This window comes from Micromonospora sp. PRAS1 (assembly GCF_059553435.1).
In genome coordinates, this window is sequence record NZ_JCANNB010000026.1 from 1 (window position 1) to 93,802 (window position 93,802).

At 70.3% G+C, this 93,802-nt stretch carries 78 protein-coding genes and 1 pseudogene; 42 read left to right on the plus strand and 37 right to left on the minus strand.

Going from position 1 to position 93,802, the window contains the following annotated elements; all coding sequences use genetic code 11:
* Positions 1–149: 149 nt before the first annotated feature.
* The 3 genes from AC507J_RS22270 to AC507J_RS22280 form a co-directional block, all read right to left on the minus strand.
* The gene (locus AC507J_RS22270; RefSeq protein ID WP_496291112.1) at positions 150–1,184 is read right to left on the minus strand and encodes a hemolysin family protein; all 1,035 of its coding nucleotides are present in this window, start codon (positions 1,182–1,184) and stop codon (positions 150–152) included.
* Positions 1,181–2,533 carry a hemolysin family protein gene (locus AC507J_RS22275; protein ID WP_496291113.1) on the minus strand — a complete coding sequence of 451 codons (1,353 nt, stop codon included), beginning with the start codon at positions 2,531–2,533 and terminating at the stop codon, positions 1,181–1,183. The genes AC507J_RS22270 and AC507J_RS22275 overlap by 4 nt, the downstream gene beginning before the upstream one ends.
* Before the next feature lie 223 nt (positions 2,534–2,756).
* A complete protein-coding gene (locus AC507J_RS22280; protein WP_496291114.1) occupies positions 2,757–3,212 on the minus strand; it encodes a hypothetical protein in 456 nt (151 codons plus the stop codon).
* Positions 3,213–3,373: 161 nt separating this feature from the next.
* Between AC507J_RS22280 and AC507J_RS22285 the strand changes: the two genes are divergently transcribed.
* Positions 3,374–3,748 carry a DUF6401 family natural product biosynthesis protein gene (locus tag AC507J_RS22285; protein WP_496291115.1) on the plus strand — a complete coding sequence of 125 codons (375 nt, stop codon included), beginning with the start codon at positions 3,374–3,376 and terminating at the stop codon, positions 3,746–3,748.
* Positions 3,749–3,814: 66 nt separating this feature from the next.
* Here the strand turns inward: AC507J_RS22285 and AC507J_RS22290 are convergent, their stop codons facing one another.
* Positions 3,815–4,657 carry a mechanosensitive ion channel family protein gene (locus tag AC507J_RS22290; RefSeq protein WP_496291116.1) on the minus strand — a complete coding sequence of 281 codons (843 nt, stop codon included), beginning with the start codon at positions 4,655–4,657 and terminating at the stop codon, positions 3,815–3,817.
* Between the two features lie 190 nt (positions 4,658–4,847).
* On the opposite strand from AC507J_RS22290, the gene AC507J_RS22295 reads away from it, so the two are divergent.
* Positions 4,848–6,974 carry an ATP-binding SpoIIE family protein phosphatase gene (locus AC507J_RS22295; RefSeq protein WP_496291117.1) on the plus strand — a complete coding sequence of 709 codons (2,127 nt, stop codon included), beginning with the start codon at positions 4,848–4,850 and terminating at the stop codon, positions 6,972–6,974.
* 41 nt (positions 6,975–7,015) lie between these two features.
* Here the strand turns inward: AC507J_RS22295 and AC507J_RS22300 are convergent, their stop codons facing one another.
* Positions 7,016–7,954, minus strand: coding sequence for an NAD(P)/FAD-dependent oxidoreductase (locus AC507J_RS22300; protein ID WP_496291185.1), 939 nt, complete (start codon positions 7,952–7,954; stop codon positions 7,016–7,018).
* Between the two features lie 180 nt (positions 7,955–8,134).
* Between AC507J_RS22300 and AC507J_RS22305 the strand changes: the two genes are divergently transcribed.
* From AC507J_RS22305 to AC507J_RS22320, 4 genes are all read left to right on the plus strand, one after another.
* Positions 8,135–9,517: a glycoside hydrolase family 6 protein gene (locus AC507J_RS22305; RefSeq protein WP_496291118.1), complete on the plus strand. Its 1,383-nt coding sequence runs from the start codon at positions 8,135–8,137 to the stop codon at positions 9,515–9,517.
* A 106-nt stretch (positions 9,518–9,623) separates the two neighbouring features.
* Entirely contained in the window at positions 9,624–10,211 is a 588-nt protein-coding gene (locus AC507J_RS22310; protein ID WP_496291119.1) for a YflT domain-containing protein, read from the plus strand.
* A gap of 172 nt (positions 10,212–10,383) precedes the next feature.
* Positions 10,384–10,884 (plus strand): MarR family winged helix-turn-helix transcriptional regulator, encoded by a 501-nt coding sequence (locus AC507J_RS22315; protein ID WP_496291120.1) that lies wholly within the window; start codon positions 10,384–10,386, stop codon positions 10,882–10,884.
* 11 nt (positions 10,885–10,895) lie between these two features.
* Positions 10,896–11,885, plus strand: coding sequence for a pirin family protein (locus tag AC507J_RS22320; protein WP_496291121.1), 990 nt, complete (start codon positions 10,896–10,898; stop codon positions 11,883–11,885).
* Positions 11,886–11,967: 82 nt separating this feature from the next.
* On the opposite strand, the gene AC507J_RS22325 is transcribed toward AC507J_RS22320, so the two are convergent.
* Positions 11,968–12,096, minus strand: coding sequence for a hypothetical protein (locus AC507J_RS22325; protein WP_341720239.1), 129 nt, complete (start codon positions 12,094–12,096; stop codon positions 11,968–11,970).
* A 127-nt stretch (positions 12,097–12,223) separates the two neighbouring features.
* On the opposite strand from AC507J_RS22325, the gene AC507J_RS22330 reads away from it, so the two are divergent.
* Entirely contained in the window at positions 12,224–13,810 is a 1,587-nt protein-coding gene (locus AC507J_RS22330; protein ID WP_496291122.1) for a phospholipase D family protein, read from the plus strand.
* Here the strand turns inward: AC507J_RS22330 and AC507J_RS22335 are convergent.
* Positions 13,739–14,491 (minus strand): hypothetical protein, encoded by a 753-nt coding sequence (locus AC507J_RS22335; protein ID WP_496291123.1) that lies wholly within the window; start codon positions 14,489–14,491, stop codon positions 13,739–13,741. The genes AC507J_RS22330 and AC507J_RS22335 overlap by 72 nt on opposite strands.
* Positions 14,492–14,785: 294 nt before the next feature.
* Here AC507J_RS22335 and AC507J_RS22340 point away from each other — a divergent pair, with 294 nt between their 5' ends.
* Entirely contained in the window at positions 14,786–15,610 is an 825-nt protein-coding gene (locus AC507J_RS22340) for a SigB/SigF/SigG family RNA polymerase sigma factor (RefSeq protein WP_496291124.1), read from the plus strand.
* A gap of 61 nt (positions 15,611–15,671) precedes the next feature.
* Here AC507J_RS22340 and AC507J_RS22345 read toward each other — a convergent pair whose 3' ends face one another.
* From AC507J_RS22345 to AC507J_RS22355, 3 genes are read right to left on the minus strand one after another with little or no spacing between them, the layout of a single operon-like run.
* On the minus strand, positions 15,672–16,265 hold the full coding sequence (locus tag AC507J_RS22345) for a GNAT family N-acetyltransferase (RefSeq protein ID WP_496291125.1): 594 nt from the start codon (positions 16,263–16,265) through the stop codon (positions 15,672–15,674).
* Positions 16,262–17,791: an APC family permease gene (locus AC507J_RS22350; RefSeq protein WP_496291126.1), complete on the minus strand. Its 1,530-nt coding sequence runs from the start codon at positions 17,789–17,791 to the stop codon at positions 16,262–16,264. Before AC507J_RS22350 ends, AC507J_RS22345 begins: the two co-directional genes overlap by 4 nt.
* 54 nt (positions 17,792–17,845) lie before the next feature.
* Entirely contained in the window at positions 17,846–18,496 is a 651-nt protein-coding gene (locus tag AC507J_RS22355; RefSeq protein WP_496291127.1) for a GOLPH3/VPS74 family protein, read from the minus strand.
* A 115-nt stretch (positions 18,497–18,611) separates the two neighbouring features.
* Here AC507J_RS22355 and AC507J_RS22360 point away from each other — a divergent pair, with 115 nt between their 5' ends.
* The 3 genes from AC507J_RS22360 to hrpB are packed head-to-tail and all read left to right on the plus strand — an operon-like array spanning position 18,612 to position 22,318.
* On the plus strand, positions 18,612–19,454 hold the full coding sequence (locus AC507J_RS22360; protein WP_496291128.1) for a helix-turn-helix domain-containing protein: 843 nt from the start codon (positions 18,612–18,614) through the stop codon (positions 19,452–19,454).
* Positions 19,455–19,498: 44 nt separating this feature from the next.
* Entirely contained in the window at positions 19,499–19,690 is a 192-nt protein-coding gene (locus AC507J_RS22365; protein WP_496291129.1) for a DUF397 domain-containing protein, read from the plus strand.
* Positions 19,691–19,738: 48 nt separating this feature from the next.
* Positions 19,739–22,318 (plus strand): ATP-dependent helicase HrpB, encoded by a 2,580-nt coding sequence (hrpB, locus tag AC507J_RS22370; protein WP_496291130.1) that lies wholly within the window; start codon positions 19,739–19,741, stop codon positions 22,316–22,318.
* A gap of 6 nt (positions 22,319–22,324) precedes the next feature.
* Here the strand turns inward: hrpB and AC507J_RS22375 are convergent, their stop codons facing one another.
* Entirely contained in the window at positions 22,325–23,053 is a 729-nt protein-coding gene (locus AC507J_RS22375) for a PP2C family protein-serine/threonine phosphatase (RefSeq protein ID WP_496291131.1), read from the minus strand.
* A 218-nt stretch (positions 23,054–23,271) separates the two neighbouring features.
* Between AC507J_RS22375 and AC507J_RS22380 the strand changes: the two genes are divergently transcribed.
* Positions 23,272–25,884, plus strand: a complete 2,613-nt coding sequence (locus AC507J_RS22380) for a glycoside hydrolase family 9 protein (RefSeq protein WP_496291132.1) — start codon at positions 23,272–23,274, stop codon at positions 25,882–25,884.
* A 147-nt stretch (positions 25,885–26,031) separates the two neighbouring features.
* The gene (locus tag AC507J_RS22385) at positions 26,032–26,556 is read left to right on the plus strand and encodes a GNAT family N-acetyltransferase (RefSeq protein ID WP_496291133.1); all 525 of its coding nucleotides are present in this window, start codon (positions 26,032–26,034) and stop codon (positions 26,554–26,556) included.
* 10 nt (positions 26,557–26,566) lie between these two features.
* Here AC507J_RS22385 and AC507J_RS22390 read toward each other — a convergent pair whose 3' ends face one another.
* The 4 genes from AC507J_RS22390 to AC507J_RS22405 form a co-directional block, all read right to left on the minus strand.
* Positions 26,567–27,535 carry a TIGR03885 family FMN-dependent LLM class oxidoreductase gene (locus AC507J_RS22390; protein WP_496291134.1) on the minus strand — a complete coding sequence of 323 codons (969 nt, stop codon included), beginning with the start codon at positions 27,533–27,535 and terminating at the stop codon, positions 26,567–26,569.
* Between the two features lie 96 nt (positions 27,536–27,631).
* Positions 27,632–29,044 (minus strand): NADP-dependent succinic semialdehyde dehydrogenase, encoded by a 1,413-nt coding sequence (locus tag AC507J_RS22395; protein ID WP_496291135.1) that lies wholly within the window; start codon positions 29,042–29,044, stop codon positions 27,632–27,634.
* Between the two features lie 14 nt (positions 29,045–29,058).
* Positions 29,059–29,322, minus strand: a complete 264-nt coding sequence (locus AC507J_RS22400; RefSeq protein WP_496291136.1) for a DUF6343 family protein — start codon at positions 29,320–29,322, stop codon at positions 29,059–29,061.
* Between the two features lie 72 nt (positions 29,323–29,394).
* Complete coding sequence (locus tag AC507J_RS22405) at positions 29,395–30,216, minus strand: NAD(P)H-binding protein (RefSeq protein ID WP_496291137.1); 822 nt, start codon at positions 30,214–30,216, stop codon at positions 29,395–29,397.
* Positions 30,217–30,499: 283 nt separating this feature from the next.
* Here AC507J_RS22405 and AC507J_RS22410 point away from each other — a divergent pair, with 283 nt between their 5' ends.
* The gene (locus tag AC507J_RS22410; RefSeq protein ID WP_496291138.1) at positions 30,500–31,348 is read left to right on the plus strand and encodes a GDSL-type esterase/lipase family protein; all 849 of its coding nucleotides are present in this window, start codon (positions 30,500–30,502) and stop codon (positions 31,346–31,348) included.
* 5 nt (positions 31,349–31,353) lie between these two features.
* Here AC507J_RS22410 and AC507J_RS22415 read toward each other — a convergent pair whose 3' ends face one another.
* Positions 31,354–32,145 carry an EcsC family protein gene (locus AC507J_RS22415; RefSeq protein WP_496291139.1) on the minus strand — a complete coding sequence of 264 codons (792 nt, stop codon included), beginning with the start codon at positions 32,143–32,145 and terminating at the stop codon, positions 31,354–31,356.
* Between the two features lie 192 nt (positions 32,146–32,337).
* Here AC507J_RS22415 and AC507J_RS22420 point away from each other — a divergent pair, with 192 nt between their 5' ends.
* Together AC507J_RS22420 and AC507J_RS22425 are read left to right on the plus strand one after the other, a co-directional pair.
* Positions 32,338–33,252, plus strand: coding sequence for a proteasome assembly chaperone family protein (locus AC507J_RS22420; protein WP_496291140.1), 915 nt, complete (start codon positions 32,338–32,340; stop codon positions 33,250–33,252).
* A gap of 141 nt (positions 33,253–33,393) precedes the next feature.
* Positions 33,394–34,191, plus strand: a complete 798-nt coding sequence (locus AC507J_RS22425; protein WP_496291141.1) for an exodeoxyribonuclease III — start codon at positions 33,394–33,396, stop codon at positions 34,189–34,191.
* A 76-nt stretch (positions 34,192–34,267) separates the two neighbouring features.
* Here the strand turns inward: AC507J_RS22425 and AC507J_RS22430 are convergent, their stop codons facing one another.
* Positions 34,268–34,594, minus strand: coding sequence for a GntR family transcriptional regulator (locus AC507J_RS22430; RefSeq protein WP_496291142.1), 327 nt, complete (start codon positions 34,592–34,594; stop codon positions 34,268–34,270).
* 303 nt (positions 34,595–34,897) lie between these two features.
* Between AC507J_RS22430 and AC507J_RS22435 the strand changes: the two genes are divergently transcribed.
* Positions 34,898–35,209 carry an antibiotic biosynthesis monooxygenase family protein gene (locus tag AC507J_RS22435; protein WP_496291143.1) on the plus strand — a complete coding sequence of 104 codons (312 nt, stop codon included), beginning with the start codon at positions 34,898–34,900 and terminating at the stop codon, positions 35,207–35,209.
* Between the two features lie 51 nt (positions 35,210–35,260).
* On the opposite strand, the gene AC507J_RS22440 is transcribed toward AC507J_RS22435, so the two are convergent.
* Together AC507J_RS22440 and AC507J_RS22445 are read right to left on the minus strand one after the other, a co-directional pair.
* Positions 35,261–36,064: a class F sortase gene (locus tag AC507J_RS22440; protein WP_496291144.1), complete on the minus strand. Its 804-nt coding sequence runs from the start codon at positions 36,062–36,064 to the stop codon at positions 35,261–35,263.
* Between the two features lie 7 nt (positions 36,065–36,071).
* Positions 36,072–36,689, minus strand: coding sequence for a hypothetical protein (locus tag AC507J_RS22445; RefSeq protein ID WP_496291186.1), 618 nt, complete (start codon positions 36,687–36,689; stop codon positions 36,072–36,074).
* Between the two features lie 298 nt (positions 36,690–36,987).
* On the opposite strand from AC507J_RS22445, the gene trmB reads away from it, so the two are divergent.
* The 4 genes from trmB (at position 36,988) to AC507J_RS22465 (ending at position 41,969) form a co-directional block, all read left to right on the plus strand.
* A complete protein-coding gene (gene trmB, locus AC507J_RS22450; RefSeq protein WP_496291187.1) occupies positions 36,988–37,611 on the plus strand; it encodes a tRNA (guanosine(46)-N7)-methyltransferase TrmB in 624 nt (207 codons plus the stop codon).
* A 109-nt stretch (positions 37,612–37,720) separates the two neighbouring features.
* The gene (locus AC507J_RS22455; RefSeq protein WP_496291145.1) at positions 37,721–40,225 is read left to right on the plus strand and encodes a DEAD/DEAH box helicase; all 2,505 of its coding nucleotides are present in this window, start codon (positions 37,721–37,723) and stop codon (positions 40,223–40,225) included.
* Between the two features lie 140 nt (positions 40,226–40,365).
* On the plus strand, positions 40,366–41,229 hold the full coding sequence (locus AC507J_RS22460) for an FkbM family methyltransferase (protein ID WP_496291146.1): 864 nt from the start codon (positions 40,366–40,368) through the stop codon (positions 41,227–41,229).
* Positions 41,230–41,324: 95 nt separating this feature from the next.
* A complete protein-coding gene (locus AC507J_RS22465) occupies positions 41,325–41,969 on the plus strand; it encodes a hypothetical protein (RefSeq protein WP_496291147.1) in 645 nt (214 codons plus the stop codon).
* Between the two features lie 246 nt (positions 41,970–42,215).
* On the opposite strand, the gene AC507J_RS22470 is transcribed toward AC507J_RS22465, so the two are convergent.
* Positions 42,216–42,593 (minus strand): cytidine/deoxycytidylate deaminase family protein, encoded by a 378-nt coding sequence (locus AC507J_RS22470; RefSeq protein ID WP_496291148.1) that lies wholly within the window; start codon positions 42,591–42,593, stop codon positions 42,216–42,218.
* A 110-nt stretch (positions 42,594–42,703) separates the two neighbouring features.
* On the opposite strand from AC507J_RS22470, the gene hrpA reads away from it, so the two are divergent.
* On the plus strand, positions 42,704–46,669 hold the full coding sequence (gene hrpA / locus AC507J_RS22475; RefSeq protein ID WP_496291149.1) for an ATP-dependent RNA helicase HrpA: 3,966 nt from the start codon (positions 42,704–42,706) through the stop codon (positions 46,667–46,669).
* 3 nt (positions 46,670–46,672) lie between these two features.
* Here the strand turns inward: hrpA and rfbB are convergent, their stop codons facing one another.
* Both rfbB and AC507J_RS22485 read right to left on the minus strand, forming a co-directional pair.
* Complete coding sequence (rfbB, locus tag AC507J_RS22480) at positions 46,673–47,719, minus strand: dTDP-glucose 4,6-dehydratase (RefSeq protein ID WP_496291150.1); 1,047 nt, start codon at positions 47,717–47,719, stop codon at positions 46,673–46,675.
* 216 nt (positions 47,720–47,935) lie between these two features.
* Positions 47,936–48,856, minus strand: a complete 921-nt coding sequence (locus tag AC507J_RS22485) for a LysR family transcriptional regulator (protein WP_496291151.1) — start codon at positions 48,854–48,856, stop codon at positions 47,936–47,938.
* A 77-nt stretch (positions 48,857–48,933) separates the two neighbouring features.
* On the opposite strand from AC507J_RS22485, the gene AC507J_RS22490 reads away from it, so the two are divergent.
* From AC507J_RS22490 to AC507J_RS22525, 8 genes are all read left to right on the plus strand, one after another.
* Positions 48,934–49,626, plus strand: coding sequence for a succinate dehydrogenase cytochrome b subunit (locus tag AC507J_RS22490; protein WP_496291152.1), 693 nt, complete (start codon positions 48,934–48,936; stop codon positions 49,624–49,626).
* 2 nt (positions 49,627–49,628) lie between these two features.
* On the plus strand, positions 49,629–51,566 hold the full coding sequence (locus AC507J_RS22495) for a fumarate reductase/succinate dehydrogenase flavoprotein subunit (protein ID WP_496291153.1): 1,938 nt from the start codon (positions 49,629–49,631) through the stop codon (positions 51,564–51,566).
* Positions 51,563–52,327: a succinate dehydrogenase/fumarate reductase iron-sulfur subunit gene (locus AC507J_RS22500; RefSeq protein ID WP_496291154.1), complete on the plus strand. Its 765-nt coding sequence runs from the start codon at positions 51,563–51,565 to the stop codon at positions 52,325–52,327. The genes AC507J_RS22495 and AC507J_RS22500 overlap by 4 nt, the downstream gene beginning before the upstream one ends.
* A gap of 193 nt (positions 52,328–52,520) precedes the next feature.
* Positions 52,521–53,705, plus strand: coding sequence for a zinc-dependent alcohol dehydrogenase (locus tag AC507J_RS22505; protein WP_496291155.1), 1,185 nt, complete (start codon positions 52,521–52,523; stop codon positions 53,703–53,705).
* Between the two features lie 93 nt (positions 53,706–53,798).
* Positions 53,799–54,836, plus strand: a complete 1,038-nt coding sequence (locus tag AC507J_RS22510) for a serine hydrolase (protein WP_496291156.1) — start codon at positions 53,799–53,801, stop codon at positions 54,834–54,836.
* A 52-nt stretch (positions 54,837–54,888) separates the two neighbouring features.
* Complete coding sequence (locus AC507J_RS22515; RefSeq protein WP_496291157.1) at positions 54,889–56,040, plus strand: MBL fold metallo-hydrolase; 1,152 nt, start codon at positions 54,889–54,891, stop codon at positions 56,038–56,040.
* Positions 56,041–56,159: 119 nt separating this feature from the next.
* Positions 56,160–57,125, plus strand: coding sequence for a GNAT family N-acetyltransferase (locus tag AC507J_RS22520; protein WP_496291158.1), 966 nt, complete (start codon positions 56,160–56,162; stop codon positions 57,123–57,125).
* 125 nt (positions 57,126–57,250) lie between these two features.
* Complete coding sequence (locus tag AC507J_RS22525) at positions 57,251–57,895, plus strand: NeuD/PglB/VioB family sugar acetyltransferase (RefSeq protein ID WP_496291159.1); 645 nt, start codon at positions 57,251–57,253, stop codon at positions 57,893–57,895.
* Between the two features lie 9 nt (positions 57,896–57,904).
* On the opposite strand, the gene AC507J_RS22530 is transcribed toward AC507J_RS22525, so the two are convergent.
* Positions 57,905–59,416 carry a deoxyguanosinetriphosphate triphosphohydrolase family protein gene (locus tag AC507J_RS22530; protein ID WP_496291160.1) on the minus strand — a complete coding sequence of 504 codons (1,512 nt, stop codon included), beginning with the start codon at positions 59,414–59,416 and terminating at the stop codon, positions 57,905–57,907.
* Between AC507J_RS22530 and AC507J_RS22535 the strand changes: the two are divergent.
* A pseudogene (locus tag AC507J_RS22535) lies at positions 59,415–61,875 on the plus strand (Tex family protein). The gene AC507J_RS22530 and the pseudogene AC507J_RS22535 overlap by 2 nt on opposite strands.
* Before the next feature lie 279 nt (positions 61,876–62,154).
* A complete protein-coding gene (locus AC507J_RS22540; protein WP_496291161.1) occupies positions 62,155–62,901 on the plus strand; it encodes a TylF/MycF/NovP-related O-methyltransferase in 747 nt (248 codons plus the stop codon).
* Here the strand turns inward: AC507J_RS22540 and AC507J_RS22545 are convergent.
* From AC507J_RS22545 to AC507J_RS22585, 9 genes are all read right to left on the minus strand, one after another.
* Positions 62,888–64,147, minus strand: a complete 1,260-nt coding sequence (locus AC507J_RS22545; RefSeq protein ID WP_496291162.1) for an O-antigen ligase family protein — start codon at positions 64,145–64,147, stop codon at positions 62,888–62,890. The two genes, AC507J_RS22540 and AC507J_RS22545, sit on opposite strands and share 14 nt — an antisense overlap.
* A gap of 6 nt (positions 64,148–64,153) precedes the next feature.
* The gene (locus AC507J_RS22550) at positions 64,154–65,560 is read right to left on the minus strand and encodes an oligosaccharide flippase family protein (RefSeq protein WP_496291163.1); all 1,407 of its coding nucleotides are present in this window, start codon (positions 65,558–65,560) and stop codon (positions 64,154–64,156) included.
* The gene (locus tag AC507J_RS22555; protein WP_496291164.1) at positions 65,561–66,565 is read right to left on the minus strand and encodes a polysaccharide pyruvyl transferase family protein; all 1,005 of its coding nucleotides are present in this window, start codon (positions 66,563–66,565) and stop codon (positions 65,561–65,563) included.
* On the minus strand, positions 66,562–67,701 hold the full coding sequence (locus tag AC507J_RS22560; protein WP_496291165.1) for a glycosyltransferase family 4 protein: 1,140 nt from the start codon (positions 67,699–67,701) through the stop codon (positions 66,562–66,564). The genes AC507J_RS22555 and AC507J_RS22560 overlap by 4 nt, the downstream gene beginning before the upstream one ends.
* A 26-nt stretch (positions 67,702–67,727) precedes the next feature.
* Positions 67,728–68,876, minus strand: a complete 1,149-nt coding sequence (locus AC507J_RS22565) for a glycosyltransferase (protein WP_496291166.1) — start codon at positions 68,874–68,876, stop codon at positions 67,728–67,730.
* Complete coding sequence (locus AC507J_RS22570; protein WP_496291167.1) at positions 68,873–69,229, minus strand: acyltransferase; 357 nt, start codon at positions 69,227–69,229, stop codon at positions 68,873–68,875. Before AC507J_RS22570 ends, AC507J_RS22565 begins: the two co-directional genes overlap by 4 nt.
* A 525-nt stretch (positions 69,230–69,754) precedes the next feature.
* Entirely contained in the window at positions 69,755–70,867 is a 1,113-nt protein-coding gene (gene wecB, locus AC507J_RS22575) for a non-hydrolyzing UDP-N-acetylglucosamine 2-epimerase (protein WP_496291168.1), read from the minus strand.
* Positions 70,868–70,907: 40 nt separating this feature from the next.
* Positions 70,908–72,038, minus strand: a complete 1,131-nt coding sequence (locus AC507J_RS22580) for a polysaccharide biosynthesis C-terminal domain-containing protein (protein ID WP_496291169.1) — start codon at positions 72,036–72,038, stop codon at positions 70,908–70,910.
* Complete coding sequence (locus AC507J_RS22585) at positions 72,035–73,048, minus strand: polysaccharide biosynthesis protein (protein WP_496291188.1); 1,014 nt, start codon at positions 73,046–73,048, stop codon at positions 72,035–72,037. Before AC507J_RS22585 ends, AC507J_RS22580 begins: the two co-directional genes overlap by 4 nt.
* Positions 73,049–73,322: 274 nt before the next feature.
* Between AC507J_RS22585 and AC507J_RS22590 the strand changes: the two genes are divergently transcribed.
* The 5 genes from AC507J_RS22590 to AC507J_RS22610 all read left to right on the plus strand — a co-directional run bounded on the left by AC507J_RS22590 (position 73,323) and on the right by AC507J_RS22610 (position 80,353).
* Complete coding sequence (locus AC507J_RS22590) at positions 73,323–74,681, plus strand: glycosyltransferase (RefSeq protein WP_496291170.1); 1,359 nt, start codon at positions 73,323–73,325, stop codon at positions 74,679–74,681.
* Positions 74,682–74,764: 83 nt separating this feature from the next.
* Positions 74,765–75,877: a glycosyltransferase gene (locus tag AC507J_RS22595; RefSeq protein WP_496291171.1), complete on the plus strand. Its 1,113-nt coding sequence runs from the start codon at positions 74,765–74,767 to the stop codon at positions 75,875–75,877.
* 251 nt (positions 75,878–76,128) lie between these two features.
* Complete coding sequence (locus tag AC507J_RS22600; protein WP_496291172.1) at positions 76,129–77,256, plus strand: O-antigen ligase family protein; 1,128 nt, start codon at positions 76,129–76,131, stop codon at positions 77,254–77,256.
* Complete coding sequence (locus AC507J_RS22605; RefSeq protein WP_496291173.1) at positions 77,256–78,581, plus strand: glycosyltransferase family protein; 1,326 nt, start codon at positions 77,256–77,258, stop codon at positions 78,579–78,581. Before AC507J_RS22600 ends, AC507J_RS22605 begins: the two co-directional genes overlap by 1 nt.
* Positions 78,575–80,353, plus strand: coding sequence for an ABC transporter ATP-binding protein (locus tag AC507J_RS22610; RefSeq protein ID WP_496291174.1), 1,779 nt, complete (start codon positions 78,575–78,577; stop codon positions 80,351–80,353). Before AC507J_RS22605 ends, AC507J_RS22610 begins: the two co-directional genes overlap by 7 nt.
* On the opposite strand, the gene AC507J_RS22615 is transcribed toward AC507J_RS22610, so the two are convergent.
* The gene (locus AC507J_RS22615; RefSeq protein ID WP_496291175.1) at positions 80,319–81,695 is read right to left on the minus strand and encodes a hypothetical protein; all 1,377 of its coding nucleotides are present in this window, start codon (positions 81,693–81,695) and stop codon (positions 80,319–80,321) included. The genes AC507J_RS22610 and AC507J_RS22615 overlap by 35 nt on opposite strands.
* 294 nt (positions 81,696–81,989) lie before the next feature.
* On the opposite strand from AC507J_RS22615, the gene AC507J_RS22620 reads away from it, so the two are divergent.
* From AC507J_RS22620 to AC507J_RS22635, 4 genes are all read left to right on the plus strand, one after another.
* Positions 81,990–83,399: an O-antigen ligase family protein gene (locus AC507J_RS22620; RefSeq protein ID WP_496291176.1), complete on the plus strand. Its 1,410-nt coding sequence runs from the start codon at positions 81,990–81,992 to the stop codon at positions 83,397–83,399.
* Between the two features lie 46 nt (positions 83,400–83,445).
* Complete coding sequence (locus AC507J_RS22625) at positions 83,446–83,880, plus strand: hypothetical protein (RefSeq protein ID WP_496291177.1); 435 nt, start codon at positions 83,446–83,448, stop codon at positions 83,878–83,880.
* A 227-nt stretch (positions 83,881–84,107) separates the two neighbouring features.
* Positions 84,108–84,740: a sugar transferase gene (locus AC507J_RS22630; RefSeq protein WP_496291178.1), complete on the plus strand. Its 633-nt coding sequence runs from the start codon at positions 84,108–84,110 to the stop codon at positions 84,738–84,740.
* Positions 84,737–85,876: a DegT/DnrJ/EryC1/StrS family aminotransferase gene (locus AC507J_RS22635; protein ID WP_496291179.1), complete on the plus strand. Its 1,140-nt coding sequence runs from the start codon at positions 84,737–84,739 to the stop codon at positions 85,874–85,876. The genes AC507J_RS22630 and AC507J_RS22635 overlap by 4 nt, the downstream gene beginning before the upstream one ends.
* Here AC507J_RS22635 and AC507J_RS22640 read toward each other — a convergent pair.
* The 4 genes from AC507J_RS22640 to AC507J_RS22655 are packed head-to-tail and all read right to left on the minus strand — an operon-like array spanning position 85,821 to position 90,434.
* A complete protein-coding gene (locus AC507J_RS22640) occupies positions 85,821–87,044 on the minus strand; it encodes a glycosyltransferase family 4 protein (RefSeq protein ID WP_496291180.1) in 1,224 nt (407 codons plus the stop codon). The two genes, AC507J_RS22635 and AC507J_RS22640, sit on opposite strands and share 56 nt — an antisense overlap.
* A 17-nt stretch (positions 87,045–87,061) precedes the next feature.
* Entirely contained in the window at positions 87,062–88,063 is a 1,002-nt protein-coding gene (locus AC507J_RS22645) for a glycosyltransferase (RefSeq protein ID WP_496291181.1), read from the minus strand.
* Positions 88,064–88,080: 17 nt separating this feature from the next.
* Complete coding sequence (locus AC507J_RS22650; RefSeq protein WP_496291182.1) at positions 88,081–89,439, minus strand: lipopolysaccharide biosynthesis protein; 1,359 nt, start codon at positions 89,437–89,439, stop codon at positions 88,081–88,083.
* Between the two features lie 44 nt (positions 89,440–89,483).
* A complete protein-coding gene (locus AC507J_RS22655) occupies positions 89,484–90,434 on the minus strand; it encodes an NAD-dependent epimerase/dehydratase family protein (RefSeq protein ID WP_496291183.1) in 951 nt (316 codons plus the stop codon).
* Between the two features lie 201 nt (positions 90,435–90,635).
* Between AC507J_RS22655 and AC507J_RS22660 the strand changes: the two genes are divergently transcribed.
* The gene (locus tag AC507J_RS22660; RefSeq protein ID WP_496291184.1) at positions 90,636–93,734 is read left to right on the plus strand and encodes a M14 family metallopeptidase; all 3,099 of its coding nucleotides are present in this window, start codon (positions 90,636–90,638) and stop codon (positions 93,732–93,734) included.
* The last annotated feature ends 68 nt before the right edge of the window (positions 93,735–93,802 follow it).

Consider the following 93,802-nt stretch of genomic DNA (forward strand, 5'->3'; position numbering starts at 1 on the left):
CGCCGCCTCCACCGGCCAGCGCCGCCTCCACCGGCCAGCGCCGCCTCCACCGGCCAGCGCCGCCTCCACCGACTAGCGCCGCCTCCTCCGACGAGCGCCGACCGTCCTGTGCCGGCACCCTGAGGCCCCGGCACAGGACAGCGGATGGATCAGCGGGTGGTGGCGTCCTGGACCTCGCCGACCAGTTCCTCGACGATGTCTTCAAGGAAGATGACGCCTGTGGTACCGGCCCGCTCGTCGAAGACCCGGGCGAGGTGGGCACCGCTCCTGCGGATCAGGGCGAGGGCGTCCTCCAACTCGCTGTCGCGGCGGACAGCCGCGAGGCGGCGAACCCGTTTGGCCGGTACGGCCTTGTCATAGGCATCACCGGCCAGGTCCATGACGTCCTTGATGTGCAGATATCCGCTTGGTTCCCCGTTCTCGGTCACCAAATAGCGGGAGTAGCCGTGTTCGGCAACGGCCCGCTGGATGTCGGCAGGCGTCACCGTCGCCGGCAGCGTGACCAGTTCACCCAGCGGAACCTCCACGTCACCGACGGTCTTCGCGGTGAACTCGACGGCTGCGGTAAGCGTGCCGGAGCCGTCGACGAGTACCCCCTCCCTGGTCGACTGCGCCACGATCGTGGCCACCTCGTCCAGCGTGTACGTGCTCGTGGCCTCGTCCTTGGGCGTCACCCGGAACAGCCGCAGAATCCCGTTGGCGATCCCGTTCAGGCTCCAGATGACCGGTTTGAAGACGCGGGCGACAAGTACCAACGGCGGGGCGAGGACCAGCGCGGCCCGGGTCGGCACCGAGAAGGAGATGTTCTTCGGCACCATCTCACCGAACACCACGTGCAGGAACGTGACGAGCACAAGCGCGACGACGAACGCCAGCACGGTGACCATGTCGGGCGAGAGTGGCGTGTTCGCCAGCGGGATTTCCAACAGGTGATGGATCGCCGGTTCCGAGACGTTCAGGATGAGCAGCGAGCACACCGTGATGCCGAGCTGACTGGTGGCCAGCATCAGGGTGGCGTGCTCCATCGCCCAGAGGGTGGTCTGGGCGGCTCGACTGCCGGACTGGGCCTTCGGCTCGATCTGGGAGCGACGGGCGGAGATCACCGCGAACTCCGCGCCGACGAAGAACGCATTGACGACCAACAGGACGAAGAGCCAGATGATCCCTGGCAGGTACTCGCTCATTGGATCTTCTCCGCCACCCGACCACCGGCCGGGCGGCCGGCCCCGGAACTGTCGGCCTCCTCGTTGGGGAGGAACCGGACCCGATCGGCCTGGGGGCCGTTCAGATGTTCGACGCGCAACGAGCCGCCGTCGATCGCGACCTCGTCACCCACCTTCGGGAACCGTTTGAGGCGGGCGGTGATGAAGCCGGCCACGGTGTCGTACTCGTCGTCCTCCGGAACGACGATCCTGGCCCGCTCGAACAGCTCGTCGGGCCGCAGGGCCGCATCGAAGTAGACCGACCGGCCCCGGCGCAGCACGACCGTACGGGCCCGGTCGTGCTCGTCCTCCAGATCGCCGATGATCTCCTCGACCAGGTCCTCCAGGGTCACGATCCCGGCCGTACCCCCGTGCTCGTCATAGACGACCGCGATCTGCAGACCCTTGCCGCGCAACATCGGCAGCAGCACGTCCAGGTGCATCGCCTCCGGCACCCGGGCCGGTTCGACGACGAGATCACTCGCCCGCACCCCTGGGCGTGCCTCGGGCGGGATCGCGAAGGCGTGTTTGACGTGCAGCACCCCGATGATGTCGTCCACGTCCCGGCCGGTCACCGGGAACCGGGACAGCCCGGTGGCGATGGCCCGCGCGACGATCTCGGCGGCCGTGGCCGAGGACTCGACCGCCGTCATCCGCACCCGGGGAGTCATCACGTCGGCGGCGTCGCGTCGGGAGAAGCTCAGGGTACGGTCCAGCAGCGTGGCGTGGCCCTGGTCGAGGACACCGGCGCGCGCCGAGTGCCGCAGCAGGGAGCTGAGTTCCTCGGCACTGCGGGCCCCGGACAACTCCTCCTTCGGCTCGATGCCGAATGCCCGGATCACCGCGTTGGCGGTGTTGTTGAACAGCAGGATCACCGGCTTCAGGACGGTGGTGAACAGGGCTTGGAACGGCACCACGAACTTCGCCGTCTGGCGCGGTACCGCGAGTGCGAAGTTCTTCGGCACCAGCTCCCCGATCACCATGGAGAAGAGTGTCGCCAGCAGGATGCCGACGATCGTGCCCACTGCGGGCACCGCGCTCTGCGGCACCCCGAGATCGCCAAGCGGGCCGGCCAGCAGCGAGCTCACCGCCGGCTCGAAGGTGTAACCGGTGAGCAGGGTGGTCAGCGAGATGCCGAGCTGCGCGCTGGACAGATGGGTAGAGGTGATCTTCAGCGCGGCGATCGTGGGACCGAGTCGCTTCTCGCCCCTGGCCTGACGCGCTTCGAGGTCACCGCGATCGAGATTGACCAGCGCGAACTCGGAGGCGACAAACATGCCGGTGCCCACGGTGAGGAGCAGACCGATCCCCAACAGGGCCCACTCAGACATCGATCAGCCCCTGCCGTACGGCGGTCAGCGTGCGAGCGACCGGAACGACGAGGGGCCACGGACTATGATGAGGAAGATCATCCATAATCCTGCGGAGGATAGTTCACCACGCTGGGAGAACGCTGAAGCCCGGAGGGCGCAGCGCGCTCAGGCCACCGGGAGCACGCCGAGCTGGAGGGACAGTCCTCGTCGAGCGGCTCCCGAGGCACTGCCCTTCGGCGTGTCAACCAGCGGGCGTCGCCGGACGGGCCTCGTGACCGGGCCGACCCCGGGTCCGGCGGCGTTCCTTCATCTCCGCCTCGTAGAGGTGCCGCCGACCGCCCACCAGCTGCTCGCGGGCCGCCCGGTCCACATCGCGGAAGAGCGTGTGGTAACCGTCGTCAAAGTCCTCGACGATCTGGAACGTCCACCGGCCGGCGATGACGTTACGCCCGATCAGCTCGTCGGTGATCCGGTCGGCGATCGCCGGGTGTCCGGCTTCGCGGAACATCCGTACCGCGTCGTCGAGCATGAGGTCGGCGTGCCCGATGAGCTGGTGCAGCGAGTAGAGATGGCCGCGCGCCCGCTCGACACACTCCAGGGCCTCGCTGAGCTTGCCCAGCGCCGCCACCGTGTCGTCGGACACCCCGGCGGGTCGCCGGTGCCGCTCGTCCGGTCCGTCGGTGGTGGACGGGTCCATGCGTACCTCCCGATGCCGGCCATGTCCCGGTCTGACCTGTTCCGCTGTCCGGTCCGTACCGGCTCGATCCCGCCGGTCAGCCGCGGCGCGACCGGCGGACGACCCTTACCAGCCGAGCGGCCGAGGTCACGACCGGTACGGGTTGGCTAGATTCGTTCCCCATGCGCGTGCCGTCGAACCGGGTTTCCGCCCCCACCGCCGTCGACTCGACGCGCTCCACCCTGGTGGCGCTCGCCAACTCGGTGGGCCTCGACGGGCTCGCCGCCACCACCCGCCTGCCGGGCCTGCGCGCCGCGGTCGACCAGCATGCCGCCGCGGTACGGGAGAGCCTGCACGGCGACCGACGGCCGCTGACCGCTGCGGCCCTCGCCGGTTACGCCGAGGGGATCCGGTCCGTCGCCCACGAACACGGCTGGCAGCCGCCCACCGACCCGGTGGACTGGCCGGAGGCGGACTGGGTGCTGGTACGCCTGGTCGCGGTCTGCGCGCTGACCGTCAGCCTGGACACGCCGACGCCGCAGCCACCCCCACTGTGACGACGGACGGGCGCCCGCCAGCCGGCGGACACCCGTCCCCTGTCGCGCGGACCTGGGCCAGGCCCGTCACTGACGGTACTGCTGGGGCTGGTCGCCCATGTTCCCGGACTGGTAGGTGCCCCGCCCGCCGGCCATCTCCCGGCCGGGTTCGGCACCCGCCCGGTCGGCCATCTGCCGTTGCATGTCGCTGCGACCGGCTGCGGCGCCCTGCTGCTGTTCCCGGACCGCACGCGACTCCTCGGCGATCCGGTGCAGCCAGCCCTCCCAGCGGTTCTGCATCGGCCGGACCAGACCACCACCGACCCCGACGATCAGGATGCCGGCCACCGTGGCGAGCACCGCGACCAGCACGGGTGTGGTCACGGTGGTGGCGATACCCACCTGGTTCAGCGCGGCGATCACGCCCAGCGCGATGATGAAGAACGCCGTCAGGTCGGCCAGCACCTTGCCGTACGACAGGCCGCCCAGCGCCCCGCTGACGATGTCGCGCACCGCGTTGGCGATCGCGAAGGCGATCACCACGATCACGATCGCGACGAAGGCGCGCGGCAGCCAGGCCACCACGCCCGCGATCAGGTTGCTGATGGCGTTCGGGCCCCAGACGCCGAAGGCGAACTGCAGCGTGAACAGCAGCACGGCGTAGTACGCAAGCTTCGCCAGGATGTCACTGGCGTCGTACTTGGTCCGTTCCAGTGCCCGCTTGATGCCACCCCGTTCGACCGCCCGGTCGAACCCCACCCGTTCCAGGACGGTGTCCACGATTTTGAGCACGGCTCTGGCGATGAGCCACCCGATCACCAGGATCGCGATGAACGCGATGGCCCTCGGCACGAACAGCAGCACCGAGCGCCACATGTCGGCCACGGCGGTACCGATGTCGACCTGCCTGGCCGCAAGGGTCTCCGGCATGATGTCCCTCCTGTCGCATGGTTTGCCCCGCGCGCTTACCCCAACGCCGGGACAGCACGCCGCGCCGGTCCCCTACTTTTTCTCGGACAGGCCGCAACAGAACGGCCCTGACCTGGCCTTTTGTCTCGACCTCGGCGGATCGGACCATGATCGGAAACGCCAGGTGAACGGGTCGGGTTAGGCTGCGGTCATGCCAGGAACGGTCGGGCGAGTCCCCACGCCAGCAGGCCCCCTGCCGGGCGAGTCGGCCTCGGGCGCGACGCTGCTCGTCGGCCGGCACCCGTGGGTCGGCACGGCGCTCGGCCCGCCCGAGTCCTGGGACACCGCCGTCCGCGCCGCGGTCGAGATCGTGCTCGCCTCGCCCGCCCCGATGGCCCTGCACCTCGGCGACGATCTGCGGCTGCTCTACAACGACGCGTACGCCGAGCTGATCGGTGACAAGCATCCGCAGGCCGTCGGGTGTCCCGCCGCCGAGGTCTTCGCGGAGGTGTGGCGCAGCCCGGGCGTCGGTGACGTCGTCGAGCACACCTATCACACCGGCAAGCCCTTCCTGGATCGCGCGGTTCCCCTCCCGCTGCGTCGCGACGTCGGCGACCTCGATCAGGCCGTCTACATCCGGGCCTGCTCCCCCGTCCGGGACAGCCGGGGCCGGATCGCCGGTGTGCTCTCCGTCGTCGCCGAGACCAACCCGGCCACCCGGCAGTTGCAGGGGCTCAGCGACTTCGCCGCGGCGCTCTCCGGCACCCTCACCCTGGACGACGTGGCGCGGGTCGCGCTGCGTTACGCGCTCACCTCGTTCGACGCCGACCGGGTCTCGCTCGCCGTCGACGAGGGCGGCGGCGGTGGCTGGCGGATGGTCCGGCGGGTCCGGGGTGAGCTGGTGGACGAGGCCGATGAGCGGCTTCCCCCGCTGTGGCGGCGCGGTGCGACGGACTGGCAGGCCCCGGCGGTGGTCAGCGCCCGCACCGGACGGGCCACTTTCGTGGAGGACGGCCAGCCGCTGCGCGACATCGCCGTCGACCGGCACGACCAGAAGGTCCGGGCCCTCGCCGCGGTGCCGCTGCGGGCGTCCGTGGTCCGCGGCGGCCTGACCGTCGGCTACCGCACCGCGCACACCTGGTCCGCCCCGGAGCGGGCGCTGCTGGCGGCATCGGCCGAACTGATCGGGCAGGCCACCGAGCGGGCCCGCCGCTTCGAGACCCAGCACGGTACGGCCCAGCTGTTACAGCGCAGCATGCTGCCGGAGAACCTGCCGGTGCTGCCCCGACTGCGGGTCGCGGCGCGGTACGACCCGGGCGTCGACGGCAACGCCGCGGGCGGCGACTTCTACGACGCCTTCGTGCTGCCCACCGGCAACCTCGGGGTGGTACTCGGCGACGTCGCCGGACACGACGTGCAGGCCGCCGCCCGGATGGGCCAGGTGCGCGCCGCGTTGCGGGCGCTGGCGCTCAACGACCCCCGCCCCGACCAGGTCCTCGCCGGGCTCGACCGCCTGGTCACCAGCCTGGGCACCGAGGCCGGCACGTACGAGCTCTTCGTCACCGTGGTGTTCGGCGTCATCGACGTCGACCGGGAGGAGCTGACCCTGGCCAGCGCCGGTCACCCGGCGGCGCTGCTGCGGCGCTGCCCGCCGTCGGGCCCGCCGAGCGCCGAGTACCTCGACGTGGTGCCCGGCGCACCGCTCGGGGTCGGCTACCGCCCCGGGACCCGTACCGTCGCGTTCACCCCCGGCGACACGTTGCTGCTGTTCAGTGACGGTGTGGTGGAGCGGCGGCGGCAGGGTCTCTCGCACGGCCTGGCCCGCCTCGCGGAGTCGGTGGCCACCGCGCACAGCGGCGATCCCCGGGCGTTGTGCGCGACGGCCAGCGCCGCGGTGCCGGGGGCGACCGAGGACGACGTGGCCGTGCTGGCCGTCGAGTACGCGCTGCGGCCGAGCCGGTCGGCCCGGATGGAGGTACCGGCCGAGCCGACCGCGCCGAGCCGGGTCCGGCACTGGATGACCGCCCAGCTCAACGAGTGGGGGGTGGCCGAGTCGGTGATCGGTGCGGCGGTGCTGTGCACCAGCGAGCTGACCACAAATGCCCTGTTGCACGCCGGTACGGCGGCCCGGGTGGAGATCGACCTGAGCCCTGAGCGCCTGCTCGTCTCGGTCGCCGACTCCGGTTCGCGGGGCACGGTCACCCGGGCCCGCACCGACACGTTGAGCAGTCGCGGTCGGGGGCTGGGCCTGATCGAGGAGCTGAGCGACGCCTGGGGCACCGATCCCACCGTGCGCGGCTCGACGGTCTGGTTCGAGATCCTGCTTCCGGTGGAGTGACCGCCGGTCCCGGCCGCCGGCTGGCGGAGCGGGCTCCGGCGTCAGGTGAGGCGGCGGGCGAGGGCACGGCCGAGGTCCCGCCCGGAGCGCCAGGCGGTCTGCACCCGGGGTTCGCCGAACGCGTCCCCGGCCAACCCGATCCCGTCGTCGTCGAGGTGGAAGCCCGCGCCCGAGCCGCCGCCGACGGGCTTGGCGTAGGTCCAGCGGTGCACGTGCACATGTACCGCCGGGTCGGGCAGGGCGAACAGGTCTCGGACGGCCGCCTCCACGGCTGGAGCGGCGGCGGTGGGTTGGGCGAGATGGCCGGCGGCGAACTCCGGCGTGGTGTGCGCGACCAGGACGGGAGCGCCGTCGCCACGCCGGTCCCCGTCGTCGCAGACGGTGCTGAGCAGCGGGTGGTCGTTCACGAAGGCACCCCGGAAGTCCGGCCATCGGCGGGCCGGAAAACGCAGCACGGCCGCCAACGTCGGTGACCACCGCTGCCGCGCGATCGCCTCGGTGGCGGCGGCGAGCGCCGGGTCGAGCAGCAGGGCGGCCTGCGGCCCGGGCATCGCCAGCACGACCGCCTCGTACGGTCGGCCCTGCACCGCCGGCCCCGGCTCGACTCCGAGGACCAGCCGGTCCACCACCACCGGCAGGTCGCGGGCCATCTGCTCGACCAGGGAACGCAGGCCACGCGGGGCCGCCCAGCGCATCGGCCCGGTGACCTCGCGCCGTCCCCCCGCGCTGTACGCGACGAAGGTGTCGGTCCACTCGCGGGCCAGTCCGGCGTCCTGCCAGTCGCGCACGATCTCGGCGAAATCCGGGTCACTCACGGTCAGGTAGGCGGCGCCAAGGTCGGCGGGGCGGCCGTCGAAGCGCTTCGTGGCCATCCGACCGCCGGCGACCCGGGCCCGCTCGCGGATCTCCACCGGCACCCCGGCACGCCGTAGCTCCCCCGCACACGCCACACCGGCGATGCCAGCGCCGATCACCACCACACCCGCCCGGTCCGGACCCATCGGACGATCGTAGGTGCCCGTCCGCGTCGACTGCCGGCGCCAGGCCATCGACGGCGGGAACTTCCGGAAGGTCTTCACAACCTGGCAACCGGCCCGTACCTTGGCGGAAACGTGGGAGCGCTTCCACGCAAATTCTTCGATGTTCCCGAGGAGTAGATCATGAGAACCCGAAGCACGTTCGCCGTGGTCGGCGCGGTGGCGACGGCCATCACCGTCGCCGCCACGGTCGGCGTGGGCGCGCTGCGGCCGACTCCCGCCGCGGCCGCCGACTCCGCCTTCTACGTCGACCCGAACACAAGCGCCGCCCGTTGGGTGGCGGCCAACCCGAACGATTCGAAGACCGCCGTGATCCGGGACCGGATCGCCAGCGTCCCGCAGGCTCGCTGGTACACCACCACCAACACCTCGACGGTACGCGGCGAGGTGGACTCCTTCGTCGGTGCGGCCGCCGCCGCCGGCAAGATCCCGATCCTGGTGGTCTACAACATCCCCAACCGGGACTGCAGCAACCACAGCGCAGGCGGCGCGCCGAACCACACCGCCTACCGGCAGTGGGTGGACCAGGTCGCCGCGGGTCTCGCGGGGCGCCCGGCCAGCATCATCCTGGAGCCGGACGTGCTCCCCATCATGACCAGCTGCATGAACGCCAGCCAGCAGGCCGAGGTGCGGGCCTCGATGGCGTACGCCGGCAAGGCGCTCAAGCGCGGCTCGTCAGCCGCGAAGGTCTACTTCGACATCGGCCACGGCGGGTGGCTGGCCGCCGGTGAGGCCGCCGCCCGGCTCAACGCCGCCGACATCGCCAACAGCGCCGACGGCATCTCGGTGAACGTGTCGAACTACCGGCGCACCGCCGACGAGGTCTCGTACGCCAAGCAGATCATCGCCGCGACCGGCATCTCCCGGCTGAAGGCGGTCATCGACACCAGCCGCAACGGCAACGGTCCGGCCGGTGCCGAGTGGTGCGACCCGCCGGGGCGGGCGATCGGCACGCCGAGCACCACCGCCACCGGCGACTCTGCCATCGACGCCTTCCTCTGGATCAAGCTGCCGGGCGAGGCGGACGGCTGCATCGCCGCGGCCGGCCAGTTCGTGCCGCAGCGGGCGTACGACCTGGCTGTCGCGGCCGGCCCGGTGCCGACCACCGCTCCGCCGACGACGACCCCGCCGACCAGCACCCCGCCGACGACCACTCCGCCCACCAGCACGCCGCCGACGTCCAACCCGCCCACCGGCGGCTGCTCGGTGACCTGGACCCCGAACGTGTGGACCGGTGGCTTCACCGCCGAGATCCGGGCGACCAACCGCGCTTCGGCGCTCACCAGCTGGACGCTCGCCTTCACGGTCGGCTCCGGGGTACGCCTCAGCAACGGCTGGAACGGTGACTGGAGTCAGTCGGGCGACCGGATCCAGGTGCGCAACGTCGCCTGGAACGGCAACGTCCCCAGCGGCGGAACCATCTCCGTCGGATTCCAGGGCACCTTCACCGGCAGCAACCTCGCCACTCCCACCTCCTTCACCCTGAACAGCACCGCCTGCTCCTAGGCCGTTCCCCCGTCCCCGGGATCCTGGGCCGCGGACGCCCCGTCGAGGGCCGTTTCGCACCAGGGTCTCGGGGAACGCGGGGGAGAACGAGCAGGAGGGGGAGAAGATGAGTGGGCAGTCGAATCCTCCGGCGTGGCAGCCCGGGGTGACCGGTGGGGGCACACTCCCTTCGGGGCCGGGCGGTCGAGTCGCCGCACCGGGTGCCGACGGTCACGGACCGCCGTCCGGGCCACCGACCGTGACGATCGGCGCGTACCCGGACTACCCGTCCGCCCAGCGCGTGGTGGACTACCTGGCCGACAACCGGTTCCCGGTGGAGCGGACCGCCATCGTCGGCACCGACCTGACCCTGGTGGAGACCGTGCTGGGCCGGTTGAGCACCGGCCGCGCGACGCTGATCGGCGCCGGCACGGGTGCCTGGTTCGGTCTCTTCATCGGGCTGCTGTTCGGCATCTTCACCGTCGGAAACTGGCTGGCGGTGGTCCTCGCCGGCCTGGTCATCGGCGCGATCTGGGGAGCCGTCTTCGGTGCCGTGGCGCACGCGATGACCGGCGGGAAGCGCGACTTCACCTCCGCCAGTTCGCTGCGCGCCAGCCAGTACGCGGTCACAGTCGAGGCGGACTTCGCCGAACAGGCCCGTCAGCTGCTGGGCCGGTTGCAGGTGGGCGGCCGTACGCCCCAGGCGGCGGGCTGAGCACGCCAGGCTCGCCGCGCCGCCGCAGCTGACCGGCAGGTCCCTCGGTGGCGCGGCGGCGGGCCGGTCCTTTCAATGCTTCACAACTGCCTTCTCGGCTAGTCGCTGTGGCGCATCCGGCAGCAGCATGCGGCTGTTGTTCAAATTTTGAATACCGTGCTACTCTCGGCCCATGACCGAGAGCCTGAGCAGCGCCCGCCTGACCGCCTGGCGGGCCTACATCGAGGCCAGCCAACGGTTGTTCACCCGGCTGGAGGACGACCTGCGCGTCACCAGCGAGCTGAGCTTCGCCGACTACCACGTGCTCGTCCTGCTCTCCGAGGCGCCGGGGCAACGGCTACGGATGGGCGAGCTGGCCGGCCGCCTGGTCTTCTCCCCCAGCCGGCTGACCTACCAGATCTCGACCATGCAGCGGCGCGGCCTGGTCGCCAAGGAGCCCTGTCCGCAGGACGGTCGGGGCAGCGAGGCGGTGCTCACCGCCGCCGGGCTGTTGGCCCTTCGCGAGGCCGCCCCACATCACCTGCACTCGGTACGCAGCCACCTCATGGACGATCTCGACGATGCCGAGGTCGCCTGCCTGGACAGGATCTTCACCCGGCTCGGCCGGCGGCTACAGGGCGCCGACCGCAACACCGAAGCCGCCCTCGCGTCGCCCCCAGCGACAGCTAGTTAAGGAGCACCCCGATGCCCGCCATCACCGTCGACAACGTCCTCGTCCTGCCCCGGCTGCCCCGGCTCGACGAGTCCACCACCGCCATCCGGCCGGTCCGGCGGCTCACCACCGCACCCAGCGGCTTCGAGGGTGAGGGCTTCCCGGTGCGCCGGGCCTTCGCCGGGGTGCCGACGAGCGAACTCGACCCGTTCATCCACCTCGACCAGATGGGCGAGGTGGACTACGCGCCGGGCGAGCCGAAGGGCACCAGCTGGCACCCGCACCGGGGCTTCGAGACCGTCACGTACATCATCGACGGGGTCTTCGAGCACCAGGACACCCACGGTGGCGGCGGCACCATCACCAACGGCGACACGCAGTGGATGACGGCCGGCAGTGGCCTGCTCCACATCGAGGCGCCGCCGGAGCACCTGGTGGTAAGTGGCGGCCTGTTCCACGGCACCCAGCTCTGGGTCAACCTGCCGAAGGCGGCCAAGATGAGTCCGCCGAAATACCAGGACATCCGCGGCAATCAGGCGGCGCTGCTCACCACGCCGGACGGCGGCGCGCTGATCCGGGTGATCGCCGGTGAGATCGCCGGGCACCGGGGGCCGGGCTCCACGCACACCCCGATCACCGTCGCGCACGTGACGGTCGAGCCCGGTGCGCAGGTCGATCTGCCCTGGCGACCGGACTTCAACGCCCTGGTCTACGTGCTGGGTGGTCGCGGCACGGTCGGCTCGAACGGGCGCGGCGTACGCACCGGCCAGCTCGCGGTGCACGGTCCGGGCGACGCACTGCGGTTGCGGGCCAACGCCCGGCAGGACAGCCGGACCCCGGCCCTGGACCTCTACATCATGGGCGGCCAGCCGATCCGGGAGCCGGTGGCGCACTACGGCCCGTTCGTGATGAACACCCGGGACGAGCTGATCCAGGCCTTCGAGGACTTCCAGGCCGGCCGGCTCGGGGTGATTCCGGCGGAGCGGCTGCCGCACACCGACGGCCAGGGCGACCGTCCCTGACCCGATCCGTCAAGCGAGCCCTCCGGCCCCGGCCGGGGGGCTCGCGCCGGTTGTCCCGCCGCGTCCATCAGGAGACGGCGAATCAGGAGACGGCGAAGATGCCGGCCACGCCGAGCAGGACCATCACCAGTACGGCCAACAGCGCCCCCCGCTCGCTCTCCACCGCCTGCTCGCGGTGCTCGGTGACGGAGTTCGTCGTTTCGCCGGGCATGGTGTGGCCTCCTCGCTACTCGGGTATGGGTCGGGCGGCGCGTTCGTCGGCGCGAGCCGCCGATGTCCGGATCCGGCCCAAGGGGTCGTGTCGTGCGTACCTGGTCGATCTGGGGAGGGCAGCAACGTTGGCGCTGCGAGAGTGGTTCCTCACGGCACCGGAACGTGCCAACCCGGCCTCTGAGTTACCCGTCTGGTCCAGCGGAAACCTCGTCGAGCCACTGATTCACGGAGCCACGTACTTCGACCGGCTTGTCGATGAGGTCAGCGCGCTCGACGCCGGTGACCAGATCTTCTTCACCGACTGGCGGGGAGACCCGGACGAGCGGCTACGCCCGGACGGCCCGACCGTTGCCCAGCTGCTGGCCCGCGCCGCGCAGCGCGGTGTGGTGGTCAAGGGGCTGATCTGGCGGTCCCACCTCGACGTGCTCTCCTACAGCCACCAGGAGAACCGCAGCCTCAGCGAGGCCGTCTCCGCCGCCGGTGGAGAGGTACTGCTCGACCAGCGCGTCCGCCGGGGCGGGTCGCATCATCAGAAGCTGGTGGTGCTGCGCCGACCGGCCGAACCCGAGCGGGATGTCGCCTTCGTCGGCGGCATCGACCTCTGCCACAGCCGGCGGGACGACGCCGACCACCAGGGCGACCCCCAGGCGGTACGCATGTCGGCCCGGTACGGCGACCGCCCGCCCTGGCACGACGTGCAGCTCGCCGTGCGTGGCCCGGCGGTCGGCGCGCTGGACACCTCGTTCCGGGAACGGTGGACGGACCCGATGCCGTTGGACTCGGAGAACCCGCTGGCCTACCTGCGGGACCGGCTACGCGGCGCGGACCTCAGTCCCGGGCCGCTGCCGGAGCGGCCGGCCGACCCGCCGCCCTGCGGTCCGCATCACGTGCAGGTCCTGCGCACCTATCCGGCGGTACGGCCGAGGTACTCCTTCGCCCCGGACGGCGAGCGGACCGTGGCCCGGGGCTACACCAAGGCGGTACGCCGGGCCCGCCGGCTGATCTACCTGGAGGACCAGTACCTCTGGTCGGCCGAGGTGGCCGACCTTTTCGCGGCGGCGTTGCGCGACAATCCCGAGCTGCACCTGGTGGCGGTGGTGCCCCGCCATCCCGACGTGGACGGGCGGCTGGCGCTGCCGCCGAACATGGTCGGTCGGGAACAGGCCCTGGCGCTGTGTGAGCAGGCCGCGCCCCGGCGGGTGCACGTGTTCGACGTGGAGAACCACACCGGCACCCCGGTCTACGTACACGCCAAGGTGTGCGTGGTCGACGACGTCTGGGCCAGCGTGGGCAGCGACAACTTCAACCGGCGCTCCTGGACGCACGACAGCGAGCTGTCCTGCGCGGTGCTCGACGAGACCCGGGACGAGCGCGCCCCGGTCGACCCGGCCGGGCGCGGCGACGGCGCCCGGGTCTTCGCCCGGGACCTGCGGCTGCGCCTGCTGCGGGAACACCTGGAACGCGATCCGGCCGGCGGCGACGCCGACCTGATCGACCCGGACCAGGCGGTCGGCGCGGTCTGCGCGTCGGCCGAGGCGTTGCAGCGCTGGCACGAGGGTGGCCGGGTCGGTCCGCGCCCGCCCGGCCGACTGCGCCCGCACCGCGCCGAGCGGCTGTCCCGGTTGACCCGGGCGTGGGCCCTACCGGCCTATCGGCTGGTCTACGATCCCGACGGCCGGCCGCTGCGGGCCCGGCGCGCCCGCAGCTGGTGACGGCTTCAGCTCACCCAGGACGGTCAGCCCACCGGGGTACGCGAAGGACGAGCGGGGCGCGTAGTAACCCCAGGCGATGGTGAGCGGGTTCTCCGGCCGCAGGGCGTAGATCGGGTGTTCCGGATCGAGGAACTCCACGGACTCGATCTCGAACGGGTTGACCGGTTCGGCGACGACCGGATAGATGCTGCTGACCAGCTGACCGTGCAGCGCGGTGAGGTAGCGGTGGTGGCCGTTGTGCACGGCGTGCCCGGTGTCACCGATCCGCACCTGCGTCCGGATCACCGGCACACCGTCGATGCCGGTCTCGGTGGCCACCCGGTCGCGCTGGACGTCGATTGTGGTGCGGCCGGACAGGGCGGGGGCGCCACGGGCGAGGGCGTAGTCGCGGACGCGCTCACTGGAGGTCACGTAGTGCGTCCACCAGCCGCCCGGGGTCACCCCGTCGGGAGCGTCCGCGCCGACCAGGGTCACCCCGAGGTAGGCCAGCGAGTACGAGCCGAAGCCGCTGGTCTGGCTCTCGTCGTCGACGACGTACTGGTTCATGAAGACCTGCCGGTCCGCCTGGGGCCGCAGCCCGGCCGGGACCAGCGCCGCCACCGCCTCCGGGTCCGCCGGTAACCAGCTGAAGTAGAGGGTGCGGCAGTTGACCACGAGCTGGGGAACGGCAGGGTCGAGCACAGCGCCTCCGGGTAGGGGTCCACCGTGACGCTACGGGCAGTCCCGCTCACGGGACAACGACGGAAAGACGACAGTCCGCGGGCCGGCAGTTGCCCGAAACCGCCACCTGCGGACAGCTCGGCCGCCGCCGTGGATCCGCTTTTGTCGCTTTTGTGATTTAAAATAACTTAAGTACATCGTCCGTTCGGCTAGATTTCTGGGAGACGATCAGGCTATGGTGACTTCCGAACGGCTAACACCACTAAACCAAAGCGTCACGTCTTTATCCGCGGACGAGGTGCAGGGAGGACCACCATGACCGCGCAAACGATCAGCGAGGCGGCGACCGCCTCGACGACCGCGGCACCGAAGCTCGACCCGCGGGCGCTCTCCGACAGCGCCACCGAGTTGCTGAACGCGATGGCCGCACTGCCGGCCGGGCACCCGTCCCGCGCCGCCCTGCGCGACCGGGCGATCGAGGCCTGGCTGCCGCTGGCCAACCACCTCGCACACCGCTACAGCGGGCGCGGCGAGCCCACCGACGACCTGGCCCAGACCGCGGCCGTCGGCCTGATCAAGGCCATCGACAAGTTCGACCCCACCCGTGGGGTCGACTTCGCCGGCTACGCGATCCCCACCATCATCGGCGAGCTGAAGCGCCACTTCCGGGACCGCACCTGGGACATCCGGGTTCCCCGGCGGTTGCAGGAGCTGCGGCTGGCCATCTCCGACGCCAACAGCTCGCTGCTCCAGACCCTGGGCCGCTCGCCGACGGTGGCCGACATCGCCGCCCACCTCAAGCTGACCGAGGAAGAGGTGCTGGAGGGCCTGGAAGGTGCCCGCGCCTACAACGCGGTGTCGCTGTCCACGCCGACCGGCGACGGGGACCGGGCGACCGAACTCGGCGACATGCTCGGCGGCGAGGACAGCGAGTTCGAGCTGGCCGAGCTGCGGGTGGCCCTGGGCCCCGCGCTGGCCACGCTTGACGAGCGCGAGCAGAAGATTCTGACGCTGCGGTTCTACGGCAACCTGACCCAGTCGCAGATCGCCGAGCAGATCGGTGTCTCGCAGATGCACGTGTCCCGGCTACTGGCCCGGGCACTGACCAAGCTGCGCGGCCAGCTCGACGGCACTTACTAGAGGGGGTGGCGACGGTGGCCGGGTCCGGCAGGACCCGGCCACCGTCGTGTCTCCGGTCGGCTCAGCCGGCGAGCGGCTCCCGCCACATCGGCCAGAACGGCGTACCGTCCGGCAGCCGGAACGGCTCGGACACCCGGTAGCCGTGCCGCGCGTACAGGTCGCGGCTGGTCTCGCTGCTCGCCTCCAGATAACCCGGTACGCCGTTGGCGTCCAACCAGGCGTGATGGTGGCGGAGCAACGCGCTGCCGACGCCCTGGCCCTGGCGGTCCGGCCGGACGGCCAACAACGCCAGGTGGTGGTGGTCGGCGTGCGGGTGATGGGCGGCGAACAACTCGTCCAGATGCACGAAGCGCGGCGTCCACTCCCCACAGACGGCGGCGAGCCGTGCGTCGTAGTCCTCCGGCGGCGGCAGCGGGTCGCCGATCGACGGGAGCCAGACCGCCACCCCGTCGCGCTTCTCGGTGCCGAACACCAGGCCGTGCCGCATCGCGTGCTCGACCAGGATCTCGAACTGCCCGGCCAGCACCGACTCCCGCTTGGCCTCGTCCGGCACCAGCCAGCGGGGCTGGTCCAGCACCATGAACGCCTCGGCGATCCGCTCGGCCACCCAGCGGGCGTCGGGCAGGTCGAGCCGTCCGATGCCCGGCTGCGTCATCGTCGTACCTCCGTGCTGACCGGCGTCGGCTCGGTGACCGGCGCCGAAGGTACGACGACCGCCGCCGCGCTCTCCGCGCCCAGCCCGATGCGAGCGTACGTGTCGGGGCGGTTGCGGCGCAGCACCAGCGCCCAGAGCACGCCGAGCAGCGCCGCCACCGGATAGACCGCCGGGAAGATCCAGCGCAGCGGCGAGTCCGGCTCGACCCCGAGCAGGTTGGCGAAGTTCTGCACCGCCAGCACGATGATCGCGATCAGTGCGATCGCCGCGATGCCCGGGGCGATCAGCCGGCGCCACAGCGTCTCCCGCTCACCGCTGCGGGCGAAGTACATGATGATCGCCACGGCGGTGGTCGCGATCAGCAGCAGTACGCCGAAGCCGCCGCTGGTGCCGAGCCAGAAGAACAGCTGAAGGACCGGGTCCCAGCCGTTCACCGCGTACAGGATGATCACCAGCAGGCCGAGCGTGCTCTGCGCCAGCGAGGCGGCCCGGGGCGCGCCGGTCGTCGGCGAGGTCCGCCCGAACACCGCAGGCAGCACCCGCTCCCGGCCCAGCGCGAAGGCATACCGCGCGGTGGTGTTGTGGAACGAGATCATGGCGGCCAGCACCGAGGTCAGGAAGAGCGCCTGGCCGATGGTGAGCACGGTATCGCCCAGGTGTGCCCCGGCCAGGTTGAAGATCAGGTCGACGCTCTGGGTGCCGGCCTCCTCGACGATCCGGTCCGGGCCGATGGCGACCGTCATGCTCCACGAGGAGAGCGCGTAGACCGCCGCGATGATCGCCACCGACAGGTAGGTGGCCATCGGCACGGTGCGCTTGGGGTCCTTGCTCTCCTCGCTGAACACCACGGATGCCTCGAAGCCGACGAAACCGAGGATCGCCAGCACCAGCACCGCGCCGACCCCGGGCACGAAGAAGTTCTCCGGCGAGAAGGCGGCGAAGCTGACGTCGCCACCGGCCGGGTTGCCCAGTTGACCGAGGTCGAAGACCACGATGATGGCGATCTCGGCGCAGAGCAGCGCCGCCAGCACCATCCCGTTGATGTCCACCCGGAGCAGACCGAGCATCCCCACCAGCGCCCAGGCCACCAGCGCCACCATCCACCACACCGGCTCGATCCCGAAGAGCCGGTCCAGCACCGGCGTGGCCGCCGCGCCGATGGTTCCGTAGAGGCCGACCTGGAGCGCGTTGTACGCGATCAGGGCGACCCACGCCGTGCCCACCCCGGCCGGACGACCAAGGCCACGGGTGACGTACGCGTAGAAGGCGCCGGCGTTTGCCATCCGGCGGGCCATCGCCACGTAGCCGGCGGAGAACAGGGCCAGCACCGCGGCCACCACCAGGAAGGCCAACGGGATGCCGAGCACCCCGACGACCCCGTAGCCGGTGGTGACCACACCGGCGACCACGGTCAGCGGCGCCGCCGCGGAAAGAACGAAGAAGACCACCGACGGCACGCCGAGCCGCCCACGGGCCAGTGCCTCGGAGACGTTGCTCGGTCTGTTGGTTGTCGCTGTCGAGGACATGAACTGCTCCGGTTCATCAGAGGAGGGGGTACCGGTTCAGGGCGTGCCGGGTCGTCAGGGGGCGCCGCGCAGCACGGCCGCACCCACAGCGGCCTCGGTGTGCGCCACCAGTTCCTTCAGCGGAGCCGGCAACGCCGGAACGATCAGGTTGAGCCGGTGGTGGGCGCGGGGACCCGCGCTCCACAGCACCTCGCGGGTCAGCCCGGCAGCGGCGACCAGACCGAGCAGCAGCGCGTCGGGCACGCTGGGCGGCTCCGCCCGTTCCAGCACCGCACGCAGGCGGGTGGCCGGCCAGGCGGCCACGTTGAGGTCGATCGGCAGGTACGTGACTGTGGTCCGCAGCAGCCGCCGGGTCTCCTGCCGGCGCAGCACGCCGGCCCGGGCCAACCGCTCCCCCACCGAGGTGACCGAGGTCTGGGCAAGGAAGCTGAGCCAGGTCCGCACCGCCTGGTGCTGCGCCTCGCCGATCAGTTGGTCCAGCACGGTGTGCGCCAGCGCGTCGCCCGGCGGACGACGGTCGATCACGCTGACCTGCGCCGACTCGACGGTGATGTGTCCATAGAGGACAAGCTCGCCGAGGAGTCCGGCGGCCAGGCCGAGACCGGTCGCCGCCGGATGCAGCTTCGCCTTGCCCCGGGTGTCGTTATGCGCGATCAGGAAGAACTCGTCGGCGATGAGCAAACGTCCTCCCCGGCCGCCGTCCATTGATCGCTAACCCGGGAAAGGATGCACCGAGCGCTACTGCAACGCAACTCCCGTTTTTGGCGGTTGCACTCCGTGCTGATGCGACCTGCACTTATTCCCATGACAGACTCGGAGGGTGACCGCGAGCCCCACCGTCCGCCGCCGCCGCATCGCCCGGGAACTGCGCCAGTTGCGCGAACGCGCCGGAATGACCCTGGATGTCGCCGCCCGGCAACTGGACATGTCCAAGAGCAACCTGTCCCGCATCGAGAACGCCCAGATCGGCATCAAGCCGCGCGACGTACGCGCCGCGCTGGCGCTGTACCAGGTCACCGGCAACGACGCCGAGGCGCTCATCGAAATCGCCCGCGGCGCGCAACAACGGGGCTGGTGGCAGCACTACAGCGACGTGCTGCCGGAGTGGTTCGAGTTCTACGTCGGACTGGAGGCCGAGGCCGCCACCCTGCGCACCTACGAGGCCGAGGCGGTGCCGGGCCTGTTGCAGACCGAGGCGTACGCCCGGGAGGTCTACCGGTTGACCGCGGGCGAGGACGACCTGGACCGCAAGGTGGCCGCCCGGCTGCGCCGGCAGGACGTCCTGCGCGGGGAGAGCCCGGCCGAACTGTCGGTGGTGCTGAACGAGGCGGTGTTGTTACGTCCCGTGAGCGATCGGAGCGTCATGGCGGACCAACTGTCCCATTTGGAGTCCGTCGCTCAGCTACCGAACGTCACAATCCAAGTACTTCCGTTCAGCGCTGGCGGACATCCCGCGATGAGTTCACCGTATGTCCTCCTCACCTTCGCCGACGCGGCCGACGCCGCCGTGGTCTACCTGGAAAATCTCACGACAGGCCTGGCACTGGAGGAGGCCGCGCAGGTGCGCTCGTATAGCCTTGTGCACGAGAGGCTGCGTCGCCTGGCGCTCGATCCGGCGGCGTCCCTGGTCCGCCTGAAAGAAGCTTCTCGCTACTTTACGTGACCGCTGCTGCGCGGTCACTTTCGGTTACGACGAAGGGGATCGCGATGACCGCGCTCGACCTCGCCCGGGCGAAGTGGCGTACCAGTACGCGCAGTGTGGGCAACGGCAACTGCGTCGAGGTCGCCACCGTCGACGGTGGGGTCGCGGTCCGGGACAGCAAGGATCGCCAGGGTCCGGTCCTGGCCTTCCCACCGTCGGCCTGGCACACCTTCGTCGCCAGCATCCCCACTCGCTGACCGAACCCGTCCCGCCCGGCCCGGCGGGACGCGGTGGGAGACTGGGCCGTGCTCTCGGACGTGCCCCTCGACCTGCCGGTCCGGCCGGTGCTACCGGCGGTGGTGTCGGCCCTGCGCTCGGCCGGTGCCGCCGTCCTGGTGGCACCGCCGGGGACCGGGAAGACCACCCTCGCGCCGCTCGCGGTGGCCGACGCGGTCGAAGGGCGGGTGATCGTCGCCCAACCCCGCCGGGTGGCCGCCCGCGCCGCGGCCCGGCGGATGGCGGCCCTGCTCGGCGGGCGGGTCGGTGAACAGGTGGGGTACGCGGTACGCGGTGAGCGCCGCACCGGCAGCCGCACCCGCATCGAGGTGGTCACCACCGGCCTGCTGGTCCGTCGGCTGCACCACGATCCGGAACTGGCCGGCGTCGGCGCGGTGCTGCTCGACGAGGTCCATGAGCGGCAACTCGACGCCGACCTCGCGCTCGCCTTCACGGTGGAGGCCCGGTCCGCGCTGCGGCCGGAGCTCTGGCTGCTGGCGATGTCCGCGACCCCGGAGGCCGACCGCTTCGCCGCCCTGCTCGGCGGCGCGACACCCGCGCCGATCATCCACGCCACGGCGGCGCTGCATCCGGTGACCCGGATCTGGGCGCCGCCGGCCCGGCCGGTGCCGCCGCCCGGTGCGGGCCCGGTGGACCGGGGCCTGCTCGACCACGTTGCGGCCACGGTCCGGCGGGCGCTGCGCGAACGCACCGGTGACCTGCTTGTCTTCCTGCCCGGGGTCGGCGAGATCGCCGCCGTCGCCGGACGGCTGGCCGACCTGCGCGACGACGTCGACATGCTGCGATTGCACGGCCGGCAGGACGGCGCCGAACAGGATGCCGCCCTGCGGCCGGGACCGCGGCGACGGGTGGTGCTGGCCACGGCGGTGGCGGAGAGCAGCCTGACCGTGCCGGGCGTGCGGACGGTGGTGGACGCCGGGCTGTCCCGGATCGCCCGGCTCGACCTGGCCCGAGGGCTGGGCGCGCTGGTCACCGTGCCGGTGTCCCGGGCGGCGGCCACCCAGCGCGCCGGCCGGGCCGGCCGGGAGGCGCCCGGTCACGTCTACCGCTGCTGGGCCGAGGCCACGCACGAGCGACTGCCGGCCCAGCCGGAGCCGGAGATCGCCGCCGCCGACCTCACCGGTTTCGCCCTGGAACTGGCCGCCTGGGGCGCACCGGACGGCACCGGGCTCGCGCTGCCCGACCCGCCGCCGGCAGCGGCCATGACGGTGGCCCGGCAGACGTTGCGTACCCTGGGCGCCCTCGACGCGGATGGCCGGATCACCGCGCGGGGTCGGGCGATCGCCGCCGCCGGAGCACCTCCCCGGCTGGCCCGGGCGCTGCTCGACGGTGCCGGGCGGGTGGGGGCCGACCGCGCCGCCGAGGTGGTGGCACTGCTCGCCGAGGAGTCGGTGGCCCGGCCCGGCGACGACGTCGCCGCCGTCTGGCGACGGCTACGCGCCGGCACCGATCCCGCCGCGACCGCCCGCTGGCGGGCCGAGGCACGCCGGCTGCGGGCCGTCCTGGCCGCCACCGGCGACGGCTCGGCCGGGACCGGGCGTCCGGACCGGCCCGCCGGACAACCGGCGGCGACCGCCACCGGCGAGCCCGACCCGGGGCCGCTGCCGTTCCCCGACGACCTCGCCGCCGGGCTGCTGGTCGGGTTGGCGTACCCGGAACGGCTGGCCCGGGCCCGGCGGCCGGGCGGCACGGCGTACCTGATGAGCGGCGGAACCGCTGCGGAGCTGGCGTCGGGGTCGGCGCTGGCCGGTGCCGACTGGCTGGCCGTGGCGGTGGCGGACCGCTCTCCCGGCGCACCGACCGCCCGGATCCGATTCGCCGCCGTGCTCGACGAGGCGACCGCCCGCGAGGCCGGTGCGCCGTCGCTGCGTACCGACCGGGAGGTGGGCTGGTCCGGTACCGACGTGCTGGCCCGGGAGGTGACCCGGCTGGGCGCGATCGAGCTGGTCGAGCGCCCGCTGTCCCGGCCCGCCCCGGCCGAGGTCGCCGCCGCCCTGCTGACCGGCCTGCGCAGCGTCGGTCTCGACCTGCTGACCTGGACCCCGGCGGCGCGGGCACTGCGCGAACGGCTGGCGTTCTGCCGGCAGGCGCTCGGCACACAGTGGCCGGACGTCGCCGACGAGGCGCTGCTGGCCGGCGCGGCCGACTGGCTCGGCCCGGAGCTGGCCGGCGCGCGCCGCCGCGCGGACCTGGCCCGGATCGACGTGGCCGCCGCGCTGCGGCGCATGGTGCCCTGGTCGCTGGCGGGGCGGCTGGACGAGCTGGCCCCGGAACGGATCGCGGTGCCCAGCGGTTCCCGGATCCGGGTGGACTACGCCGATCCGGCCGCACCGGTGCTCGCCGTCAAACTCCAGGAGACCTTCGGCTGGGCGGCGGCGCCACGGATCGCCGGTGGCCGGGTGCCGGTGCTGCTGCACCTGCTCTCCCCGGCGGGGCGACCGGTGGCGGTCACCGCCGACCTGGGGTCGTTCTGGCGCACGGGTTACCGGCAGGTCCGGGCCGAGCTGCGGGGTCGCTATCCGCGCCACCCCTGGCCGGAGGATCCGACCACGGCGCCGCCGACCCGGTCCGCCGGTCGGCGGCGCTGACCCGGCTCACTCCTCGTCGACCACGTCCGCGACGACGACTGTGACGTTGTCCGGGCCACCGGCGCGCAACGCCAGGTCGATCAGCTTCCGCGTGCACGCCTCCCGGTCCGGGTAGCCGGCCAGCACCTCGGCCAGGGTGTCCGCGCGGACGACATTGGAGAGCCCGTCGCTGCAGAGCAGCCAGCGGTCGCCGGGGCGGGGAACCATCGTCGCGTACGTCGGGGAAATCTCGTCGCCCTGCAACGCCTGGGTGACCACGGCCCGGCGAGGATGGCTACCGGCCTGGTCGGGGGTGATCAGGCCCTGGTCGACGAGCATCTGCACGAAGGTGTCGTCCCGGGTGATCTGCTTGAGCACGCCGTCGCGGAACAGGTACGCCCGGGAGTCGCCCACGTGGACCAGGGCCAGGCAGCTGCCGGTACGCGCGAACAACAGCGCGGTAAGCGTGGTGCCCATCCCCTGCCGCTGCGGGTCCTGGGTGACCGCCTGGCGGATCCGGGCGGTGGCCAACTCGATGCCGCTCTGCAGGGCCGCCACCAACGCGTGCTCGGGGGTCTCCACGTCCAGCGGAGCGATCGCCTCGATGGCGATGGAGCTGGCCAGGTCGCCGGCGGCCATGCCACCCATGCCGTCGGCGACGGCGACCAACCAGGCACCGGCGTGCACCGCGTCCTGATTACCGCTACGGATCAGCCCACGGTCGCTCGTCCCGGCGGAACGCAGCTTCAGGGTCATGGCACGCAGCCTGCCAGGCGGAGGGCGCGGTTGTCTCTAGGAGATCAGGAGGACCGGGCGTGGCGCGGCGAATCTCACTGCCGACAGACCCCGAAGCGCATCGGGCGGGATCAATTGACAGCTTGCCTTTGTCCTGGAAACATGCCCGATACCTGGGAGCGCTCCCAGGTTTTCCCGCCACCCGTACGCCTCCGTCCCGCTCGTCGGAAGGAATATCCGTGACGCCATCCCGACGTCGTCTCGCGGTGCTCGCCGCGGCGACCACCGTGGCGCTGATCGGCCCGAGCGCCGGCACAGCCCACGCCGATCCCCCGGCCGACGCTCCCGAACAGATCACCAACGGCGATTTCAGCGCGGGCGTGTCGCCCTGGTTCTCCTTCGGCACCGGGCCGCTCGGCGTCACCGACGGCCAGCTCTGCACCACCGTCGCCGGCGGGCTGGCCAACCCCTGGGACGCCGGCATCGGCCAGGACGCCGTCCCGCTCGTCGCCGGTGCCGAATACACCCTCGGCTTCGACGTCACCGCGACCCCCGGCGCCTCGGTCACCGCCGTGCTGCAACTCGGCAACGCCCCCTACACCGGCTACTACAGCGTGGTGGCCGCCGCCACGCCGACGCAGCAGCGGATCGAGCGCACCTTCGTGGCCCCCGAGGACGACTCGCGTGCCCAGCTCATCTTCCAGGTCGGCGGCAGCGCCGAGGAGCAGACCATCTGCCTGGACAACGTCTCGCTGCGCGGCGGAAACCCGCCCGAGCCGTACGAGCCGGACACCGGCCCACGGGTACGCGTCAACCAGGTCGGCTACCTGCCTAACGGTCCGAAGAACGCCACAGTGGTCACCGAGGCGACCGGGGCGCTGCCCTGGCAGCTCCGGTCCGCCGCCGGCGCCGTGCTGGCCAGCGGCACCACCACCCCGCGCGGGGTGGACCAGGCGTCGGCGCAGAACGTGCACTCGGTCGACTTCTCGTCGTACCGCACGCCGGGGCAGGGCCTGACGCTGGCCGTGGACGGGGAGGTCAGCCACCCGTTCGACATCTCCGGCACGCTCTACGACCAGCTCCGCTCGGACGCGCTCCAGTTCTTCTACATCCAGCGCAGCGGCATCGCCATCGACGGTGACCTGGTCGGCGAGGAGTACGCCCGCCCGGCCGGGCACCTGGGCGTCGCCCCGAACCAGGGCGACACCGACGTGCCCTGCCAGCCCGGCGTCTGCGACTACCGGCTGGACGTACGCGGCGGCTGGTACGACGCGGGCGACCACGGCAAGTACGTGGTCAACGGCGGCATCGCCACCTACCAGCTGCTGAGCACCTTCGAGCGGACCAAGAACGCCGCCACGGCGAAGTTCGGTGCCGCCCTCGGCGACGGCACGCTGCGGGTGCCCGAGCGCGACAACGGGGTGCCGGACATCCTCGACGAGGCCCGCTGGGAGCTGGACTTCCTGCTGCGCATGCAGGTGCCGGCCGGCAAGCCGCTGGCCGGGATGGCCCACCACAAGATCCACGACCGGAACTGGACCGGGTTGCCGTTGCAGCCCGAGGACGACCCGGAGCCGCGCGAGCTGCACCCGCCGTCCACCGCCGCCACGCTGAACCTGGCCGCCGTCGCCGCCCAGTGCGCCCGACTCTTCGCCCCGTACGACAAGGAGTTCGCGCAGCGCTGCGGCAGTGCGGCGAAGACCGCGTACGCGGCGGCCAAGGCCAACCCGACCCGGTACGCCAGCCCGACCGACGGCAACGGCGGCGGCGCGTACGACGACAGCAACGTCACCGACGAGTTCTACTGGGCCGCCGCCGAGCTGTACCTGACCACCGGCGAGCGCACCTACCTGACCGACCTGACCGCGTCGCCGCACCACACCGGTGACGTCTTCGACCCGCGTGGCTTCGGCTGGCAGAGCGTCGCCGCGCTGGGCCGGCTCGACCTGGCGACGGTGCCCAACGGGCTGCCCGCCGCCGACCTGGCCCGGGTCCGGGCGTCGGTCACCGCCGCCGCCGACAACTACCTCGCCGAGATCCGCCAGCAGGCGTACGGGTTGCCCATGCCCGGCGACCGGGACAGCTACTTCTGGGGCGGCAACGGCGCGATCATCAACAACGCCGTCGTGCTGGCCACCGCCTTCGACCTGACCGGGCAGGCGAAGTACCGCGACGGCGCGGTGCAGACGATGGACTACATCCTCGGCCGCAACGCGCTGAACATCTCGTACGTGACCGGATACGGCGAGCACGCGGCGGAGAACCAGCACAGCCGGATCTTCGGCCACCAGCTCGACCCGAGCACGCCGAAGCCCCCCGCCGGCTCGATCGCCGGTGGCGCGAACGCGGCCCTCCAGGACCCGTTCGTGGAGCAGTTGCTCGCCGGCTGCGCGCCGATGTTCTGCTACGTCGACGACATCGCCTCGTACTCCACGAACGAGGTGGCGATCAACTGGAACTCGGCGCTTACCTGGATCGCCTCGTTCCTGGCCGACCAGGGCGACGCCGCAGCCGTGCCCGCGCCCAGCTGCGCGGTGACCTACACCAACTACGGCGCCTGGCAGGGCGGCACCGGCTTCACCGGCCAGCTGACCATCCGCAACACCGGCACGGCCACGGTGAACGGCTGGACCGTCCGGTTCGCGTTCACCGGTGACGCGAAGGTACGCGAGGCGTGGATGGCGAACGTGACCCAGTCCGGTGCCACGGTCACCGCGAAGAACGAGTCGTACAACGCCCGGATCGCTCCCGGTGGGACGCAGATGTTCGGCTTCAACGCCACCACCGGCAAGCTCGCCAATCCGTCCCCGTACCTGATCACGGTCAACGGCGCTCCCTGCGCCGTCTCCTGATCCCCGGGTGGGGCGCCGTCGGCGACCGGTGCCCCACCCGGCCCCCACCACCACCGAGTGATCAGGAAGTTCTGGTCCGGGCTCCGCGGAGTCCGGACCAGAACTTCCTGATCACCGTGCTCACGGGTGGGATGGCAGCATGGCGGAATGAACGATCTCCTGCTGCGGCCCGGCGGGCCAACAGACGCCACCGCGGTGCTGCGGCTGCTCGACGACGCCACGGCCTGGCTGGCGGCGCGGGGGCGCACCGGGCAGTGGGGCACCGGGCCCGCCTCGACCGATCCGCGCCGCATCGCGCAGGCCGCCGCCTGGACCACCGGCGGTGGGCTGTGGCTGGTGCAGACGGGTGATCGGCCGGTCGGCGCACTGGTGGTGGGCACGGCCACCGAGTACGTGCCACCGGCCACCGAGCCGGAGCTCTACGTGAACCTGCTGGTCACCGACCGGGCGTACGCCGGCGCGGGGCTCGGCGGACGGCTACTGACGCACGCCGCGCAGCTGGCCCGGGAACGCGGCGTCGGCCTGCTGCGGGTGGACTGCTACGCGGGCGACGACCGGGCGCTGGTGCGCTGGTACGAGCGGCAGGGCTTCACCGCCACCGACCCGTTCACCGTGCAGCGCCCGGGACATCCGCCCTGGCCCGGCCAGGTGCTGGTCCGTCGACTCGACTGAGTCGCGCCCCTCAACCGGTCCGGCCGCGCAGCTTCGGCAGCACCCGGTCGCCGAACGCGTCCAGGAACGGCCGCTGCTCCTGCCCGACGTGGTGCAGCGCGATCTGGTCGAAGCCGAGGTCGACGTACTCCTCCAGCCAGCCCACGTGCCGCCCCAGGTCGGCGGAGATGTTGACCACCTCGGCGAGGCGGGCCATCGGCACCTCGGCGGAGACCACGTCGAAGTGCTCGGGCGTGGTCAGATCCCAACAGACCGGCGGGGCGAAGACGTTGCTGCGCCACTGGTCGTACGCGATCGCCTCGGCCTCGGCCTGGGCGGGCGCCCAGCTCAGGTGCACCTGGAGGTGCAGCGGCCCGCGACCGCCCGCGCCCCGGTAGGCGTCGATCATCCGGCGCAGGTGCTCGGTCGGTGCGTTGACGGTGATCAGCCCGTCCGCCCATTCGGCGCACCAGCGGGCGGTCTCCACGCTCACCGCGGCACCCACCAGGGCCGGCGGCTGCTCGGGCCGGCTCCACAACCGGGCCCGGTCGACCCGGACCAGGCCGTCATGGCTGACCTCCTCGCCGTCCAGCAGGGCGCGGATGACGTCGACGCACTCGCGCAGCCGCGCGTTGCGGACGTCCTTGCGGGGCCAGACGTCGCCGGTGATGTGCTCGTTGGCCGCCTCACCGGAGCCGAGGGCCGCCCAGAACCGGCCCGGGTACATCGCGCCGAGGGTGCCGATCGCCTGGGCGATGATCGCCGGGTGGTAGCGCTGTCCGGGCGCGTTGACCACACCGAACGACAGCCCGGTGGCCTGGAGCGCCGAACCGAGCCAGGACCAGGCGAAACCGGAATGGCCCTGGCGCTCGCTCCACGGGGCGAAGTGGTCGGAGCACATGGCCGCGTCGAAGCCGACGCTCTCCGCGTGGGTGACCGCCTCCAGCAGGGCGCGCGGGTGGATCTGCTCGTGGGAAGCGTGGAAACCGATCGCCGTCATGCCGCCGTTGGTTACCCACCCCGGCACGGATGTAAGCAGGGGCCCCTTGTTAACGCCTGCGGTATAGGAAGGGCCCCTTGTTAACGCGCCCCCCGGCTACTCGGCGTGGGCGCCGGCACCTGCACCGGCCGTGCCCTCGCCGATCCAGACGGTCTTCACGTTGCAGAACTCGTGCATCCCCTGGGCCGACAACTCGCGACCGTAGCCGGAGTTCTTCACCCCGCCGAACGGCAGCTCGGAATAGGAGGTGGTCATGCCGTTGATGAAGACGGAACCGGCCACCAGGTCGGCGGCGAAGCGCTCCTGCTCCTGCGGGTCCCGGGTCCAGGCGTTCGAGCCGAGGCCGAAGGCGGTGCCGTTGGCCAACTCGATCGCCTCGTCGTACGACGACACCCGGTACAGCCCGGCGACCGGCCCGAACACCTCCTCGCTCCACATCCGCATCTCCGGACGCAGGTCGGCCAACACCGTCGGCGGGTAGAACCAGCCCTCACCGCCCGGCTTCTCCCCGCCGCAGAGCACCGTGGCTCCCTTGTCGACCGCGTCGCGGACCTGGGCGTCGACCTCGTCGCGGCCCCGCTCGCTGGCCAACGGACCGACGTCGGTGGCGTCGTCCATCGGGTCGCCCACCCGCAGCGCCGACATCCGGTGCGCGAACGCTTCGGCGAAGGCGTCGTAAACCTCGGCGTGCACGATGAAGCGCTTGGCCGCGATGCAGGACTGGCCGTTGTTCTGGCAGCGGGCGGTGGTCGCCACCTCGGCGGCCAGTTCCACATCGGCCGAGGGCATCACCACGAAGGGGTCGCTGCCGCCCAACTCCAGCACGGTCTTCTTCAGCTCCCGACCGGCGATCTGGGCGATCGACCGGCCGGCGGGCTCGCTGCCGGTCAGCGTGGCGGCCCGTACCCGGGGATCGCGGAGGATCTTCTCCACCACCTCGGAGCCGACCAGCAGGGTGGTGAAGGCGCCCTCGGGGAAGCCGGCGCGGCGGAACACGTCCTCCAGCAGCAGCGCGGTCTGCGGCACGTTGGAGGCGTGCTTGAGCAGCCCGGTGTTGCCGGCCATCAACGCCGGTGCGGCGAAGCGCATGACCTGCCAGAGCGGAAAGTTCCACGGCATCACCGCGAGCACCGGCCCGATCGGCTGGTACCGGACGAAGGCCCGGGTGGCGGAGACCGCCGCCGCATCGGCCGGCACGTCGGCGAGGAACTCGGCGGCGTGGCGGGCGTAGAACCGGCAGGCGGTCGCACACTTGGTGACCTCGGCCTTGGCGGCGGCGAGCGTCTTGCCCATCTCGGTGGTCATCAGCCGGGCGATGTCGTCCCGTTCCGCTTCGAGCAGTTCCGCCACCGCGGTCAGCCATCGACCCCGCTGCTCGATTGTGGTGCCGAGCAGTTGCCGGTAGGCCAGGTCGGTCCGTTCGATCGCGTCGTCGACCTGCTCGTCGGACATCGCACCGTACGTCTTGAGCACCTGACCGGTGACGGGGTTGGTGGTGGCGATCGTCATCAGGGCAACTCCAGTCACTCGAAGAGCGAGTGCCGCACCCCGGGCTCCTCCCGGCGGCGAGCGGCGCGGCGACGTTGGATCACGGCCAGGTCGACGACGGCGACCACCGCGAAGACGACGCAGGCGACGCCGAGCCAGGCCAGGTCGGCGCGGAAGGCCAGCACCGCGAACACGATCATGCTGACGAGCCCGAAGCTGGCCAGCGCGAGCCGCAGATTCAGGGCGCTGTACGCGTGGCCGACCGTGCCGCGGGCACGCCGGGGCTGTGATCTCGTCATCACCCCCACCTACCCGGCGCCGACGGGGCTAACCGTCACCCCGCCCGCTTTCGGACGTCACCCCCTCGCCGGTCAGGAACGCCAGGCGCCGCGGGCGGCCGCCTCGGTGGCGTACGCCTGGAAGCTCTTCGGCTCGTGGCCGGTGACCTGACGCACCGCCGCGGTCGGCGCGGAGTCACCGAGGTCGCGCAGCGCCCCGAACGCCGCGATCTCGCCCGCCACCTGCCCGGCCGGCAGCCCCAGCGAGAGCATCACGGACCGGTAGTCGTCGGCGGCGCCGAGATGGCGCACCGGATGGCCGACCGCCTCGGTGAGGATCTGCGCGACCTCGCCGAAGGAGAGCGCCTGCGGCCCGGTGATCTCGTACGTCCGGCCGGCGTGACCGGTGCCGGTGAGGGCGGCCACCGCGACGTCGGCGATGTCGTCGGCGTCGACGAAGCACTGCCGGGCCTCCCCCACCGGCAGGGCGATCTCCCCGGCGAGTACGGCGTCCCGGAAGACCCCCTCGTCGAAGTTCTGGTCGAACCAGTCGGGCCGCAGAATCGTCCACTCCGCGCCGCAGTCGCGTACCGCCTCCTCGGCGGCCATCAGCCGTTCGTCACCCATCGCCTCGATCGCCCGGCTGGAGAGCAGTACGACGCGGCGTACCCCGTGTGCCACCGCCAGCCGGACTAAATCGGACTCCACCGGCATCTCGTGCGGAGCCATCAAATACATCGCGGTGGCACCGGTCAGGGCGGATCGCCAGGAACCCGGATCGGTCCAGTCGAAACGCACCTCCCCGGAGCGGGAGGCCGGGCGGACCGGCTGACCGGCGTCCCGCAACCGACGGACCACGCGCCGCCCGGTCGTACCGGTGGCGCCGAGCACGAGGATCATGTCCTGGTTCGTCATCCGTCCAGTCGAGCAGCCGCCTGTGACAAAGCACTGGTGGCTCACCTCCGCACAGCCCCGGATCACCCGGGCCCTGCAATGGTGGTTGCACGGGCACCAGCCGCCCTGGCGCCCGGCCCGCTGACCGCAGCGCCGGGCAAGCCTGAACACCCGAATGCGCCTACCACGATGGCCGGCGCGGCGACAGGGATCTGCCGCATCCCCGACAGCGCCCCGTCACCACCGACCGGGGCGCGCGTAGAGTCACCATGCCATCGCTCTGCGCTGTGAGGCTGGGGAAGTCATGCCTGGACGTTTGACCACCGCTGCCGTCTGTCTACTCGCGCTTGTCGCGCTGGCCTGCGAGGGAGGCGGGGAGGCCGCGCCCAGACCGACCGGAAAACCACCGGCCGGCTCGCCCAAGGTGGTCGCGGCGCTGGGCGACTCCATCACCACCGGATTCGGCTCCTGCCTGGTGCTGACCTCGTGCGAGCGCAACTCCTGGTCCACCGGGGACGGGCTGCGGGTCGACAGCCACTACCGCCGGCTGCTCGACCGCAATCCGGGATTGCGCGGCAAGGCGTACAACCACGCCAAGCCGGGCGCCCGGGCCACCGCGCTGGCCGGCCAGGCGGAGGCGGCGGTACGCGACCGCGCCGACTACGTGACCGTGCTGATCGGCGCCAACGACGCCTGCCGGGACAGCATCGACGCGATGACCCCGGTGGCCGATTTCCGGGCCGAGGTCGACCGGGGGCTACGGGTGCTGCGCGAGGGCCGGCCGAAGGCCCGGGTCCTGGTGGTCAGCATCCCCGACCTGTACCGGCTCTGGGAGGTCGGCCACGACGACAAGCGCGCGGTACGCGTCTGGCGACGGGGAATCTGCCCGTCGCTGCTGGCCGAGCCGACCTCGACCGCCGCCGCCGACCGGAAACGCCGGGCGGCGTTCCGGGACCGCGTCGACGCGTACAACGACCAACTCTCGGCGGCCTGCCGGGCGTACGGCTCCCGCTGCCGCTACGACCGCGGTGCCGTGCACCGGGTCCGGTTCAACCTGGACCTGGTCAACCCGCTTGACTACTTCCACCCCAACACGTCGGGCCAGTCCCGCCTCGCGGAGGTGACCTGGCGCTCCTCCGGGTACGCCGACTGAGGCTCTCACCCCCGCCGCGGTCGCGGCACCTGGGGGCCGGACTGCCGGTACAGGGCCCGGGACCGGTCGGCGAGGTGCTTGGTGGCCGAAGAGTTCGCCCAGGTGCCGAGGACGATCGCCGCGCCGGGGATGACCTTGGCGAAGGCACGTTTCGCCGCGCGTACGCCGGCCATCTGCGCGAGCCGGACGCCGAGCCGCAGCATCACCCGGCCCAGCGGTGCCCGTTCGCCGCCGCCGAACAACGCCCCGGCCCGCTCCCGCCCGGCCGCCACGCCCAGCGCCACCCGGGCACCCGCGGCGACCTTGTGCACCTTCTGAAGGACCAGCAGATCGGCGGCCCGGTCCGGGTGGCTCGGATCCACCCCGTACGCGGCGGCGATGTGCAGCACCATGCGGGCCTGGGTCCAGGCGAGCACGCCCACGTCGATCACCGCGCCGGGCAGCCCGGCAGCGCCGGAGACCGCACCGGAGAGCCGGGCCCGGTTGACGAAGCGGCGTACCGCCTGCTCCGCCAGCGCCTCGGCGGTGGCGCCCGGCTGCTCGGCGCGGGCCTGCCGAGCCCACGCCGCGGCCTCCGGCCCGAGCCGGCGGACCGCCTCCAGGGCGAGGTGCTCGGGGGCGTACTGCGGATCCTGGCGCATCCGGTCCCAGAGGGTGACCGGCGGCGCCTCGGGCGCATCGGCGGCGTCGGCCGCAGCCGCCGCGCAGACTGGCGGCGGCGAGACAGGCGAAGGCGAGGCGGGCGGGGACGAGGCCGGCGGCACCGGCCGACCATCGGCGGGGGCGGGATCACTCATGGCCTCTCCCTTTGATCGCGGGCATCCATATGTACCCGGACCCGGCAACGGTGTACCGGGGCCGGTGCGAACCGATGCCGGGCCGGGCGGGCCGGCGAAACAGGAATGCGCCAGGATTACGGGTACGTTCTGGCGAACGGGGACGCCGCCGACCTGGCGCTCCCGTTACCCGCATCGAGGGAGGCCGCACCGGTGCTCGACCCACACGAGCTCTACGAACTCACCGACGATCTGCCCGACCTCGGTCAACCGGTCATGATCCAGGCCCTCACCGGATTCGTCGACGCCGGCAACGCCGGTCGGCTGGCCCGCGAACAGCTGTTCAACTCGTTGGAATCCAGCCCCGTCGCCCGCTTCGACCTGGACCAGCTCTTCGACTACCGCTCCCGCCGTCCGGTGATGACCTTCGTGGAGGACCACTGGGAGAGCTACGACGCGCCGGAGCTGGAGCTGCACCTGCTCCACGACGACGACGAGACCCCCTTCCTGCTGCTCACCGGGCCCGAACCGGACCTTCAGTGGGAGCGGTTCACGGCCGCCGTCGCCGGGCTCACCGCCCGGCTGGACGTCCGCCTCACCGTCGGGCTCAACGCCATCCCGATGGCAGTGCCGCACACCCGCCCGACCGGCGTGACCGCGCACGCCACCCGACCCGAGCTGATCGCCGGCTACGAGCCGTGGCTGCAACGGGTGCAGGTTCCCGGCAGCGTCGGTCACCTGCTGGAGTTCCGCCTCGGCGAGGCCGGTCGGGACGCGCTCGGCTTCGCCGCGCACGTGCCGCACTACGTGGCGCAGGCCGAGTACCCGGCCGCCGCCGAGGTGCTGCTGGCCTCGGTGTCGCGCAGCACCGGGCTGCTGCTGCCCCGCGACGGACTGAGTTCGGCCGCCGAGGTGGTCCGGGTCGAGATCGATCGCCAGGTGGCCCAGAGCGACGAGGCGTCGGCGCTGGTTCAGGCCCTTGAGGAGCAGTACGACGCGTACGCCCGTGGTCGCGGCGGCAAGAACCTGCTCGCCGCGGAGAACGGCCCGCTGCCCACCGCCGAGGAACTCGGTGCCGAGTTGGAGCGCTTCCTCGCCGAGCAGACCCGCCCCAACAACGACAGCTAGCTGTAAGGAAGGGCCCCCTATTAACGCCTCGTGTATAGGAAGGGCCCCTTGTTAACACGCCGGCCCCGTCGACCCTGCTGAACACGCCGCCCGGCCGACCCCTGCCGGGCGGGTCGGCCGCGGATGCGGCAGGCTGGCCTCATGCGCCTGGCCACCTGGAACGTGAACTCGGTCAAGGCCCGCCTGCCCCGGCTGCTCGACTGGCTGGCCGGGACCGGGCCGGACGTGGTCTGCCTGCAGGAGACCAAGTGCCCGGACGGTGCCTTCCCGGTGGCCGAGGTGGGCGAGTTGGGCTACACCGTGGCCAGCCACAGCGACGGCCGGTGGAACGGGGTGGCCATCCTGTCCCGGGTCGGCCTGGCCGACGTCACCGTCGGCTTCCCCGACGAACCCGGTTTCCCCGAGCCCGAGGCCCGCGCCATCGCGGCCACCTGCGACGGGCTGCGGGTCTGGTCGGTGTACGTACCGAACGGCCGCACCCCCGACGACCCGCACTACGCGTACAAGTTGGCCTGGCTGGCGGCCCTGCGGGACGCGCTGGACACCGAGCTGACCGGCGCGTCGGCGCTGGCCGTCTGCGGCGATTTCAACGTGGCCCCGACCGACGACGACGTGTGGGATCCGGCGCTCTTCGCCACCTCCACCCACGTCACCCCCGCCGAGCGGGCGGCCCTCGCCGCGCTCCGCGACCTGGGCCTCACCGACGTGGTGCCCACCCCGATGAAGGGCCCGCACCCCTTCACCTACTGGGACTACCGGGCCGGAATGTTCCACCAGAACAAGGGCATGCGAATCGACCTGGTGTACGCCTCGGCGCCGGTGGCCCGCGCGGTCCGCTCGGCGTACGTGGATCGCGAGGCCCGCAAGGGCAAGGGCCCCTCCGACCACGCCCCCATCGTGGTCGACGTCGACCTGCTCCCACCCGTCGAGTCCTTCTGACCCGGACCAGGTCGGACCGGCACCGAGTGTGACCGGCGCGCCAGGACCATGCTTCCCGAAACTGCGCGGAAGCCGCCTACTCCGGAGGCAGCTTGCCGGTCACATACGTGCCCTTGCCTTGGCGGCCCTGAAGCTCACCGGTGATCTGTAGATACTCGATAGCCCTACGCACAGTGCCGATGGCGCAGTCGTACTTGTCGGCAAGCTCCGGCAAAGGGGGCAACCGGTGAGCCAGGATCATGACCCGTGGGCAGAGGAGTTCGCCGACCTTCCCTCCCTGGAGGTTGACCAACATCCTGAGGTCGTCGTCCTGGCCAAGGATGGCGAGCCCGTCGCGTGGGCCTTCGTGCTTCCCGATGGAGACTTCTGGGTAGTCCGCGAGCAGGCACGCACCATCACGCACGGATCATCGCTGTCGGTCCTAAGGAACTTCTGGGCAAAAGTGTACGAGTGCGAAGTGGCTAAACCAGTCCAGCGCACGTAGTCCAGGGAACAGGCGCCGCAAACGCTGGCTGTCGCTCGGGCGTAATGGTCGGGGGACGCTGATTTCAGAGTGAAATCAATATTTCAGGGTGAAATCAATATTTCAGGGTGAAATCACGCCAGTTCGGGATGGGATGCTGGCCGGGCAACCCGACGTGCGGCCGTTCGGCCCTCCGCAGTGCTACCCGATCAACGCTGGTAGAGACGGCACTAGGGTGAGGGCATGGCAGTTGTGAAGATCAACGCGATCGACGTCCCGCCCGGTGCCGGTGCGGAGCTGGAGCAGCGGTTCGCGGCCCGGGCCCGCGCCGTGGAGAACTCGCCGGGGTTCCTCGGCTTCGAGTTGCTGCGTCCGATCGCCGGCGAGAACCGCTACTTCGTCTACACCCGCTGGGAGTCGGAGGAGGCTTACCAGGCCTGGGCGGCGGGGCCGGCCCGGGCCGCGCACGCCGGCACCGAAGGCGGGCAGCAGCGGCGGCCGGTCGCCTCCGGGGCCACGCTGCTGGAGTTCGAGGTGGTTCAGCAGGTGCCCTGAGCGTCGCCTCGCACCGGGGGCCGGGTGTAACCCACGGTGGCCAGCGGCGGATCAGGGGTTGCGGACGGTGTCGAGGGCGGCGAAGACGATCACGTTGTCCTCGTAGCCGGTCCGGCCGCCGACGAACGTGCCGCCACAGGTGATCAGCCGCAGCCCGGCCGGGCCGTCCTGGCCGTAGATGCGGTCCGCCGGGAACCGGTCCTTGGGGAAGCGCTCCACCGACTCCACGGTGAAGGTTACCGTCGAGCCGTCGTCCCGGCTCACCTCGATCTTGTCGCCGGGCCGCAGTTTGCTCAGGTTGTAGAAGACCGACGGGCCGCTCTTGGTGTCCACATGCCCGACGATCACCGCGGGGCCGGGCTCGCCCGGGACCGGTCCCCGGTCGTACCAGCCGGTCTCCTGATGCCGACTCAGCGGCGGTGCGGCGATCGACCCGTCCGGTGCCTCGCCGACCGGCTTGACCGGGGCGGAGACGTCGATCGACGGCACGGCGAGGCTGACCGGCCGGACGGTGGTACGCGCGGCGGTGCTGGCGGCCGACGACTGCTCGCCGACGGCTGCGGCCCAGTCCAGCGGTCCACCGACCGTCCGGCCGAGCCCGGCGCCGGTGGCGAACACTCCAGCGATCACCAAGATCACGGCGAGCGGGAAAGACCAGGGGCTGCGCTCCGGCCGCCCCTTCCGGCGCACCGGTGCGGTGGCGCTGCCGACCCGGGCGCGGCGCGCGACGCGCGGACCGGGGGCGGGCTGGTCGAGGTACGGCTGGAAGAGGTCCGAGCGGGGCGGGCTGCCGGCGGCACGGGCTCCCGGGCGCGGCGGGCTGCCGGCGGGACGGGGCGTACCGGTGGCGGGCATGGCGGCCTCACCGGCGGGTGCCGCGACGACGGACGGCGACGATCCAGAGGACCATGCCGCTGACGGTCAGCGCCAGCCCACCGGGGAGCAGCAGCCCGGCGGTGACGCCACCGGCGGTGCCACCGAAGCCGGTCGCCGGACCGGGGGTGGGCTTGACCTTGCGTACCACCTGGATCATTGTCGACGCGGACTCGCCGCCGCGGCATTCCAGCTTGACCCGGTAGTTGCCGGGCTGCACCCGGTCCCGCACCATGGCCGTGCCGTACAGGAGTCCGCGCTGCGGATGCACCGCGACCTCGCCGAAGGCATCGGAGACCACGGTGTCACCAACCGAGTTGTCGTGGCAGCTCGCGCGGATGCCGACCATGTTTCCCGGTTGCACCATGGTCGGGGTCACCTCGACGAAGACCGTCGGACCGGGCATCCCGGGTTGCCCGCCCGGCTGGCCGTCGGGCTGCCCGGCGGGGTCGGGCTGGCTGCCGGTGAACGGCTGCCCGGCGCGGAGGCCGACGGTGCCCGCGCCGGCCTGATTCGCGGCCCGGGCCGGCGTCGCCGGCATGAGCAGAGCCACCAGCAGCGAGACCGCCAGGGCGACGAGCAGCGAGGCCGCCAGGGTCACGAGCAGCGAGGCCGCGGCGGGAAGAGCGAGCAGGGCAGCCGGGAGTGAGCCAACCGACCGGGCTGGAACGCTGCGAGTCGCTGCCACGATGCCCCCTCTCGGCGCGCTGGAGCAGTCGCCGGGCACCGCCGGACCACCCGGTCTGCCGTACGGGATGATGGTCTCACCCCCGGTCGTACCTCACATCCGATCCGCCGCGATGCTCGCGTAGGCTCGGTTCGCTGTGACCACCACCGAACCGTTCCCCGCCGCCGCGCCACACCCTGCGCGGACGATCCGTACCTTCCACCCGCGTCGGGGCCGGATGAGCGGCCGGCAGGCGGCGGCATTGGCACAGCTGTGGCCGACGTACGGCCTGCGGGTCGACGATGCCGCCCCGTTCGATCCCGTCGGCCTCTTCGGCCGCCAGGCTCCCCTGGTGCTCGAGATCGGATCCGGCATGGGCGACACGACCGTCGAAATGGCCGCCGCCGACCCGGATCGAGACTATCTGGCGGTCGAGGTGCACACCCCCGGAATCGCGAACCTGCTGGACCTCGCGCACCGGCGGGGCCTGGGCAACGTCCGCATCGCCGAGGGCGACGCGTTGGACCTGGTCGGGTTGCTGGCGCCCGACTCGCTGGACGCGGTGCACGTCTTCTTCCCCGATCCGTGGCCGAAGTCCCGGCATCACAAGCGCCGGCTGATCCAGCCGGCGCACGTCGCCCTGCTGCGCTCCCGGCTCGCGGTCGGCGGCACGCTGCACTGCGCCACCGACTGGGCGGAGTACGCCGAGTCGATGCGGGCGACCCTCGACGGCGACCCGGGCCTGGTCAACCTGCACGACGGCTACGCGCCCCGGCCCGCGCACCGCCCGGTGACCCGGTTCGAGCGGCGCGCCCTGGCCGCCGGCCGTCCGATCGCCGACCTGCTCTACACGAAGGTGTAAGGAAGGGCCCCCGGTTAACGCCTCGTGCATAGGAAGGGCCCCCTCCTAACAATCAGGCGGGCCGGCCGGTTGGCGTCCGAGGGTGTGCTCCAGGCACCATGGACCGGCCATGACACTCACCGCCGCGCTGCCGAAGACCGCCGACCCCGACACCCTCTACGACGCGTTCGCCAGTTGGGCGTCCGAGCGCGGGCTGGACCTCTATCCCCACCAGGAGGAGGCGGTCATCGAGATCGTCTCCGGCGCGAACCTGATCATGAACACGCCGACCGGCTCCGGCAAGAGCCTGGTCGCCATCGCCGCGCACTTCGCCGCCCTGGCCGACGACCGGACCACCTTCTACACCGCGCCGATCAAGGCCCTGGTGTCGGAGAAGTTCTTCGCGCTCATCGAGGTTTTCGGCGCCGAGAACGTCGGCATGCTGACCGGCGACGCGAGCGTCAACGCCGACGCCCCGATCATCTGCTGCACCGCGGAGATCCTGGCGAACCTGGCGCTGCGCGAGGGCAGCCGGGCCGACGTCGGCCAGGTGGTCATGGACGAGTTCCACTTCTACGCCGAACCGGACCGGGGCTGGGCCTGGCAGGTGCCGCTGATCGAGCTGCCCCAGGCCCAGTTCATCCTGATGTCCGCCACACTGGGCGACACCACCCGCTTCGTTGACGACCTGACCCGGCGTACCGGCCGGGCGACCGCCGTCGTCCGCTCGGCCGAGCGGCCGGTACCGCTGCTCTTCTCGTACGCGATGACGCCGTTGCACGAGACGCTTGAGGAACTGCTGGAGACCAAGCAGGCCCCGGTCTACGTCGTGCACTTCACCCAGGCCGCCGCCCTGGAGCGGGCCCAGGCGCTGATGAGCGTAAACGTCTGCACCCGGGCCGAGAAGGACATGATCGCCGCCGCGATCGGCAACTTCCGGTTCACCTCGGGCTTCGGCAAGACGCTGTCCCGGCTGGTCCGGCACGGCATCGGGGTGCACCACGCCGGCATGCTGCCCAAGTACCGCCGGTTGGTGGAGACCCTGGCCCAGGCCGGGCTGCTCAAGGTCATCTGCGGTACGGACACCCTCGGCGTCGGCATCAACGTGCCGATCCGTACGGTGCTCTTCACCGGCCTGTCCAAGTACGACGGGGTGCGTACCCGGCTGCTCAAGGCCCGCGAGTTCCACCAGATCGCCGGCCGGGCCGGCCGGGCCGGCTTCGACACCCTGGGCCGGGTCGTGGTGCAGGCCCCCGAGCACGTGATCGAGAACGAGAAGGCGCTCGCCAAGGCCGGCGACGACCCGAAGAAGCGCCGCAAGGTGGTACGCAAGAAGCCGCCGGAGGGCTCGATCGGCTGGGGCGAGCCGACCTTCCAGCGGTTGGTGGAGGCCGAACCGGAGCCGCTCACCTCCAGCTTCCAGGTCAGCCACTCGATGCTGCTGAACGTCATCGGCCGGCCCGGCGACGCGTTCGCCGCCATGCGGCACCTGCTCACCGACAACCACGAGGACCGGGCGGCCCAGCGTCGGCACATCCGGCGGGCCATCGCCATCTACCGGGCGCTGCGGGCCGGTGGTGTGGTGGAGGAGTTGCCCGAGCCGGACGAGACCGGCCGGCGGGTGCGGCTCACCGTCGACCTCCAGCTCGACTTCGCGCTCAACCAGCCGCTCTCGCCCCTGGCGCTGGCCACCATCGAACTGCTGGACGCCGAGTCACCGTCGTACGCCCTGGACGTGCTGAGCGTGATCGAGTCGATCCTCGACGACCCGCGCCAGGTGCTCTCCGCGCAGCAGTTCAAGGCGCGCGGCGAGGCGGTCGCCGCGATGAAGGCCGAGGGCATCGAGTACGAGGCCCGCCTCGAACTGCTCGACGAGGTGACCTGGCCCAAGCCCCTGGCCGAGCTGCTGGGCAACGCGTACGAGATGTACCGGCGGGGTCACCCGTGGGTGGCCGACCACCAGCTCTCCCCCAAGTCGGTGGTCCGCGACATGTACGAGCGGGCGATGACCTTCACCGAGTTCGTGCAGTTCTACGGGCTGACCCGCTCGGAAGGGCTGGTGCTGCGCTACCTCGCGGACGCGTACAAGACGCTGCGGCAGACGGTGCCCGAGGAGGCCAAGACCGAAGAACTGGTCGACCTGATCGAGTGGCTCGGCGAGTTGGTGCGTCAGGTCGACTCCAGCCTGATCGACGAGTGGGAGCGGCTACGCAACCCGACCGACCTGCCGGAGGTCGCCGCCGCACTGGACGACCGTCCGGCCGCGGTGACCCGCAACGCGCGGGCGTTCCGGGTCCTCGTCCGCAACGCCCTGTTCCGCCGGGTGGAGTTGGCCGCGCTGCGGCACTGGGACGCCCTCGGCGAGTTGGACGCCGACGCCGGCTGGACCGCCGACGCATGGGCCGACGCGCTGGAGCCGTACTTCGAGGCGTACGACGAGATCGGGACCGGACCGAACGCCCGGGGCCCGGCGCTGCTGATGATCGAGCAGGGCCGGGAGCGCTGGACGGTGCGGCAGATTCTCGACGATCCGGAGGGTGACCACGACTGGGGCATCAGCGCGGAGGTCGACCTGGCCGCCTCGGACGAGGCGGGCGCCGCGGTCGTCCGGATCACCGAGGTCGGCCAGCTCTAGGAAGCCGCGGCCGTACCCGCTCCGATCGTCGGCCGTCCCGTAACGGTGCGTACGCCCCTCTCGTTTCTCTCTGAGTCGGCGCTGCCCGGAAGAACCGCAGGTCCGGCGAACCCGATGCGACGAGTCCCGGAGTGGAGCCGATGCGCGCGAGACGGCGAGTGGCGAACCTGCTGACCCAGGGGGCCGGCCCGCGGCTCACCGCCCGGGTCGGCTCGGCCTACCTTTCCGCGTTGCATCGGACCCGCTGCCAGGTGCGCTACGTCGACGGCGAATGGGTCCACCGCTACCCGGACGGCACGGTGGTGAACCACGCCCTGACGCCGATCACGCCCGGGTTGCAGGACCGGGAGGCCGAGGACTACTTCCTGTACGGCTACCGGATCCGGCCGGGCGACACCGTGCTCGACGTCGGGGCGGGGATCGGCGGCGAGGTGCGGCTCTTCTCCCGGCTGGCCGGTCCGGGCGGTCGGGTGGTCTCGGTAGAGGCCCATCCGCGTACGTTCGGCTGCCTGCGTCGTACGGTGCGGCTGAACGGTCTGACCAACGTGACCCCGGTGCAGTGCGCGCTTGTCGAGCAGCCGGGCACCGTCCACCTGGAGGACGACCAGGAGCGGCACCTCGGCAACGGGCTGACCACCGACCGGTCCGCGGCGGTCGCGGTGCCGGGTCGCACGCTCGACGAACTGTTGCCCGATCTCGGCATCGACCGCGTCGACCTGCTCAAGATGAACATCGAGGGCGCCGAACTGCCCGCCCTGCGCGGCGCGTCGACCGTGCTGAAGGTGGTACGCCACCTCGTGGTCTCCTGCCACGACTTCAAGGCGGACGGTCCGGGCCGGGAGTGGCAGCGCACCTTCAAGGGGGTGGTCGAGCTGTTGCAGGAGGCCGGCTACGCGATCCGGACCCGCCCCGACGATCCCCGTCCCTGGGTGCCGTATTACGTCTACGCCAGCCGGCCTCCGGTCGCCGGATCGCTGCCCCGGCAGGCCGGATGGATGCCGTAAATCGCTGCCGTAAGGGGCCATCCTAACCCTGGGCGATGTCAGACCCGTCGATTAGAATGTATGTACTAATCGGGTTACTGACCTGGGAGGATGCCGTGACCGCGCCCACCTCCGCTCCCCTGACGCCGTACGCGACGCTGCTCGGCTTCACCCGCTACGTCGACCGCACCGGACCCACCAAGGCGAACTTCGTCGGCGGCCTGCGCCGACAACGCGCCAGCCGGTCCGGTTTCAACCCGCACGGCCAGTTCGTCAAGGCACTCAAGGCCGACATCGCCTTCCACACCGGCGGCACCCACCTGTCCCAGGTGGTCGATCTGGTCAAGCCGCGCTGGCGCCCGCTCTACCAGGCCCTGGTGCCGGGCGCGACGGCCTGGCTGCACTCCCTCGGCGAGCCGACCGGCGTCGAGTTGGCCCAGACCCGCGACGCCCTGGCCATGCTCGGCGACCTCCCCGTCAAGATCAACCCGCACTTCGGCGTCCGCTACGCCGACGGCCGCCCCGAGGCGGTCCGCCTGCACTTCGACGAGGCGCCGCCGAGTGCGGAGGCGATCATCGCGACCCTGCACCTGATGGGTCGGCACATGGACGCCGTCCTGCCGCACGCCGAGCCGGTGCTGGTCGACGTCCGGCGCGGGGAGACCCACCGGATGCCCACGGACGTCAAGCCTGAGCAGGTCGAGCAGTGGCTGGCGGGCGAGGCCGCCGCGTTCCGGGCGATCTGGTCCACCGCCGCCTGACCAGCAATCAAGAGTTGTCCATGCTGCGTGGCCCCACTCGCCCAGAGTGGGGCCACGGGACTGCGGCCGGTTTCGCCCTCGGCCACCGTGGCCGGCGCACGGGGCGATGGTCGTCAGGGCGGTGATTTCACAGTGAAATCAATATTTCAGTGTGAAATCACGCCTGCGCAGAGATGTGCTGCCGACCGGGAGATCCGGCCGGCGACCGGGAGATCCGGCCGGCGACCGGGAGATCCGGCCGGCGACTCAGGCCGGGTCGGCGGAGAGGTCGGTGATCGGCAGCACCTGCGGATCATCGGCCGGCCCGACGATCACCCGCAGCGCCGGAAACCGCTCGGCCAGCAGCCGGTGACATGATCCGCAGGGGCTGACGATGCTGCGCCCGCGATCGCCGACCGTCACGATGGTCTCCAGGCGATCCAGACCCTGGGTCGCGGCGGTGCCGACGACGACCACCTCGGCGCAGGCGCCACCGCCGCCGTGCACCACGTTCACTCCGGAGACGACCCGCCCCTCGGCGGTCCGCGCCGCGCTGGCGACGGTGTGGGTGGCGCTGCGGCAGCGCAGCTTGGCCACCGCGCTGGCGGCCTGCACCAGCGCCCGGTCGGTGTCCTGCATGGTCATCGGCATCCCCGTGCTCGCTCCTGGTCGGTGAGCAACGATAGACCGCCGGGCGACTGGCCCGGGTAACCCGGAGGCGGCTCGACGGCGGGCTGCCTATCCTTGGCGACGACATGCAGAATCCACCAGCCTCCGCCGCGCCCGACCTCGCCCGCGACCTGCACCGCCGCCTGCCGAGCCTGATGTTCCGCGATCAGCGCCAGCTACGCCGGCGGCTCGACGGGGTGCGCCGGCTACGCGACCCGCAGCGGCGCGATGCGGCGCTTACCGAGATCGCCGCAGAGGTGGCCGCGGCAGAGGCCCGGCTGGCGCGACGCCGAAGCGCGGTGCCGAACATCACCTACCCGGCCGTGCTGCCGGTGAGCGAACGCAAGGACGACATCGCCGCCGCGATCCGCGACCACCAGGTGGTGATCGTGGCGGGCGAGACCGGTTCGGGCAAGACCACCCAGTTGCCGAAGATCTGCCTGGAGCTGGGGCGTGGGATCACCGGCCTGATCGGGCACACCCAGCCCCGCCGGCTGGCCGCCCGTACGGTCGCCGACCGGATCGCCGAGGAGCTGGGCACCGAGCTGGGCGACGTGGTCGGTTACAAGGTGCGCTTCACCGACCAGGTCGGCGAGCAGAGCCTGGTCAAGCTGATGACCGACGGCATCCTGCTCGCCGAGTTGCAGACCGACCGGATGCTGCGCCAATACGACACGTTGATCATCGACGAGGCGCACGAGCGCAGCCTGAACATCGATTTCATCCTCGGCTACCTCAAGCAGCTGCTCCCCCGCCGACCCGACCTCAAGGTGATCATCACGTCGGCGACCATCGAGACCGACCGGTTCGCCAAACACTTCGCCGACGCCGGCGGCGAACCCGCGCCGGTGGTCGAGGTGTCCGGGCGTACCTACCCGGTCGAGGTCCGCTACCGACCGCTTGTCGAGGTCGTCGAGGACGACGAGGAAGAGGCGGACGAGGAGAACGTCCGCGACCAGATCCAGGCCATCGGCGACGCGGTCGAGGAGCTGGCCGCCGAGGGTCCCGGCGACATCCTGGTCTTCCTCAGCGGCGAGCGGGAGATCCGGGACACCGCGGACGCGCTCGGCAAGCTGGTGCAGAACAAGCGGTCGCTGCTGGGCACCGAGATCCTGCCGCTGTACGCCCGGCTCAGCGTCGCCGAACAGCACCGGGTCTTCGCCCCGCACTCCGGACGCCGGGTGGTGCTCGCCACAAACGTCGCGGAGACCTCGCTGACCGTGCCGGGCATCAAGTACGTGGTGGATCCCGGCACCGCCCGGATCTCCCGCTACTCGCAGCGGCTCAAGGTGCAGCGGCTGCCCATCGAGCCGGTCTCGCAGGCCAGCGCCAACCAGCGCAAGGGCCGCTGCGGGCGGACCTCGGACGGCATCTGCGTCCGGCTCTACGACGAGCAGGACTTCGCCGCCCGCCCCGAGTTCACCGACCCGGAGATCCTGCGTACCAATCTGGCCTCGGTCATCCTCCAGATGACCGCGATCGGCCTCGGCGACATCGCCGCCTTCCCGTTCATCGACCCGCCGGACCGCCGCAACATCACCGACGGGGTGAACCTGCTGCACGAGCTGGGCGCGCTCGACCCGGCCCAGACCGACCCGGCGCGCCGGCTCACCCCGCTGGGTCGGCGGTTGGCCCAGCTGCCGGTCGATCCGCGACTGGCCCGGATGGTCCTCGAAGGCGAGCGCAACGGCTGCGCGACCGAGGTGATGGTGATCGCCGCCGCGCTGTCGATCCAGGACCCACGGGAGCGGCCGGCGGAGAAGCAGGCCCAGGCCGACCAGGCGCACGCCCGCTTCGCCGACTCCGAGTCGGACTTCGTCGCGTACCTCAATCTCTGGCGCTATCTGCGCGAGCAGCAGCGGGCCCTTTCCTCCAGCGCGTTCCGCCGGATGTGCAAGGCCGAGTACCTCAACTACCTGCGGGTACGCGAGTGGCAGGACATCGTCAGCCAGCTGCGCCAGGTGCTGCGTACGCCGAACGCCGACCTGCCGGAGGAGATCGACACGCCCCTGGTGCACCAGTCGCTGCTGCCCGGCCTGCTCTCCCATGTCGGTCTCAAGGACGCCCAGAAACACGAGTACCTGGGCGCGCGGGGAGCGAAGTTCGCGGTCTTTCCCGGCTCGGCGTTGTTCAAGAAGCCGCCGCGCTGGGTGATGGCCGCCGAGCTGGTGGAGACCTCCCGGCTCTGGGGCCGGGTGAACGGGCGGATCGAGCCGGAGTGGGTCGAGCCGCTGGCCCAGCATCTGGTCAAGCGCAGCTACAGCGAGCCGCACTGGGAGAAGAAGCAGGCGGCGGTGATGGCGTACGAGAAGGTCACCCTCTTCGGCGTACCGCTTGTCACCTCGCGCAAGGTGAACTTCGGCCGGATCGACCCGGCGCTGAGCCGGGAGCTGTTCATCCGGCACGCGCTTGTCGAGGGCGACTGGTCCACCCATCACCAGTTCTGGCAGGACAACCAGCGGCTGCGCGACGAAGTGGCGGACCTGGAGAACCGGGCCCGGCGGCGGGACATCCTGGTCGACGACGAGACGATCTACCAGTTCTACGACGAGCGGATTCCCGCCGAGGTGGTCTCCGGACGGCACTTCGACAGCTGGTGGAAGAAGGCCCGGCGGGAGCGGCCCGAGCTGCTCAGTTTCACCCGGGAGCTGCTGGTGAACGCCGGTCGCGGCGGGTTGGACGAGACCGACTACCCGGACCAGTGGCGGGCCGAAGGGGTCGCCCTGCCGCTGACGTACACCTTCGAGCCGGGCACCCCGACCGACGGGGTGACCGTGGACATCCCGTTGCCCCTGCTCAACCAGGTGCCGGCGGAGAGCTTCGACTGGCAGGTACCGGGCCTGCGCGAGGAACTGGTCATCGCGTTGATCCGCTCGCTGCCGAAGCCGGTGCGGCGCAACTTCGTGCCGGTGCCCGACTTCGCCCGTGCCGCGCTGGCCGCGATCACGCCCGGCGAGGAGCCGCTGCTGGACGCGCTGACCCGGCAGCTGCGCCGGATGACCGGGGTGACCGTGCCCCGGGAGGCCTGGGATCCGGGCAAGCTGCCGCCGCACCTGCGGGTCACCTTCCGGGTGCTCGGTGACGACGACAAGCCGGTCGCCGAGGGCAAGGACCTGCCGGCCCTGCAACGCCAGCTGAAGGCCGAGGTACGCCAGGTGGTGGCCGCCGCCGCGCCGGACGTGGCGCGTACCGGCCTGACCACGTGGGAGTTCGGCACCCTGCCACGCACCATCGAGCAGGTACGCGCCGGATACGCGGTGACCGCCTATCCGGCGCTTGTGGACGAGGGCGCCACGGTCGGGGTGAAGGTGTTCGACTCGGCCGCCGAGCAGGAGGCGGCGCACTGGGCGGGCACCCGACGACTGCTGCGGCTGACCGTGCCGTCACCGGCGAAGTTCCTCCAGGGGCGGCTGAGCAACGAGGCGAAACTGGCGCTGTCGCGCAACCCGCACGGCGGGGTGCAGGCGTTGATCGAGGACGCGGCCGGTGCGGCGATCGACCAGTTGATCGCCGACGCGGGCGGCCCGGCCTGGGACGCCGACGGCTTCGCCGCGCTGCGGGACAAGGTCCGCGCCGGGTTGGTGGACACCGTGCTTGAGGTGATGGACCGGGTCCGGGCGGTGCTCGCCGCCGCGTACGCCGTGCAGCAGCGACTCGGCGCGACGCGGAACCTGGCCGTGGTTGCCGCCCTGGCCGACATCCGCAAGCAGCTCACCGGCCTGGTGCACGCCGGGTTCATCACCGAGGCCGGGTACGCCCGCCTGCCCGACCTGCTGCGCTACCTGACCGCGATCGAGCGGCGGCTGGACCGGCTGCCCGGCAACCCGGCCCGGGACAAGTCCCAGCAGGACCGTGTCGCGGTGGTCCAGCGGGAGTACGACGAACTGCTCGCCGCGCTCCCTCCGGCCCGCCGGAACTCCGCCGCCGTACGGCAGATCCGCTGGATGATCGAGGAGTTGCGGGTGAACGTCTTCGCTCAGGCGCTGGGTACCCCGTACCCGGTGTCGGAGCAGCGCATCTACCGCGCCATGGATGACGCCGAAGGGCGCTGAGCCTCAGCCGACCTGTACCGGCAGTTCCCAGTCGGCAGGCAGTTCCGGCAGCGAGTGGTTCAGACCCGTGCCCGCCGATCGGGGCTCCGGGCAGGTCGGGGCCCACCACTCCCGGTTCTCCTGGTACCACTGGAAGACCTCGGCCAGCCCGTCGGCGAACCTGATCTGCGGCTGGTAGTCCAACTCCTCGGAGATCTTGCGGTAGTCGAGCGAGTACCGCTGGTCCTGCACCTTCCGGTCGGCGACGTGTCGTACCCGGTCCCAGTCGGCGCCGGCCAGCAGCAGGATCCGCTCGGCCAGGGTCCGGTTGGTCAGCTCGACATCGCCACCGATGTTGTAGACCTCGCCGGCCCGCCCCTTGGCCAGCACCAGGGCGATGGCCCGGCAGTGGTCGTCGACGTGCAACCATTCCCGCACCGCGCTGCCATCGCCGTGCAGGGTGATGTTCCGACCGGTGAGCAGACTGGTCACGAAGCGTGGAATGACCTTCTCCACGTGCTGGTACGGCCCGTAGTTGTTGGCGCATCTGGTGATCGAGACGTCCAGGTCGTAGGTCCGCCAGTAGGAGCGGACCACACAGTCGCTCGCGGCCTTCGATGCGGCGTACGGGGAGTTGGGCTCCAGCGGGCAGCGCTCGTCCCAGGAGCCGTCGTTGATGGAGCCGTATACCTCGTCGGTGGAGACGTGCACCACCCGGTTCACCCCGCTGCGTACACATTCGGCCATCAGCCGGTGCGTTCCCATCACGTTGCTCTCGAAGAACGGTGCGGGATCTTCGATGGATCTGTCGACGTGCGACTCGGCCGCGAAATGCACGACGACGTCGTGGCCGGGCACCACCTCGCGGAGCAGCGACACGTCGGCGACATCACCACGGACGAAGGTCAATTGCGGATGGGTAGCAGGTAGATTTCGCCGGTCACTGGCGTACGTGAGCTTGTCCAGCACCGTCACGGCGCTGCCTTCGAAGCCGAGATAGCGCCCGTCCAACAGGCACCGGGCGAAGTGCGACCCGATGAAGCCAGCACCACCGGTCACCAGGATCCTCATGTATGTGGCCTCCCTGCCACGCGAATCCGCGCATCGTCTCTCCCGCCACCTCTGCCGGCCGCAGAACTCACCACAGCGCCCGGAGGTGGTAGGCCTCGAAAAATGCAAATGAGGGTGCTAGCCCCTCGTGCAGAACCTCACGATAGGGGACAAGGATGCCGACGGTGGCGATATCGGTAGCTTAAGGATTAATTAAGCAGCCGGGCGTTAACCGGACTAGCGGATCCCCTCCCAGCCGCCGGTCTCGATCGCCGTCTGGACGTACTCGAGGAGGATGCGGCGCAGCTCGCGGCCGGCGTGGGTGGGCACAACGTCGCGGCGCCGGGCCACCGCGATGGTCCGGCGTACGCCGGGCGGGGCGAGGCGGGTGACCCGGATGCCGGGCCGACGGGCCACAACGATGCCGGGGACCAGGGCGACGCCGAGCCCGGCTTCGACGAAGCTGAGCACGGCGTCCATCTCGCCGCCGTCGACCGCGAGGGTGGGCTCGAAGCCCGCCTCCCGGCACGCCTGGAGCGTGGCGTCGCGCAGGTCGTAACCCTCGCGGAACATCACCAGGGGCTGTTCGCGCAGGTCGGTGATGCGTAGTTCGCCGCCCGGCGAGGCGGTCGGCAGCGGGTCGACCGAGGCGACGACCAGGCTCTCGGTCAGGATCGGGTCGGCGCGCAGCCCGGGGTCGGCGCCCTGGGCGGGCATGATGATCAGTGCCAGGTCCAGGTCGCCACGGAGCAGGTCACGGACCAGATCCTGGGAGCCGCCCTCCTCCACCCGCAGGTCGACGGTGGGGTGGGCGTCGCGGAACCGGCGCAGCACCGGCGGCGCGAGGGTGGTGGCCAGGCTGGGGGTGGCGCCGAGGCGGACCCGACCGCGCCGCAGGCCGACCAGCTCCTGCACCTCGCGGGTCGCGGTCTCCACGTCGGCGAGGATCCGCTTGGCCAGCGGCAGCAGCACCTCCCCGGCGGTGGTGAGGGTGATGTTGCCCCTTACCCGCTCGAAGAGCGGAGCACCCAGGGTGTCCTCCAGGGCGTGAATTTGCTTACTCAACGACGGCTGGGTTATGCCGACAATGTCGGCCGCCTGGGTGAAATGTCGTACTTCAGCCACTGCGACGAAGTACCTCAGCTGATGGAGCTGCATCTACATAGCTTATGGCTATCAAGACTGCGGCGTCGATGCATTGGACGACTGGTCGAAGTACTCCTAGCGTCGGTCGCGTGGTAGTCACGACGAGAACTCGGTCGCCCATCCGATCCAATGTCGGCCTCAAGGCCGTCATGGCGGTGACGGGCATCCTGCTGGTGCTCTTCCTCATCGCACACATGCTCGGCAACCTGAAGGTCTTCGCGGGCGACACCTCGTTCAACGGCTACGCGCACTGGTTGCGCGAGATCGGCACCCCGGTGCTGCCGGACGTCTGGTTCCTGTGGATCATGCGGGTCGGGCTCCTGGTCGCGGTGCTCGGGCACATCTGGGCCGCCACCGTGCTCGCGCTGCGCGCCCGCGCCGCCCGTCCGGTGCGCTACGCCCACCGCAAGAAGGTCCAGGGCAGCTACGCGGCCCGCACCATGCGGTGGGGCGGCGTGATCATCCTGCTCTTCGTGATCTACCACATCCTGGACCTGACCACCGGCACGCTGAACCCGGTCGGCGACCCGACCCGGCCGTACGCCAACGTGGTCGCCGACTTCGCCATCGAACGCTGGTACGTCACCCTCTTCTACACCCTGGCCGTCGTCGCGCTCGGCTTCCACCTGCGGCACGGTCTGTTCAGCGCGCTACGCAGCCTCGGCCAGCAGACCCCGCGCGGCGAACAGCGCGCCCGGGCGGTGGCCCTGGTCTTCGCCGTCGTGCTCTGCGTCGGCTACCTCGTGGTCCCGTTCGCCGTACTCACCGGATTGGTGTCCTGACCATGGATCTCTTCACCGAGGGCGACCCGATCGCCGACACCAGGGCTCCCGAGGGTCCGATCGAGACCCGGTGGGAACGCCGCCGCTTCGAGGCCAAACTGGTCAACCCGGCCAACCGCCGCAAGATGACCGTGATCGTCGTCGGCACGGGTCTGGCCGGCGGCTCTGCCGCCGCCACGCTCGCCGAGCAGGGCTACCGGGTCAAGTCCTACTGCTACCAGGACAGCCCGCGCCGGGCCCACTCGATCGCGGCGCAGGGCGGCATCAACGCCGCCAAGAACTACCGCAACGACGGCGACTCGGTGCACCGGCTCTTCTACGACACCGTCAAGGGCGGCGACTTCCGCTCGCGGGAGTCGAACGTGCACCGGCTGGCCGAGGTCTCGGTCAACATCATCGACCAGTGCGTCGCCCAGGGTGTGCCGTTCGCCCGCGAGTACGGCGGCCTGCTCGACACCCGCTCCTTCGGCGGCGCCCAGGTGCAGCGCACCTTCTACGCCCGGGGCCAGACGGGCCAGCAGTTGCTGCTCGGCGCGTACCAGGCGCTGGAGCGTCAGATCGGCCTGGGCAACGTGGAGATGAACGCCCGGCACGAGATGCTGGAGCTGATCGTCGTGGACGGCACGGCCCGGGGCATCGTGGTCCGGGACATGGTCACCGGCGAGATCACCTGCGAGTTCGCCGACGCCGTGGTGCTCGCCTCCGGCGGCTACGGCAACGTCTTCTACCTCTCCACAAACGCCAAGGGCTGCAACGTCACGGCCACCTGGCGGGCGCACCGCAAGGGCGCCTACTTCGCAAACCCCTGCTACACCCAGATCCACCCGACCTGCATCCCGGTCTCCGGCGACCACCAGTCGAAGCTGACCCTGATGAGCGAGTCGCTGCGCAACGACGGCCGGGTCTGGGTGCCGAAGGCCAAGGAGGACGACCGCGACCCGCGGGACATCGGAGAGGACGAGCGGGACTACTACCTGGAGCGGATCTACCCTTCGTTCGGCAACCTGGTGCCCCGCGACATCGCCTCCCGGGCCGCCAAGAACGTCTGCGACGAGGGGCGCGGGGTCGGCCCGACCAAGCTCGGCGTCTACCTCGACTTCTCCGACGCCATCGACCGGCTCGGCCGCAAGGCCATCGAGGCCAAGTACGGCAACCTCTTCGAGATGTACGAACGGATCACCGGCGAGGACCCGTACGAGGTCCCGATGCGGATCTACCCGGCCGTGCACTACACCATGGGCGGCCTCTGGGTCGACTACGACCTCCAGTCGAGCATCCCCGGCCTGTTCGTGATCGGCGAGGCGAACTTCTCCGACCACGGCGCGAACCGGCTCGGCGCCTCGGCGCTGATGCAGGGTCTGGCCGACGGGTACTTCGTGCTGCCGAACACGATCGCCAACTACCTGGCCGCCGGCCCGTTCGAAAAGATCGACGCCAGCCACCCGGCGGCGGTCGAGGCGCGCCGCGACGTGGAGGACCGCATCCAGCGGCTGCTCGCGATCAACGGCGACCGGACGGTGGACTCGTTCCACCGCGAGCTGGGCCAGATCATGTGGGAGCACTGCGGCATGGAGCGCTCCGAGGCCGGGCTGCGCAAGGCGATCGACGAGATCCGCGCGCTGCGCGAACAGTTCTGGCAGCGGGTACGGGTGCCCGGTGACGGTGAGGGGCTCAACCAGTCGCTGGAGAAGGCCGGCCGGGTGGCCGACTTCTTCGAGCTGGCCGAGCTGATGTGCATCGACGCCCTGCACCGCGAGGAGTCCTGCGGTGGCCACTTCCGGGCCGAGCATCAGACCCCGGAGGGCGAGGCCGAGCGCGACGACGACAACTTCGCGTACGTCGCCGCGTGGGAGTTCACCGCCACCGGGCAGCCCTCGGTGCTGCACAAGGAAGATCTCAACTTCGAATACGTCCACCCCACGCAGCGGAGCTACAAGTGAACCTGACCCTGCGCATCTGGCGCCAGTCCGGCCCTTCGGACAAGGGTCGGATGGTGACCTACCAGGTCGACGACGTCTCCCCCGACATGTCGTTCCTGGAGATGCTCGACGTACTTAACGAGCGGCTCATCCTCGACGGCGAGGAGCCGATCGCCTTCGACCACGACTGCCGCGAGGGCATCTGCGGCATGTGCGGCCTGATGATCAACGGCAACGCGCACGGGCCGCAGCGCGGCACCACCGCCTGCCAGCTGCACATGCGGCAGTTCTCCGACGGCGACACGATCGACATCGAGCCGTGGCGGGCCCGGGCCTTCCCGGTCATCAAGGACCTGGTGGTGAACCGGGGCGCCTTCGACAAGATCATCGCTGCCGGCGGGTACGTCACCGCGCCCACCGGCAGCGCGCCGGAGGCGCACTCCGTACCGGTGGCCAAGGCCAACGCGGACGCCGCCTTCGAGTCGGCCGCCTGCATCGGCTGCGGCGCCTGCGTGGCGGCCTGCCCGAACGGTTCCGGCATGCTCTTCACCGCAGCCAAGGTCACTCAGCTCTCCCTGCTGCCGCAGGGCCAGCCGGAGCGCTACACCCGGGTGATCGGCATGGTGGACGCGCACGACGAGGCGGGTTTCGGCGGCTGCACCAATGCCGGCGAGTGCACCGTGGTCTGCCCCAAGGGCATCCCACTGAGCACCATCGGCCGCCTCAACCGCGACTACCTGGCCGCCACCACCAAGCGCCCCGACAACACCCCCGGCACCTGACCGACCCCGACACTCGGCGGTCCCGGCCCGCGCGGGCCGGGACCGCTGTTGCTGAGCTTGTCGGCGCGTGAATCGGAGCGTTAATAGGGGGCCCTTCCTATGCACCAGGCGTTAACAGGGGGCCCTTCCTTCGGTTGAAGCCGGTGGGTGGGGGTAGCACCCCGGTTACGCGGACAACGGAGGAGGTGCCGGGATGCGGGCAGTGACGTGGCAGGGCAAGCGGGACGTACGGGTCGAGGAGGTGCCCGACCCCCGGATCGAGGAACCCACCGACGCGATCGTCCGGATCACCTCCACCGCGATCTGCGGCTCCGACCTGCACCTCTACGAGGTGCTCGGGCCGTACCTCAAGCCGGGTGACGTGCTGGGCCACGAGCCGATGGGCATCGTCGAGGAGGTCGGCTCGGGGGTGACCCGGCTCAAGCCCGGCGACCGGGTGGTGGTGCCCTTCAACATCTCCTGCGGCAGCTGCTGGATGTGCGAGCGCCAGCTCTACGCGCAGTGCGAGACCAGCCAGGTCACCGCCGAGGGTAAGGGCGCCAGCCTGTTCGGCTACACCTCGCTGTACGGCTCGGTGCCGGGCGGGCAGGCGGAGTACCTGCGGGTGCCGTACGCCGAGTTCGGCCCGATCGCGGTGCCGGAGACCGGCCCGGACGAGCGCTGGCTCTACCTCTCCGACATTCTGCCGACCGCCTGGCAGGCGGTGAAGTACGCCGACACCCCGCGCGGTGGGACGCTTGCCGTCTTCGGGCTCGGCCCGGTGGGCCAGTTCTGCGCCCGCGTCGGCCGGCACCTCGGCGCCGAGCGGGTGATCGGGCTGGACCTGGTGCCGGAGCGGCTGGAGATGGCCCGCCGGCACGGCGTGGAGGTGCTCGACGTCTCCCAGCTCGACGACGTGGCCGACACGCTTATCGACCTGGTGGACGGACGCGGGCCGGACGCGGTGATCGACGCGGTCGGCATGGAGGCGCACGGCGCGCCGCTGGGCAAGGCCGTCCAGGCCGCCGCCGGGCTGCTGCCCGACAAGCTCGCCGAGCCGATGATCGACAAGGTCGGGGTGGACCGGCTGGTTGTGCTCAAGGCCGCCGTGAAGGCCGTCCGGCGCGGCGGCACCGTCTCCATCTCCGGGGTGTACGGCGGTGAGGTGGACCCGTTGCCGCTGATGGAGATGTTCGACCGCGGCATCCAGCTGCGGATGGGCCAGTGCCACGTCCGGCGCTGGACCGACGAGATCATCCCGCTGCTGGCCGCCGACGACGACCCGCTCGGCGTGGCGGACCTGCGTACCCACCGGCTGCCGCTGGCGCAGGCCCCGCAGGCGTACGAGATGTTCCAGAAGAAGGAGGACGGTTGCGTGAAGGTCGTCCTCGCCCCGTGATTGCATCGACGGGACCACGTACCTCGATCCGTCGGCCTAGGGTGTCCGGAGGAGACATCACGGAACCGACGGGAGAAACCAGTGACTACCCGGATGAATCGCAGGGCCGCGCTCGGCCTGGGCACCGTGGCCACGGCCGGTGCCGTCCTCGGGGCAGCGGTGCCCGCCGCCGCTGACCCGGGCCGCGCCGCGTCGGCCGCACCCGCATCGCCCGACGACGGTGGGGCCAGCAATGGCCGGGGCCGGGTCGCGGCCCGCATCGCGGCCACCTACCGGCGGGAACGCACCCGGGCCGGCGGGAACTGGCAGGCGTACGTCAGCCTCGCCGGTCCGGCCGGCGGTGCGCCGCCGCTGGTGGCGGTGAGCGAGTCGGCGGACCGGCGGATCGAGGCGTACAGCGTCAACAAGATCGCCGTGGCGGTCGCGGTGCTCGACAAGGTCGACCGGGGCCTGCTCACGCTCGACCAGCGGGTGGAGGTGACGGCGGCGATCATCGTTCCGGGTGGTGACGGCATCTTCACCCTGGACGGCGCGTACCCCAGCTCGGTAACGCTCGGGCACGTGCTGGCCAACCTACTCACCGTCTCCGACGACACCGCCGTACGGCTGTGCGGGCTGGTCTGCCCGGCCGCCGAGATCAACCGGATCCTGGTGGCCAAGGGCTTCCCCAACACCCAGGTCGAGCCGGTGGCCAACCCGAACCGGTTCTACCTCGGCACCAGCACCCCCCGGGAGACCCACGACCTGCTCCGGGCGCTCGTCGGCGGCGCGCTGCTCTCCCCCGCCTCGACCGAGGTCGTGCTGCGGCTGCTGCGCTCGCCGGTGGCCTTCACCGACGGCATCCGGCGCGAGATGTCCTCGGCCGAGCGGGCCCGGATCGCCACCAAGGCCGGCTGGTTCGTCGATGCCCGGCACGAGGCCGGGGTGATCTTCGACACGGCCGGTGCGCCCCTGCTGACGTACGCCCTATTCGCCGACGGCCAGGCGGGCGCGGACGACTTCGGTGCCACCCACCCCGCCGTGCAGGCCCGGGCCCGGATGGGCCGACGCTTCCTGGACCTGACCGGCCGTCTCGGCGGCACCGGCACCGCGCACCGCACCCACCGCTACCGGCCGAGCAACGGCGGCTGAACCCGCCGGCGGCGACTAACGTGGTCCTCGGGGGAGCAGCCAAGGGGGGACCATGCGGGTACCGAGCGAGCCGAAGCGGTCGACCACCGGCCGGCGGATCAGCGGGTCGGTCACCGGCCTGGCCGCGTTGGTCGGGCTGGCCGGCCTGGCCTGGGCCGCCCGGGAGATACCGGCCGCCCTCGGCGGACGGCTCGCCGGTGCCCGGGCCGAGCGGGCCGCCCGGTCACCACAGTTCCGGGACGGCACGTTCCACAACCGGGCCGCCACCCGGACGATGGCTCCGGCTCCCGACCGCAACCTGCTCCGGGAGATGATCTTCGGTAAGCAGCAGCGCCGGCCGAGCGTCGCCGTGCCGCTGGTCCGGCCCGCCGAGGCACCCGAGGTCGACCCGGCGCGCGAGCTGAACGTCGTCTGGTACGGGCACGCCTCCACGCTTATCGAGATCGAGGGTCGGCGGGTGCTGCTCGACCCGGTGTGGAGCGACAGGTGCTCCCCGTCGGCGACGGTCGGCCCACGCCGGCTGCACGAGCCGCCGGTACGCCTCGACGAGCTGCCCCGCCTGGACGCGATCCTGATCTCCCACGACCACTACGACCACCTGGACATGGCCACGGTGCGGGAGTTGACCGCCCGGCAGTCGGCGCCGTTCCTGGTGCCGCTCGGCGTCGGCAGCCACCTCGACCGGTGGGGCGTGCCGGCCGACCGGATCATCGAGCTGGACTGGGCGCAGACCCACCGGCTGGGCGACCTGGAGATCACCTGCACCGCCGCCCAGCACTTCTCCGGACGCGGGCTGCGCCGCAACGGCACCCTGTGGAGTTCCTGGGTGGTCGCCGGCCGCCAGCGCCGGGTCTACTACACCGGCGACTCCGGCTACTTCGACGGGTACGCCGAGATCGGCGCGGAGCACGGGCCGTTCGACGTGACGCTTGTGCAGATCGGCGCGTACGACCGGGCCTGGCCGAGCATCCACATGTTCCCGGAGGAGGCGGTCAACGCCCACCTGGACCTGCGCGGCGGCCTCTTCGTTCCGGTGCACTGGGCGACGTTCAACCTCGCCATGCACGACTGGTCCGAGCCGGTCGACCGGCTCTGGGCCGAGGCGAAGGCGCGTGACGTCCGGCTGGCCGTGCCGCGTCCCGGCGAACGGGTGGTGGTCGACGACCCGCCGCCGGTCGACGGCTGGTGGCAGGCGGTCGCCTGACCGTCCGCCGGACGCCTGGCCGGCGGTCACCTCGCTCGTCCGCCGCGCCCGGCCGGCGCGCGGGCCAGCCGGAAAAACCCGGATGCCGGCCGATGCGCTCGGCGGATACCGTGCGGGCCATGTCCCGCCTGGAGATCCGGCCGTTCACGGCCGCCGACGTGCCGGCCTGCGGCGCGTTGCTGGCCGACCGGCACCGCCGCCACCGGCTCGCCCAGCCGTTGCTCTCGCCGCGCTTCGAGACCGTCGACGTCGCCGTCGCGGAGCTGACCGCCGCGTTCGAGGCGAAGGACGCCTCCGGGGCGGTCGCGCTCCGGTCCGGCGTGCCAGTGGGGTTCGTGCTCGGTGCACCGAAGGCGTCTCCGCTGTGGGGGCCGAACATCTGGGTCGAGGCGGCCGGGCAGGCGGTCACCGAGGCCGAGGTGATGCGCGACCTGTACGCGTCCGCCGCGACCCGCTGGGTCGACGAGGGCCGCACCGCGCACTACGTGATCGTGCCGGCCCAGGACGAGGAACTGGTCCGGGCCTGGTTCCGGCTGGGCTTCGGCCAGCAGCACGCGCATGCCATCCGACCGTCGACGAGGCTGTCGGCCGGGGCCGGCGGGGTGTCGGTGCGGCGCGCCGTCCGGGCCGACATCCCGGCGCTCGCCCGCCTCGACCTCGAACTGCCCACGCATCAGGGCCTCTCCCCGACGTTCTCGGCGGGTCGGGTCGGGACGCTTGAGGAGAGCCTCGCCGACTGGGCGGACGACATCGACGACCCGGGGTACGCCACCTTCGTCGCCGAACGCGACGGCACGGTGATCGGCTCGGCCATCGGGTGCGCGCTGGAGAAGTCGAGCAGCCATCTCGGGCCGGCCCGTCCGGACAACGCCGCCTTCCTCGGGTACGCAGCGGTCTTTCCGCACGCCCGCCGGGCCGGCGCCGGCCGGGCACTCGGCACGGCGGTCGTCGACTGGGCCGTCGACGGCGGCTTCGACAGCGTGGTCACCGACTGGCGGGTGACCAACCTGCTCTCCTCGCGTACCTGGCCGAGGCTCGGCTTCACCGAGACGTTCCTCCGGCTGCACCGCATGATCGGCCACTGAGCGGCCGGCCCGAGCCGTCCGGCGATCGGGCGGCATAAATCGGGATAGCGGTACTTCTCCACCCAAACTTCATTACCCTGCTCGCTGACCAGTAAGTGGCAGGAGCAGCTGATGAAGATCGGATCATGATGACCATCGACCTCGTCGTCGTGGGCTGCGGTGGCCACGGTCGGGAGATCGCCCAACTGGTGGCGGCGGTCAACGAGGCGACCGGCCGACTGGCCTGGCGGCTGCTCGGCTTCGTCGACGACGATCCCCCGGAACACAACCGGAAGCGGGCCGAGGCGGTCGCACCGTACCTCGGCACGCTGGCGGCGCTCGGCCAGTTGCCGCCGCAGACCCATGTCACGCTCGGCGTGGGTGATCCGCGGATCCGGCGGGCCGTGGCCACCCGGGTCGACGCGCTCAACCTGCCCGCCGCCAGTCTGGTGCATCCGGACGCCACGGTCGGTGCCGATCTCGTCTCGGCCGAGGGTCTGGTGGTCTTCGCCGGTGCCCGGATCACCACGAACGTCACCGCGGGGCGGCACCTGCACGTCAACCAGAACGCCACCCTCGCCCACGACTGTGTGGTCGGTGACTACGTCTCGCTGCACCCGCTCGCCGCCGTCTCCGGCGACTGCCGGCTCGGCGACGCCGCGCTGATCGGCGCGGGCGCCGTCGTGCTGCCCGGGCTCCGGATCGGTGCCGGTGCGACGGTCGGCGCCGGCGCGTGCGTCGTACGGGACGTGTCCGTGGACCTCGTGGTCAAGGGCGTACCGGCGCGTTGAGTCGCGCCCTCAGAGCACGAAAGCGTCGGTCCAGAGCGCGCCGGAACGGCCGGAGAGCGCGTCAAGCATCGCCACCGCCTGGCCATCGGTGAGCTGGGCGACAAAGTCCACGATGGCCCGGCCGCGGGCCCTGCCGATCCGGTCCGGGGTACGCGGATGCAGCTCCGCCTCGGCCAGTTCCACCAGGTCGTGCAGCCGCCGGGGCAGCCGGGACTCCTCCTCCGGGTCGAGCAGCCACTCCAGCAGCGCCTCGACAAGCGTGCCGAGCAGGCGCGCCTGCCCCCGCTGGTGCAGCGCCAGGTCGGGCCGGGCCAGCACGAACCGGTGGTGGACGAATTTGAGCACCTGCACCTCGTGCCACTGCGCCGGGGCCAGCAGCACGTGCCCGGAGCGCATCGACGGCTGCTCGACGACGGTGATCGCGTCGACGAACCGGGTGGTCCAGCGGGCGGAGAAGCGGGCCACGTACTGCTCGGCCTCGATCGAGCCGTCGAACGGCAGGGCGAGCAGCCCCTCGACCACCTCCTCGCGGACGTGCTCGACGGCGGCGGCGAACGCCTCGTCGTCGGCGATCCAGCCGTCCTTGCGGTGCAACTGGCGGCGCAGCCGCTCGATCGCCGCGCCGGGCCGGCGGGCCGAGGTGGTCAAGGCGGCGTCGGTGATGCCGCGCAGGCTCGCCCCCTCGCGCTGCCAGGCCATCAGCTCGGCGGCCACCGCGCCCTGCTGGAGCACACCGACGCGGTAGAAGTCCTCCACGTCGTGGATGGCGTACGCGATGTCGTCGGCGGTGTCCATCACCGACGCTTCCACGGTCTGCTGCCAGTCGACGATGCGGCCGGCGAACGGGGCCCGGGCCTGCCGCAGGTCGTCCAGCTCGGTGCGGTACGCACCGAACTTCGCCGAACCGCTATCCGGGTCGTCCGGCGGCGGGCTCGCCCCGCGCGGCGGCGGGTCCAGCAGGCGCGGATGCGGATCGGGATGGTCGAGGCGGGTCCACGGGTACTTCAGCATCGCCGCCCGTACCGCCGCCGTCAGGTCGAGCCCGGTGGTCGCCGCGCCCCGGATCTCGGTCGAGGTGACGATCCGGTACGACTGGGCGTTGCCCTCGAACCCGTCGGGCAGGCCGAGCCGGTGCCGGGCGAGCCGGTCCAGCACCCGCTCCCCCAGGTGCCCGAAGGGCGGGTGACCCAGATCGTGGGCGAGCGCGGCGGCCTCCACCACGTCCGGGTCGCAGCCGCCCAACTTCTCCACCAGGTCGCGCTGCCACCCGTCGGCGGTGAGCCGTTCGGCGATCGCCCGGGCGACCTGGGCCACCTTCAGGCTGTGGGTGAGCCGGTTGTGCACCAGCAGGCCGGAGCCGCCCGGACTGATCACCTGCGTGACGCCACCCAGCCGGGTGAAGAACGGCGAGCCGACGATGCGGTCCCGGTCGGCCCGGAACGGGCTGGTCGCGAGGTCGCCGAGGGCCCGGGCGCTGCCTCCGAAGAGGCGTCGGGCGCGCGGCTCCACAGGTGGTTCCATGATCGCCACGGTAGCCCGGCAGAATGCACCACGGAACCCACACCCGAAGGCGGAGCGACATCGTGACCCTCTCTGTTCATCAGCGCATCGCCGAAGAACTCGGCGTCGCCGAGCGCCAGGTACGCGCGGCCGTCGAGCTGCTCGACGGCGGCGCCACCGTGCCCTTCATCGCGCGGTACCGCAAGGAGGCCACCGGGCTGCTCGACGACACCCAGCTGCGCACCCTTGAGGAGCGGCTGCGCTACCTGCGCGAGCTGGACGAGCGCCGGACGGCGGTGCTGGAGTCGATCCGCGCCCAGGGCAAGCTCGACGAGGCCCTGGAAGCGCAGATCATGGCGGCCGACTCGAAGTCCCGCCTGGAGGACATCTACCTGCCGTACAAGCCCAAGCGCCGGACCCGGGCCCAGATCGCCCGCGAGGCCGGGCTGGAGCCGCTCGCCGACACGCTGCTCGGCGACCCCACGCAGGACCCCCGGGAGACAGCTGCCGGTTACGTCGACGCGGACAAGGGAGTGGCCGACGCCGCCGCCGCGCTGGACGGGGCGCGGGCCATCCTGATCGAGCGGTTCGCCGAGGACGCCGACCTGATCGGCACGCTGCGCGAGCAGATGTGGTCGCGGGGCCGGCTGGTGGCCAAGGTACGCGAGGGGCAGGAGAGCACCGGAGCGAAGTTCGCCGACTACTTCGACTTCGCCGAGCCGTACCCGAAGCTGCCCTCGCACCGGATCCTGGCCATGTTCCGGGGCGAGAAGGAGGGCGTGCTCGACCTGACCATGGACCCGGAGGCCGAGGGCGACGCCGACGCGCCGGTCACCGGCCCGACCCGGTACGAAGCCGCGATCGCCGGCCGGTTCGGGGTCAGCGACGCCGGTCGGCCCGCCGACAAGTGGCTCGCCGACACGGTGCGCTGGGCCTGGCGTACCCGGATCCTCATCCACCTCGGCGCCGACCTGCGGATGCGACTGTGGCAGGCGGCCGAGGAGGAGGCCGTCCGGGTCTTCGCCACAAACCTGCGTGACCTGCTGCTCGCCGCGCCGGCCGGGGCCCGGCCGACGATGGGGCTGGACCCGGGGCTGCGTACCGGGGTGAAGGTGGCAGTGGTGGACGCCACCGGCAAGGTGGTCGCCACCGACACGATCTATCCGCACGAGCCGCGCCGGCAGTGGGACGCCTCCCTGCACACCCTCGCCACGCTTGCCGCGAAGCACGGCGTCGAGCTGGTGGCGATCGGCAACGGCACCGCCAGCCGGGAGACCGACAAGCTCGCCGGTGACCTGATCAAGCGGCACCCCGAGCTGAAGCTGACCAAGATCGTGGTTTCCGAGGCAGGGGCGTCGGTCTACTCGGCCTCCGCGTACGCGGCGCAGGAGCTGCCCGGGCTGGACGTGTCGCTGCGCGGCGCGGTCTCCATCGCCCGCCGCCTCCAGGACCCGCTCGCCGAGCTGGTCAAGATCGACCCGCGCTCGATCGGCGTCGGGCAGTACCAGCACGACCTCTCCGAGGTGAAGCTCTCCCGGTCGCTGGACGCCGTGGTCGAGGACTGCGTCAACGGCGTCGGGGTGGACGTCAACACCGCCTCCGCGCCCCTGCTCACCCGGGTCTCCGGCATCGGTGCCGGCCTGGCCGAGAACATCGTGCTGCACCGGGACGCCAACGGCCCGTTCCGCACCCGGGCCGAACTGAAGAAGGTGGCTCGGCTGGGGCCGAAGGCGTTCGAGCAGTGCGCGGGCTTCCTGCGCATCCCCGGCGGCGACGACCCGCTGGACTCCTCAAGCGTGCACCCGGAGGCGTACCCGGTGGTGCGCCGGATCCTCGCCGCCACCAACCAGGACCTCCGGTCGATCATCGGCAGGAGCAACATCCTGCGCGGGCTGCGCGCCACCGACTTCGTCGACGACACCTTCGGCCTGCCCACCGTCACCGACATCCTCGCCGAGTTGGAGAAGCCGGGCCGCGACCCGCGGCCGGAGTTCAAGACGGCGACCTTCGTCGAGGGCGTCGAGAAGATCAGCGACCTCACCCCCGGCATGGTCCTGGAGGGCGTGGTCACGAACGTCGCCGCGTTCGGCGCGTTCGTGGACGTCGGGGTGCACCAGGACGGCCTGGTGCACGTCTCGGCGATGTCGCGCACCTTCGTCAAGGACCCGCACGAGGTGGTGAAGTCCGGCGACGTGGTCAAGGTCAAGGTGCTCGACGTGGACGTACCGCGTAAGCGGATCTCGCTCACCCTGCGGCTCGACGACGAAACGCAGCCAGGCGGCGGTGGCGGTGGCCGTGGCGGGGTAGACCAGCGGGGTCGAGGCGGCCCGACCGGGCAGGGCCGGGGTACGCCGGGCCGCGGTGGTCAAGGGCGTGGTGGCCAAGAGCGAGGCGGACAGGCACGCCAGGGCCGAGGCGGAGCGGGCGCGCCCGCCGACGGGGCGATGGCCGACGCGCTACGCCGTGCCGGTCTGCTGTGAACTCGGTGAAGGCATAGGGGCGCTTGACAGGAGCGACGTCGAGGGCCATCGCTGTAGTCGGCATTTCCCGGGTCGGCGGAAACAGCCGAGGGCGGCGCAGCGCGTGGAACCAGTGCGGCGACTTCGGATGTCTGCTGAGGTCGACGATCGTTGTCATATTCGATGACCCTGCCGGCGGGCCGCGGCGTGGCCGCGGCCGGCAGGGTCCGCCGCACCAACCACGTGATGTCCTGCGCCGTCTCTCGCCGGCGTCCATCCTTTCGGAGGTAGCGCATGAACATGGCAACCCAACTTCGACGTCTGTCCCGGCATCCGGTAGCGGCGTTGCGGAGTCCGATTAGGGCCGGCTTCTTCACTCGCCGCCACCCAGAGTTGGGCCATCTCATCGGCCAGGTCCGCGAGCGCCGGTTGACGTTTCTTCCTCACGAGGGCCTCATCGACCTCGCTGAGGCGGTGCTCGCGATGGAGCGCCGCGGCCTGCCCGGCGCCGTAGTCGAGGCGGGCGCAGCTCTCGGCGGTTCCGCCATCGTCATCGCGAAGGCAAAGGCCCCGTCGCGGCCGATGAAGGTCTACGACACGTTCGGGATGATTCCTCCTCCGGCTGAAAGGGACGGGAACGACGTCCACGAACGTTACGCGAAGATCGCGAGCGGCAAGGCAACCGGTATCGGCGGGGACACCTATTACGGTTACCGCGACAATTTGCTCGGCGAGGTCAGCGACAATTTCCGCACACTAGGCGTGCCCGCGGAAGCCCACTCCGTGGAGTTCGTGCAAGGCCTGTATGAGGACTCTCTGCGCGTCACCTATCCGGTGGCCTTCGCTCACGTGGACTGCGACTGGTACGAGTCGGTGATGACGTGTCTGCGTCAAATCGAACCCCAACTCGTCCCAGGCGGACGGCTCGTTATTGACGACTACGACCAATGGTCCGGATGCCGGACCGCGGTCGACGAGTACTTCGCGGGCCGGACCGGATACACCTTCGTCCGGCGGAGCCGGCTGCACGTCGTCAAGGCGGGCTGACCTGACGGTACCTCACTCGCCCGTCAGCGGATGCCGTGCGCACAGCCCGTCGCTCGTTCCGTTCCTTGAAGTAATACATCAGGCCCAGCACCAGCATGACCCACGTCGTCCGGTTACCGTTGATGTCGCTGGACGTCTGAGCGACCGCGATCCAGTAGGCACCAAGGCCGAGCATCGCCGCTGATTCCCTCGTTCGCGAGTTCATGACATAGCCACTGATCGAGAAACCCGCGAGCACCAGCACGAGCGCTCCAGCGAGCCAACCACCCTCCACGAAGATCTCGAGTAGGAAGTTGTGCGGATAGATCGGACTGTCCCGACCCCCGTAGACAAACTGGATGGCCGGGATTGCGACGAAACCGTCCCACCCCAGGCCTAGCGGGTTCCGGCCGATCACGCTGAGTGCCTCGCGCAGCAGGCCCTCCCGGGCCACGTCAGTGACGTCACCCCCCATGAACTGCGATATCCGCTCCGGATGGCGCACAGACGACTCGACCACGGCCCAGGCCGACGCAGTGACAACGACGGTCCCCAAGGCAAACGCGGAGACGCGCCGGCCGTGCATGGCCTTGCCGAAGAACAGCGCCGCCAGAACGGCCAGCGCCAAGGAGATGAGCGGACCACGACTGCCCACCATGACGACAAGGCCGGTACAGAACACGGCGATCGCACACCACCACAGCCGACGGCGACCGGAGGTCAGGACCATCATGATCGTCGCGACGACCGAAGCCGCGCCAATGACCCGCGCGGTTGCGATCGTTGTTGTCCCTTCGACGTTGAGCCGGTGATACACCGTCCACGCAGCATCGTCTCGAAGGAGGATGGCCGCGATTGCCGTCGCCAGGCCGGTCCCCACCGAGAGGTACAGCCAGAGCCGCTGTGGCCGGGCGCTCGCGAGGAGGAGGCATGGTCCGAGGGCGCACAGCAGCGTCAGTGTGTACAGCAGGGCGGCCTTGTACGCACCCCGATCTGTACCGATGTTCATCGCTGCGCCGATACCGAAGACCGCCCACAACCCGAACACGCACGCGACCGCCCGCCAGTCGTATGCGCGCCCGCACAGGAAATATATGCCGACGGCGAGCCCGGCGGCTATGCCAAAGAACAATGTGAGATCAATCGGTGAACTGGCGAAGATCGGCGACCCCTTTACGAGACCGGCGTAACACAATCCGAACAGGGCGATGCACCCCAGTGCATACTTCTGGCGGGGCTTGTGTTCGGTCAGCGGAGGCAAAGCCATCGGACATCAACTCCAAGATGATTCGGCCGCGACCGCTCCGGCCGGTACCGCTACGGGACGGCGGACCCGCCAGAGCGTGAACAGGCGACCACCAGAAACGGCTAGCGCGCCGAGCGTCAGGAGCCACAGATATGGGTGGCCGGCAAGCACGGCCAGGGTGAGCCCAACGGCGACGAGCACCGTGGGTGCGGCGACTGCGATCCGCCGCCAGGCTGGCAGACTCAGTGGGCTCCGCCATACTCGAACGCACATGAATGCCACCTTCCATCCGACGATGGCCACGGCGAGCACCGTGATGTCGCCAGCAATGGCGGTGAGTGCGACGGCGGCGGTGCCGACAGCGTCGAGCGCGTTCAGCCCGGCGCTGCGCCACCAGGCACCAGCGGCCATCTGGGCGGCATCGCTGATGACCGACAGGAATCTCGCCGGCACCGACGCGAGCAGCAGGCCGATCGTTGCCGCAGTGCCCTCCCACTGACCGGGCAACGCCCCACCCACTACGGTGATCACGCCAACACCCACAGCCGCGGCTCCGCCGGCAAGGGCGGCGACGGTCGACATCAGACGCTCAGCGAGTGCCGGACGGGCCTGCTCGTCCTGCGCCGCGAGCGTCGACAGGACCGACTTCACCAGCGGCCCCGCCACCATCGCGGTGAGCCCGACCGTCACCTGATAGGCGAAGAAGTACACGCCCAGCAGCGACGGCTCGGCGACAACCGACACGACGAGGAAATCCACCTGGGTGGGCAACAGTTGGGACAGCGCCTGCGCCGACCACGCGCCGCGCACCCGCCAGCCGACCGCCGCCAGCCGATCACCGTCTCGCTCCGGCCACTGTCGGGTGCGAGGAGACAGCAGGACGATCATCGCGACGGAATAGAGCAACATCGCGGCCGCGAACGCAATTGCCGACTCGGTCAGCCACGCAACGGCGAGTCCCAGGGCGGTTCGCGCGGCGGCAGACATCGCCTGGGCGCGCACGAGCCTACCGTTCTCGGCTTGCCGCACATAGGCCGCGTACAACAGGTTGCACTCGCCCAGAAGCGGCAGGTTGAGCGCAATGAGCGCGACCAGGACCGCCACGTCATGGCGACCGGAATACCAGTAGCCGCCGACGACGGCGAGGGCGCCAGCGGTGAGAACCGCGTTCAGCCGCCAGATGGCGCGCCGCACCTCGCCGAGGCTCCGTACGCCACCCGCGAGGTAACCATTGACCTCACCGAAGTTGACCAGGCCGGTCAGGACCGCCATCGACGCCGTCGCCGTCGCCCACATCCCGAACTGTGCCGGGGAGAGCCACACCACGAACAGCACCTGGCTGACCGCAACCATGGACTGTACGACCACTGTGCCCGCGGAGAGTTGCGCCACACTGCGCAGAACAATCCCGATGCCGGCTGCCGTCGTCGTCACCTACGTCCGCCGGATGAACGTGATGGCCTCCATATCTCGGAGTGAGTGCTCGTACACTCCGCCCGCCTTGTGGTAGCCAGACTCCACAAGAAACGTGCGCTTCCCCAAGATTGCGGCGGGGACGGCGACGTGGAGCCGGTTGGTGACGGCTGCGGCGGCCCCGGAGATAGCCCGTGCGAACTCGTCGAAGCTCGCCCGTGATGGATCGCTGATGTCGAAACACCACGGACTCATCGGCATGCGTGAGGTTGCAAGCTCGGAACTCACCGTGGTCAGCATCCGACTGTTCGCCGCGATCTGCCGATCACGCGTGGTCCGCTGTCGGATGGAAACCAGCGTCCGGTGCGGCAGACGGCGCAGTCCGCGCACGGCCATACGTCGGTACCAGGTGCCGCGGTCGATTGGCCCATCCATGCGTCCGGCCTCGACACCCAGTCGCGCGACAAGGAGCAGGCCGTCATCGCCATTCGCACGCCGAGTGACGTCCCCGAGCGCTTGCGCAACGTACGAATTCCCACTGATCACCATGTCGTGGTCGAGCTCAAGCGTGACTCCGGCGCGGGCCAGACTCTCGCCCCACGCGTCGCACAGGTGGCGGTGTGATCGTTGCTCGCGTGAAATCCACAGTGTGGGCGCTCGACGACCGGCGAACATGGTTGCCGGATCGTCCCGCTCGAACCAGCTCGAGTGCGGAAAGATGATCAATGGCAGATCCGGCAGCTGGGCCAGCCGACCGGCCAACAATGCCGGCGCCTGGTAGCGGTCCAGCAGCGCGCCGCCCGGACGGACCAGGAGCAGGCTGGCTTCGCTTGGGCGGCGCACCAGCGTGATGCCCAGATCGCGCAGGACCCGGCGGAACACCCGACCGAGCAACTCGTCGCCGTTGTTCCCCAACGGGATCGCCCGTGGTCCGACGAACTCGACCAGGTAGCCGGCGTGGCCGCGCCAGTCGGCCAGAAGCGACCGCAGCCCACTCAGATCGGGCAGCTGTCCTACCGGTGTCATCGCGTGCCTTCCTTGCTCAATGCCCTGAGGTAGGTGTGCACGACCGCTTCGATGGCGCAGTGCGACCGGGCATACCGCTGGGCAGCGGTCGAGTACTCGATCCAGCGATCTCGGTCATTCCACAACTCCGCTACCGCCGCAGCGATCGCCTCGGGGTCCGCCGCCACGACCCAACCGCAGCCCGCGTCCCGGACGGTCCGTCCCATGCCGCCCACGTCCGTAACGATCGCCGGAAGCCCGCACGCCATCGCTTCGACGAGGGCACCAGGGAGCCCTTCCTTCTCCGATGGAAGGACCAGCAGGCTGACGTCCGCTGCGAGGACCGTCGACACATCAGCGCAATAGCCCCTGAGTTCGACCGCATCCGTCACCGCCAACCGGCTCATCCGGTCGCGGAAGAACTGCTCATACTCAGGGTCAGCGAAGGGGCCGACGAAGATCGCCCGTGCCTCGGAAAAACCTCGCTGGCGTAACAGCGCCAGGCTTTCCAGGACCAGGTCGGGCCGCTTGCGTGCGGAGAGCTTCCCGACGAACCCGAGCGTCTGCGACAACGCGCGCCGGTCCTCGCCGGGCGGCACCAGCGGAGCGAACCGAGCGGTGTCGACAGGATTGTGCATGGGAACAATGCGCTGGGACGGAAGTCCGAGGGCGGCGTATTCCGATGCGATGTCGTCGGAAAGCGCCAAGCCCACCGTTGCCCGGGACACCAGCAGCCGACGCAGCGCAGGGACAAGCGGAATGCGGCCGGATCGCGCGGAGAGCGACAGGTCGCCACGTGCGGCCAGCACCACGAGCAGGTAGCGACGCCGACGCACGATCGCGGCGAGCGCAGGCAGTAGATTGAACACTGCAGCACCATGAAAATGGACCATGTCGTACTGGCCAAGATGGCGCAGCAGCCACCCCGTCACCCGGAACGACCAGCGCACCTGCTCCAGCACCGTGTATCGCCGAAATGTCATGATCGGCACCGACACCGTCGCCCACGGCAGGCCCGCGTCCTGGAGGTCCCGGACGCCGTAGAGCACTGCGGTGTGGTGTTCTCGGGATACTGGTTCCAACAGCCGGTTCAGGAATACTGCCGGTCCGCTGTACGTGGTTCCGGTGCCGTATGGATTGACGACCGCGATCCTCATCGGACTCTTGTCAGATGTGAACGAGCTCATGAGACACGCTCCGGTCGGGTCAGGGTGGCGGTGACGGCGCTGTTGATCGCGGCCGCATGCGCGCTCGGTGTCCAGCGCGTCTCGACCTCGTACCGGCATGCGTCAGCTACCGTCTCCGGCTCGGCGCGCACGCGGTCCAACCACTCGGCGATCACCTCGGCAAGGCTTTCTGCCGATCCGTTGACATAAAAGCCACCGGTCTGCCCGGGGCGGATGCATTCGGATTCGGGCGCGCGGTGATACTCGTCGTCCGACGTGATCATTGGTCGCCCGTAGCTCAAGCTCTGGACAGCCGTCAGACCGGCGTACACCGGCACCACGGACACACTCGTGCGCTCGTAGATCAACCGCAGCTTCTCCGCTCTGTAGATCGGCCCGGTGAGCCGCAGGTCGACGCCGAGGTCGTCGGCCATGCGTCGCAGGTTCTCCCGCTCCGGACCGGTCCCGACCAGGACCACGACGACCTTGCGGCCGGTCCTGGCGAGATGGGCGGCCGCAGCGACGATCAGGTCGAGCCGCTTCGCCGTGGTGAGACGCACGACGGCGGTCACGACGTCAACGTCGGCCCCGGGCAGGAGGGTGTCGAGATCCTCGATGTCGATCTCGCCCCGTGTTCCAGTCGCCGTGATGCTCGATACATGGCTGTTACCGATGATCGTGATCCGCTCTGCCGGGAAGCCGAGTCCCGTGCCGATGCGCGCGGCAGTGTGCCCGTACAGAAGCAGAGTGTGGGCGAGCCGGTAGAAGGCCATCCGTACTCGCATGCGCAGCCCTGCATCCGGCCGGTGCCAGCCGATTGTCCAGAAGAACACGGGCTGTCCGCGCAGCCGGCACAGCAGTGCACCCACCCACGTCGACAGGTATTTCATATCGCCGAGAAACACGACGGCGTGGTGGTGCTCCCGCCTGAGCACCGAGAGCAGTCCCGTCTGCCACAGGAAGGGTCCGAACCAGTGATTGGTCAACCGGAAGAACCTGCGAAGGGACGTTGGCGGAATGGTCGGGATCGTGCCGTCCCGCGACACCGTCCCGGCCGCGAACTCGTATGCCACGTCGCGGCTGCGCTCCAGTTCCGCGAAGACTCCGCTGCGGTAGTGCGGCAGATGCTGGTACACGATGAGAACGCGCGGCCGGTCGTCCATCATGTCAGCGGTCCCGTCAGCTCGTAACCGTCTGGCACCTGTCCCGGCGTCGTATCCCGGGCCGGAAAGCGCGAGCGGATCGGCCGCGCTGGCCGGCCAACGCAGATTGTCTCCGGTGGCAGGTCCCTGGTCACGAGCGATCCCGCGCCGACGATCGTCCGCCGCCCGATGCGCACGTTGCCCACGACGATCGTGCCGAACCCGATGAGGTTGTCCCCTTCCAGATACACGGTGGAGCAGGGCAACCGGCCCTGGGTGTGGATCGTCTGCGTGGGGTCGTCGAAGGCGTGGTCGTTCCCGACGAAAGCTACCGACGCTGAGACCATGACGTCGTCTCCGAACACGGCGTTGGTCATGCAACGGAAGTCCGGACCAATCGAGACACGATCAGCCGCGCTGAGCGTCAGGCTGCGGGCAAGTCGAAAGCCCGGCCCGACGACGAAATCGCGTCCGACGCGAAGGCGTCCCCGCGCATGGATTCGCGCCCGGATTCGCCGGGACGATCGCACGACCGGGCGAAGTATCTCAACCACGCCTCTCATCGCACACCTCCACATCTCTTCGTACCGTATGACTATTTTTGCCCATATACGCACGTTATGTACCAGTAAGCGCATGGAAAACCACGGCTGTTCTCACAGCACCTCGACGGCGGCCGACACAGGATGAGGCACCTCGACGACGGCCAGCGCATCGTTGGAGACGGACTGGACAACCTGCTTCACGTGACCTGATCCTTATTGGAGATAGCGGTGGAACGAAGGGCGGGCCGGGCGATCGAATGCGGTCGCCCGGCCGCCCGGGGTTGCGCCGGCAGCCAGAGCGTGACCGGCAGCGCCGCGTCGAAGGCGGGCACGACACCCTCGCCCGACGCCCGGCACTCAACGTCGGATGCCGGCCCAGTCGTGGTGCCTGCGGACGGTGGACAGAATGAAGTCGACCACCCGGCGGGAGGTGTCCGGGACCTGGTAGTCAGCCGGGCAGGGCACTCCCGCCGCGGCGACCTGCGCCACGGTCACCTGGATCGCCTCGATCACGCCCTGCGGATCGAGGCCGGTCATGATCATGCCGCCGACGTCCAGCGCCTCCGGCCGCTCGATCGACTCGCGCAGCGTCACCGCCGGGAAGCCGAGGATCGCGGACTCCTCGCTGATCGTGCCGCTGTCCGAGAGCGTGCAGTACGCCTGCGTCTCCAGGTGCACGTAGTCGAGCAGGCCGAACGGCTCGTGGAAGACGATCCCCTCCAGCAGCGACGAGCCCGGCGCGAGCGCCGCCAACCGCTGGCGCGTCCGGGGATGGGTGGAGACGAGAACCGGGTACCCCCACCGTTGCCGGACCGCGACCAGGCAGTCCAGCAGGTGCCCGAGCCGGTCCGGGTGGTCCACGTTCTCCTCGCGGTGCGCGCTGACCAGGAAGTACCGGCCGGGTTCGAGTTCGAGCTGACGCAGGATGGCCGAGGCCGCGATCTCCTCCCGGTAGTGCTCCAGTACCTCGCGCATCGGCGAGCCGGTGTGCAGGATCCGCCTGGGGTGCAGCCCTTCGGCGAGCAGGTTGCGCCGGGCGTGCTCGGTGTAGACGAGGTTGAAGTCGGCGACGTGGTCCACCAGCCGACGGTTGGTCTCCTCCGGCACGTTGGCGTCGAAACAGCGGTTGCCGGCCTCCATGTGATAGACGGGCACCCGCATCCGGCGGGCCATCAGCGCGGCGATGCAACTGTTGGTGTCGCCGAGCACCAGCAGCGCATCGGGCCGCACCTCGTCGAGCGCCTGCTCGGTGCCGACCAGCACCCCGCCGAGGACCCGCCCCAGCGAGGTGGTGTCGACCCGGAGGAACCGGTCCGGTTCCCGCAGTTGCAGTTCCTTGAAGAAGACGTCGGAGAGGGTGGGGTCCCAGTTCTGCCCGGTATGGACCAGCACATGGTCCACCGTGTGATCCAGCCGGTGGATGACCCGGGAGAGCCGGATGATCTCTGGCCTGGTACCGACGACTGTCATTACCCGCGTCATTCTCGTCCTCCCACGATGCCGGCCGGTCTCATCCCACCGCCAGCGGTTCACGTACCGCCGCCACCGGCTCCGGATAGGTGTCCGGCCGGGACGGGTCGAAGATCTCGTTCGTCCAGAAGAGGGTCAGCAACTCCTCGGCGCCGGTGTTGACGATGTTGTGCGCCCACATGGTCGGCATGTCCACGACAACCGGGACCTCCCCGCTGACCGGGAACCGGATCACCTCGTCGTGGCCGACCCGGCGCAGATTGATCTCGGCCGTACCGCGCAGCACGGCGAACCGCTCCACCTTGGCCAGATGGAAGTGTTCCCCCCGGGTCACCCCCGGGTGGCTGGTCGAGCAGAACGTCTGGCCACTGCCGCCACCGTGCGCCTTGACCACCTCCACCAGCTCGCCCCGCTGATCGCGGTGCCGGTTGAGCGGAACGGGGAAGCTCGCCGGGAAGCAGTGCGACCGGTAGCTGTTGAAGAGCCGGACGTGGTGCCGGCCGGGCAGGGCGGGAATCTCGCCCGTCCGATAGGTCACGGCGAAGTCGCCGAGCAACTCGGCAAGCGACCGCACCCCGATCCGCAGCGCCGGCATGGTGGCGTCCCACGAGCCGCCCGGCGGGGCTCCCACCAGAGCGGCGGCGGCATCGGTGACGTGCACCAGATCCAGTTCACGATCCTCCCGGACCTCGGGCTCGCCACCGTCGGCGAGCAGTCGGCAGAAGGTCGCCACCACGGAGTTGTAGAAGGGCTGGCCGTGCTCGCCGTAGAGGTTGGCGAGGTGCAGGTCGATGAGATCGGTACCCAGGTCGGTGGCGCCGGCGAGGGTGGCGGCGGCGACCGATTTCGAGTCGCCGTACGGTGTGCCGTTTCCGGACTGCACCGAGTTGGCGTACGCCAGCGTCGCCGGTGGCACCGAGCACTGCCGCAGCCCCCGCAGCAAGGCCGTCGCCAGTTCCACGTTGCCGGCGGCGACCTCCGCCGGATCGCCGCGATTGACCCCGGCCAGGTGCAGCACCCGGTCCACGCCGACCAGCTTCGCGGCCACCATCTCCGGCTCGGCGAGGTCGGCCCGGGTCAGCAGTACCGGCTCCGGCCAGCCCAGGGCCCGGATCAGCACTCGTACGTGCCAACCGAGGAAGCCACCGGCACCGGTCAGCGCGAGCCTCATGAGGCCAGGGCCAGGTCGCGTGCGGCGAGTTCGGCGCGCACCTCGGGGAGCGTGACAAGCAACTCCTTGACCTGCGGTACGTCCAGCCGGGTGGCGTTGGCCGAGTTGAAGTCCGCACCTTCGGCGTTGCCGAGGTCCCCCTCGGACACGTAGAGGGCGTAGTTCAGGTCACGGTCGTCGACCGGCACCCGGAAGAAGTCACCGAGGTCCTCCGCTCGGACCAGTTCCTCGCGGCTGGCCAGGGTCTCGTGCACCTTCTCGCCATGGCGTACGCCGATCACCTCGATCTTGGCCGGCACGTCGAAGAGTTCGCAGAGCGCGGCGGCCAGGTCCCGGACGGTGCAGGCGCTGGCCTTGCGGATGAAGATGTCACCGGGCCGGGCGTGCAGGAAGGCGTGCTCGACCAGTTGGACCGAGTCGGCGAGCGACATGAGGAACCGGGTCATCGACGGGTCGGTGACCGTCGGCGCTCGTCCGGCCTTGATCTGCTCGATGAAGAGCGGGATGACCGATCCACGGCTGTACATCACGTTGCCGTAGCGGACACTGGAGACCGTGGTCGCGCTGCCCGGGTTGTTGCGGGCGTGCGCCTGGGCCACCTTCTCCATCAACGCCTTGGACATCCCCATCGCGTTCACCGGATAGACGGCCTTGTCGGTGCCGAGCAGGACCATCGAGCGCACCCCGTTGCGTTCGGCGGCCTCGACCACGTTCGCGCTGCCCAGCACGTTGGTCCGGACCGCCTCCAACGGAAAGAACTCGCAGGAGGGGACCTGCTTGAGCGCTGCGGCGTGGAAGATGAAGTCCACGCCGCGGGTCGCCCGCAGCACGGTGTCGTAGTCGCGCACGTCGCCGACGTAGTAGCGCACCCGCTCGTCGCCGAGCGTCCGCCGCATCGCGTCCTGTTTGGCCTCGTCCCGGCTGAGCACCCGGACCTCGCCGACGCCGCGCTCGATCAGCCGGCGAACCATCGTCTGGCCAAATGAACCGGTACCGCCGGTGATCAGCACGCATCGGCCAGTAGGCAGAAAAGTCAAGGTTGATCCTCTCTTCGGAGCGGGTTCCGTTCACGGTGACGGCCGCCGGACGACTACAGAACGGGCGGAGAGCGGCAATCCACCATCGAAGCTCAGATCGTCCGCAGTGCCCTGTAGACGGACATGCTAGAACATATGCCCACTAAGCTCGCCTCGTTCACAAAAAGCCATACATAGGCACATAGACCCTGATACAACCTGATACAGATCGTTAGCGGGCGGCTACGCCAGAGAGGCACCTGGGTTGATGTCAGACGAGGATTTTCCGCGAGTGCTGGTGGTGGGTCACGCGCCCTTCAGTCACGGCACCGGGACGGCCCTGACGCTGTCCAATCTCTTCTCCGGCTGGCCGAAAGCCCGCCTCGGGCAGATCTACACCGCCACCAGGACGCCGACGACGGAGATTTGCGAGAACTACTTCAGCTATCCGCCGGTCGACCACTATCCAGCTCTCCAGTACTACCCCATGCGGCTGTTGGGATGGAACGGCCACTCGCCGATGGGGCAGAGTCGGGCCGTCGCCACGATGGAAAGTGCGGCCGACCGCCGTCCCGTCCTACGCAAGATCTACACGCACCTGCGGACAAGCGCAGACCTCAGTCCGATCAAGCTCACCCCGGCGTTGATGGAGTGGGTCCGCCAATTCCGGCCGGACGTCGTCTATTCCATGCTCGGCAGCGTCCGGCTCACCAGATTCGCGGCTGAGGTCGCCCGCGCCGCTGGCGTGCCCGTCGTACCCCACTTCACCGACGACTGGCCCGCCACCCTCTACGCCAACGGCCAACTCCTCGGCCTCGCCGACCGCGTCGCCCGCCACACCATCGACCGACTCATCCACCACGCCCCACTCGGCATGGTCATCAGCCAACCCATGGCCGACGAATACACCCGCCGCTACCACATCCCCTTCCACGTCTTCGCAAACTGCGTCGACAACACCTACTTCCACACACCCCACCACCCCACCCACCAACCACCCACCATCCAACTCACCTACGTCGGCGCCCTCCACCTCAACCGCTGGGAACCACTACGCGACATCGCCACCGCACTACACACCATCACCACCAACGGCCAACCCGCCCAACTCACCATCCACACCCCCACCGACGACCTCAACCGCTACGGAAAACACCTCACCGACCTACCCCACACCCACCTCGGACCACCCCTGGAAACCCACCAAGTCCCCACCGCACTACAAAACTCCACCATCCTCATCCACGTCGAATCCTCCAACCCCGACATCCGCCGCTACACCCACTACTCCGTCTCCACAAAAATCCCCCAATACCTCGCCGCCGCACGCCCCATCCTCGGCTACGGACCCACAAACCTCGCCTCCATGAACCACATCCGCACCGCAAACGCCGGCCTCACCGCCGACACCCCCACCACCCTCCTCCACCAACTCACCACCCTCTGCCACAACCCCCAACTCCGACACCACCTCGCCCACAACGGCACCACCTACGCCCACCAACACCACACCCAACAAAACGTCGCCACCCGATTCGCCACCACCCTCAAAACCGCAACCCAGAAGCCAGCCCACCCGCCCGCACCCCACTATCCGACCCAGGGGAAGACAGAGGTAACGGCATGAAACGCCGGTCGCAGTGGGTAGCCTGCGTAGGTCCGTTCCTCTTCCCGTGGGGTCAGGCGGGATCGCGACGGGTCCATGGTCTGGTGGCCTCCCTGGCCACCGCCGGTTACCACGTGGTCGTCGCCAGTGGCAGCCCCGAGCCGCGCGTCCTGACTCCGCTGCCGGGGCTGGACGGACCGGGCTCGGTCTCGTACGTCGGCCTCGGCGAGGCACCGCCGCCGGGAGCGGGGCTGATCGCCAGTTCGGTGCAGATGCTGGTGCATTGGGGTAAGCGGACGGTCCACTGGCTGGACGCTCAGCCGACCAGACCGACACACGTGCTGGTGAACGGCGGCCAGGCCCAGTACATGTTCCACCTTCAGCGTTGGTGCCGAGAAAACCGCGTACCACTGATCGTGGATGTCGTCGACTGGTTCAGCGGACGCTCCGTACGCGGCGGCTATTTCGGCCCACTGCACGCAAGCATGAAACTGGCCATGCACTACTACTACCCCCGCTGTGACGGCATAATTGCGATCAGCTCCTATCTGGAGGATCACTACCGCCGCGCCACCGGCAAACCCGTCCTGCGACTCCCACCCACTCTCGACGTCAAGAACCTCGAGGTGGAGTCCAGGCAGAAGGCCGATGACCCGGCCGACCTCGTCCTCGCCTACGCCGGTCACCCGATCCGGAACACCAAGGACCTGCTGGCCACCGTCATCGAGGCGGTACGCCGGGTCGAACACGACGGCACCCGCATCGAGCTGCGCGTCTACGGGCCGGTGCCGGACCAGATACACCGCCTGCTCGATGGTCGACCATTGCCGGCCGGAGTCCGATGCTTCGGCCGCCTGCCGCAACCCGAGGTCGCGGCAGCTCTACAAGCGGCGGACTTCAGCGTGCTCATTCGCCGGCCGGAACGGGCCATGACGGCGGGCTTCTCCACCAAGTTCTGCGAAAGCCTCGCCAACGGCGTACCGGTGATCGCCAACCTCACCGGCGACATGGGCAACTACCTGCACCACAACGTCGAGGGTCTGGTTTGTCGAAACCACACCCTGGATGAGGTCACCGAAGCGATTCATGCGGCAGCACGATTGAGCAGTACCCAACGAAGGTTCATGCGCCAGGCCGCACGGAGTCAAGCTCTCGAATCGTTCGATTACCGAGGCTACGCGGAACCGCTCGGGGCATTCCTGCACCGCTGGCAATAATCAACGTGAATGACCGCCGCGGTGGTCTGGGCGGGCTACCCGCCACGCCGCACAGTGAACGAGTTCCGAAACCGGACGGGAAACATATGCAAGGAATGGCCCCGACCGCACGCCTTCGAGCGAGACGTGGTAATCCTCCTCAGCAGTTGCCATCGCCGTCGCACCGAGCCTCGTGGTCGACCACTGGTTGGCTGGGCGTCGCCGTACTGTGTGTCGTCGCGTTCTTCGCTGGCTGGTCGCCCGAATGGTCCTTGGTCTACGCGGGTCCGGCTGCGATCGTCGCGATCGCGCTGAAGGGAATTCCGCGCTTCGACTCACCGGAGATCTTCGCCATCCTCACCGGCGCCTGGGCGCTCGCCACCCGCTTCTGGACAGTAGACGCCGCATACACCTTGACATCGTCCGTTCAGTACGCGGCGGCCTGCTTGATCTTCCTCGCGGTACGGCATGTCGTCACCACCAGGCGCCAGCTCATCGCGGTCGGCTGCGCCTTTCTCGTGGGCGCGGTCATGACGGCACGCACCGTGATGGAGCAGGCGTCCTCCGCGGTCAATGCGGTCCGGGCCAGCACCTTCGACTACTCGGTTCGCTTCAGTGTCGACAACACCGAAAACATCGAGGCCGTCGACTACAACTACACGGCGTACATTTTTGTCACGGCCACCCTCATCGCGATCACCCTCATCGCGCTCCGTGGCCAGGCACTCGTCCTGCGCCTCTGCCTGCTCGCCTGCCTTCCGTTGCTCGCCTACGGCGTGATACTCAACGGCACCAAGGGAGCAACCATCTCGCTGATCCTCGCAGCGCTCTACCTCCCGTTGAGCCTCATCGCACCACGCCGGATGTATCTCCTGGTCAGCATCGCCACCCCCGCGCTACTCGTGCTGGTGCCCCTGGGCCTCTTCGACACCGATGCGCTGCTCTGGCTCGACAGCGTCTTCGGACGCGAGACGGGCAGCCTCTCCGGACGACTCGACATCTGGCCGGCGGCACTGGCCAGTTGGTTGGCGGCACCGATCATCGGCATCGGCGCGGCCGGCTTCCCGGCACTGCACGAAGTCGGCCCGCACACCCTGTTCCTGACCCTGGGCAACGATCTTGGCCTGATCGGAATACTGCTGTACGCCGCCGTCTTCGCCACGGCCGCCATCATTCCGGCCGCACGATCCACGCCATCGAACCAGCGATTGGCAGGTCTCCTGATGATCACGATGCTGCCGATCTGGCTGACCGGGCACTGGGAGACGGCAAAAGGGGTGTTCCTGCTGCTCGGCCTGCTGTCCGTGATGCAGCGCCCGGAATTTGCCGCCCCTGTTCGACATCGGCGACCCGGCACATGGCCGGCGGCGCGGGTCATGCCAGAAAGGAACACGCGTTGATGCGTTCAGACGAGGATTTTCCGCGAGTGCTGGTGGTGGGTCACGCGCCCTTCAGCCACGGCACCGGGACGGCCCTGACGCTGTCCAATCTCTTCTCCGGCTGGCCGAAAGCCCGCCTCGGGCAGATCTACACCGCCACCGACACACCGGCTACAGACGTGTGCGAGAACTACTTCAGCTATCCGTCGTTCGACCACTATCCAGCCGTCCAGCACTACGCCATGCGGATGCTGGGCTGGAACGGCCACTCGCCGGTGCAGCAGAGTCGGGCCATGGCCACCATGGAGAGCGCGGCCGGACGTCGGCCCGTTCTGAGCAAGTTGTACTCCCAGATCCGGACCACCGCCGGCCTCAGTCCGATCAACATCACCCCGGCGTTGATGGAGTGGGTCCGCCAGTTCCGGCCGGACGTCGTCTATTCCATGCTCGGCAACGTCCGACTCACCAGAATAACGGCTGAGGTCGCCCGCGCCGCTGGCGTGCCCGTCGTACCCCACTTCACCGACGACTGGCCCGCCACCCTCTACGCCAACGGCCAACTCCTCGGCCTCGCCGACCGCGTCGTCCACCACACCATCGACCGACTCATCCACCACGCCCCACTCGGCATGGTCATCAGCCAACCCATGGCCGACGAATACACCCGCCGCTACCACATCCCCTTCCACGTCTTCGCAAACTGCGTCGACAACACCTACTTCCACACACCCCACCACCCCACCCACCAACCACCCACCATCCAACTCACCTACGTCGGCGCCCTCCACCTCAACCGCTGGGAACCACTACGCGACATCGCCACCGCACTACACACCATCACCACCAACGGCCAACCCGCCCAACTCACCATCCACACCCCCACCGACGACCTCAACCGCTACGGAAAACACCTCACCGACCTACCCCACACCCACCTCGGACCACCCCTGGAAACCCACCAAGTCCCCACCGCACTACAAAACTCCACCATCCTCATCCACGTCGAATCCTCCAACCCCGACATCCGCCGCTACACCCACTACTCCGTCTCCACAAAAATCCCCCAATACCTCGCCGCCGCACGCCCCATCCTCGGCTACGGACCCACAAACCTCGCCTCCATGAACCACATCCGCACCGCCAACGCCGGCCTCACCGCCGACACCCCCACCACCCTCCTCCACCAACTCACCACCCTCTGCCACAACCCCCAACTCCGACACCACCTCGCCCACAACGCCACCACCTACGCCCACCAACACCACACCCAACAAAACGTCGCCACCCGATTCGCCACCACCCTCAAAACCGCAACCCAACGCACCCTGAACGGCACGCCATGCTGAGCACTCTGCGCCGGGTCACCCGGTTGCTCGATCCCCCCACCCGCCTCGGACTGGCCATGACCATTCCGGTCGCGCTCGCGATAACCCTGCTCGAGATGGCCGGCTTCGTGGCGCTGGCCGCGGTCGTACAGGTCTTCGCGGCTCCCGCACAGTTGCCGGAGGCGGGACCCGACAGCCTGGTGGGGTTGGCTCGTGACCTGACCCGAGCACAGGAACTCACCGACTTCGTGGCCGTCGTGGGGGGCATCAGCATCGGTCTGCTCGTCGCTCGTGGGATCGCGGCCTCCGCGCTCGCCTGGTGGCAGTCGGGGCTGCTGGCCCGCTCCGAGGCGGCCCTGTCCGCGCGGTTGTTCCGCACGTTCATGGGCACCAGCTACGAGTTCCACCTCGAACACCACTCAGCCGACCTGATGCGTACGGTCATCAATTCATCGCGGCTGTTCACGATGCGCGTGCTGCACGCCGGCACGACGATTGTCATCGACGCATTCCTGATCATCGGACTGGCCGCGACGCTCGTGGTCATCGAACCGGTTCCGGCGCTCGTGTCGATCGTTGCGCTCGGTGGTGCGATGGCGATCTACCTGTTCCTGGTGCGCCGGGCGGCACGACGCATCGGCATCGACGACGAGCGGCTGATGGCACGCAACCAACGCATCTCCCAGGAGGGCCTGCGCGCGGTGAAGATCCTGACAACGCTGGGTCGACGCGACACCGTGGCACGTAGGTTCGAGATGGCACGCAGCGAGCACGCCCAAGCGACCCGCGGCGTCTTCTTCCTCTCCACCGTCTCGCGGTACTACCTGGAAGCCATGGTGCTGATCGTGATGGCGGCGATCAGCGGCGCCGCGATCCTCGGTGGGGAGAACCAGGTGCTGGCCTCCGTCGGTGTCATCCTCATCGGGTCGATGCGGCTCCTGCCGTCGGTGCAGCGCCTCGCCACGATGCTCAACGAAGTGCGGATCGGCATCGGCAGCCTGGACCAGGTGGAGAAGGATCTGGTCGAGGCGAGCAACGACATCGCGCGCTCCGGCGCGGCGCACGAGACCCCGCGACCGGTACGGTTCGCGCGAAGCATCGAGTTCCGTGACCTCTCCTACCGGTATCCGCGGGCGAACACCCCGGCCCTGAGGTCAATCGACCTGACCATCGAGGCCGGCGACTCGGTCGGCATCGTCGGTCCGTCCGGATCAGGTAAGACCACGCTTGTGGATGTTCTGCTGGGACTACTGCAACCCAGCGAGGGCGGGCTCTACGTCGACGGCGTGCGGATCACCCCGGAGCTGGTCCCCGGCTGGCGCGAGCACATCGGCTACGTCCCGCAGGACACCGTGATCATCGACGACACGGTACGCCGGAACGTGGCACTGGGTCTGGACGACGAAGAGATCGACGACGCTGCGGTCGAGCGCGCCATCACGCAGGCACAACTGCTGGACACCGTGTTGGCCATGCCGGGCGGCTTCGACCACATGCTCGGCGAGCACGGCGTACGGCTCTCCGGCGGTCAGCGGCAACGCATCGGCATCGCCCGGGCGCTGTACCGGCAGCCAGACGTGCTCGTCCTGGACGAGGCGACGGCAGCCCTCGACATCGAGGCGGAGCGGCAGATCGTCGAGACCATCGAGAAGCTGTACGGCAAGACCACCGTCTTCGTCATCGCGCACCGGTTGAGCACCGTGCAACGGTGTGGCATCCGGGTGGTGCTCGACCGGGGCCGGATCAGCGAGGCCGAACTCAGCCAGCCGTCGGTCCCGAGCCAATCGGTCTGACCACCGCATGTGCTCGTGCGGATTCGGCAAATGACTGGCCCGCGTAGAGCAGCAGCAGCGTGATCATCCCGATGATGGACTCCATCGTCAGGCCGAGCTGGTTGTTGGCCGGCACATACACGATGAGCACGCAGAGTTGGGCGAAGATCAGCGTTGGTACCAGACGGCGAGCAGCGGTCGCCGCACGCCACGAGGCCGCGAAGAGCCAGCCGAGCAGTCCCATGAAGAACGCCGCGCCCGGGAAGGTGAGGTCCGAGGCGAGCCAGGGGTAGATGGTGGCCCAGTACATGTCGGCCGGCCATCCCTTTTCGGACTCCGTCCGGTAGGGGTAGGGCGGGTGTTCGGTCAGGTCGGCACCGAACGCCTCGACGAAGAGCGCCGCCGCCGGCGCACTACCGAGACCGTAGGACCACACGAACGGCAGTTGCAGGTTGTACGAGAGTCCGAGGTAGCCGTGCGTCGGATAGGCGATCAAGTCGTCGAGTCCCTCGGCCACGGTGCTACCCACCACCTGTTCGACCGAGGAGTTCACCTGCACCAGGCTGTCCGAGCCCCCGAAGTCACCCGCCGCCCGTTCGCCGTGCATGTAGGTCATGTAGACGCTCGCCACAGCGATCGCTCCGACGATCATCATGGCCGCATGCCGCCGTAGCAGGGCTCGCCGCCGGCGTGGTGCCGCGGCCACGGCGACCAGGGCACCTCCGACCAGCATGATCGCCACGTCGGCGAGCCCTTTCATGGTGCCGATGAAGAGATAGAACGCCAGGTGCAGCGCGGTACCGGTCAGGCCGGCAAACCGCAGCCAGATCGAAAGGTCACGCCAGTGCACGACCAGCAGCGGCACGAGTGCCGTGCTGAGCACGCCGAGCGGGAAGAGAAGTAGGTTGAGCCACGGGTTCGTGCTGATGTGCCCCTGCTGGAACACCTCGATCTTGTTCTGGTAGCCCGTCGCGGGATCCTGGACACTCTGCCAGACGCTCTGTATGCCGGTCGCGCCGAACTCGGTAAGTCGCGAAAGGCTCGACACCGTGTAGTAAACCGCGCTGGCGAGAACCACCCGACGCGCGGTCCGGACGCGAGTGGCGATGTGGACCGCAGCAATCGGTGTCGGCCGGCGCTGCCCCATCTTGAGTGCGTAGCCGCCAGCGAACAAGGCCGTCGCCCCGAACACGAAGACGCAGAGCTGGCCGGGGTTGTCGACCTTACGAGACATCTCGGTGAGCCAGAACGCGCCGAAGGTGCCGAGCAACCAGAGCAGAGCCAGCAGTAGCGGAAGCCAGGTCAGGGTCCGGGACCCCGGCGACGCCACAGCCCGCCGGACGTAGACCGGTGGCTCCTTCACTCGGTGGACCTCTCCCCTACTGAACTCTGGACAGCTCTCGCCGAAGAGATCCTCGGAACGGCAAGCAGGTGCAACTATCCTATATGCCCGGTTTATACGGGAACGGGACAACAACACCTCTTGAAGCGATCCCGCACCGCACGGGCAATGAGCAGTAATCTCGCCCTAAGGCCAAATCCGACAGTAAGCCCTTTAGGTTGACATGTTGATATGGATCACTTACGCCAGAGAGGCACCGGGTTGCGGCGGTCAGACGAGGATCTTGGCGAGATAATTTCGACCGGTGCCCGCCGGATGTACGACTGGCCGGGCGCCGCCCTTGTCGCTGGCGGCATCCTCCTGACGGCAGCAACGACCGTGCTCGCCATCGACAACCCCGAAATCGCCATCGGCACAGCGGCGGCGACGATCATTCTGCTCTGTCTCCTCCGCCGGCTCGACGGCTGGCAGCGGCTCCTGGCCATGGCGATGTTCCTTCTGCTGGCCTCCGCGTCCGACCTGCCAGCACTGGCGCAGCTGACCTTCTACCCTCGGTACCTTGCCATCGCTGGCCTGATCTGCTGGGCTCACGTCGCCACGGGCCGTCGGAGCGTACGGCTCGACCGGTACACCCAGCTGTTCGTCATCGCCCTCTACACGGCCGCCGGCCTCGCCACGCTCAGCAGCCTGTGGTCGCTCGACGTCCTGCACACGCTCCAACAGGGCATCGCGCTGATGCTGTTGGCCGCGCTGGTGCACGTTCTGGTCGTAGGCCGGTGGGCCGACAGAGCCGTAATGCTCCGGGACCTGGCAGTGGTGTACGTGATGCTCAGCGCGTCCCTCGTGCTGAGTCTCGGCTACGGTCTCGTCAACTCCGGCAACACGAACCCCTACGACCAACGTTTCCAAGGTCTCTACGGCAACGCCAACATGCTCGGCCTCATCTGTTCGTTGACGATCCCACTGGGGTGGGCGGTCTACCGGCACTCCCGCAATCGGCTACACCTGCTGGGCCTCGTGCCGGCGGTCATCGCCCTCGTGCTCTCCCAGTCCCGCACCGCCCTTGTCGCGGTGCTGGTCGGCGCGCTCTGGATCGTGCTACGTCACGGGGGCAGGACGCTGGCACGCGTGGTCACGGTGGCGGCCGCCGCGTTCGCAGTAGGCCAGCTGTTCAACGCGGTCTCCCTGGTCATCAATGCAGCCTGGGTCCAAGACTTCGCCCGACGCTTCAGCGAGCCGGGCAGTGGCGATGTCTCAAACGGTCGTCTGGAAACGTGGCAGGCCACGATCCACCTGTGGCAGACCCGTCCGGCCTTCGGATACGGGTACGCCGCCGGGCCGCAACTGTTCGAGCAGAACCTCCAGGCCGGGTTCTTCAACATCAGAGTCGGCATGGTGCACAACAGCTATCTCCAGTGGCTGCTGGAAACAGGGATAGCTGGTCTCGTCCCTCTCGTCCTGCTGGTGTTCGCCGCGTTGCGGGCACTGTGGTACGCCCCGATGGAGGGAGCCAACCCAGGATTCCTCTGGCTCATCGCCGCATGCCTGGTGATCCAGTTGAGCGAGTCGGCAATGTTCGCCACGGGTCTGATCTTCCCGTACCTTTTCTGGCCGATCGTCGCGGCGGTGCTCACGACCATCCGCGCCCCCGATGGAGAAGCGCCCGCTACGCCAGCCACGGCCGGCGCGGCCGGACCGCACTCAGCCCCGTCCTCCTGGTCTTAGGGCCCACCACGCCGCCACCGGCGCGGGTGGGCGTACCGTCTGGTCCGTGGTCGGCGACGACGGTGCGGACTGGCAGGCGGCGCGACAGCGCGCGGTGCGGGCGCACGCGGCTGCCGACGAGCAGCGGCGGCTGGCCGAACAGACCGAGGCGGCAGCGCTGGTCAGCGCCTTCGTCACCGAGGCGCGCCGGCGAGGGCTGGCCACCACCCGACTCGTCGCCCGCTCCTACGACGGGCGGGCCCGTTACCGGACTGGTCTGCGCGGTTGGTACATCGATCGGGCGCGGAGCCGGGCGGTTGACGCGTCGGGCCGATTCCACCTGCTCGTCGTGCCGCGCACGCTGCGCGCCCGGCTACTCGGCGCCGACCCCCAGCCCAGCCCCGCGCCCCTGATCGTGGGCGCGGGTGGCCGGGACGGTGACTCCATTCCCCTGCGCACCCTGCTGCAACAACGCCTCGACGCCGGCGACAGCGCCCGCTGATCCCGGGACCGCCACAGCTCCGCCCTGAGCCGAGACCGGCAATGGCCCCGGCGGATGGCGGCACGCCGAGGCCCAGTGACCTTGACGGCCCTCTGCGGGTTGTTACTCAAGGGTGAGCCCTACTGTCGCCATTTCGCCCCATCGAGGTGAATGAGCCTGATACAACATTTTGAGCGGTTTGCGACGTTTTGAGTTTGATGGAGGTCAGGCAGGTGCCCGTATCCTCGATGGCTGCGCCCATCCACCCGCCCCGCCCCACCCGCCCGGACGATCCGGTCAAGCGGATCTTCGACGTACTCCTCGGGTCCTTGCTGCTGCTGCTCACCGCACCGCTGATGGCGGTGGTGGCGGTGGCGGTCCGGGTGGCGCTGGGTCGACCGGTGCTGTTCCGACAGTGCCGCATCGGCCTGGACGAGCGCCCGTTCGAGTTGGTCAAGTTCCGCACCATGCGCGAGCCGCGCGGCGGTCTGGTCAGCGACGGTGACCGCCTCACCCCCTTCGGCAGGTGGCTGCGCTCCACCAGCCTGGACGAGCTGCCCACGCTCTGGAACGTGCTACGCGGCGAGATGAGTCTCGTCGGGCCGCGACCGCTGCTGCCGCAGTACCTCGACCGGTACTCCCCGGAGCAGGCCCGGCGGCACGACGTCCGGCCGGGCGTCACCGGCCTGGCACAGGTACGCGGACGCAACCGCCTCACCTGGGACGACCGGCTCGCGCTCGACGTCGAGTACGTGGACCGCCAGACCTTCCGCCTCGACCTGTCGATCCTGGTGGCCACCATCGGCGCGACGCTGCTTCGCAAGGGCATCACCGCCGAGGGTCACCCGACCGCGCCGGAGTTTCTCGGGAGTCAGCGATGAGCGACACCATCTACCTGTCCATGCCGGACCTCGGGCCGCTGGAGGAGTCATACCTCATCACGGCGCTGCGCTCCGGCAGCATTCTGCCGTTCGGGCCGGATATCGACGCCTTCGAGCAGGAGATCGCGGCCAGGGTGGGCACCCGCGGCGCGGTGGCGGTCAGCTCGGGCACCGCCGCGCTGCATCTGGCCCTGCTCGGGCTGGGCGTCGGTCCGGGACAGGTGGTGCTGGTGCCGACCGTGACCTTCGTGGCCACCGCCAACGCGGTCCGCTACACCGGCGCGCGGCCAATCTTCGTCGACTGCGACCCGCAGACGGGCAACATCGATGTCGGACTGGTCGCCGAGTTGCTGAACCGACTGCGTGCGCGCGGTGAGCGGATCGGTGCGGTGATCCCGGTCGACCTCTTCGGCAGTTGCGCCGACTACACGGCGTTGTTGCCGATCTGCGCCGCCGCCGACGTGCCGATCGTCGAGGATGCCGCCGAGGCGCTCGGCGCCCGGCACTGCGGTCGCGCCGCAGGGTCCTTCGGACGGGTCGGCGCCTTCTCGTTCAACTGGAACAAGGTCATGACCACTTCGGTCGGCGGGATGCTCGTCGGCGACGACATGGCCCTGCTCGCCCGGGCCCGGCACCTGTCCGCTCAGGCCCGTGAGCCGGTGGCCCACTACGAGCACCGGGAGACCGGCTACAACTACCGGTCGTGCAACCTGCTCGCCGCGCTGGGTCGCGCGCAGCTGGTCCGGCTGGACGGGATGATCGACCGCCGACGGCAGGTGCGCGACCGGTACGCGAAGCTGTTCGCCCCGGTGGCCGGGGTGAGCCTGGTGGGTGCCGGGGACGCCGACTCGAACTGCTGGCTCACCGTCATCCGGGTCGACCGGCGACAGGCAGGCTGGACGGCGGCCGAACTCGGTGCCCACCTGGCCACGCGGGACATCGAGACGCGGCCGATGTGGAAACCGATGCACCTGCAACCGGCGTACGCCGACGCCGAGAGCCTGCTCACCGGGGCGGCCGAAGGGCTCTTCGCCGACGGTCTGACGCTGCCCAGCGGCAGTTCCCTGAGCGAGCGCCAGATCACCGCCGTGCTCTCGGCGATCGACGAGTTCCTGGCTGTCCGCTCCCGGGGTTGACGGTCCGGCGGTACATCGTGAGGTGCTCGGCCACCGCGGCGTCCAGGGAGAACACACTTCGTTCGAACCGGGCGACCGCTTCGGCCCGGTCGTTGGCGGTCGGGCCGCCGAGTGCGGCACGGACTGCCGTCGCCCACTCCTGCCCGGTCGCCTCTTTGTCGATGAGCGTGACGCCGGGCAGCCGGTCGGCGATGAACCGCACCCCGGGCAGGTCCGTCGAGACCACCGGCGTACCGACGGCCACCGCCTCCAGTACGGAGCCGGGCAGGCCCTCCAGGGTCGACGGGGTGAGCGCGACGTCCGCCTGACGCAGTAGCCCACCGACGTCGTCACGCGGGCCGAGCAGGTGGACCCGCTGGCTCACCCCACACGAGTCCGCCTCGGCCCGGACGCGGGCGTCGTCGCCCGGCTCCTGTGGCCCCACCAGTACGGCGTGCGCGTCGACGCCGGCGTCGTGCAGGGCGGCGATCACCGCCGGTAGGAAACTCCGCCTCTTCTCCGGGGAGGCCCGCCCCACGGTGAGGCAGACGACCGCGCCGGGCCCGGCACCGATCGCCGCGCGCAGGTCGAGATCGGACGGGCTGAGCAGGCGATCGAGGTCGAGCCCGTTGAGGACCACCCGACACCGCGGATCGCCCGACCAGGACGGGGAATACCCACAGGTCAGCGCGCTCGGTGAAACTCCCAGCACATCCGTCGCCGATCTGTCGAGCAGTCGACGGAAGATCGCCCGCTGCACCTGTCGGCGGCGCGAGCGTCGCCCGTTGTCGTCGCCCCGGAAGTGGGCCACCCTGGTCGGCACGCCAGCGAGGGCCGCGAGGGTGAGCGGCACCCCGGAGAAGTTGTTGAGGTCGGCGTGCACGGCGTGCGGGCGTAGTCGCCGGAGCAGCCGCAGGAAGCGATCGGGGAACCGCCGGTCCAGGGGAATCGGGTACACCGTGCCGCCGTGGCGGCGGACCGCGGCGGCGAGCGGGCCGGGACCGATCTGCGTGCTGAGGGTGACGAGGTCGACCACGATGCCGGCGGCCGCCAGCCGGGGCAGCAGGTCGGCGGTACGCAACTCGGTGCCACCGAAGTTCAGCAGGCCGGTGACCCGCACCACGCGGATCGCGGATCGGTGCCCTCGGGTGGCCGTGGTGACGTGCGGCTGCTGGTGGGGATCGGACATTGTTCCTCCTCGTTCGGTCACCGGGCCGGCCCCGACGGCGCGCTCGCTGCGGCTTCCCCGGCAGCGGCCGGGGCCAGCCCGAGCAGTCGGCTGAAGTAGGCGCCGCGTTCGAACGCGTCTGGCTCGGGAACCACGTGCCGCCCCAGCCCGTCGAGCGCGTCGGCGAGGCTGTCGATGTCGGCGAGGCGGTACGGCACGAGGGCGCCGCCCGCGACCTCACGGCTCTGGTCCGTCTCCGGCGCCAGCACCGGCAACCCGTACACCCGGGCCTCCGCCAGCGCGTATCCGAAGGACTCCAACACGCACGGGAAGAAGACGGCCGTCGCCCGTCGCCAGTGCTCGGCGAGTTCGTGGTGCGGCAACCGGCCCAACAGGTCGAGCCGCGGCTGGCCCACCAGGTCAGCGGGCAGTTCGTGGGCGTACGCGGTAATTCGCACCCGCAGCGGTAACGCGCGCCGGTCGAGCGCGGCGAGCAGCACCCGCAACTCGCGCAGCACGTTCTTGTAGTGCGACGGCACGACCGGGACCAGAATCGACGCCTCCTCGGTCGGGATGCGCGGACCGACCGGAGTGACGGGATTGCCGAGAACCAGCAGCCTGTCGCGTACCGCCGGCACCTGGGCGGCGACCCGCTCCGCCATCGCCGAGCAGGGTACGACGATCATGTCGGCCTGCGGCAGCATCCGCCGGACCACGGGAATCGTCGCCCGGAACCGGGGCCGCAGGCGCAGCGTCCGCTGCTCGTCGGGGGCCAGGAAGTGCAGGGCGTTGTGCACCAGCACCCGACGCTCGGCCCCACGCCAGGCGAACGCGACGTTGTTGAGCGCGACCGTCACCGGTGCCGGACCGGCGTGTGCGTCGCGGAGCAGCAGCCAGGTCGGAGTCAGGTGTCGCCCCTGCCCGATCACGCGTACCGGCAGCCGACGCTCGGCCAGGAAGGCGTCGAGTTCGACCTTCAACCGTCCCGCACCGCCATGCAGACAGCCGGCGGCATCGATAGCGATCTGCGTTCCGTTCATCTCTGAGCTCCCAGGGGCTATCGAGTCAGGGCGGTCCCGTCGCCGACCGGTTGCGCCGGTCGGGGGTCGTCGGACCCGCGTTCGGCGGGCTGCGGATCCGGGCGGGAGCGGTTCAGCGCACTTCGATAGCCCACGACTGCCGCCGGCAGCACGGTGACCACGTAGGCGACACAACTCGTGGCGGGCAGCGCGACCAGTCCGAAGGTGCGCAGCCCCCAGAACTTGAGTGCGACCGCGAGCAGCAGGAAGGCGGCCCAGCCCAGGAACTGGGGTCCGAGCAGCCCGATGCTGTTCTGCACCAGGATCATCGGCAGGGTGACGGTCGTCAGGAAGACCCAGAGCGCGAGCCAGGCGAGCACGGCGACCGGCACCACCGAGGTGTCCAGCTCGCCGACCCAGAGCGCGAGCAGCCGGTGGCCGAAGGCGGTGACGCCCACTCCGAGCACCCCCACGGTCGCCCCGCTCAGCAGCATCAGCCGGCGGGTGGTTCGGCGGGTCCACTCCACCTGGCCCGCTGCCAGCGCCGCGCCGTACGCCGGCCAGACGGTCAGCCCGACCAGGCCGACGAAAACCGTGATGACGCCGAAGAGCTTGCCGACGACGGCGTAGTGCGCGACGACGGCCGGCCCGAGGAGGTACGCGCCGATGGGGTTGTCCAGGTTGCGGGCGATCGTCGCGAGCGACGTCACCGCGAAGAACCGCAGGCCGAGCCGGAGCAGCCCGGTCGCCGTGCTCCGGTGCACCATTTTCAGCCCCGGTCGCACCGCCGGTTCCTGGAAACCGAAGTAGACCAGGGTGTTGACCAGGTTCGTCAGCGGCACCGCCAGGACCGCGCAGGCGATCACCGTCAACGGGGCCTGGCCGGTGCCGGTGGCCACGAGGACGGCCACCATGGAGAGCGCGGCTCCGGCCGCCTGCCAGCTGTTGGTCTGGGTGGCCTGGCCACTGGCGTACTGGACCCGGTGGATCAGCGAGAGCGGGACGTTTACCGCGAAGGCGCCGAAGCAGAGCAGGGCCAGCAGCGACGCTTCCCCGGCGACCGCCGGATCGGTGACGCCGAACAGGCCGGCCCAGGGCACCGTGGAGTTGACCATGAAGAGCACGACAAGCATCGCCACCGCGAGGCTGCCAAGCGTCGCGTACGCGCCGGAGATCTCCCGGGCCCGCTGTCGCGCGTCCGCGCCAAGTTGACTGAGCCGGGTGAGCAACCCGTTGCCCAGGCCCAGATCGGCGAACCAAGCCATGCCGGTGAGCGACGTGATGGCCATCCACAGGCCGTACCGCTGGTCGCCCAGATATCCGAAGCAGACCGGAGTGATCACCAACGAAGTCGCGAGGCCCGCGCCCTTGGTGAGTACGGCGGTCGCGATGTCCACCCTGAGCGCCCGCCTTCGCGGCCCGGCATGGTTCGCGGCCCGGATCACCGGGCCCGCTCGACGTCGAGCCGGCTGGCCATCCACTCCACGGTTGCCCGCAGCCCGTCGCGGCGGTCCACCGGCAGCACGCCTGGGAACAGGGCACGCAGCAGCGTGTCGTCCGCCAGCGAGTGCGGGACATCGCCGGTCCGGGACGGACCGAACTCGCGCTCGATCGGCCGACCGAGCACCTCGGCCAGTTCGTCGAGCACGTGCAGCAGACTCGCGCGGGCACCGAAGGCGAGATTTACCGGATGCGGGTGGTGCACCCGCCGGTGGAGCGCGTCGAGGATCACCGCACAGACCGTTCCCACGTAGGTGAAGTCGCGGGACTGGGTGCCGTCGCCGTGCACAAGCACGGACCGCCGGTGCAGCGCCGCGTGCACGAACCGGGGGATGACGGCGGCGTACGCGTGGTCGTGGCGCTGCCCGGGGCCGAACACGTTGAAGAACCGGAGGGCCAGCGTCGGCAGGCCGAACGACGCCTGGTGGGCCAGGGCGTACGCCTCGGCGGCGAGTTTGCTTGCAGCGTAGGGGCTCATCGGCCGGGTCCAGGTGAGTTCGGGCTTCGGCAGCGCGGGGTTGGCGCCGTAGACCGAGGAGGAGGAGGCGACCAGGACGTGACCGACGTCGTGCCGGCGGGCCGCCTCGAGCACCATGAGGGTTCCGGTGGCGTTCGCGTGATGCGAGGCGACCGGGTCGTCAAGCGAACGCGGCACGCTCGGCAGCGCCGCCAGATGCACGACCGCGTCCCGCCCGGCCATAGCCCGGTCCAGGGCGCGCGGATCCAGGATCGAGCCCTCGACGAGGTCGACGTCGAGTCCGTGGAGATTGCCGCGCAGCCCGACGGAGAGATCGTCGAGGACGGCCACCTCCTTGACCGCGGCGTCGCCCAGCGCCGACCGGGCCAGGTTGCTGCCGATGAATCCGGCGCCGCCGGTGATGAGGATGCGCATCGAGACAAGGCCTCCGGCTGGGTGGATCGACCCCCTGTTCACCGAGTGAGGGCGTTCCCTCGTTACGGGATGAATCGTCAATTTAGGCCGAAGGAGGCATCGGCCCATCCGCCAGAATGTCGAGCATTATCGACGTATTGACATGCCTCTGGCTCGCCGGGAAGCTCACGCCTACCGGTTCCTTCACCACGAGGAGACGCTATGAGGCGCACACCGCTGGCCATCGCCGGCGTGGTCACTCTGGTCGGCACGCTGGCGCTTACCGCACCGGCGAGCGCGCGGCCACCCGCCGACCCGGTCGGCCGGGACGGCCTGGAGGTGTACGTCGGCACGGTCGACCCGGCCCAGTTGGAGCAGCTACGCGCGGCCGGGGTCGACCTCGGGCACGACACGACCAGCGACAAGGACGGCAACACCCGGGTCGAGACCGTGCTGAGCGAGCGGCAGGCGGCCCGGCTGGCGAGCCAGGGCGTACGGCTGAAGGTCAAGCAGGTACGCGGCCGGGACGCCTCGCAGGTGCTGCAGGAACAGGCCGCGACGGGCTGGACGGGGTTCCGCTCGTACAGCGCCCCCGGCGGCATCCGCGACGAGCTCACCGCGACCGCGGCGCGCTACCCGAGGCTGGCCAAGGTGCAGCCCATCGGCCGGTCGGCACAGGGCAAGCCGATCCTCGCCGTCAAGGTCACCAAGAACGCGCGGACCACGAAGGACGGTAAGCGACCGGCGGTGCTCTACGCCGGTGCCCAGCACGCCCGAGAGTGGATCACACCGGAGATGACCCGCCGGCTGATGCACCACGTCCTGACCGGTTACGGCTCGGACCGGGAGATCACCCGGCTGCTGGACAGCACCGAGCTGTGGTTCGTCCCGGTGCTCAACCCGGACGGCTACGACCACACCTTCACCCCGGGCAACCGGCTGTGGCGCAAGAACCTGCGCGACAACGACGGCGACGGGCAGCTCACCAGCGCGGACGGGGTCGACCTGAACCGCAACTTCAGCTACCGGTGGGGCTACGACAACGAGGGCTCCTCCCCCGACCCGAACAGCGAGACCTACCGCGGCCCCGGTCCCAACTCGGAGCCGGAGACCAAGGCGCTCGACGCGTTCCTGAAACGGCTCAAGTTCGAGTTCTTCGTGAACTACCACTCCGCCGCCGAACTGCTGCTCTACGGCGTCGGCTGGCAGGTGTCCACGCCGACCCCGGACGACGTGATCTACGAGGCAATGGCCGGCGACGATGCCAACCCGGCGATCCCCGGTTACGACCCGGACCTCTCCGCCGAGCTGTACACCACGAACGGCGACACCGACAGCCACGCCACCGTGCGGTACGGCACGCTGGGGTTCACCCCGGAGATGTCCACCTGCCAGGCGGCGTCCGCCGTCGACCCGGACGACAAGTGGCGGCCGGAGGACTGCGCAAGCGTCTTCACCTTCCCCGACGACGAGAAGCTGATCGCCGCCGAGGTGGCCAAGAACCTCCCCTTCGCGCTCTCGGTGGCGAAGTCGGCACAGCGGCCGGACGAGCCGGTCTCGGTGCTCGGCCACCGCACCCCGGACTTCGTGGTCGACTCCTTCGACGTGTCGTACGGCCGGGACCAGGAGGTCGCCGCGATCAGCCGGCGGTCGTTGAAGAACGTGCGACTGAACTACACGATCAACGGCAGGTCGGCGAAGTCCAGCACGGTCCGCGAGTGGCGTGGCGGCGAGCGCTACGGCGACACCCACAACGACTACTACGCCGAGCTGCGCGGCAAGGTGACCGGCGCCCGACCGGGTGACCGGGTGCAGGTCTGGTTCACCGGCGACAAACCCGGCCGGGGCAAGGTGACAAGCGAACGCTTCACCTACCGGGTGCACCACGACATCGGTGGGGACGTGCTGATCCTGGCGGTGGAGGACGTCACCGGCCTGAGTCCGGCCCAGGAGGGCGGCACCGCGAAGTACGCCGCCGACATCGCCGCCGCGCTGCGGGCCGCCGGGCGCAGCAGCGACGTGTACGACTTCGACGCGATGGGCCGCGCCGCCCCGCACCACCTGGGCGTGCTGTCGCACTACCGGACGGTGGTCTGGGAGACCGGCGACGACGTCATCCTGCGCTCACCCGGCCAGGTGCCCGGCACCGCGGCCAAGGCGGCGCTGGACACCGAACTCGCCGTCCGGGACTACCTCAACGAGGGCGGCAAGCTGCTGGTGAGCGGCAAGTACGCGCTCTACGCCCAGGCCGCCAACGGTTCGTACGCCTACCGACCGGACGCGCCACCGGAGTGCACCGACGCCGGGGACCTGACCTGCCTGCCGCTGCTCAACGACTTCCAGCAGTACTGGCTCGGGGCGTACAACTACGTAAGCGACGGCGGCACCTCGCCGGAGGGTGACCCGTACCCGGTCCGTGGCGACGCGGGGGCCTTCGCCGGCTTCGCCGCGACGCTCAACGCCCCGGGTTCGGCCGGCAACCAGGACCACACCGCCTCGTTCCTGACCACCTCGGGTTTCCTGCCGGTCGAGCAGTTCCCGCAGTTCGCCAGCTCCGCCCCGGCGGGTTGGGTCCGGCCGGGCGGGGCGCCGTACGATCCGCGCACCGGCGGGTGGTACCTGTTCAGCGGGCAGTCCGACGAGTCGTACAAGCGGCTGACCCGGACCGTGGACCTGACCGGGGCCAGCAGCGGTGAGCTGCGCTTCTTCACCTCCTTCGACATCGAGCCGAACTGGGACTTCATGATCGTCGAGGCGCGTGAGGTGGGCACCGACGACTGGACCACGCTGCCGGACGTCGGCGGGCTGACCGCGCCGGAGGTCGGGCAGAGCTGCGGCTCCGGTTGGGTGGCGCAGATCCATCCGTTCCTCGCCCACTACCAGGGCACGGACTGCTCGCCGACCGGCACCACAGGCGAGTGGCACGGCGCCACCGGCACCTCCAACGGCTGGCAGGAGTTCGTCGCCGACCTGTCGGCGTACGCCGGCAAGCGGGTGGAGGTCTCGATCAGCTACGTGACGGACTGGGCCACCCAGAACCTCGGGGTGTTCCTGGACGACACCCGGGTGGTCGTTGACGGGGTGACCGTCGCGGAGACCTCCTTCGAGGCGGACCTGGGCGGCTGGACGGTGGCCGGTCCGCCGGCCGGCTCCAACCCGGCGGCCAACGACTGGTCACGTAGCCAGCAGGCGTTCGAGGAGGGCGCGGTCGTGGTCACCCGGGACACCGTCTACCTGGGCTTCGGCCTGGAGGGCCTAACCCCCACCACCCGAAACCACCTGGTCGCCCGCTCCCTCTCCCACCTAACCCCCCACAGCTAACACCCACCCCCACCCCCCACCCCACCCGCCTCCCGAGTTGATCATGAGGTTGACGGCAGTAGTTGATC

Coding starts and splice junctions, on each gene's coding strand:
- AC507J_RS22290 (WP_496291116.1), bottom strand. CDS start 4,657: ATGCCGGAGACCCTTGCGGCCAGGCAGGTCGACATCGGTACCGCCGTG.
- AC507J_RS22470 (WP_496291148.1), bottom strand. CDS start 42,593: ATGACCATGCAGGACACCGACCGGGCGCTGGTGCAGGCCGCCAGCGCG.
- AC507J_RS22530 (WP_496291160.1), bottom strand. CDS start 59,416: ATGGAACCACCTGTGGAGCCGCGCGCCCGACGCCTCTTCGGAGGCAGC.
- AC507J_RS22270 (WP_496291112.1), bottom strand. CDS start 1,184: ATGAGCGAGTACCTGCCAGGGATCATCTGGCTCTTCGTCCTGTTGGTC.
- AC507J_RS22400 (WP_496291136.1), bottom strand. CDS start 29,322: ATGACGAGATCACAGCCCCGGCGTGCCCGCGGCACGGTCGGCCACGCG.
- AC507J_RS22570 (WP_496291167.1), bottom strand. CDS start 69,229: ATGACCAACGCCGTGTTCGGAGACGACGTCATGGTCTCAGCGTCGGTA.
- AC507J_RS22610 (WP_496291174.1), top strand. CDS start 78,575: ATGCTGAGCACTCTGCGCCGGGTCACCCGGTTGCTCGATCCCCCCACC.
- AC507J_RS22405 (WP_496291137.1), bottom strand. CDS start 30,216: ATGACGAACCAGGACATGATCCTCGTGCTCGGCGCCACCGGTACGACC.
- hrpA (WP_496291149.1), top strand. CDS start 42,704: ATGCAGAATCCACCAGCCTCCGCCGCGCCCGACCTCGCCCGCGACCTG.
- AC507J_RS22605 (WP_496291173.1), top strand. CDS start 77,256: ATGCGTTCAGACGAGGATTTTCCGCGAGTGCTGGTGGTGGGTCACGCG.
- AC507J_RS22355 (WP_496291127.1), bottom strand. CDS start 18,496: ATGGACGGCGGCCGGGGAGGACGTTTGCTCATCGCCGACGAGTTCTTC.
- AC507J_RS22510 (WP_496291156.1), top strand. CDS start 53,799: ATGAATCGCAGGGCCGCGCTCGGCCTGGGCACCGTGGCCACGGCCGGT.
- AC507J_RS22455 (WP_496291145.1), top strand. CDS start 37,721: ATGACACTCACCGCCGCGCTGCCGAAGACCGCCGACCCCGACACCCTC.
- AC507J_RS22390 (WP_496291134.1), bottom strand. CDS start 27,535: ATGACGGCGATCGGTTTCCACGCTTCCCACGAGCAGATCCACCCGCGC.
- AC507J_RS22590 (WP_496291170.1), top strand. CDS start 73,323: ATGTCAGACGAGGATTTTCCGCGAGTGCTGGTGGTGGGTCACGCGCCC.
- AC507J_RS22345 (WP_496291125.1), bottom strand. CDS start 16,265: ATGACGCAGCCGGGCATCGGACGGCTCGACCTGCCCGACGCCCGCTGG.
- AC507J_RS22305 (WP_496291118.1), top strand. CDS start 8,135: ATGAGAACCCGAAGCACGTTCGCCGTGGTCGGCGCGGTGGCGACGGCC.
- AC507J_RS22295 (WP_496291117.1), top strand. CDS start 4,848: ATGCCAGGAACGGTCGGGCGAGTCCCCACGCCAGCAGGCCCCCTGCCG.
- AC507J_RS22365 (WP_496291129.1), top strand. CDS start 19,499: ATGACCGCGCTCGACCTCGCCCGGGCGAAGTGGCGTACCAGTACGCGC.
- AC507J_RS22285 (WP_496291115.1), top strand. CDS start 3,374: ATGCGCGTGCCGTCGAACCGGGTTTCCGCCCCCACCGCCGTCGACTCG.
- AC507J_RS22275 (WP_496291113.1), bottom strand. CDS start 2,533: ATGTCTGAGTGGGCCCTGTTGGGGATCGGTCTGCTCCTCACCGTGGGC.
- AC507J_RS22640 (WP_496291180.1), bottom strand. CDS start 87,044: ATGTCCGATCCCCACCAGCAGCCGCACGTCACCACGGCCACCCGAGGG.
- AC507J_RS22560 (WP_496291165.1), bottom strand. CDS start 67,701: ATGAGGATCGCGGTCGTCAATCCATACGGCACCGGAACCACGTACAGC.
- AC507J_RS22565 (WP_496291166.1), bottom strand. CDS start 68,876: ATGATGGACGACCGGCCGCGCGTTCTCATCGTGTACCAGCATCTGCCG.
- AC507J_RS22540 (WP_496291161.1), top strand. CDS start 62,155: ATGGCAACCCAACTTCGACGTCTGTCCCGGCATCCGGTAGCGGCGTTG.
- AC507J_RS22375 (WP_496291131.1), bottom strand. CDS start 23,053: ATGACCCTGAAGCTGCGTTCCGCCGGGACGAGCGACCGTGGGCTGATC.
- AC507J_RS22320 (WP_496291121.1), top strand. CDS start 10,896: ATGCCCGCCATCACCGTCGACAACGTCCTCGTCCTGCCCCGGCTGCCC.
- AC507J_RS22280 (WP_496291114.1), bottom strand. CDS start 3,212: ATGGACCCGTCCACCACCGACGGACCGGACGAGCGGCACCGGCGACCC.
- AC507J_RS22425 (WP_496291141.1), top strand. CDS start 33,394: ATGCGCCTGGCCACCTGGAACGTGAACTCGGTCAAGGCCCGCCTGCCC.
- AC507J_RS22660 (WP_496291184.1), top strand. CDS start 90,636: ATGAGGCGCACACCGCTGGCCATCGCCGGCGTGGTCACTCTGGTCGGC.
- AC507J_RS22350 (WP_496291126.1), bottom strand. CDS start 17,791: ATGTCCTCGACAGCGACAACCAACAGACCGAGCAACGTCTCCGAGGCA.
- AC507J_RS22620 (WP_496291176.1), top strand. CDS start 81,990: ATGTACGACTGGCCGGGCGCCGCCCTTGTCGCTGGCGGCATCCTCCTG.
- AC507J_RS22415 (WP_496291139.1), bottom strand. CDS start 32,145: ATGAGTGATCCCGCCCCCGCCGATGGTCGGCCGGTGCCGCCGGCCTCG.
- wecB (WP_496291168.1), bottom strand. CDS start 70,867: ATGACAGTCGTCGGTACCAGGCCAGAGATCATCCGGCTCTCCCGGGTC.
- AC507J_RS22505 (WP_496291155.1), top strand. CDS start 52,521: ATGCGGGCAGTGACGTGGCAGGGCAAGCGGGACGTACGGGTCGAGGAG.
- trmB (WP_496291187.1), top strand. CDS start 36,988: ATGAGCGGCCGGCAGGCGGCGGCATTGGCACAGCTGTGGCCGACGTAC.
- AC507J_RS22385 (WP_496291133.1), top strand. CDS start 26,032: ATGAACGATCTCCTGCTGCGGCCCGGCGGGCCAACAGACGCCACCGCG.
- AC507J_RS22635 (WP_496291179.1), top strand. CDS start 84,737: ATGAGCGACACCATCTACCTGTCCATGCCGGACCTCGGGCCGCTGGAG.
- AC507J_RS22630 (WP_496291178.1), top strand. CDS start 84,108: ATGGCTGCGCCCATCCACCCGCCCCGCCCCACCCGCCCGGACGATCCG.
- AC507J_RS22435 (WP_496291143.1), top strand. CDS start 34,898: ATGGCAGTTGTGAAGATCAACGCGATCGACGTCCCGCCCGGTGCCGGT.
- AC507J_RS22555 (WP_496291164.1), bottom strand. CDS start 66,565: ATGACACCGGTAGGACAGCTGCCCGATCTGAGTGGGCTGCGGTCGCTT.
- AC507J_RS22410 (WP_496291138.1), top strand. CDS start 30,500: ATGCCTGGACGTTTGACCACCGCTGCCGTCTGTCTACTCGCGCTTGTC.
- AC507J_RS22315 (WP_496291120.1), top strand. CDS start 10,384: ATGACCGAGAGCCTGAGCAGCGCCCGCCTGACCGCCTGGCGGGCCTAC.
- AC507J_RS22645 (WP_496291181.1), bottom strand. CDS start 88,063: ATGAACGGAACGCAGATCGCTATCGATGCCGCCGGCTGTCTGCATGGC.
- AC507J_RS22525 (WP_496291159.1), top strand. CDS start 57,251: ATGATGACCATCGACCTCGTCGTCGTGGGCTGCGGTGGCCACGGTCGG.
- AC507J_RS22655 (WP_496291183.1), bottom strand. CDS start 90,434: ATGCGCATCCTCATCACCGGCGGCGCCGGATTCATCGGCAGCAACCTG.
- AC507J_RS22460 (WP_496291146.1), top strand. CDS start 40,366: ATGCGCGCGAGACGGCGAGTGGCGAACCTGCTGACCCAGGGGGCCGGC.
- AC507J_RS22545 (WP_496291162.1), bottom strand. CDS start 64,147: ATGGCTTTGCCTCCGCTGACCGAACACAAGCCCCGCCAGAAGTATGCA.
- AC507J_RS22485 (WP_496291151.1), bottom strand. CDS start 48,856: ATGCAGCTCCATCAGCTGAGGTACTTCGTCGCAGTGGCTGAAGTACGA.
- AC507J_RS22340 (WP_496291124.1), top strand. CDS start 14,786: ATGACCGCGCAAACGATCAGCGAGGCGGCGACCGCCTCGACGACCGCG.
- AC507J_RS22440 (WP_496291144.1), bottom strand. CDS start 36,064: ATGCCCGCCACCGGTACGCCCCGTCCCGCCGGCAGCCCGCCGCGCCCG.
- AC507J_RS22515 (WP_496291157.1), top strand. CDS start 54,889: ATGCGGGTACCGAGCGAGCCGAAGCGGTCGACCACCGGCCGGCGGATC.
- rfbB (WP_496291150.1), bottom strand. CDS start 47,719: ATGAGGATCCTGGTGACCGGTGGTGCTGGCTTCATCGGGTCGCACTTC.
- AC507J_RS22495 (WP_496291153.1), top strand. CDS start 49,629: ATGGATCTCTTCACCGAGGGCGACCCGATCGCCGACACCAGGGCTCCC.
- AC507J_RS22520 (WP_496291158.1), top strand. CDS start 56,160: ATGTCCCGCCTGGAGATCCGGCCGTTCACGGCCGCCGACGTGCCGGCC.
- AC507J_RS22395 (WP_496291135.1), bottom strand. CDS start 29,044: ATGACGATCGCCACCACCAACCCCGTCACCGGTCAGGTGCTCAAGACG.
- AC507J_RS22310 (WP_496291119.1), top strand. CDS start 9,624: ATGAGTGGGCAGTCGAATCCTCCGGCGTGGCAGCCCGGGGTGACCGGT.
- AC507J_RS22325 (WP_341720239.1), bottom strand. CDS start 12,096: ATGCCCGGCGAAACGACGAACTCCGTCACCGAGCACCGCGAGCAGGCG.
- AC507J_RS22580 (WP_496291169.1), bottom strand. CDS start 72,038: ATGAGGCTCGCGCTGACCGGTGCCGGTGGCTTCCTCGGTTGGCACGTA.